71 protein-coding genes and 3 pseudogenes (1 of these 74 cut by a window edge) are annotated in these 115343 nt (G+C 74.3%); 31 read left to right on the top strand and 43 right to left on the bottom strand.

Features of this window, described 5'->3' with window-relative positions:
• Positions 1-178: 178 nt before the first annotated feature.
• From ACIRYZ_RS13035 to ACIRYZ_RS13045, 3 genes are read left to right on the top strand one after another with little or no spacing between them, the layout of a single operon-like run.
• Entirely contained in the window at positions 179-352 is a 174-nt protein-coding gene (locus ACIRYZ_RS13035; protein ID WP_402942916.1) for a hypothetical protein, read from the top strand.
• Positions 339-1712, top strand: coding sequence for an amylo-alpha-1,6-glucosidase (locus ACIRYZ_RS13040; RefSeq protein WP_402942919.1), 1374 nt, complete (start codon positions 339-341; stop codon positions 1710-1712). The genes ACIRYZ_RS13035 and ACIRYZ_RS13040 overlap by 14 nt, the downstream gene beginning before the upstream one ends.
• Before the next feature lie 2 nt (positions 1713-1714).
• Entirely contained in the window at positions 1715-2734 is a 1020-nt protein-coding gene (locus tag ACIRYZ_RS13045; RefSeq protein ID WP_402942922.1) for a Gfo/Idh/MocA family protein, read from the top strand.
• 246 nt (positions 2735-2980) lie between these two features.
• Here ACIRYZ_RS13045 and ACIRYZ_RS13050 read toward each other — a convergent pair whose 3' ends face one another.
• Both ACIRYZ_RS13050 and ACIRYZ_RS13055 read right to left on the bottom strand, forming a co-directional pair.
• Entirely contained in the window at positions 2981-3208 is a 228-nt protein-coding gene (locus ACIRYZ_RS13050; RefSeq protein WP_402942925.1) for a hypothetical protein, read from the bottom strand.
• 130 nt (positions 3209-3338) lie between these two features.
• Positions 3339-3821 carry an SRPBCC family protein gene (locus tag ACIRYZ_RS13055; protein ID WP_402942928.1) on the bottom strand — a complete coding sequence of 161 codons (483 nt, stop codon included), beginning with the start codon at positions 3819-3821 and terminating at the stop codon, positions 3339-3341.
• A gap of 63 nt (positions 3822-3884) precedes the next feature.
• Between ACIRYZ_RS13055 and ACIRYZ_RS13060 the strand changes: the two genes are divergently transcribed.
• A complete protein-coding gene (locus ACIRYZ_RS13060) occupies positions 3885-4514 on the top strand; it encodes a TetR/AcrR family transcriptional regulator (RefSeq protein WP_402942930.1) in 630 nt (209 codons plus the stop codon).
• 105 nt (positions 4515-4619) lie between these two features.
• On the opposite strand, the gene ACIRYZ_RS13065 is transcribed toward ACIRYZ_RS13060, so the two are convergent.
• The 3 genes and pseudogenes from ACIRYZ_RS13065 to ACIRYZ_RS13075 all read right to left on the bottom strand — a co-directional run bounded on the left by ACIRYZ_RS13065 (position 4620) and on the right by ACIRYZ_RS13075 (position 5641).
• Positions 4620-4841, bottom strand: a complete 222-nt coding sequence (locus ACIRYZ_RS13065) for a transposase (RefSeq protein WP_402942933.1) — start codon at positions 4839-4841, stop codon at positions 4620-4622.
• 202 nt (positions 4842-5043) lie between these two features.
• Positions 5044-5160 (bottom strand): annotated as a pseudogene (locus ACIRYZ_RS13070) (IS5/IS1182 family transposase); the annotation flags it as partial.
• 190 nt (positions 5161-5350) lie between these two features.
• Positions 5351-5641: a hypothetical protein gene (locus tag ACIRYZ_RS13075; RefSeq protein ID WP_402942936.1), complete on the bottom strand. Its 291-nt coding sequence runs from the start codon at positions 5639-5641 to the stop codon at positions 5351-5353.
• Positions 5642-5795: 154 nt separating this feature from the next.
• On the opposite strand from ACIRYZ_RS13075, the gene ACIRYZ_RS13080 reads away from it, so the two are divergent.
• Positions 5796-6131 (top strand): GNAT family N-acetyltransferase, encoded by a 336-nt coding sequence (locus tag ACIRYZ_RS13080; RefSeq protein WP_402942938.1) that lies wholly within the window; start codon positions 5796-5798, stop codon positions 6129-6131.
• A 39-nt stretch (positions 6132-6170) separates the two neighbouring features.
• On the opposite strand, the gene ACIRYZ_RS13085 is transcribed toward ACIRYZ_RS13080, so the two are convergent.
• Entirely contained in the window at positions 6171-7037 is an 867-nt protein-coding gene (locus ACIRYZ_RS13085; protein WP_402942941.1) for a helix-turn-helix transcriptional regulator, read from the bottom strand.
• 113 nt (positions 7038-7150) lie between these two features.
• Between ACIRYZ_RS13085 and ACIRYZ_RS13090 the strand changes: the two genes are divergently transcribed.
• On the top strand, positions 7151-8641 hold the full coding sequence (locus ACIRYZ_RS13090) for an MFS transporter (protein ID WP_402942943.1): 1491 nt from the start codon (positions 7151-7153) through the stop codon (positions 8639-8641).
• A gap of 57 nt (positions 8642-8698) precedes the next feature.
• On the opposite strand, the gene lpdA is transcribed toward ACIRYZ_RS13090, so the two are convergent.
• Complete coding sequence (gene lpdA / locus ACIRYZ_RS13095) at positions 8699-10105, bottom strand: dihydrolipoyl dehydrogenase (RefSeq protein WP_402942946.1); 1407 nt, start codon at positions 10103-10105, stop codon at positions 8699-8701.
• 351 nt (positions 10106-10456) lie between these two features.
• On the bottom strand, positions 10457-11998 hold the full coding sequence (locus ACIRYZ_RS13100; protein WP_402943428.1) for a M28 family peptidase: 1542 nt from the start codon (positions 11996-11998) through the stop codon (positions 10457-10459).
• A 264-nt stretch (positions 11999-12262) separates the two neighbouring features.
• On the opposite strand from ACIRYZ_RS13100, the gene ACIRYZ_RS13105 reads away from it, so the two are divergent.
• Positions 12263-12439, top strand: coding sequence for an antitoxin (locus ACIRYZ_RS13105; protein WP_402942949.1), 177 nt, complete (start codon positions 12263-12265; stop codon positions 12437-12439).
• Positions 12440-12482: 43 nt separating this feature from the next.
• Here the strand turns inward: ACIRYZ_RS13105 and ACIRYZ_RS13110 are convergent, their stop codons facing one another.
• Positions 12483-12635, bottom strand: a complete 153-nt coding sequence (locus ACIRYZ_RS13110) for a hypothetical protein (protein ID WP_402942951.1) — start codon at positions 12633-12635, stop codon at positions 12483-12485.
• Between the two features lie 73 nt (positions 12636-12708).
• Here ACIRYZ_RS13110 and ACIRYZ_RS13115 point away from each other — a divergent pair, with 73 nt between their 5' ends.
• The 3 genes and pseudogenes from ACIRYZ_RS13115 to ACIRYZ_RS13125 all read left to right on the top strand — a co-directional run bounded on the left by ACIRYZ_RS13115 (position 12709) and on the right by ACIRYZ_RS13125 (position 14337).
• A complete protein-coding gene (locus ACIRYZ_RS13115; protein ID WP_402942953.1) occupies positions 12709-13299 on the top strand; it encodes a TetR/AcrR family transcriptional regulator in 591 nt (196 codons plus the stop codon).
• Positions 13300-13412: 113 nt separating this feature from the next.
• Positions 13413-13808, top strand: a pseudogene (locus ACIRYZ_RS13120) (PQQ-binding-like beta-propeller repeat protein); the annotation flags it as partial.
• Positions 13809-13893: 85 nt separating this feature from the next.
• The gene (locus tag ACIRYZ_RS13125; protein WP_402942956.1) at positions 13894-14337 is read left to right on the top strand and encodes a PQQ-binding-like beta-propeller repeat protein; all 444 of its coding nucleotides are present in this window, start codon (positions 13894-13896) and stop codon (positions 14335-14337) included.
• Between the two features lie 69 nt (positions 14338-14406).
• Here ACIRYZ_RS13125 and ACIRYZ_RS13130 read toward each other — a convergent pair whose 3' ends face one another.
• The 5 genes from ACIRYZ_RS13130 to ACIRYZ_RS13150 all read right to left on the bottom strand — a co-directional run bounded on the left by ACIRYZ_RS13130 (position 14407) and on the right by ACIRYZ_RS13150 (position 55393).
• Positions 14407-14919, bottom strand: a complete 513-nt coding sequence (locus ACIRYZ_RS13130; protein ID WP_402942959.1) for a GNAT family N-acetyltransferase — start codon at positions 14917-14919, stop codon at positions 14407-14409.
• A 36-nt stretch (positions 14920-14955) separates the two neighbouring features.
• The gene (locus tag ACIRYZ_RS13135) at positions 14956-15159 is read right to left on the bottom strand and encodes an MbtH family NRPS accessory protein (RefSeq protein WP_043505857.1); all 204 of its coding nucleotides are present in this window, start codon (positions 15157-15159) and stop codon (positions 14956-14958) included.
• 73 nt (positions 15160-15232) lie between these two features.
• The gene (locus tag ACIRYZ_RS13140; protein WP_402942962.1) at positions 15233-35170 is read right to left on the bottom strand and encodes a non-ribosomal peptide synthase/polyketide synthase; all 19938 of its coding nucleotides are present in this window, start codon (positions 35168-35170) and stop codon (positions 15233-15235) included.
• A gap of 13 nt (positions 35171-35183) precedes the next feature.
• A complete protein-coding gene (locus ACIRYZ_RS13145) occupies positions 35184-53939 on the bottom strand; it encodes a non-ribosomal peptide synthase/polyketide synthase (protein ID WP_402942965.1) in 18756 nt (6251 codons plus the stop codon).
• Positions 53940-54121: 182 nt separating this feature from the next.
• On the bottom strand, positions 54122-55393 hold the full coding sequence (locus tag ACIRYZ_RS13150) for a serine hydrolase domain-containing protein (protein ID WP_402942968.1): 1272 nt from the start codon (positions 55391-55393) through the stop codon (positions 54122-54124).
• An 893-nt stretch (positions 55394-56286) separates the two neighbouring features.
• On the opposite strand from ACIRYZ_RS13150, the gene ACIRYZ_RS13155 reads away from it, so the two are divergent.
• Positions 56287-56760, top strand: coding sequence for a flavodoxin family protein (locus ACIRYZ_RS13155; RefSeq protein WP_402942970.1), 474 nt, complete (start codon positions 56287-56289; stop codon positions 56758-56760).
• A 16-nt stretch (positions 56761-56776) separates the two neighbouring features.
• Here ACIRYZ_RS13155 and ACIRYZ_RS13160 read toward each other — a convergent pair whose 3' ends face one another.
• Complete coding sequence (locus ACIRYZ_RS13160) at positions 56777-58126, bottom strand: MATE family efflux transporter (RefSeq protein ID WP_402942973.1); 1350 nt, start codon at positions 58124-58126, stop codon at positions 56777-56779.
• 183 nt (positions 58127-58309) lie between these two features.
• On the opposite strand from ACIRYZ_RS13160, the gene ACIRYZ_RS13165 reads away from it, so the two are divergent.
• Together ACIRYZ_RS13165 and ACIRYZ_RS13170 are read left to right on the top strand one after the other, a co-directional pair.
• Complete coding sequence (locus ACIRYZ_RS13165; RefSeq protein ID WP_387616694.1) at positions 58310-58837, top strand: PadR family transcriptional regulator; 528 nt, start codon at positions 58310-58312, stop codon at positions 58835-58837.
• Positions 58838-59006: 169 nt separating this feature from the next.
• Positions 59007-59882, top strand: a complete 876-nt coding sequence (locus ACIRYZ_RS13170) for a class I SAM-dependent methyltransferase (protein WP_402942977.1) — start codon at positions 59007-59009, stop codon at positions 59880-59882.
• Between the two features lie 3 nt (positions 59883-59885).
• Here ACIRYZ_RS13170 and ACIRYZ_RS13175 read toward each other — a convergent pair whose 3' ends face one another.
• Positions 59886-61241 carry an MFS transporter gene (locus ACIRYZ_RS13175; RefSeq protein WP_402942980.1) on the bottom strand — a complete coding sequence of 452 codons (1356 nt, stop codon included), beginning with the start codon at positions 61239-61241 and terminating at the stop codon, positions 59886-59888.
• A 110-nt stretch (positions 61242-61351) separates the two neighbouring features.
• Between ACIRYZ_RS13175 and ACIRYZ_RS13180 the strand changes: the two genes are divergently transcribed.
• Complete coding sequence (locus tag ACIRYZ_RS13180; RefSeq protein WP_402942983.1) at positions 61352-62323, top strand: Lrp/AsnC family transcriptional regulator; 972 nt, start codon at positions 61352-61354, stop codon at positions 62321-62323.
• Between the two features lie 88 nt (positions 62324-62411).
• On the opposite strand, the gene ACIRYZ_RS13185 is transcribed toward ACIRYZ_RS13180, so the two are convergent.
• From ACIRYZ_RS13185 to ACIRYZ_RS13200, 4 genes are all read right to left on the bottom strand, one after another.
• Complete coding sequence (locus tag ACIRYZ_RS13185) at positions 62412-62885, bottom strand: hypothetical protein (protein WP_402942986.1); 474 nt, start codon at positions 62883-62885, stop codon at positions 62412-62414.
• 36 nt (positions 62886-62921) lie between these two features.
• Positions 62922-63596 (bottom strand): DUF402 domain-containing protein, encoded by a 675-nt coding sequence (locus ACIRYZ_RS13190; RefSeq protein WP_402942989.1) that lies wholly within the window; start codon positions 63594-63596, stop codon positions 62922-62924.
• Positions 63597-63675: 79 nt separating this feature from the next.
• Entirely contained in the window at positions 63676-64485 is an 810-nt protein-coding gene (locus ACIRYZ_RS13195; RefSeq protein ID WP_402942992.1) for a hypothetical protein, read from the bottom strand.
• A 12-nt stretch (positions 64486-64497) separates the two neighbouring features.
• Positions 64498-65571, bottom strand: a complete 1074-nt coding sequence (locus tag ACIRYZ_RS13200) for a GMC family oxidoreductase N-terminal domain-containing protein (RefSeq protein ID WP_402942994.1) — start codon at positions 65569-65571, stop codon at positions 64498-64500.
• Positions 65572-65611: 40 nt separating this feature from the next.
• Between ACIRYZ_RS13200 and ACIRYZ_RS13205 the strand changes: the two genes are divergently transcribed.
• The gene (locus ACIRYZ_RS13205) at positions 65612-66235 is read left to right on the top strand and encodes an IS607 family transposase (RefSeq protein ID WP_402942995.1); all 624 of its coding nucleotides are present in this window, start codon (positions 65612-65614) and stop codon (positions 66233-66235) included.
• Complete coding sequence (locus tag ACIRYZ_RS13210) at positions 66232-68199, top strand: zinc ribbon domain-containing protein (protein ID WP_402942997.1); 1968 nt, start codon at positions 66232-66234, stop codon at positions 68197-68199. The genes ACIRYZ_RS13205 and ACIRYZ_RS13210 overlap by 4 nt, the downstream gene beginning before the upstream one ends.
• A gap of 55 nt (positions 68200-68254) precedes the next feature.
• On the opposite strand, the gene ACIRYZ_RS13215 is transcribed toward ACIRYZ_RS13210, so the two are convergent.
• From ACIRYZ_RS13215 to ACIRYZ_RS13225, 3 genes are all read right to left on the bottom strand, one after another.
• Entirely contained in the window at positions 68255-68713 is a 459-nt protein-coding gene (locus ACIRYZ_RS13215; protein ID WP_402942999.1) for a hypothetical protein, read from the bottom strand.
• A 200-nt stretch (positions 68714-68913) separates the two neighbouring features.
• Positions 68914-69960 (bottom strand): TIGR03617 family F420-dependent LLM class oxidoreductase, encoded by a 1047-nt coding sequence (locus tag ACIRYZ_RS13220; RefSeq protein ID WP_402943002.1) that lies wholly within the window; start codon positions 69958-69960, stop codon positions 68914-68916.
• A 37-nt stretch (positions 69961-69997) separates the two neighbouring features.
• Positions 69998-70642, bottom strand: coding sequence for a TetR/AcrR family transcriptional regulator (locus ACIRYZ_RS13225; protein WP_402943003.1), 645 nt, complete (start codon positions 70640-70642; stop codon positions 69998-70000).
• 98 nt (positions 70643-70740) lie between these two features.
• Here ACIRYZ_RS13225 and ACIRYZ_RS13230 point away from each other — a divergent pair, with 98 nt between their 5' ends.
• Complete coding sequence (locus tag ACIRYZ_RS13230; RefSeq protein ID WP_402943006.1) at positions 70741-72231, top strand: carboxylesterase/lipase family protein; 1491 nt, start codon at positions 70741-70743, stop codon at positions 72229-72231.
• A 50-nt stretch (positions 72232-72281) separates the two neighbouring features.
• Here the strand turns inward: ACIRYZ_RS13230 and ACIRYZ_RS13235 are convergent, their stop codons facing one another.
• The 12 genes from ACIRYZ_RS13235 to ACIRYZ_RS13290 form a co-directional block, all read right to left on the bottom strand.
• Positions 72282-73115, bottom strand: coding sequence for an ABC transporter permease subunit (locus ACIRYZ_RS13235; RefSeq protein ID WP_402943009.1), 834 nt, complete (start codon positions 73113-73115; stop codon positions 72282-72284).
• Entirely contained in the window at positions 73112-74056 is a 945-nt protein-coding gene (locus ACIRYZ_RS13240; protein ID WP_402943011.1) for an ABC transporter ATP-binding protein, read from the bottom strand. The genes ACIRYZ_RS13235 and ACIRYZ_RS13240 overlap by 4 nt, the downstream gene beginning before the upstream one ends.
• 98 nt (positions 74057-74154) lie before the next feature.
• Positions 74155-75591, bottom strand: coding sequence for an RtcB family protein (locus ACIRYZ_RS13245; RefSeq protein ID WP_387616670.1), 1437 nt, complete (start codon positions 75589-75591; stop codon positions 74155-74157).
• Between the two features lie 36 nt (positions 75592-75627).
• Positions 75628-76083: an archease gene (locus ACIRYZ_RS13250; RefSeq protein ID WP_402943013.1), complete on the bottom strand. Its 456-nt coding sequence runs from the start codon at positions 76081-76083 to the stop codon at positions 75628-75630.
• 121 nt (positions 76084-76204) lie between these two features.
• The gene (locus ACIRYZ_RS13255) at positions 76205-77467 is read right to left on the bottom strand and encodes a styrene monooxygenase/indole monooxygenase family protein (RefSeq protein WP_402943015.1); all 1263 of its coding nucleotides are present in this window, start codon (positions 77465-77467) and stop codon (positions 76205-76207) included.
• Positions 77468-77565: 98 nt separating this feature from the next.
• Positions 77566-78330, bottom strand: coding sequence for a thioesterase II family protein (locus ACIRYZ_RS13260; protein WP_402943017.1), 765 nt, complete (start codon positions 78328-78330; stop codon positions 77566-77568).
• 173 nt (positions 78331-78503) lie between these two features.
• Entirely contained in the window at positions 78504-79049 is a 546-nt protein-coding gene (locus tag ACIRYZ_RS13265) for a GNAT family N-acetyltransferase (protein ID WP_402943019.1), read from the bottom strand.
• Between the two features lie 39 nt (positions 79050-79088).
• Positions 79089-79724 (bottom strand): AAA family ATPase, encoded by a 636-nt coding sequence (locus tag ACIRYZ_RS13270; protein ID WP_402943021.1) that lies wholly within the window; start codon positions 79722-79724, stop codon positions 79089-79091.
• 230 nt (positions 79725-79954) lie between these two features.
• Positions 79955-81661 carry a murein biosynthesis integral membrane protein MurJ gene (gene murJ / locus ACIRYZ_RS13275; RefSeq protein WP_402943023.1) on the bottom strand — a complete coding sequence of 569 codons (1707 nt, stop codon included), beginning with the start codon at positions 81659-81661 and terminating at the stop codon, positions 79955-79957.
• 20 nt (positions 81662-81681) lie between these two features.
• Positions 81682-82785, bottom strand: coding sequence for a GNAT family N-acetyltransferase (locus ACIRYZ_RS13280; protein ID WP_402943025.1), 1104 nt, complete (start codon positions 82783-82785; stop codon positions 81682-81684).
• A gap of 86 nt (positions 82786-82871) precedes the next feature.
• On the bottom strand, positions 82872-83753 hold the full coding sequence (locus ACIRYZ_RS13285) for a polysaccharide deacetylase family protein (RefSeq protein WP_402943026.1): 882 nt from the start codon (positions 83751-83753) through the stop codon (positions 82872-82874).
• 354 nt (positions 83754-84107) lie between these two features.
• Positions 84108-85100 carry an NADP-dependent oxidoreductase gene (locus ACIRYZ_RS13290; RefSeq protein ID WP_402943028.1) on the bottom strand — a complete coding sequence of 331 codons (993 nt, stop codon included), beginning with the start codon at positions 85098-85100 and terminating at the stop codon, positions 84108-84110.
• Between the two features lie 101 nt (positions 85101-85201).
• Between ACIRYZ_RS13290 and ACIRYZ_RS13295 the strand changes: the two genes are divergently transcribed.
• Together ACIRYZ_RS13295 and ACIRYZ_RS13300 are read left to right on the top strand one after the other, a co-directional pair.
• Entirely contained in the window at positions 85202-86230 is a 1029-nt protein-coding gene (locus ACIRYZ_RS13295) for a GlxA family transcriptional regulator (protein ID WP_402943030.1), read from the top strand.
• A 376-nt stretch (positions 86231-86606) separates the two neighbouring features.
• A complete protein-coding gene (locus ACIRYZ_RS13300) occupies positions 86607-87461 on the top strand; it encodes an alpha/beta hydrolase (RefSeq protein WP_402943032.1) in 855 nt (284 codons plus the stop codon).
• Between the two features lie 282 nt (positions 87462-87743).
• Here the strand turns inward: ACIRYZ_RS13300 and ACIRYZ_RS13305 are convergent, their stop codons facing one another.
• Positions 87744-88247 (bottom strand): hypothetical protein, encoded by a 504-nt coding sequence (locus ACIRYZ_RS13305; protein ID WP_402943034.1) that lies wholly within the window; start codon positions 88245-88247, stop codon positions 87744-87746.
• Positions 88248-88358: 111 nt separating this feature from the next.
• Between ACIRYZ_RS13305 and ACIRYZ_RS13310 the strand changes: the two genes are divergently transcribed.
• Positions 88359-89939 carry an AMP-binding protein gene (locus ACIRYZ_RS13310; protein ID WP_402943035.1) on the top strand — a complete coding sequence of 527 codons (1581 nt, stop codon included), beginning with the start codon at positions 88359-88361 and terminating at the stop codon, positions 89937-89939.
• Positions 89940-90090: 151 nt separating this feature from the next.
• A complete protein-coding gene (locus tag ACIRYZ_RS13315) occupies positions 90091-90273 on the top strand; it encodes a hypothetical protein (protein WP_402943037.1) in 183 nt (60 codons plus the stop codon).
• A gap of 7 nt (positions 90274-90280) precedes the next feature.
• On the opposite strand, the gene ACIRYZ_RS13320 is transcribed toward ACIRYZ_RS13315, so the two are convergent.
• The 3 genes from ACIRYZ_RS13320 to ACIRYZ_RS13330 form a co-directional block, all read right to left on the bottom strand.
• Positions 90281-91270, bottom strand: a complete 990-nt coding sequence (locus tag ACIRYZ_RS13320) for an ABC transporter ATP-binding protein (RefSeq protein ID WP_402943039.1) — start codon at positions 91268-91270, stop codon at positions 90281-90283.
• A 94-nt stretch (positions 91271-91364) separates the two neighbouring features.
• Positions 91365-94175: a hypothetical protein gene (locus ACIRYZ_RS13325; RefSeq protein WP_402943041.1), complete on the bottom strand. Its 2811-nt coding sequence runs from the start codon at positions 94173-94175 to the stop codon at positions 91365-91367.
• Positions 94172-97483, bottom strand: a complete 3312-nt coding sequence (locus tag ACIRYZ_RS13330) for an ABC transporter permease (RefSeq protein ID WP_402943043.1) — start codon at positions 97481-97483, stop codon at positions 94172-94174. Before ACIRYZ_RS13330 ends, ACIRYZ_RS13325 begins: the two co-directional genes overlap by 4 nt.
• Positions 97484-97886: 403 nt before the next feature.
• Here ACIRYZ_RS13330 and ACIRYZ_RS13335 point away from each other — a divergent pair, with 403 nt between their 5' ends.
• Positions 97887-98624, top strand: a complete 738-nt coding sequence (locus ACIRYZ_RS13335) for an ABC transporter ATP-binding protein (protein WP_402943045.1) — start codon at positions 97887-97889, stop codon at positions 98622-98624.
• Positions 98625-99173: 549 nt separating this feature from the next.
• On the opposite strand, the pseudogene ACIRYZ_RS13340 reads toward ACIRYZ_RS13335, so the two are convergent.
• From ACIRYZ_RS13340 to ACIRYZ_RS13350, 3 genes and pseudogenes are all read right to left on the bottom strand, one after another.
• Positions 99174-99665, bottom strand: a pseudogene (locus ACIRYZ_RS13340) (FAD-dependent oxidoreductase); the annotation flags it as partial.
• Between the two features lie 357 nt (positions 99666-100022).
• Positions 100023-101645, bottom strand: a complete 1623-nt coding sequence (locus ACIRYZ_RS13345; protein WP_402943047.1) for an alpha/beta hydrolase — start codon at positions 101643-101645, stop codon at positions 100023-100025.
• Positions 101646-101908: 263 nt separating this feature from the next.
• Positions 101909-102241 carry a hypothetical protein gene (locus ACIRYZ_RS13350; RefSeq protein WP_402943049.1) on the bottom strand — a complete coding sequence of 111 codons (333 nt, stop codon included), beginning with the start codon at positions 102239-102241 and terminating at the stop codon, positions 101909-101911.
• Between the two features lie 131 nt (positions 102242-102372).
• On the opposite strand from ACIRYZ_RS13350, the gene ACIRYZ_RS13355 reads away from it, so the two are divergent.
• The gene (locus ACIRYZ_RS13355; protein WP_402943052.1) at positions 102373-103047 is read left to right on the top strand and encodes a TetR/AcrR family transcriptional regulator C-terminal domain-containing protein; all 675 of its coding nucleotides are present in this window, start codon (positions 102373-102375) and stop codon (positions 103045-103047) included.
• Between the two features lie 4 nt (positions 103048-103051).
• Here ACIRYZ_RS13355 and ACIRYZ_RS13360 read toward each other — a convergent pair whose 3' ends face one another.
• A complete protein-coding gene (locus ACIRYZ_RS13360; RefSeq protein WP_402943054.1) occupies positions 103052-103669 on the bottom strand; it encodes a TetR/AcrR family transcriptional regulator in 618 nt (205 codons plus the stop codon).
• Between the two features lie 342 nt (positions 103670-104011).
• Here ACIRYZ_RS13360 and ACIRYZ_RS13365 point away from each other — a divergent pair, with 342 nt between their 5' ends.
• The 8 genes from ACIRYZ_RS13365 to ACIRYZ_RS13400 all read left to right on the top strand — a co-directional run.
• Positions 104012-105187, top strand: coding sequence for an FAD-dependent monooxygenase (locus ACIRYZ_RS13365; RefSeq protein ID WP_402943056.1), 1176 nt, complete (start codon positions 104012-104014; stop codon positions 105185-105187).
• Between the two features lie 56 nt (positions 105188-105243).
• The gene (locus tag ACIRYZ_RS13370) at positions 105244-105765 is read left to right on the top strand and encodes a MarR family winged helix-turn-helix transcriptional regulator (RefSeq protein WP_402943059.1); all 522 of its coding nucleotides are present in this window, start codon (positions 105244-105246) and stop codon (positions 105763-105765) included.
• A gap of 141 nt (positions 105766-105906) precedes the next feature.
• A complete protein-coding gene (locus tag ACIRYZ_RS13375) occupies positions 105907-106395 on the top strand; it encodes a hypothetical protein (protein ID WP_402943061.1) in 489 nt (162 codons plus the stop codon).
• Positions 106392-107258 carry an NmrA family NAD(P)-binding protein gene (locus ACIRYZ_RS13380; RefSeq protein ID WP_402943064.1) on the top strand — a complete coding sequence of 289 codons (867 nt, stop codon included), beginning with the start codon at positions 106392-106394 and terminating at the stop codon, positions 107256-107258. Before ACIRYZ_RS13375 ends, ACIRYZ_RS13380 begins: the two co-directional genes overlap by 4 nt.
• A 369-nt stretch (positions 107259-107627) precedes the next feature.
• On the top strand, positions 107628-111518 hold the full coding sequence (locus tag ACIRYZ_RS13385; protein WP_402943066.1) for a Pls/PosA family non-ribosomal peptide synthetase: 3891 nt from the start codon (positions 107628-107630) through the stop codon (positions 111516-111518).
• Between the two features lie 65 nt (positions 111519-111583).
• Positions 111584-112927, top strand: a complete 1344-nt coding sequence (locus ACIRYZ_RS13390; protein WP_402943069.1) for a M1 family metallopeptidase — start codon at positions 111584-111586, stop codon at positions 112925-112927.
• Positions 112928-112998: 71 nt separating this feature from the next.
• The gene (locus ACIRYZ_RS13395; RefSeq protein ID WP_402943431.1) at positions 112999-114378 is read left to right on the top strand and encodes a serine hydrolase domain-containing protein; all 1380 of its coding nucleotides are present in this window, start codon (positions 112999-113001) and stop codon (positions 114376-114378) included.
• 353 nt (positions 114379-114731) lie between these two features.
• Positions 114732-115343: the 5' portion of a GNAT family N-acetyltransferase gene (locus ACIRYZ_RS13400; RefSeq protein ID WP_402943071.1), read on the top strand. The gene runs 219 nt beyond the window's last position; only the first 612 of its 831 coding nucleotides appear in the window; its start codon is at positions 114732-114734; the stop codon falls past the right edge of the window.

Here is a 115343-nt window from a genome sequence, read left to right on the forward strand (position 1 = left end):
GGGCCCCCCGCCGGGGGGGCCCCCCGCCCCCCGGGGCCCGGCGGGGGGGCCGGGGGGGGGGGGGGGGGGGGGCCCCCCCCCCCGGGGGGGCGCCCCCCCCCCCGGGGGGGGGGGGGGGGGGGGCCCCCCCCCCCCCCGCGCCACGGCCCGCGTCCAACTGACGGTCAGCGCCTGCATCATGCTCGCCCCACTGCTGCTCGGCACCCTCTCCGACCACCTCGGCGTCCGCCCGGCCTTCGGCCTCGCCGGCTGCCTGCTGCCCGCGGCCGCCCTGCTGCTCGCCGCCCGGCGCGCGCACCCGGCCCCAGCCACCGCCTCGATCTCGGGAGCCACCCGCCATGTCCGTCACTGACAGCTGCGCGCGGGCCCGCGCCACCCTCGCCCGCAACCACCGCACCGGATTCTCCCAAGCCGCCCAGCGCCGCTATGACTTCACCTGCCCCTCGCCTGACAGCTACCCCTTCCAGTGGGCCTGGGACAGCAGCTTCCACGCCATCGCCCTCAGCCACCTCGACCCGCGCAGGGCCCAGGACGAACTGCGCACCCTCCTCGGCGCGGTCACCCCCACCGGCTTCCTGCCCCACATGGTCCTGTGGCAGGACGACCTACGGCCACGCGCCACCGCGGACTTCAGGATCGACCTGTGGCAGGGATGGCGCTCCGTCACCATCGCCCCGCCCGTGGTGGCACGCGCCGTCGAACACGTCTACCGGGCCACCGGCGACACCCTGTGGCTGCGCCGCGTCCTGCCACCGACCCTCGCCTTCTTCGACTGGCTCAAGTCCCACCGCACCAGCCCCGGCACCGGACTGCTGGAGATCTACCAGCCCGACGAGTCCGGACTGGACAGCAGCCCCAAGTACGACACCGCCCTCGGCATCCACACGGCCGTCCCGCACACCGTGCACACCGCCTGGCACGACGCGATGCGCTCCCTGATCACCGCCTACTCCTCACCGGCTCGCACCCCCGAAACCCCGCTGCGCACCCGAAAATTGTTCGTCTGGAACGACGTGCTGGTCAACACCGTCTACGCGGACGGGCTCGCCTGCCTGGCCCGCCTGGTCCGCGCGGCCGGCACCAACGGCCGCGGACACGGGGGGCGTACGGGCGGGCCCCACGGGCGTACGGACCGGCCCGACGGGCGTACGGACGGGCCCGACGGGCGTACGGCACAGCGGTTGACCGAGGAGTCCCGGGCGGTCGGCGACGCCCTGATGAAGCACTGCTGGGACGAGGAGGCCGGCGTCTTCCACGACCTGGACCTGGTCGCCGGCAAGCGCAGTGCGGTCCTCACCGCCAGTTCGCTGCTGCCCGTGGTGCTCGACTCGGTGCCGGAGGCCGTCGCGCGCCGGGTCATCGAGCAGCACCTGCTGGAGGAGCGGGAGTTCTGGCGACCGTATCCGGTTCCCAGCGTCGCGGCCACGGAGCCGTCCTACGATCCCTCGTTCCGCACGGGGGCGATCTTCCGTGGTTCCAGCTGGGTCAATCTCAACTGGTACCTGTACTGGGGGCTGCGCGGGCGCGGCTACCGTGCCGAGGCCGACACGCTCGCGGCGCGTACCTGTGTGTTCGTCGCGGGCTGCGACACCACGCGGGAGTGCTACGACCCGGAGGACGCCGCGGGGCAGGGTGCGCGTTCCTTCGGGTGGAGTTCGCTGGTCCTCGATCTCGCCTCGGCGATGGCGGCCGATCCGGTGCGGGAGGGGTGACCGTGGCCAACTGGGGTTTTCTGGGCGCCGGTTCGATCGCGGCCTCCAGTCTGGCACCCGCCGTGCATGCGGCCGACCGACCGCGTCTGCACGCCGTCGCGGCGAGCGACGCCCGGCGGGCCCGGGCTCTGGACCCGGCGCGGGTGTACACCCGCTACGGGGACCTCCTCGACGATCCCGGCGTGGAGGTCGTCTACGTGGCGCTGCACAACAGCGCGCACCGAACGTGGGTGGAGCGGGCCGTGCGCGCGGGCAAGCACGTGCTGTGCGAGAAGCCGCTCGGTCTGAGCGCCGCCGAGGTCGCCGCGATGACGGCCGCCGCCCGTGACGCCGGCCGGCTGCTCGTCGAGGCGGCCTGGAACCGCTGGCACCCGCGCACCCGTGACCTGGAGGCGGTGATCGCCGGTGGCGCGGTCGGCACCGTCCGCACGGTCACCAGCCGGTTCGACGGGCTCGCTCCGGCTGCCGGCAACTACCGGCGTGACGCCGCGCTGGGCGGCGGCGCCCTCTACGACGTCGGCTACTACGCCGTTTCCGCCGCGCTGGCCGCCTTCGGCTGGCGGGCCCCGAGGGTGGTGCGGGCCGAGCAGGAGCACTGGGAGGTCGGCTCGGCCGATTCGGCCACGCGTTTCCTGCTCGAGTTCCCGGGCGGGGGCACCGCCGAGGTGGGGTGCTCGCTCGTGGGCGGCAGGTCGGAGACGTTCACCGTCACCGGCACCGGCGGCTCGCTCGCCCTCGATCAGCCGGCCTTCTGCGCCGGTGCGGCCCCCAGCACGCTCACCGTCACCGGCGGACGAGCGCGGCACTACCCCGCGTTGGACCCGTACCGCCTCATGGTCGAGGCGGTGGACGCTGCGGTGGGTGGGGACACCGGCGTCCACCTGGTCGTCCCGGCGCAGTCGTTGCTGATCGCCGCCACCCTGGACGCAGTGCGCGGCCACCTGCGGCCAGACCCCGCAGGTGGGCACCGGGGCCGCGTCCGCCCGGGCGCGCTGGACGGGGCCGGTGCGACGCCGCTGTGAGCGGGCCGGGCTGTCACGAGGGGGCCGGGCGGGACGGGTTGCTGGGCCGTGTCAGCCCACGTCGATCCGGAAGACCAGGCGGCCATCCTCCGCGAACCACTGGCCGTTGAGGACGGGGGACTGTGCGGAGGGCGTGACGGCCACCGCGCAGCCCCCGGCTTCTCGCACTCTGGATCTGGTAGCCCCTCACCGGGGGATGCACCGCTGCGATGCCGGGCTGTTTCCTGAGCTACGCACCGCTCGTTACTACAGGTACAGCCCGGCGAAGACCCCATCGAACCCCAGAGCGAATCGGGCCTCGTCGAGGGTCCGGTAGTTCGTCCAGCTCGGGTTGTCGGCGAGCATGGCGTCGAAGTCCCGCCGGGTGATCTCCGGCTCCAGCCATTCCGCTCCGCAGCGGCAGCGGATCCAGACGTGGCGGCGGTGGTTGATCAGCAGCCAGTCGCGCCGGGCTCGGCAGCCGGAGCAGGTCACCGGGATTCCGCGTACTCACTTCTTGATGTACTGAATTCCGCGCTCGGGCTGCCCGCGACCCCTTGGAGCGCGCTCACGCCTGTGTCGACCCTCTGTGGTGCGGTCCATACGTGAGCGCGCGTCCCGGTGGTCAGCGCATGAGGCCGCGCAGCAGCCGTACGTAGCGGCTCCAGTGAGCCGGGCGGGCCACCGCGCCCGAACAGGCCAGTTCGGCGCGGTCCAGGCTGTCCTCCAGGCAGGCGTCATGGAGGGGGCGGAAGATGAGCGGCCAGGTGAGGCGCGCCGGGCCGCGGGCAGCCATGGCGAGGGTGTGGCGCAGGAGCGTGTGCTCCTCGTCGACGGCCAGGGCGGTGTATTCGTGGAATCCGTGGAAGCCGCGCGGCCCGCTGAAGGTGAAGCGCACCCATTGCGAGGGGACATGTGCGGTGACGGTGTATCGGACCGGGCCGTGCCCGCCGGCCGCCCCGGCTGCCAGGGGGCGGTCGAACGCCATCGGCGGCCAGCTGCCGTGCGGCCAGAGCTTGTCGTCACTGCTCGCCAGGGTGTCTATCAGCGCTCCCACCTCGCTTCGCTTCGCGGCCAGCAGGCGCTCGTGCACGTTGTAGACGCCCATGCGTCCTCCTCGGGCTCTTTTTAGAGGCATCTCTCTAATATTGTGGAGAGTACTCTCTAGTTCATGGCAAGACCACCCCGCTTCGATGTGCAGCAGCTCCTCGACGCCGCCGTACGACTGGCCGCCGTAGGGGGCCCGGCCGCGGTGACGATGTCCGCGGTCGCCGCGGAGGTGGGCGCCCCGAGCGGTTCGGTTTACCACCGGTTCGCCGGACGACCCGCGCTGCTCGCCGAGGTGTGGCTGCGGACGGTGGAGAACTTCCAGGAGGGCTACTTCAAGGCCCTCGACGCAGGCGCCGACGCTCGGCAGGCGGGCTGTGCGGCGGCACGCCATGTCGTCGCCTGGAGTCGCGCCCACCCGGAGGAGGCCGCTCTCCTCCTCTACGGCGCCGAGGACTTCGGGCGCGCCGACTGGCCCGAGGAACACCTCCAGCGGGCGGACCGCGGCAACCAGCGCGTGCGCGCCTCCCTCGCCTCCCTCGCCACTGCCCTGGGCGCCGAAGGCCAGCAGGCCACCGAGCGAGTCGCACTCGCCGTGGTCGACCTGCCCCTCTCACTGGTTCGCCGCCACCTCCGGGCCGGCGACCCCCTCCCCGTCCACGCCGAGGACCTCGCCGAGGAGTGCACCGCCGCACTGCTCGGCTCGCTTCCTACGGCGTCGGCGTCTGCGCCAACGGCTCCAGCCACAGGCTGAAGAACTGCCCCCATGGCCATCGAGCGGGACAGCAGAGTCGCCTGACGACTGAGCACGTTCATCCGGACTTAGCTCGACTCTGTCGGGGATCTTGGACGATCTGGCTCAAGTGCCAAGGGTTCGCCAGGACTTCGGCCGAGGGACGTCGTTCTCGTCCAGGAAGGTCTGGAATGCGGTCGGTGGTCTCGGCGAGGGGGCTTCCTCGGTGGCTGGCCGACCGCTAAGCCGTTCGATGTTCACGGCGATGGCTGTGAGTACGTGTTGCAGGTGGGCTTTCGGCTGTCCTCGGTAGCGGCAGCGGCGTGCAGACTCTCTGATCGCCCGCACTCAGTGATTCCGATGACGAAGAACAGCCTGCCGACACCAGGACGGCAGCGGTGGCGACAGTGGCAGCCGTGACACGTACGGCACTTGACGGCATGGGCGCCTCCCCTGCTGCGGAAGCCTAGCGACATCCCACCATGGCTGACAGGTCATCAGCACAACACTCTTGCTCGCCATGCGTCGTCCCTCTCCCGCAAGACACCTGCCGGTCACTGATCCGGTGTCGGTGGCAGCCCAGCGGGTGGGCCGGATCGAACTCCAGCCGCTGCGGCAGCAGGACCCCGAATTGGTCCCACAGAGGTTCGATCAGCCATGACGACAGCGCAGGCGCAGGTCCCTCCGGTGATCACAGAGCGTCGCAACTCCATGATCACGGAACCTGTGCCTGTCCTGCCTACCCACCGGCCTCACTCGCCGCCTATCTGCGCGGCCTCTTACCTGAGCACTTCACCGAGTACGCCGACAGCGGTCCTACGAACTTCCCCCGGATGCCGAGCGAGAAGCCAACGTGGTTATTCGCACAAGTAGTTCAGGAATGCCATGGCATCGACGCCGGGTGCGCGCTCGGACAGGAGTGCGGCGAGCCGGCTGTGATAGGCGGGCGGCCAGTTCTCGTGGCCGTCCTCATCTTCACCGGGGTGATGGAGGTGCTCCACGACGTATGCCTGGGCGAGGCAGGCCTCCGCGCGGTGGTGGGCTTCTCCCTGATCGCCTGGCGCACGGCCCGACCGGACCTCGCCCGCCGGGACATCGAGGAGTCCGCCGAGCACTTCGCGTCCGGACGGCTGCGCACCGCCGTGCACGCCCGCCTCCCGCTCGCCGAAGCGGCCACCGGCTGCTGGAGGAGCGCTCCCACCTCGGGCGCATCCTCCTGCTGCCCTGACCCGGGCGGGGCCGGGGCTACCCTGGCCCCGCACCGAAAGCCCGTACGGGCCCCGCGAACGAAAGGCCTCCACCGTGAGCACTCCCAGCACTCCCGTCGTCCAACGGACGGACGACCGGCACCGCTACGAGATCCTGGTCGACGGCGAGCTCGCCGGGTTCACCGAGTACCTGGACCGCGACGCGCAGCGGGTCTTCTACCACACCGTGGTCGACGAGGCCTTCGCCGGACGGGGCCTGGCCGGGCAGCTCGTCCAGGAGGCGCTGACCGACGTCCGCGCCGCCGGGAAGCGGATCGTGCCGGTCTGCCCGTACGTGGCCAAGTTCCTCACCAAGCACGACGAGTTCGCCGACCTCACCGACCCGGTCACCCCGGAGGTCACGGACTGGCTGCGCACCCGGCTGCGCTGACGGACGGCACCGCGGTCGGCAGCCACCAGGGCCCGGCGGTCACCGGCCGACGGGTTCCGCCGTGAGCGCGCCGAGGAGGCTGAGCGCCTCCTCGGCGCGGCTCCCGGGCGCGGCCGTGTAGACCACCAGCAGGTGGTGGGCGGCGCCGGGGGCGCGGAAGCTCTCGTAGTCGAGGGCGATCTCCCCGACGGCCTGGTGGTGGAAGCGCTTGGCGCCGTGGCTCTTCTCGTGCACCTCGCGGCCGGCCCACAGGGTGCGGAACTCCGCGCTGCCGAGCGAGAGTTCGCCGATCAGGCGGACGAGTTCGGGGTCGTGCGGCCGACGACCGGCGGCCATCCGCAGGATGCCGACGGTGGTGCGGGCGGCCTCCGCCCAGTCGAGGTGGACCTCGGGAGCGTTCGGGTCGAGGAAGATCCTGCGGGCCATGTTCCGCTCGCGCGGCGGGAGTCGGGGGAAGTCCGCGATCAGCACGGCCGCCAGCCGGTTCCACGCCAGCACGTCGTTACGGTCGTTCATGACCAGGGCGGGGGTGGCCGCCATCGCCTCGACCACCCGCCGCAGCGCCGGGCGCAGCTCCTGCGGCCGCCCCGGCGCCGGCCGCCCCGCCGCCGAGCGGCGCGGCGGACGGGCCAGGTCGTACAGGTGGGCGCGCTCGGCGGGACCGAGCCGCAGCGCCCGGCCGATCGCGTCCAGCACCTCGTCGGAGGGCCGGTCGGCGCGGCCCTGCTCCAGGCGCACGTAGTAGTCGGTGCTGAGGCCGACCAGTTCCGCGACCTCCTCGCGCCGCAGCCCCGGCACCCGGCGGCGCCCGGTCGGCGGCAGCCCGGCCTCCTCGGGGGTGAGCAGGGCCCGGCGGGTGCGCAGGTACTCGCCGAGGCTGCCGGCGAGCGGGTTCGGGTCGGCCATGCGCTCCAGTATGGCGGCGCGGAACGGGGCCGCGGGGGCCTGAGGGTGGCCCTGTCGGACCCAGGGAACGGGACTCCCTTCATCCGCCGTCACCGTCCACGAACCATCGGCGCATGACCACTTCCCCACCCCTCCCGACCACCGCGGACCTCGGCCGGGGCCGCTACTGGGCCACCGTCGGCGCGGTCGGCTGCGCCAGCGCGATGCTGCCGTTCTCGGTGACCGGCGCCGCCGTCGCACTGCCCGGCATGGCCGCGCGGCTCGGCGCCTCGACCGACGCCGCCCAGTGGATGCTGAACGCCTTCAACATCACCTTCGCCGCTCTGCCGCTGGCCGCCGGCGGCCTCGCCGACCGCCTCGGGCGACGCCGGGTGCTGCTGGCCGGGATCGCGCTGGTCGGGGCGCTGTCCCTGCTGGTCGCGCTCGCGCCGTCGATGGCGGTGGTCGACGCGGCCCGCGCCGTACAGGGCTGCGGGGCCGCGGCCGTCCTGGCGGCGGGCGCGGCGGTGCTGGCCGACTCGACGTCAGGGCGGCGCCGGCAGCTGGCCTTCGGGGTGCTGGGCACCTCCTTCGGCACCGGCCTGGCGGTGGGACCCCCGGCGGCCGGCGCGCTGGTGCAGGCGGGCGGCTGGCGGGCGGTGTTCCTGCTGGTCGCGGCGCTGGCCCTGCCCGCGTACCTGTGCGCCACCCGGGCGCCGGAGTCCCGCCGCCCGGACCGCCCGCCGCTCGACCTGGCCGGGCTGGGCTGCTTCACCGCCGGGCTCGTGGCGCTGTCCCTCGCGCTGGTGCGGGCCACCGGCTCCGGTTGGACGGCGCCGAGCACCCTGCTGCCGCTGGTCGGCGCGGCACTGCTGATGGCCGCCTTCGCGGTGGTAGAGCTGCGCCGGCCGGAGCGGGCGATGTTCGACCTCCGGCTCTTCCGGCGACCCGAGTTCCTCGCCGTGGTGTGCCAGCCGTTCACCGTGACCCTCGGCTTCGTTGTGCTGCTGGTCTACCTGCCCGCCTACCTGCAGGGGGTGGGCGGTCGCAGCGTGCTGACCAGCGGTCTGCTCCTGCTGCCACTGACCGCACCCGTCCTGCTGCTACCGCTGCCGGCGGGCCGGCTGGCCTCGGCGCTGTCCGTCCGTACGGTGCTGACCGCCGCCTCGGCGCTGATCGCGCTGGGCGCCCTGCTGCTGGTCACGGTGCGCGACGACGCGTCCTGGGCGGCACTGGCGGTGCCGCTGCTGCCCTTCGGCGCCGGGGTGGGGCTGGCGTTCGGGGTGATGGACGACGCGGCGGTGAGCACCGTCCCGGTCGAGCGCGCCGGGGCCGCGGCGGGCGTCTTCAACACGATGCGGATCACCGGCGAGTCGGTCGCGGTCTCCGGCGCGGCCGCGCTGCTCACCGCCCTGACCGCCGCCCATCTTCCGGGCCTCCCCGGCGCCGAGGCGGCCCGGCTCGCCGCCCACGCCGTCCAGGGCCAGGTGGACCCGGCCCGGCGGGAGGCGCTGACGGCGGGCTTCACCGGGGCCCTGCACGTCCTCGGGACGGTCCTCGCCGTGCTGTCCACGGTGGGGGCGTATCTCACCCACCGGGCGCTGCGGGAGCCGGCCGGTGGGTGAGACACGCCCGCGCCCCGCCGGGGTCCCGGCGGGGCGCGGTGTCCGATCGGTGGTGCGTCACATGTTGATCATGTGGCCGGCCAGGCCGTGGATGGCCTCCTTGACCGCCTCGCCCAGGGTCGGGTGGGCGTGCACGTTGCGGGCGACCTCGTGGACGGTGAGGTCCCACTGCTGGGCCAGGGTCAGCTCGGGCAGCAGTTCGGTGACCTCGGGGCCGATCAGGTGGGCGCCGAGCAGCTCACCGTGCTTGTTGTCGCTGATGACCTTGACGAAGCCGATCGGGTGGCCGAGGCCGTGCGCCTTGCCGTTCGCGGTGAACGGGAACTTGGCGACCTTGACGTCGTAGCCCAGCTCGCGGGCCTGCGCCTCGGTGTAGCCGAAGGAGGCGATCTGCGGCTGGCAGTAGGTGGCACGCGGGATCATGACGAAGTCGACCTCCATGGTCTCCGCCCCGCCGATGGTCTCGGCGGCGATCACGGCCATCGTCTCGGCGGCGTGCGCGAGCATCAGCTTGGCGGTGACGTCGCCGATCGCGAAGATGTGGTCGACGCTGGTGCGGCCGCGGCCGTCCACCGCGATGGCGTTGCGGTCGGTGAGCTTGACCCCGGTGTTCTCCAGGCCGTAGCCGTTGACCCGCGGCGCGAAGCCGATCGCCTGGAGCACCTTGTCGGCCTCCAGCACCTGCTGCCGGCCGTCCTTGGTGACGGTGACGCGGACCTTGGCGTTCGGGTCGCTGTCGTCGATCGACTCGACCCGGGTGGAGGTGAGCACCTCGATGCCCAGCTTGCGGTACTGCTTGGCGAGTTCGGTGGAGACCTCGACGTCCTCCAGCGGGACCACGCGGTCCAGGAACTCGACGATGGTGACCTTCACACCGTAGTTGTGCAGCACGTAGGCGAACTCGACGCCGATCGCACCGGCGCCCGCGATGATGATGCTCTCCGGCAGTTGCTCGGTGAGGATCTGCTCCTCGTAGGTGACCACGCGGTCGCTCAGGCTGGTGCCGGGCAGCAGACGGGTGGTGGCGCCGGCCGCGATGATGCAGTGGTCGAAGGTGACGACGTCGAAGCCGCCGCCGCTGAGCGCGACCTGGAGGGTGTGGTCGTCGACGAAGGTGCCCCAGCCGTCGTACTCGGTGATGCCGTTCTTCTTCATCAGGTAGTGGACGCCCTTGACCCGGCCGTCGGCCACCGAGCGGCTGCGGCGGAAGGCCTCGCCGAAGTCGAAGGTCACCTGGCCCTCGACCTTGATGCCGAAGGTCTTGGCCTCCTTGGTGAAGATGTGGGCGAGCTCGGCGTTGCGCAGCAGGGCCTTGGAGGGGATGCAGCCGACGTTGAGGCAGACGCCGCCCCAGTACTTGGCCTCGATGACCGCGACCTTCAGACCCAGCTGGGCCGAACGGACGGCGGCGGTGTAGCCGCCGGGGCCCGCGCCGAGGACGACGACGTCGTAGTGCGTGCTCATGTTGCTGACTCCTCCGAGGGTGTCACGGTGTCGTGATCTCGGTCCCATGGTGTCAGGACCGGGCTCGACGCACCCACCGGGTCTCGGCGGATGCGCTCCGCGCGGCACCGTACAGGGCCCGGGCCGGATTGGACAGAACAACCCGAAGACAGCCCAGCAGGGCGTCAGTCAGTGGTAGAGCCAGGACCACCGGAACCTGAGTATCAGCATCAATGTCAGTGGTGCCCGCTACGGTGACTCGCACCCGACCCCACCAGGGGCGATGTCGGAGGGGAGGCTCCGGATGGACGGTATGCGCACGGCAGGCGGGTGGGCCCGCCGCCCGAGGACGGCAGCGGGCCCACCCGGGCGTCAGGCGGTCACCTCGTGGGCGTCGGTCGCTCCGCCGGAGGCACTGCCCGGATCGCTCATACCCGCGCCGGCCGTGGTCTGAGCGGCCGGGTGCCGGACCGGTCCGGGCTGCTGTGCCGGTACCGGCCGCTGGAGCGAGGAGAGGTCCCAGGCGTAGGTGCCGACGGCGTGCGCGATCACGTCGATGTTGACGTCGAAGGCGTCCATGTCGATGTTGTCCAGGTCGTCGCAGGCCTTGTGGTAGCAGGAGTCGAAGGCGGTGCCCGCTTTGCCGCCGTAACGGGCCTCCTGCTCAGGGGACTTGATCACCTCGGCGCCGGTGTCGGTGCCGCCGGCCGGGATGCCCGCGTCGATGAACGGTCCGTAGTCGGAGCGGCCGTTGAAGGCGGAGGGGTCGTGCGGGAGGTCGCGGCCGTCCAGGTACTCGGTCAGGTCCCGCTCGATCTGCGCCGAGCCCTCGGGGCCCGCGCCGCCGCCCGCGCTGCCGGAGCCGTTGTAGACGAACTGCGCGTAGTTGGGGGAGGCGATCATGTCGAAGTTGAGGTAGAGCCGGATCTTCTTCCGGTCCGCCTCGGAGAGTGACTTCACGTAGGCCTCGGAGCCCTTGAGGCCGAACTCCTCGGCGGACCACCAGGCGAACCTGACCTTGTTCCTCACCGGGCGGACACTGAGGTTCCTGGCGACCTCCAGGATGCCGGCCGAGCCGGAGCCGTTGTCGTTGACGCCGGGCCCGGCGGGGACGGAGTCCAGGTGGGCACCGATCATCACGGTGTTCTCCGGGTCGCCGCCGCGGGTCTCGGCGATGACGTTCCAGGTCTTGCGCGGCTCCATGGAGGTCCGGATGTCGAGCCTGAGCCGCACCGGCCCGGCGGCGGCCTTCGCGGCCAGCGCCTCCCCGGCGGCCTTGGTGATCCCGCCGGTCGGCACCTTCCCGGCGGTCGGCTCGCCCAGGGTCCCGTTCAGGTCGCCGTCGGCGTTGTTGTAGACGACCGCCCCGACGGCACCGGCCGCCGCCGCGGCGGCCTGCTTCGCGCCGAAGCTGCACCCGCCGCGCCGGATCAGTGCGATCCGGCCGGTGAAGGCGCCCGCCGGGTAGTCGGCGGGCGCGCAGCCGGTGGTGGCGCTGACCGGTGCCACGGCCAGGTCGGCGGTCAGGCCTGCCTCCGGGCCGCTCACCGAGTAGGTCATGGCGATCACCTTCACCGATTCGGCCTGCGGGGACACCACGTCCAGGTGCTCCGAACGCGCCTGGAAGAAGGTGTACTCGAACTCCTGCTCGGACGCCTTGAGCCCGGCCCGGCGCGCCTGCTCGTAGATGTACCGAGCGGACTCCTCGTGCCCCTTCGAACCCGCGTCTCTGGTACCGCCGTTGCGGTCCGCGAAGCGTTGCAGCGCGGCCAGCGTCTCGTGCGCGCCCTCGGCGCTGCTGGCCTCGACCAGCCGCTCGGCGAGCTTCGCGCCCCGGCGGGCCGGGTCCGGGTCGGCGTTCGCGGTGCCGGCGCCGACCAGGAGCAGCGGGGTGGCCAGCGCGGCGGCGGTCAGCGTGGCGCCCGCGCGACTCCGGTGACGGACGGTGCGCAGGCGCAGTATCCGGGCGATGTGGTCCAACGGGGTGGAACGGTCGAACGGCGAGGTCTGACGACGACTGCGCAGCTTCAAGGCGACTCCTTCCGACGGTCCGTGAACTCCCGATTTGACATGACCGGAATCACCTTGCCAAGCCCGCCGCGCGGCCGCGAAGTGCGCAGGACGGTCTGCGCTGTGATCCTGGAGGGGTGGGGGCGTCTCATCCAGGAGGGTGACCACATGTCCATGTTGGATAAGCTCAAGAGCCTGCTGAAGGGGCACGAGGAGCAGACCGAGAAGGGCATCGACAAGGCGGGTGACGCCTTCGACGAACGCACCGAGGGCAAGTACAGCAGCCAGACCGACGCAGCTCAGGACAAACTGAAGCAACAGTTCCGCGACGAGCCGCCGCAGTAACACGCGAGGCCAGAAACGCTCACCGGGCCGGGGGCGGCGGCACTCAGCCGTCGCCCCGGTCCAACGGCTCCAACGGCTCGCTCTCATCGCCCGCGCCGCAGTTCTCGCACGGCCCGGGGTCGAGCCGCTCGCGCAGCCGTCCGCGCTCCGGGCACACCCGGTCCAGCCAACAGGCCGACTCGCCGCCTTCGTCCATTGCCCGATTCTGCCCGGGGCACCCGCAGGAACGCGAGTAGACACTGTCTACTACTGACTGGTAGACAGTGTCTATGACTGATCAGGACAGGGACCTGCGCGCCCGGCTGGTGGCCGCCGGCGTCGAGCTGGTGACACGGGAGGGCGTGCACGCGCTCGGCCTGCGCGAGATCGCCCGCCACGCCGGCGTCTCGCACGGAGCGCCGCGCCGCTACTTCGCCACCCACCGCGAACTGCTCGCCGCCATCGCCCAGCACGGCTTCGGGAAGCTCACCGACTCCCTCGCGGGCGCCGACGCCCTCGTCGCCACCAGCGGCACCGACGCGCGCACCCGCCTCGCCGCCCTGGCCCGCGCCTACCTCGCTTTCGCGGCGGCCAACCCCGGCATGTTCGAGCTGATGTTCCGTCACGACCTCCTGGAGGGCAGCGGCGCCGAGCTGCGCCGCACCACCCTGCCGCTGTTCCTGACCTTCGCCGGCCTGGTCGCCGAGGTCCACCCGCAGCGCGACGACCCGACCGCCGCCACCGCCGTCCTCTGGGCCAACCTGCACGGCCTCGCCCAGCTGCGCGCCTGGGGCAGCCTGCGGCTCGTCACCGACGGTGAGGACATCGACCCGCTGCTGCGCGCCGCCCTGGACGCCCACCTCGGCCCGGCCACCCGGTGACGCCGTCGACGCCCGCCCGCAGCGGGTCGCCCAGCCCGGCGGCCCACCGACCCGGCCACGGCAGTCGGGCCCGTGGCGCCGCAACCCCGCTTCCGGCGCCGGTGCCGGTACCGGTGCAACCATCTGATCGGTGCGCGAGGTCATGTGCGGTCAGCACGCCCGAGATCGCCGACACACCCTCCGGGCTGCCGCTGGCCGTGGGGGACGGAGTGGTCTGCGTGACCACCCCGACCCGGGTGCACGTCCTCGCCGCGGAGTCGGGCGAGGCCCGTTGGGAGGTGCCCGTTCCCGATTGGCGCGACGTCCCGTGGGAGCAGGGTCCCGCCGTCGGCAGTGGCGGGGCCCTCGCGCCCTACGGGACCACGCTCCGCTCCTACGACGTGGCCGACGGCAGCCTGCGCTGGAGCGGCCCACCGAACAGCTCCGGCGTACCGGTCGTCGCCGGAGACACCGTGTACACTCCCGGCCGGCCCACGGGACTCCGCGCGTTCGACATCCACAGCGGCGAGCAGCGCTGGGAGCAGAACGCCGTCCGCGCGGTCCAGGTCGAGGGCGGTCCCGCCGTCTGGCAGGGCGTCGCCTATCTCGCGGACTGTGACGGCCCGGAGACGAGGAACCCGGCCGTCCTCGCGCTGGACGCGACGACCGGCCGGGTGCGCTGGCGGCGCGCGGCCGAGGATGCTGACAAGCTGCCCGCCGGTGGTCACCGACGGGACGGTCTGTCTGCTCAGCGGGGACGCGCTCACGGTGCTCGACGCGGACACCGGCGACACCCGTTGGACGGCCACCACGCCCGTCGGCCTCGGCCGCGGGGAGAGCTCCATGACCGCCGCCGACGGCACCGCGTACGTCGGGACGAACGACGACCGCCTGTACGCGTACGACCTCGCGACGGGCCGGCTCCGCTGGCAGGACGAGCCGGAGCACCGCCGCTCCGACACCGATTTCACCCGGATCTCCCTCGCCGCCACCGGAACAACGGTCTACCGCGCCAGCCGCACCGGTGTCCACGCCCTCGGCGCCGTGCCCTCGGCCTGAACGGTCGCCCTCCGGCCCCCGGCGCGGTCGAACGCGCCGGGGGCCTGACCACGCCTCGGACCGACCGGGTCACCTCACGTCGGCCGTGGAGATGACCACCACCTTCGCCACCGAGCCGTCCTCGTCGACCGAGTCGCGCAGGTGCCGGAAGCCCAGCCGCTCGCACATCGTCAGGCTCGGGGTGTTCTCCGCGCCCACCAGGCCGTAGACCTCCTTGAGGCCGAGCCCATCGGCGGCGTAGCGGATCAGGCCGCGGACCACCTCGGAGCCCAGGCCCCGGCCCCAGAACTCCGGGGCGAGGGCGGCGATCAGCTCATGGCCGTCGACGTTGCCGGTCGGCTTCACCTCCGCGTGGCCCGCGTAGGCGCCGTCCAGCCACAGGCCCCACACGTCGAACATCTCCTTGGGGTACACCTCGGTCAGGATCGCCTTGAACAGCGCGCGGATCTGCGGCTCGGGCACGAGGTCCTGGCCCATCCAGCGGCACACCTCCGCGTTGCGCAGGAGGGAGACGAAGGCGTCCTCGTGCTCGGGCCGGTAGGGGACGAACTCCAGGTGTTCGGTGCGCAGCACGGGGGTCACGGTGAGCTCCTCGGGGGTTGTCGTGGGACGGTCACGTCAGGCTTCGGCGTTCTCCATGCGCTCGCGCAGGCTCCGCGGCCGCATGTCGGTCCACACCTCGTCGACGTAGGCGGAGCACTCCGCCTCGGTGCCCTCCTTGCCGACGGGCTGCCAGCCGGCGGGCACCTCGATGTCGACGGGCCAGAGGGAGTACTGCTCCTCGTCGTTGCGCAGCACCTGGTAGCGGGTGTTCTCGTCCATGTCTTGCTCCTTCGTCATCGTCGGTTCCTCATCGGCGGTGTGTTTCAGGCGGTCCGACCGGGGTGGGCGGTGGTCACCGTCCTCCCCGGGCGTGCCGGGCAATGTGGCGCAGCGCGGCGGCGAACTCCTCGGCCGCCCGCCGCACGGTCGCGGTGTCGTGGACGGCGGGGCGGTGGTGCCAGGTGAAGGCGAGACGGCCGTGCTGCGCCGCGCCCACCACCTCGACCGGGTGCGAGCCGCCGTCGCGGGGGTCGTGGTCCTGGCCGAAGGAGCCGAGTTCGGCCCGGACCAGGCCGTCCCCGGCGGCCTCGGGACGTGCGTCCCACTGGCCGAGGTAGTTGAAGACGACCTGGCCGTGCGCGCCGGCGGCCAGGCGCTCGCGGACTTCGGGCGGGCCGAAGGTGCGCAGGGCGCCGAAGCCCAGTCCGTTCGCCGGCACCTCGCGCAGCTGGCGGCGGACCGACTTCACCAGGGCGCGCCAGTCCCGGTCCGGGTCGAGGTCCTCGGGGGCGGGGACCTCGAAGGTGACCGGGTAGACGGTGGTGAACCAGCCGACCGTGCGGGACAGGTCCACGCCGTCCAGCACGTCCTCGCGGCCGTGGCCCTCCAGGTCCAGCCGGATCCGCTGGTGCCCGGTCCAACGGGCCAGCGCCAGGGCGAGGGCGGCCAGCAGCACGTCGTTGACGCGAGTGCGGTAGGCCGCCGGGGCGGCGCGCAGCAGCGCCTCGGTGTCCGCCTCGTCCAGTTCCACGGTGACCGCCGCGGTCTCGACGGCTGCGAACTCGACGGCCTCGGGCTCGACGGCCTCGGGCTCGACGGCTGCGGGCTCGGCGACGGTCCCGGCCGGTGAACTCGGAGCCGGGTGGGCGGTCACCGCTTGCTCCCAGTACGGCAGTTCGTGGTCCAGACCGCCCTCGGCGACATGGGCGGCGAGCCGCTGCGCCCACTCCCGGAAGGAGGTGCCGCGCTCCCCCAGGGTGATCGTGGCGCCCTGGACGGCCTGCCGGTAGGCGCTCTCCAGGTCGTCCCGCAGCACCCGCCAGGAGACGGCGTCGATCACCAGGTGGTGGGCGACCAGGAGCAGCAGGGCCGGGCGGCCCGGGCCGCCGGTGAACAGGGCCGCCCGCAGCAACGGGCCCCGGGCCAGGTCGAATCCGCCGTGCAGCTCGTCGGCGGCCTTGGCCATGGCCGCCTCGGCGTCCTCGGCGGACCGGCCGGTCAGGTCGTGGCGGACGAGGAGGTCGTCGGTGCGGGCCGGCGGCGGGTTGAACTGGTGCCAGCCCGTCTCCTCGCGGGTGAAGCGCATCCGCAGGGCGTCGTGGTGCTCCAGTAGGGCGTCCAGCGCGGCCCGCAGCGCCCGCGGGTCCGGGTCGGCGCCGAGTTCGAGCAGCGTCGACTGGTTGAAGTGGTGGTGGGCGGCGCGCGGGGTGGTGAGGAACCACTCCTGGATGGGGGTGAGCGGTACGTCGCCGGTCACCGGGCCGTCGTCGCCGGGTTCGGGGGCGTCGCGCACGACGGTGGCCAGTTCTGCCACGGTCTGGTGGGTGAACAGGTCCCGGGTGGCCAGGTGCAGACCGTCCCGGCGCAGCCGCGACACCACCTGCATGCTGAGGATGGAGTCGCCGCCGAGCAGGAAGAAGTTGTCGTCGGCGCCGACCTCCTCGATGCCCAGGACGTCGGCCCAGATCCGGGCGATCCGGCGTTCGGTGTCGGTCCCCGGCGCGCGGTACGGACCGGCCGCGCCCTGGGCCGGCCCGGGGTCGGGCAGGGCCCGCCGGTCGGTCTTGCCGTTCGGGGTGAGCGGCAGCCGTGCCAGCGGTACGAACACCGACGGGACCAGGTGCGGTGGCAGCGAGTCGGCCAGGTGGGCGCGCAGTTCCAGGGCGGAGGGGGCTTCCTGCGCCGGGTCGGCGGGGACGACGTAGGCGACCAGCCGGCCGCCGCCGGGGGCGTCGGCGCGGACGGTGACGACCGCGTCGCGCACCAGGGGGCTGCGGCGCAGCGCGCTCTCGATCTCCCCCGGCTCGATCCGGAAGCCGCGCAGCTTGATCTGGTCGTCGGCGCGGCCGGCGAACCGCAGCTGGCCGTCGGCGCCGCGGCGGGCGAGGTCGCCGGTGCGGTACATGCGTTCGCCCGGCGCGCCGTACGGGTCGGCGAGGAAGCGCCCCGCGGTCAGCCCCGGGCGGCCGAGGTAGCCGCGGGCGAGGCCTGGTCCGGCCAGATAGAGCTCCCCGGTCACGCCGGGCGGTACGGGCCGCAGGGCGGTGTCCAGGACGTAGGCGCGGGTGGCGCCGCTGGGGCGGCCGATCGCGGGGGTACCGGTGTCCGGCGTCAGCGGCCCGGTCCAGGTGGCGACCACCGTGGCCTCGGTCGGGCCGTAGGAGTTGACCATCCGGCGGCCGGGGGCCCAGGTGTCGACCAGGTCGGCCGGGCAGGCCTCGGCGCCGACGATCAGGGTGCGCAGGGCGGGTAGCGCGTCGGCCGTCTCCGGGTCCACGGTGGCCAGGGCCGCCGGTGGGATCAGGGTGTGGCTGATCCGCCGCCCGGCCAGGACCTCGGCCAGCCGCTCGCCGACCAGCGGCCCCTCCTCCCCGGTGACCAGCGCGGCCCCGCTGAGCAGGGAGACGCACAGTTCCAGCACGCAGGCGTCGAAGCTGGGTGAGGCGAACTGGAGCACCCGGTCGCCCGGGCCGACGGCGTACTGCTCGGCGGCGGCCGCGGCGAAGGCGGCGAGTCCTCGGTGGGTCACCAGCACGCCCTTGGGCGTCCCGGTCGACCCGGAGGTGTAGATGACGTACGCCGGGTGTCCGGGGCTGAGCGGGCGGGTGCGGTCGGCGTCGGTGGGCGGGGTCTGCGGCCCGTCCGCCGTCCACACCCCGGCCGGGTCGTCGAGCAGCACGGTGGCACCGGCGTCGCGCGTCATGAACTCCCGCCGCGGCGCCGGGTAGTCCGGGTCCACCGGGAGGAAGGCGCCGCCGGCCTTGGCGACGGCGAGCTGCGCGACCACCGCGGCCGCGCCGCGGGGCAGGGCGAGGGCGACCAGCCGCTCCGGTCCGACGCCGCGCCGGATGAGCTGGTGGGCGAGCCGGTTGGCCGCCCGGTCCACCTCGGCGTAGCTCAGTTCCCGTTCGCCGTCGAGCAGCGCCGGGGCGTCGGGGGTGCGGGCGGCCTGACGCTCGAACAGCTCGGCGAGGGTCGCCTCGGGCACCGGACGGAAGGTGCCGCGCGCCCGGTCGAGCTCGGCGGCGAGTTCGTCCGCACCGGCCAGCGGCAGCGCGCCGACGGGAAGCGCCGGGTCCTGGGCGAGGGCGGTCAGCAGGGTGCCGAGTTGGCCGACCATCCGCTCGGCCGTGGCGGGGTCGAACAGGTCAATGTTGTAGGTGAGCAGGCCGTGCAGCGCGCCGGAGTCCGTCTCGGCGAACTCGAGCACGAGGTCGAAGGCCGCCTGGGTGGACTCGCTCTCCACGTCCGTCACGGCGAGGCCCGGCAGGTCGAGGTCGACCGAGGGGGTGTTCTGCAGGACGACCAGGACCTGGAAGAGCGGGCTGCGGCTGGTGTCGCGCACCGGCTGCAGCTCGTCCACCACGCGCTCGAACGGCACGTCCTGGTGGGTGAAGGCGTCCAGGACGGTCCGCCGCACCTCGCCGAGGAGGTCGATGAAGGGCTGCCGGGGTTCGACCCGGGAGCGCAGCACCAGGGTGTTGACGAAGAAGCCGACGAGGTCCTGGGTCTCGGGCCGGTCGCGCCCGGAGGTGACGGTGCCGACGACGATGTCCTGGTCGCCGCTGAGCCGGGCGAGGTAGGCCTGGGCGGCGGCGACCAGCGTGGTGAACAGGGTGGCACCCCGGTCCCGGCCGACCCGGGCCAGTCGGCGGGCCGTGTCGGCGGGCAGGTCCATCCGGGCGGTGGCCCCGTTGCTGGTGCGCACCGCGGGCCGGGGCCGGTCGACGGGCAGGCGCAGCGGCTCGACGCCGGCCAGTTGCCCGGCCCAGTAGGCGAGTTGGCCGTCGCCGGGGTCGACGACGGCGCGCTGCCAGTGCGCGTAGTCGGCGTACTGCACCGGCAGCGGCGCCGGCCCGGGCTCCCCCGGGTCGAGTTCGGCGCGGTAGAGGTGGGCCAGGTCGGTGAGGAGGACGGCGGTCGACCAGCCGTCGGTGACGATGTGGTGCAGGGTCAGTGCCAGCACGTGGTCGTCGTCGGCCAGCCTGACCAGGCCGGTGCGCAGCAGCGGTCCGCGGCGCAGGTCGAAGGGGCGGGCGCGTTCGGCGGCGAGCAGCCCGCGCAGCACCGAATCCCGTTCCTGTTCCGGCAGTTCGGACAGGTCGCGCAGGTCGAGCGGCACCTCGCCCGGCGGGTGGACCAGCTGGACGCCATGGCCGTCGACACTGTCGAAGGTGGTGCGCAGCGACTCGTGGCGGGCCGTCAGGGCGGTCAGGGCCGCGCCGAGGGCGCCGGTGTCCAGTGCGCCGCGCAGGCGCAGCGCCAGCGCGGTCACGTACTCGGCGCCGCCGGGGGCGAACTCCTCCAGGAACCAGAGGCGTTGCTGGGCGTACGACATCGGCGCCGCGCCGTCCCGGGCGACCGGGACAACGGCCGGACGGCCCTGGCGGCCCTGGGCCTCGGTGAGCAGCCGGGCCAGGCCGGCCGGGGTGGGGTGGTCGAACACCGCCCGGGGGGTGAGGTCGGCGTCGAAGGCCTCGGCCAGGCGGGCGGCGAGCCGGATGCTGAGGATGGAGTCGCCGCCCAGTTCGAAGAAGCCGTCCTGCACGCCGGGCGGCGGGGTGTCCAGGACCTCCCCGAAGACCTCGGCGACGCGGCGCTCGGCCTCGGTGCGCGGCTCGACCCGCTCGCGGTGTCCGGTGCCGTGCTCCCGGTCCGGTGCCGGGAGGGCGCGCCGGTCGACCTTGCCGTTGCGGCTCAGCGGGAGGGCGGGGAGCGGGACGAAGGCGGCGGGGACGAGGTAGTCGGGCAGTGTGCGGGCGGCGAAGGCGCGCAGATCCTCCGGGTCGGCTCCGGCCGGGCCGACCACGTAGGCGACCAGCCGCTTGGCGCCGGAGTGGTCCTCGTGGACGGCCACGGCGACGTCGGTGACCCGCGGGTGGGCGGCGAGCGCGGCCTCCACCTCGCCGGGTTCGACCCGGAAGCCGCGGATCTTCACCTGGTCGTCGGCGCGGCCGAGGAACTCGACGGCGCCGTCCGGGCGCCGCCTGGCCAGGTCGCCGGTGCGGTACATCCGGGCACCGGGCGGGCCGGCCGGGTCGGCGAGGAAGCGGGCCGCGGTCTCGCCGGGCCGGCCCAGGTAGCCGCGGGCCACGCCCTCACCGGCCACGTACAGTTCGCCCGCGCAGCCCGGCGGGACGGGCCGCAGGCGCCGGTCGAGGACGTGGACGCGCCGGTCGTCCAGGGGGTGGCCGATGGGCACGGTGTCGGGCACCGCCGCCGCCTCGGTGAGGGCGCAGGAGGTGGCGAAGGTGGTGGTCTCGGTGGGCCCGTAGCCGTCCACCACGGTCAGCCCGGGGCAGGCCGCCAGGACCCGGCGGACCGCGGCGGCGGGCACCGTGTCCCCGCCGGTCCACAGCGTGCGCAGGCCCGCGAAGCAGTCCGGCGCGTCCTGGGCGAGCAGCCGGAAGAGTCCGGCGGTGAGCCAGAGCGCGGTCGGCCCGTCGGCCCCGGCGAGCCTGCGCAGCAGCGCGGCGTCCACCGGCCCGTCGGGGGCGACGAGCACGCAGCCGCCGTTCAGCAGCGGCGCCCAGACCTCGAAGGTGGCGGCGTCGAAGGCCACCGGTGAGTGCAGCAGGACCCGCTCGCACCGGCCGTCGGCGAAGCGGCTGTCGGTGGCGAGCGAGGCCACGTCGCGGTGCCGTACCGCGACGGCCTTGGGCTCCCCGGTGGATCCGGAGGTGAACATCACGTAGGCCAGCCGGTCGGGGTCGGCCGGCGGCAGGGCCGGCGCCGACCCGGCCGCCTCCGCGCGGGCGGCGGCGACCTGCTCGGCGGTGAGCCGGCGGGCGACGCCGGCCCGGGCGAGCAGGGCGCGGCGGCGTTCCTCGGGGGCCCGCAGGTCGACCGGCAGGTAGGCGCCGCCCGCCTTGAGAACGGCCAGTTGGGCGACGACGAGTTCGGCCGAGCGGTCCATCGGCAGCGCCACCCGGGCCTCGGGCGCCAGGCCCTCGGCCAGCAGTCGGGCGGCCACCCGGTCCGACCAGTGGTCGAGCTCGCGGTAGGTCAGTTCGCGGGCGCCGTCGCGCACCGCGGGCGCGTCGGGGCTGCGGCGGGCCTGCTCGGCGAATCGCGTCAGCGGGCTGCCGGGCGCCGCCGGACGGGCGGTGGGGTGCCAGGCGGCCAGCAGCTGCCGGTCGGCCGGGGTGAGCGGGTCCAGGTCGTCGATGGCGCCCGCGAGGCCCTCGGCGAGGGCGCCGAGCAGGCGGGCCAGGCGGTCCGCCGCGTCCTGGGCCGTCCGGTGGTCGAACAGCCCGGGGTCGTAGGCCAGGTCGAAACCGAGCCGCTCGGTCAGGTGGGCGCGCAGGCACCAGGGGAACGTGGTGGCGTCGTCGGCACGCACCTCGACCACCCGGACCCCGGTCCTGGCCGCGGCCGACTCGTCGACGGGATAGTTCTCGAAGACCAGCATGCTGTCGAACAGCGCCTCCCCGGCGGGCAGTTCGCTCAGCGCCTGGATCCGGGACAGCGCCAGGTGGTCGTGGCGACGGCCGTCGCTCTGCCGTTCCTGCAGGTCCCGCAGCCAGGGCAGCACAGCGCCGGAAGGTATCCGCACCCTGGTCGGCACGGTGTTGATGAACAGGCCGATCATCGACTCCACGCCGGGCAGTTCGGCCGGGCGCCCGGACACGGTGGTACCGAAGACCACGTCGTCGCCACCGCCGTAGCGCGCCAGCAGCAGGGCCCAGGCGCCCTCCACCACGGTGTTGACGGTCAGTCCGGCCGCGGCGGCGTTCTCCCGCAGCCGGCGGGACAGCACCTCGTCCAGTTCGCGGTGGACGGCGGCGGTGGCCCGGGCGCGGTGGGCCTGGAGCGGCGGGCGGTCGTACGGCAGCGGGGTCCGTTCGGTGAATCCGGCCAGGGCGTCGGCCCAGTGGTCCTCGGCCGCGTCCTGGTCCTGCTCGCGCAGCCAGTCCAGGAAGTCCGCGAACGGCCGCCGGACCGGCCGGGGCGCCTGGGGGCCGCCGGTCAGCGCGGCGTACTCCTCGCAGACCTCGGTGAGCAGCTGCCCGGTGCTCCAGCCGTCCAGGACGATGTGGTGGGTGGACCACAGCAGCAGCACCTCGTCGCCGGGCAGCGCGGCCAGGGTGAGCCGGGTGAGCGGAGCGGTGGAGAGGTCCAGCCCGGCGGCGCGGTCCTCGGCGAGCAGCCGCTCGGTCGCCGACTCCCGCTGCTCCGGCGCCAGTTCGCGCCAGTCCCGGTGGCTGACGGGCAGCGCGGCGCGGCGGGCGACCAGCTGGACGGGGTGCGGCAGGCCGCGCCAGTGCACGCTGGAGCGCAGTGCCGGGGTGCGGTCGGCGACCCGCTGCCAGGCGTCGGCGAAGGCCCGCGGGTCGGCGACGCCGGCCAGCCGCACCGCGACCCGGTCGACGTAGGCGCCGTCGGTGTCCACCAGCCCGTGGAAGAGCATGCCGGACTGCAGCGGGGTCAGCGGCAGCACGTCCTCGACCTCGCGCCCGTCGCCGACCAGCCGGTCCAGCTGGTCCTGGTCGAGGCCGGCCAGCGGGAAGTCCGACGGGGTGCGGCCGCCGGCCCCGGGGCGGGCGCAGTGCTCCGCCACCTCCCGCAGCGCGGCGCGCATCTGCTCGGCGAGGCCGCGCACGAGTGCCTCGTCGTAGACGGCGGCGGGGTAGGTCCAGCCCAGTTCGAGGCGGCCGTCCTGGACGACGCCGGTGACCTCCAGCAGATAGGGGCGGGGCTCGTCCGGGTCGCTGTCGCGGCCGGCCGGAGGCAGCTGGCCGCGGACCAGGCCGTCGGCGCCGCCGCGGCCGTCCCACTGGCCGTGGTAGTTGAAGCCGACCTGCGGCGCGGCGTGGCCGGTCGGTGGGCTGTCCGGCCGCAGGTGGCGCAGCGCGCCGTAGCTGAGTCCGCGCAGCGGGACGGCGCGCAGCTGCTCCTTGACCGAGCGCAGGGTGTGGTGCCAGCCGGCCTGGGGATCGACGTGCAGGGCGAGCGGGAACTCGGCGGTGAACCAGCCGACCGTCCGGGACAGGTCCAGGTCCTCGAAGAGGTCCTCGCGGCCGTGCCCCTCCACCCCGATCAGCACGGTGTCCCGCTCGCACCAGCGGGCCAGGGTGCGGCCGAGGGCGCTGAGCAGGACGTCGTTGACCTGGGTGCGGTAGACCTCGGGCACGTGGCGCAGCAGGGCCTCGGTGGTCCGCTCGTCCAGCGTGACGGTGACGGTGGCGGCGGTGGCGTGGGTGTTGGGGGCGGGCCGGCCGGCGGGCAGGCCCGCGGGGGCCGTGCCGGTGGCGGTCCAGTGGGCGGCGTCGCCGTCCAGGGCGCCGGCGCGGGTGTGCCGCTCCAGCCGGGTGGCCCAGTGGCCGTAGGCGGTGCCGGCCGACGGCAGTTCCACCGGCGCTCCGGCGCGGGCCGCGCGGTAGGCCGTTTCGAGGTCGGCCAGCAGGATGCGCCAGGAGACCCCGTCCACGGCCAGGTGGTGGACGGTGAGGACGAGTTGGCCGGGCAGCTGCCCGCCACGGTCGAAGTGCAGGGCGCGGACGGTGCGGCCCTCGACGGGGTCGAGCGAGCGCTGGGCCTCCTCGGTGGCCCGCTGCACCCGCTCCTCCAGGGCGGTGGCGTCGAGGCCGGCGGCGTCGTGGTGGCTGAGGACGCCCTCCGGCCGCCGGTCCGCCACCTCCTGGCGCCAGCCGGCCCCGGTGTGGCGGAAGCGGGTGCGCAGCGCGGCGTGGTGGTCCACGAGGGCCAGGACGGCTTGGCGCAGGGCTTCCGGGTCGGTGCCGGGGGCGAGTTCCAGGCGCTGGGTCATGGTGAAGCGCAGGGCGTCGCCGGGGCGGCGGCCGTCGAGGTACCAGTGCTGGATCGGGGTGAGCGGCGCCTCGCCGGGTGCGCTCTCGCCCGGGTCCGGGCGCTCGACCGACTCCGTGACGTTGAGCGCCAGTTCGGCGATGTTCTGGTGCCGGAAGACGTCCTTGGCGGTGAGCGCGAGCCCGGCGGCCCGGGCCCGGGAGACGATCTGGATGCTGAGGATGGAGTCGCCGCCGAGCGCGAAGAAGTTGTCCCGGGCACCGATCCGCTCCACGCCCAGCACCTCGGCCCAGATCGCGGCGAGTCGCTGCTCGGTGCCGGGGCGCGGTGCGACGTACGGGGTGGCGCTGTCGGGCCGGCTCGGCGGCGCGGGCAGCGCGCGCCGGTCCGTCTTGCCACTGGTGGTGCGGGGGATCCGGGCCAGCGGGACGAACGCGGCGGGCACCAGGTGGTCGGGCAGGGTCCGCCGCAGCCAGGCCCGCAGTTCGTCGGCGGGCGGCACCCGGTCGCCGACCGGCACCGGGTAGCCGACGAGCATCGTGCGGCCCGCGTGCTCGCGGGCGGCGACCGCGCAGTCGGCGACGTCCGGGTGGGTCAGCAGGGCGGCCTCCACCTCGCCGGGCTCGATCCGGAAACCGCGGATCTTGAGCTGCTCGTCGACCCGGCCGAGGAACTCCAGCTGCCCGTTCGCGTCCCAGCGCGCCGAGTCGCCGGTGCGGTACATCCGGGTGCCCGGGGCGCCGAACGGGTCGGCGAGGAAGCGGGCGGCGGTCAGCCCGGGCCGGTTCAGGTAGCCGCGGGCCACCTGGGCACCCGCCAGGTACAGCTCCCCCGGCATGCCGGGCGGGACCGGCCGCAGGGCGCCGTCGAGCAGGTAGGCCCGCAGGTTGCGGCCGGGGCGGCCGATGACCGGGCGGCCGGGGTGGTCGGCGCACCGGGTGTAGGCGGCGTCGACGGTGCACTCGGTCGGCCCGTACAGGTTGTAGGCGGTGACGCCGAAGTCGGCGTGTGCCGCGCACAGCTCCCGCCAGGTGGCGGCGGGCAGGGCCTCACCGCCGATCAGCAGCAGGCGGGGGTGGTGCGGGCCGGGTGCGAGCAGACCGGCGGCGATGAGTTCGCGCAGGAAGGAGGGGGTGACGTTCACCACGTCCAGCCGGCGTTCGACGACCAGGGCGCGGAACGCCTGCGGGTCCAGCCGGACGTCCTCGTCGATCAGATGGAGTTCCTGGCCCAGCGCGAGCAGCAGCGGGCTCTCCCAGCTGGTGTCGAAGGAGAGGGAGGCGCTGAGCGCGACCCGCAGCCGGCTGCCGTCGGCGGTGCGCGGCGTGACCAGTTCCTCGCGGTGGTCCCGGCAGAGGTTGAGCAGCTGCCGGTGCTCGACGGCCACGCCCTTGGGTCGGCCGGTCGAGCCGGAGGTGAAGACGACGTAGGCGGTGTGCTGCGGCAGCAGCGGGCAGGTCCGGTCGGCGTCGGTGAGGTTGTGGTCGGGCAGCGCGTCCCAGGGCACCTCGCGCAGCATCCGCTCGGTCACCACGGCCTGCGGCCGGGCGTCGCCGAGCAGGAGGGCGGCCCGTTCCTCCGGCAGATCCAGGTCGACGAAGAGCACGGCGGCGCCCGCCTTGAGCACCGCTAACAGCGCCGCCACCAGGTCCGAGGTGCGCGGCAGCCGGACCGCGACCAGCTGCTCCGGGCCGGCGCCGAGGGCGACCAGGTGGCGGGCGAGCCGGTTGGCCCGGGCGTTGAGGGCGGCGTAGTCGAGGACGGCGTCCCGGGCGACCAGGGCGGTGGCGTGCGGGGTGCGGGCGACCTGCGACTCGAACAGGGCCGGAAAGGTGGTGTCCGGCTCCGCGGGCAACGCCTCGCCCCGCCCCTGTGTCAGTACCCGGTGCCGCTGGTCGGCCGTCATCAGGGGCAGGTCGCCGACGGCCGTGGCCGGGTCCTCGGCCGCGGCCTCCAGGAGGGACCGCAGCCAGGCCGCCAGGTTCTCGGCGGTCCGCGGGTCGAACAGCCCGGTGTTGTACTCCAGGTGGCCGGTCAGTCCGCCGTCGCCCTCGACGAAGTCGAAGGAGAGGTCGAAGGTGGCGCCCAGGACCGGCGGGGTGACCGGCTCGACCACCAGGCCCGGCAGCCGCGGCACCTCGGCGCCGAGGTTGTGCAGGGCCACCATGACCTGGAACAGCGGTGTGCGGCTGGTGTCGCGCTCCGGCTGGAGCTCGTCCACCAGCCGTTCGAAGGGCGCCTCCTGGTGGCCGAGGGCCTCCAGGACGGTGGCCCGGGCGGCGGCCAGCAGCTCGCGGAAGGACGACTCCGGGCGGACCTCGCCGCGCAGCACCAGGGTGTTGACGAACATGCCGACCACGTCGTGGAGTTCGCCGTGCTCGCGGCCCGAGGTGACGGTGCCGACGGCGATGTCCCGCTGCCCGGCCCAGCGGGCGAGCAGCACCTGACAGGCCGCCAGCAGCACGGTGTAGAGGGTGCCGTCGGCCTCCCGGCCCCGCTCGCGCAGCCGTGCGGTCAGCTCGGCGGGCAGCGTGAAGGTGACCAGGGCGCCGTCCCGGCCGCGCACCGCCGGGCGCGGCCGGTCGGTGGGCAGCTCCAGCGGGGCCAGCCCGGCCAGGGCCTGCCGCCAGTACGCGAGGTCGGCCTCGGTCCGGTCGGTGCGGGCGCGCTGCCAGGCCGCGAAGTCGATGTAGCGCACGGGCAGTGCGGGCAGGTCCGGGCGGCGGCCGCCCAGGGCCGCCGCGTACAGTTCGGCCAGGTCACGGCCCAGGACGTCCATCGACCAGCCGTCGGTGGCGATGTGGTGCACCGCCAGCGCGAGCACGTGCTCGTCCTCGGCCGTCCGGGCCAGCCGGGCCCGCAGCAGGGGCCCGGCGGCGAGGTCGAAGGGGGTGGCGGCGATCCGCTCCAGCAGCGCGTCGAGGCCCGCCGGGTCGAGGTCCTCGCAGGGCAGCTCGACCGGGTGCGGCGGGCGCACCACCTGTCGGGCCCGGCCGTCCCGCTCGGCGAAGGTGGTCCGCAGCGCCTCGTGCCGCTCGACCAGGGCGTCCAGCGCGGCGCCCAGCGCGGCGCGGTCGAGCACTCCGCGCAGGCGCAGCACGGCCAGCGTGGTGTACTCGGTGCTGCCCGGCTCGAAGCGGTCGAGGAACCAGAGCCGCTGCTGGGCGTAGGACAGCGGCGGTTCGGCGTCCATGCCCTCGACAAGAGGTGTCGCGAGGACGGGGATGGCGGCGGGGGCGGTGCCGGCCGGCTCGCCGAGGGCTTCGGCCAGGTCCGCCAGCACGGGGTGGGTGAACAGCAGCCGGGGCGAGAGGTCCGCGCAGCCGAAGGCCGCGCGAAGCCGGGCGGTGACCCGGACGGCGAGGATGGAGTCGCCGCCGAGGGCGAAGAAGTCGTCCTCGACCCCGGCCTCGGCGGTGTCCAGCACCTCCGTCCAGGCGGCGGCGACCAGCCGCTCGGCGCGGGTGCGGGGTGCGGTGCGCGTACGGCCGGCGGCGAAGCCGTCCGGACCGGGCACGGGCAGCGCGCGCCGGTCGAGCTTGCCGTTGGGGGTCAGCGGCAGGGCCGCCATCGGGACGTAGGCGGCGGGTACCAGGTAGGCGGGCAGCAGCCGTTCCAGGTGGGCGCGGAGTTCGGCGGCGGTCGGGGGCCGGTCCGCGCCCTGGCCGGCGACGACGTGGGCGACCAGTCGGCGGGTGCCGGCGGCGTCCTGGTGGACGCCGACGGTGGCGAGGCCCACGCCCGGGTGGGTGTGCAGGGCGGCCTCGATCTCGCCGGGTTCGATCCGGTAGCCGCGGATCTTGACCTGCTGGTCGGCGCGGCCCAGGTAGCGCAGGGTGTCGTCGGCCTGGCGGCGGACCCGGTCGCCGGTGCGGTACATCCGGGTGCCCGGGGCGCCGAACGGGTCGGCGAGGAAGCGGGCGGCCGTCAGCCCGGGCCGGTTGAGGTAGCCGCGGGCCAGGCCCTCGCCCGCGACGTACAGTTCGCCCACCGCGCCGGGGGGCACCGGGGCGAGGTCGGCGTCGAGCACGTACAGCCGCAGGTCCGGGATGCCGGTGCCGATCGGGCCCGGGCCGCCGGCGGCGGCGGTCGCCCGGTCCAGCGGGGCGTGGGTGACGTGCACGGTCGTCTCGGTGATGCCGTACATGTTGACCAGGCGCGGCGCGTCCTGCGGGTGGCGGGCGTACCAGTCGGCGAGCCGGGTGACGTCCAGTGCCTCACCGCCGAAGACCACCGTGCGCAGGGCGAGTTCGCACGGGTTCTCGTCGTCCGCGCGGATCAGCGGGTAGAACGCGGACGGGGTCTGGTTGAGCACGGTGACCCGCTCGTCGGCGAGCAGCCGCAGGAAGTCCTCCGGCGAGCGGGCGGTGGACTCGGGCACGACGACGAGCCGGCCGCCGTGCAGCAGCGGGCCCCACAGCTCCCATACCGAGAAGTCGAAGGTGTAGGAGTGGAAGAGCGTCCAGACGTCCTGGGCACCGAAGCCGAACAGCTCCCGGGTCTGCTCGAACAGCCGCACCACGTTGGCGTGGGGCACCACGACGCCCTTGGGGCGGCCGGTGGAGCCGGAGGTGAAGATGGCGTAGGCGGGGCTGTCGGGAAGTGGCCGGTGACCGGGGGCGGGCGGGCCGGCCGGGCGGCGGGCCAGGTCGGCGCGCACCCGCGGGTCGTCCAGGGCGACGACAGGCACCTCGGCAATTTCGGCCGAGGGCGTCACCAGGGCCACCGGGGCTGCGTCGCGCAGCAGTTGGGCGCGGCGTTCGGCCGGCAGGCCCGGGTCGAGCGGCAGATAGGCCGCGCCGGTCTTCAGGACGGCGAGGACGGCCACCACCAGCTCGGCCGTCCGGGGCAGGGCGAGGGCGACGAACCGCTCGGGCCCGGCGCCGAGTTCGGCCAGCCGGTGGGCGAGCCGGCCGGCCCTGGCGTCCAGGGTGGCGTAGTCGAGGTGCTCGGCCCCGCAGGTGACGGCCTCGGCGTGCGGGGTGCGGGCGGCCTGCGCCTCGAAGAGGTCCACCAGGGTGTGGGTGGGCCGGCCGTGCGCGGTGCCGTTCCGGTCGACCAGCAGGCGGTGCCGCTCCTCGGCGGTGGTCCAGGCCAGGGCGCGCAGCGGGCGGTCCAGTCCCCCGGCCAGTTCGGTGAGCAGCAGGCACAGCCGCTCGGCGAGGCCGCGGACGGTCGCGGCGTCGAACAGCTCCGGATCGTAGGCGAGGTCGAAGCCGAGGTGCGCCCCCTGGTGGGCGCGCAGGACCAGCGGGTAGTTGGTGGCGTCCCGGGAGGAGACCTCCGCGAGGCGCACCCCGGTGCCGGCCGTGCGGGCGTCGTCGAAGGGGTAGTTCTCGAAGGCGACGATGCTGTCGAACAGCGCGCTGCCGCGCGGTACGTCGCTGAACCCGGTGAGCTCGGCGAGGGACACCGCGGCGTGGCGCCGGCCCTCGGCCTGGGCCTCCTGCAGTTCCCGCAGCCAGGCGGCGGCGGTGCGGCGGCCGTCCACCCGGACCCTGCTGGGCAGGGTGTTGATGAACATGCCGATCATCGACTCGACGCCGGGCAGTTCCTCGGGGCGGCCGGAGACGGTCGTGCCGAACAGGACGTCCGGCTCGCCGCTGTAGCGGGACAACAGGAGGGCCCAGGCTCCCTGGACCACGCTGCCGAGGGTCAGCCCGGCCTGCCGGGCGGTGCGGGCCAGGCGCTCGGAGGCCTCCTCGGACAGGCGCGCGGTGTGGGTGTCCGCCGACCGGGCCCGGTGGGCCCCGCGGCGCACCCGGTCGGCGGGCAGCGGGGTCGCGGTGGCGAAGCCGGCCAGGACGCCCCGCCAGTGCGCGCGGGCGGCCTCGTCGTCCTGGTCGGCCAGCCAGCGGACGTAGTCGGCGAACGGGCGGCGCACGGCCGGGGTCGGCGCACCCTCGGTGGTGAGCGCCGCGTACTCCTCGAACACGTCGGTGAGCACCTGGGCCAGGCTCCAGCCGTCCAGGATCAGGTGGTGGGAGGTCCACAGCAGCTGCAGGCGGGCCTCGGGCAGCCGGACCAGGGTGAGCCGGGTCAGCGGCGCCGTGGCGATGTCCAGCCCCTGGGCGAGGTCGTCGGCGCGCAGCCGGGCCAGCCGGTCGACGCGCTCGCGCGGGTCGAGCGCCCGAAGGTCCAGGTGGGTCACCGGCAGCCGGACGCCACGGCGCACCACCTGCAGCGGGCGGGGGACGCCCTCCCAGCGCACGGAGGTGCGCAGCGCGGGCGTACGGTCGGCGACCCGCTGCCAGGCGAGGGCGAACGCGTGCGGGTCGCCCACGCCCTCCAGCAGCAGGGCGGCCTGGTCCACGTAGACGTCGTCCGGGCCGCCGACCAGGCGGTGGAAGAGCATGCCCTCCTGGAGCGGGGTGAGCGGTAGCAGGTCCTCGACGTCCCGCCCGTCGCCGACGATCCGGTCCACGGCGGCCTGGTCGAGGCCGGCCAGCGGGAAGTCGGAAGGGGTGCGGCCGCCCGCGTCGGGGCGGGCGCAGTGCTCGACGACGGCGGTCAGCGCGTCGGCGGTGGCCCGGGCCAGGGCCTGGACGGTGGCCGTCTCGTGTGCCTGCTCGCTGTAGTGCCAGGTGAGTTCCAGCTCGCCGTCGGCGACCACGGCGGAGACGTCGAGCAGGTGGTCCAGCGGCTCGTGCGGGGCGAGGTCCCGGCCGGGGGTGTCGCCGGCGGGGGCGAAGTCGCCGGCCGCGGGGGCGGTCCACTGCCCGTGGTAGTTGAAGCAGACCTGTGGCAGCGGGACGTCCCGCAGGGGGCGGGCCGCCGGGTCGGGTGAGCCCAGGCGGGCGAGGGCCTCGTAGCCCAGGCCGCGGCGGGGTACGGCCCGCAGCCGCTCCTTGACCTGCTTGAGCGTGGCGGCCCAGTCCGGAGCGTCGGCCGGGCCGACCGGGCTGAGGGTGACGGGGTACTGGGTGGTGAACCAGCCGACGGTCCGGGAGAGGTCCAGCCCGTCGAACAGGTCCTCCCGGCCGTGGCCCTCCAGGGCGACGGTGACCTCCCCGGTGCCGGTCCAGTCGGCGAGGGCCCGGCCCAGTGCGCTGAGCAGTACGTCGTTGACCTGGGTCCGGTAGACCTCGGGGACCTTCCGCAGCAGCGCCTCGGTGGTGGCGCGGTCCAGCCGGGTGCGCAGGGTGCGCACGGAGCCGGCCGACGGGGTGCCTCCGGGGTGGTCGACGGGCAGCGGCTCGGCCGGTGCCCCTGCTTCGGCCGTCCAGTACGGCAGGTCCTCGTCGAGCCCGCCGGACCGGACCAGTTCGCTGAGGTCGCGGGCCCAGTCGGTGAACACGGTGGGCTCGGGTGCCAGGCTCGGTTCGGCGCCCGCCGCCGCCTGCCGGTAGGCCTGTTCCAGGTCGGCGAGCAGCACCCGCCAGGAGAAGCTGTCCACGGCCAGGTGGTGGGCCGTCAGGAAGAGCTGGGGACGGGCCTCGCCGGCCGGGCCCGGACGGACGTCGCTCAGCAGGACGGCGCGCAGCAGTTCGCCGGTGGCCGGGTCGAGGGCGGCGCGGGCGGCGTCGGCGGCCTCGGCCCGGTCCGCCGCCGGATCGAGCCGGGTCAGCGGCGCGGTGTCCGGGGCCTCGACCGACTGCTGGCGCCAGCCGTCCGCGCCCCGGGTGAACCGGGTGCGCAGCGCCGGGTGGGCGGCCACGACGGCCCGCAGCGCCCGTTCCAGGGCCGGTTCGTCGAGCTGCTGCGGCAGGTCGAGCAGCATCGACATGCTGAAGCGGCTCAGCGGGCCGTGGGTGGCGAAGAACCATTCCTGGACCGGGGTCAGCGGGGCCGGTCCGTCCCCGTGCCGCGGCCGGGGGGCGGCCGCGGCGGTGGCCGGGCGGACCGCGGCGACCAGGTCGGCGACGGTCTGGTGGCGGAAGACGTCCTGGGAGCCGATCCGCAGGCCGGCCGCGCGGGCGCGGGAGACCGCCTGGATGCTCAGGATGGAGTCGCCGCCGAGCTCGAAGAAGTTGTCCGTGACACCGACCCTGGGCACGCCCAGCACCTCGGCCCAGATGCGGGCGAGGGTCTCCTCCTCGGGGGTACGCGGTGCGGTGAACTCCCCTTCCCGAACGCCGGTTTCGGGTTCGGGGGCGGGCAGTGCGCGACGGTCCAGCTTGCCGCTGACGGTGAGCGGCAGGGCGTCCAGCTCGGTGAAGGAGGACGGCACCAGGTGGTCGGGCAGCACCCGCCGCAGGGCCGCCCTCAGGTCGGCGGCCGGGCGGGCCGCTCCCTCGGCGAGGACCAGGTAGGCGGCCAGCCGGATGTGGCCGCGCGCGTCGGGCACGGCGGCGACGGCGGCGGCGGCGACCTCGGGCAGGTCGAGCAGCGCGGCCTCGACCTCGCCGGGTTCGATCCGGTGGCCGCGCACCTTGACCTGGTCGTCGGCGCGCCCGAGGTACTCCAGGCGCCCGTCGGCGGTCCAGCGGGCCAGGTCGCCGGTGCGGTACATCCGGCTGCCGGGCGGGCCGAAGGGGTCGGCGAGGAAGCGGGCGGCGGTCAGCCCCGGCCGCCCGAGGTAGCCGCGGGCGATCTGCCGGCCCGCCAGGTGGAGTTCGCCGCTCACCCCGGGCGGCACCGGCTGCAGCCGGCCGTCCAGGACGTACGCCCGGACGTTGGGCAGCGGACGGCCCACCAGCGGCCGGTCCGCTCCGGCGATGCGGCAGGCCAGCGCGTCGACCGTGCACTCGGTGGGGCCGTAGTAGTTGTAGGCGGCGGTGTCCGGGCGCCCGGCGAGTTCGCGCCAGAGCCGGGGCCCGACCGCCTCGCCGCCGAGCATCAGCACCCGCGGGCGGTGCCGCGGGTCGTCGAGCAGCCCGGCGGGCAGCAGTTGGCGCAGGTAGGAGGGGGTCACGTCGAGGAAGTCGACGCGGTGCCGCACGACGTACTCGACCAGGGCCGCCGGGTCCATCCGGGTCGCCTCGTCGACCAGGTGCAGCGGGTGGCCGTCGGCCATCAGCAGCACGCCCTCCAGGGAGGTGTCGAAGGAGAACGAGGCGGTCAGCGCCACGCGCAGCGGTCCGCCGCCGGCGTCGGCGACGAAGCCCGCCCGGTGGGCGGCCAGCAGGTTCACCAGCGCCCGGTGCGGGACGGCGACGCCCTTGGGGCGGCCGGTGGAGCCGGAGGTGTGGAGCACGTACGCGGTGTTCGCCGGGTGCAGCGGGGCGCTCCGGTCGGCGTCGGTGGGGTCGGTGCCCGGCCCGGTGGCGGGCAGCGCGCGCAGCGCCGCCTCGTCCAGGACCAGGGCCGGGCGGGCGTCGTCCAGGAGCTGGCGGACCCGCTCGGCCGGCAGCGCCGGGTCCAGTGGCAGGTAGCCGGCGCCGGCCTTCCAGACGGCGACCATCGCGATGACCATGTCGGCGGTGCGCGGCAGGCGCAGTGCGACGAGGCGTTCGGGGCCGGCGCCGAGCGCGATGAGGTGGTGGGCGAGCCGGTTGGCGCGGGCGTTGAGCGTCGCGTAGTCGAGGCACTGTGCCCCGGCGACCAGCGCCGGGGCGTCCGGGGTCAACGCCGCCCGGCGTTGCAGCAGTTCGGGGTAGGTGGTGTCCGCCACGGGCAGTTCGGTGGCGTTCCACTCCCGGGTCAGCTGCCCGGTCTCCTGCGCGGAGAGCAGCGGCAGGGTGCCGATCGGGCGGTCCGGTTCGGCGGCGGCGCCCTCCAGCAGCCGCAGCAGCTGGTCGGTCATCCGTCGTGCGGTGCCGGCGTCGAAGAGGTCGGCGCGGTACTCCAGCGCACCGGTGAGCGCCTCGCCGTCCGGGACGAACTCCACACTGAGGTCGAAGGTGGCGGCCTGTCGGGGCACGGCGACCGGGGAGAGCGCCAGCCCGTGCGGGGCGTCGGCCGCGGACGGCGCCGGGTGCAGCAGGACGAGTACGTCGAACAGCGGGTTGCGGCCGGCCTCGCGGGGCGCGCCGACCGCCTCGACCAGCCGCTCGAAGGGCGTGTCACCGTGCGCGAGCGCGTCGTTGCCGGTCTCGGTGGCGGCCGCCAGCAACGCGCGGAAGGAGCCTGCGGACTCCACCCGGGTACGCAGCACCACGGTGTTGACGAAGCAGCCGACGGCCCGCTCCAGCTCGGTGCGGGAGCGCCCGGGTGTCAGGGAGCCGACGGTGACGTCCTCCTGGCCGGACCAGCGGGCCAGCAGGGCCTGGGTGGCGGCGACCAGGGCGGTGTGGAGCGTGCCGTGCCGCTCGGCCGCGAGTTCACGCAGCCGGGTGGTGAGCCGGGCGGGCACGGTGAAGGTGTGGACGGCTCCGGGGCCCGCCTCCTCGCCGCGGCGCGGCCGGTCCAGCGGCAGCTCCGGCGCCACCGCTCCGGCCAGCTTCCCCTTCCAGTACGTCAGCTGTCTGTCCAGTCGGTCGCCGGAGAGCTGCTCGCGCTGCCAGACCGCGAAGTCCGGGTACTGGGTGGCCACCGGGGGCAGCTCCGGTCGGACGCCCCGGGCCAGGGCGTCGTAGGCGGTGCACAGCTCGTCCAGGACGACGCCCATCGACCAGCCGTCGGTGACGATGTGGTGCGCGGTCAGTTGGAGGACGTGCGAGGTGTCGGACTCGCGCACCAGCAGGGCGCGCAGCAGCGGCCCCTGCCGCAGGTCGAAGGGGCGGGAGTACTCCTCGCCCAGGAGCGTGTCGAGGTCCTGCGGCCCGGTGCTCTCCCGGACCGGCAGCGGCGGCGGCTCGGCCGGCCGTACGGTCTGGACCGGCCGGCCGTCGGTCTCGTCGAAGGTGGTCCGCAGCCCCTCGTGGCGCGCCGTGACGGCGGCCAGCGCCCCGGCGAGCGCGGTGCGGTCCAGCGGGCCGGTGAACCGGACGGCGACGGCGCTGTTGTAGCGGGGGTCGCCGGGCCGCAGGCGGTCCAGGAACCACAGGCGCTGCTGGACGAAGGAGGGCGGCAGCGGGAGGCTGCGGTCGGCGCGCGGGATGCCCCCCTCGGCGGCGCCGGACCGTCCGGCCAGCCGGAGCCGCAGGGCTTCCCGCAGGTCGGCGGGCAGGGCCGCGGCGCGGTCTCGCTTCGAAGGCGTCATGGTCGTCGGATCCTCACCGTTCGTCATCGTCGGGGCCGCCGAACGCGGCGTCTTCGAGTTCGCTCAGCACCTGTTCCTCCACCAGGTCCGCCAGGGCGGCCACGGTGCGGGAGACCAGGACGTCGCGGGGGGTGAGCGTGACGCCGAAGGCATCGTTGGCGCGGGAGGCGATCAGCAGGGCGCGCATGGAGTCGCCGCCCAGCAGGAAGAAGTCGTCCGTCACGCCCACGGCCGTCCGGAGGGTCTCGGCCCAGATCCGTGCCACGGCCTCCTCGGTGGGTGTGCGGGGCGCCAGCCGCTCGGCCGGCTCCTCCTCGACCGGTCGGGGCGCGGGCAGCGCTGTGCGGTCGGTCTTGCCGCTCGCGGTGAGCGGGAAGCGGTCGAGGACGGCGAAGGCCGAGGGGACCATGTGGCCGGGCAGCGAGCGGGCGGCCAGCGCGCGCAGTTCGGCGGCGGTCGGCGGTTGGGTGTCGGGGGCGACCAGCAGGTGAGCGACCAGCCGGGGCAGCCCCGGCTCGTCCTCCCGGACGCTCACCACGGCGTCCAGCACGCCCGGGTGGCGGGTCAGCACGGCCTCGACCTCGCCGGCCTCGATCCGGTGGCCGCGCAGTTTGAGCTGGTGGTCGGTGCGGCCCAGGTAGTGCAGCTCGCCGGAGCGGTCCCGGCGCACCAGGTCCCCGGTGCGGTACATCCGGCTGCCGGGCGGCCCGAACGGGTCGGCGGTGAAGCGGGCGGCGGTCAGGCCGGGCCGGCCCAGGTAGCCGCGGGCCAGGGCCGGTCCGCTCAGCCACAGTTCGCCCGGCACGCCGTCGGCGACCGGCCGCAGCCGGGGGTCCAGGACGTACACGCCGGTGGCGGGCAGCGGGCGGCCGATCGGTGGCGCGGCACCGTCCGGCGCCAGTGGGGCGGACCAGGTGGCGACCACGGTGGCCTCGGTGGGGCCGTAGGAGTTGACCATGCGGTGGTGCGGGGCCCAGCGGGCGACGAGTTCGGCGCCGCACGCGTCGGCGCCGACCACCAGGGTCTTCAGCGCGGGCAGGGTGCCGGGGGTGTCGGAGGGCAGGGTGGCGAGGGCGGCCGGGGACAGCAGGGTGTGGGTGATCTGCTTCGCCCGCAGTACCTCGGCCAGTCGGGCGCCGAGCAGCGGTCCGGGTTCGGGCACCACCAGCCGGGCGCCGTGCGGCAGGGCCATGCACAGTTCGAGGACGGAGGCGTCGAAGCTGGGGGTGGCGAAGGCCAGCACCCGGTCCCCCGGGGCGACCCGGTAGTGCTCGGCCTCGGCGGCGGCGAACGCCGCGAGCCCGCGGTGGGTGACGACCACGCCCTTCGGGGTGCCGGTGGAGCCGGAGGTGTAGATGACGTAGGCCGGGTCGTCCAGGTCGAGCGGGCGGGTCCGGTCGGTGTCGGTGGGGCGGTGGTCGGGGGCGCCGTCCGGCGGGGCGGCCAGCAGCGCCGCGACCTCCTTGGCGTCCAGGGTCAGCGCCGGTGCCGCGTCGCGCAGCATCAACTCGACGCGTTCGTCCGGATAGTTGGGGTCGACGGGCAGGAAGGCGGCGCCCGTCTTGGCCACCGCCAGCTGGGCGAGCACGGTGTCCGCCGAGCGCGGCAGCAGCAGGGCGACGACCTCGCCGGGGCCGGCGCCGCGGGCGATCAGCCGGTGGGCCAGCCGGTTGGCGTGCGCCTCCAGCCGGGCGAAGGACAGCTCCTGGCCGTGGGCGCTCAGCGCCGTGGCGGCCGGCCACCGGTCCACGGCGGCCTCGACCAGGGCGGGCAGGGTGGCCGGGGCGGGCGCGTCCAGCGCCGGGCGGGCCGGTCCGCGCAGCAGCCGCTCCCGCTGCCCGGGCGCCAGCACGTCGAGGTCGTCCAGCCGTGTGCTGCCGTCCGCGCCCGCCAACGCGACGATGGTGTGCAGCAGTTGGGCGGCCAGCTGCTCAGCGGTCGCGCGGTCGAGGTAGCGCGGGTCGTGGCCGAGTTCCACGGTGAGCCGCTCGCCGGGCGAAACCACCACGGTGAGCGGGTAGTTGGTGGCCTCCCGGGCGTCCAGCCCGCGGATCAGCAGGCCGTGCGCACCGGCCGTGGCATCGCCGACCGGGTAGTTCTCCAGCACCACCAGGCTCTCGAACAGCGGCGTCCCGGGCGCGACCTGGCTCAACCCGTGCATCTCGGCCAGCGGCAGGTGGTCGTACCGGCGGTCCTCCGCCCGGTCCTCCTGCAGGGCGCGCAGCCAGGCGGCGCACGGCTGCGCCCCGTCGACGGCGACCCGGGCGGGCAGGGTGGTGATGAACAGGCCGATGATGCCGTCCGAGCCGGTCAGCTCGGCCGGGCGCCCGGAGACGGTGGTGCCGAAGCAGACCCGCGACTGCCCGCTCCAGCGCGAGAGCAGCAGCGCCCAGGCGCCCTGCACCAGGGTGTTGAGGGTGAGTCGATGGTGGCGGGCGAAGTCCTGGAGCCGTTCCGTCTCGGCCGCGCTCAGCCGGTGCGACAGCCACTCGCCGGAGCGGGCCGTCTCGCCCTGGGCGGGCCTGCGATCGTAGGGCAGCGCGGTGGGCGCGACGAGGTCCGCGAGCACGCCGCGCCAGTGCTCGGCGGCGGCCGCGGTGTCGCGGGCGGCGAGCCAGGCGACGTAGTCCGCGAAGGGCCGTCGTTCGGGCAGGCCGGGCCGTTCGCCGCGGGTGAGCGCGGCGTGGGCGGCCAGCACGTCCGACAGGACGTGGAAGACGCTCCAGCCGTCCAGCAGGACGTGGTGGAAGGTCCACACCACCCGCACCGCGTCCGGCCCGAGCCGGATCAGGTCGAGCCGCAGCAGCGGGGCCCGGTCCAGGGCGAGCGGGCGGGACCGCTGCTCGGCGAGCAGCCGCTCCAGCCGTGCCTCCCGCTCCGCCTCCGTCAGCCCGCTCCAGTCGTGCTCGGTGGACGGGAGCGTCACCTCCCGGTGGACCACCTGGAGCGGCACGGGCACGCCGTTCAGGGCCACGGCGGTGCGCAGCACGGGGGTGCGGTCGACGACGTGCTGCCAGGCGGCGGCCAGCAGCCGCGGGTCGCGGGCGCCGTCCAGGACGAAGGTGATCTGCTCGACGTACAGGCCGTGTTCGGCCTCGTCGAGGCCGTGCACCACCATTCCGGTCTGGGTGGGAGTGAGCGGCTGGATGTCCGTGACGTCCCGTCCGGTGCCGGCCAGCCGGTCGACCGCCGCCTGGTCCAGGCGGGCCAGCGGGAAGTCGGCGGGGGTGCGACCGCCCGCGCCGGGTTCGGCGCAGTGGCGGACGATCTCCCGCAGCTCGTCGAGGAGTTCGGCGGCGAGCCGGGCGACGGTCGCGCGGTGGTGCACCTCGCGGGAGTACGACCAGGTGAAGGTCAGCCGCCCCGCGCTGACCCGCCCGAGCACGTCCAGCAGGTGGGGCCGGCGCGCGGCGCGGTCCATGCCGCCGGTGAGCGGGCCGTCCGGGGAGTGCAGCAGACCGCCGGGGGCGGGGTGCCAGTCCTGTCGACCCAGGTAGTTGAAGCCGATCTGCGGCAGGTCGGGCAGCTCGGGCTCCGGCCGCAGGTGGCGCAGCGCGCCGTAGCCCAGGCCGCCGTGCGGCACGGCGCGCAGGTTCTCCTTGACGGTCTTCAGCGCGGTGCCGGTGTCGGCGCCCCGGGGCACGTCCAGGACCACGGGGTACATCGCGGTGAACCAGCCGACGGTGCGGGCCAGGTCGACCCCGTCGAACAGTTCCTCCCGGCCGTGGCTCTCCAGGGCGACGGTCACCCGGTCCCGTCCGCTCCAGCGGGCCAGCACCCGGCCCAGGGCGCAGAGCAGGGCGTCGTCTACCCGGGTGCGGTACGCCTCCGGGACGTCCCGCAGCAGCCGGTGGGTGTCCTCGGTGTCCAGCGCGACGGTCAGCGACTCCTCGACGGCGGCGGTGTTGGCGCCGTCGAGGTCTCTCGGCAGGGCGGTCGCGGCCTCGCGGTCCGTGTCGTACCAGTGGGTGCGTTCCCCGTCGAAGCCGCCGGCCTCGGTGTGCGCGGCCAGCCGCTCGGCCCAGGCCCGGAACGAGGTGCTCTTGGGTCCGAGGTCGGGCCGCTGCCCGGCGCGCAGCGCGCGGTGGGCGGTGTCCAGGTCCTCCAGGATCAGCCGCCAGGACACCGCGTCCACCACCAGGTGGTGCGCGGCCAGCAGCAGGACCGGGTGCCGCTCTCCCTCGAAGCGGCACAGCGCGGCCCGCAGCAGCGGTCCGGTGGCCAGGTCGAAGCCGTCGGCGAGGCGCTCGGCCAGCCCGCCCAGCACGGCTTCGCGCCGCTGCGGCGAGCCGGCGGCGGGCAGCCGGTGGGTGCGCAGGTCCGGTGCGTCGCCGGGCGGGGTGCCGTGCTGGCGCCACCGGCCGTCGCCGAGCGGTTCGAACCGCAGGCGCAGCGCGTCGTGCTGTTCCAGGACGGCGGCCAGCGCGACCCGCAGCAGAGTCTCGTCGGTGTCCGGGTCGAGGCGGAAGGAGACCGACTGGGTGAGGCGGGCCGGGTCGCCGCCGAGGGTGTCGAACAGCCAGTGCTGGACGGGGGTGAGCGGGGCCTCGCCGACCACCGGGCCCTGTTCGGCGGCCACTGCCGGGGTCGGTGACTCCTCGGCGGCGAGGGCGAGTTCGGCCAGGGTCTGGTGGGCGAAGAGGTGCCGGGGGGTCAGGGCGAGGCCGACCCGGCGGGCCGCGGAGACGATCTGGATGCCCAGAATCGAGTCGCCGCCGAGCGCGAAGTAGTTGTCGTCGGCGCTCACCTCGGGCACGCCGAGCGTCTCGCACCAGATCGCGGCGAGGGTGCGCTCCGCGTCGGTGCGGGGCGGCCGGGCGCCGGCGGCGGCCGGGGCGGCCCACACCGGCTCGGGCAGGGCCCGCCGGTCGAGCTTGCCGGTGGCGCCGAGCGGCAGCCGCTCCAGCGGCACCACCAGTGCGGGCACCAGGTGGTCGGGAAGGGTGCGCCCGAGGAAGGCGCGCCACTCGGCGGCGTCCGGCAGCGCGCCGTCGCGGGGCACCGCGTAGCCCACCAGGCGCCGGTGGCCGTCGTGTTCGACCACCCGGGCGGCCGCCGCCGACACCCGTGGGTGGCGGGCGAGCGCGGTCTCGACCTCGCCGAGTTCGATCCGGAACCCGCGCACCTTGACCTGGTCGTCCGCGCGGCCGAGGTAGACGAGGTCACCGTCGGCCGTCCAGCGCACCAGGTCGCCGGTGCGGTACATCCGGCGGCCGGCGGGGCCGAACGGGTCGGGCAGGAACCGGGCGGCGGTCAGCCCGGGGCGGCCCAGGTAGCCGCGCGCCACGCCGGTGCCGCCCAGGTACAGCTCCCCCGGCGCGCCGACCGGCACCGGGCGCAGCCGGTGGTCCAGGACGTAGGCCCGGGCACCGCCGACGGGTCGGCCGATCGGCGGGTCGCGGTCGGGGTCGGCGGGGTCGCAGGCGAAGGCGGTGGCGTAGACGGTGGCCTCGGTGGGGCCGTAGATGTTCAGCACCCGGCAGCCGGGGACGGCTTCGCGCAGTCGGCGCACCGTCCGGGCGGGCAGTGCCTCGCCGGCCAGGACGACCGTGTCCGCGCCGAGGTGCACGGCGTCCTCCGCGAGCAGGCCGCCGAGGGCCGAGGGCACGGCGCTGAGCAGGCCGGCCCGGACCGGCCCGGGGCGCTCGGCCAGCGCCAGGAGGTCCGGGACGAGTTCCACGCAGCCGCCGGACAGCAGCGGCGAGAAGATCTCGAACACCGACACGTCGAAGTTCAGCGAGGTGGCGGCGACCACGTGGTGCAGGCCTCGGCCGCCGAACTCGGCCGCCGCCCAGTCGGTCAGGGCGAGCACCGAGGCGTGGGCGACCACCACGCCCTTGGGGCGGCCGGTGGAGCCGGAGGTGTGGATGACGTAGGCGGGGTGCTTCGGCAGCAGGGCGCCGAGCCGCTCCCGCTCGCCCACGGCGTCGCCCGGGGTGGCGGCCAGCCGGGTTGCGCACCCGGGGTCGTCCAGCAGGATCCGGGTGAACGGGCCCTGCGGGATCCGTCCTCGGGTCGCGGTGTCGGTGACCACGGCGTCGGGCCGGACGTCCGCGAAGAGGAACGCGATCCGCTCGGCCGGGTAGCCCGGGTCCACCGGCAGGTAGGCGGCGCCGCTCTTGAGCACCGCCAGCAGGGCCACGGCCAGGTCGGCGGTGCGGGGCAGCGCGAGGGCGACAAACCGCTCGGGGCCCGCGCCGGCCGCGATCAGCAGCCGGGCCAGCCGGTTGGACCGTTCGTCGAGTTCCCGGTAGGTCAGTCGCGCCCCGGCGGAGCGGACGGCCGGGGCGTCGGGCGTCCGGGCGGCCTGCCGGGCGAAGGCCTCGGGCAGGGTGAGCCGCGGTGCCTCGACGACCGCTCCGCCGAAACGTTCCACCAGCTCACGGCCCCGGCCCGGCTCCAGCAGCGGCAGGTCCTCCGCCGACCGGTCGAGGCCGGTCGCCAGCGCCGCCAGCAGGGTCCGCAGGCTCGCCCCGAGCCGCTCGACGGTCCCGGCGTCGAAGAGGGCCGGGTCGTGGTCGAGGTCGACCTCGATGGCCTCGCCGGGGGCCACCACCACGCTGAGCGGGTAGTTGGTCGGTTCCAGGACGCGTTCGGTCGCCACGCCCAGGCCGTGCCGGGTCAGCGTCCCCTCGTCGAAGGGGTAGTTCTCGAAGACCACGATGCTGTCGAACAGGCCGGTGCCACCCGGCAGTTCGCTCCAGGTCTGGAGCTGCGCCAGGGAGACGAAGTCGTACCGGCGGGCCTCCGACTGGGCGTCCTGCAGCTCCCGCAGCCAGTCCAGCAGCGGGCGCCGGGCGTCGATCCGCACCCGGGTGGGCAGGGCGTTGATGAACAGGCCCACCATCGCGGTCACGCCCGGGAGTTCGGCCGGCCGGCCGGAGACGATCGTGCCGAACACCACGTCGTCGCCGCCGCCGTAGCGGGAGAGCAGCAGCGCCCAGGCGCCCTGCAGCACGGTGTTGACGGTCAGGCCCGCCTGCCGGGCGGTCGTCCGCAGCCGCTCCGACAGCTCGGCGCCGAGGCTCACCCGCACCGACGCGGTGGAGGAGGCGCGGTGGGCCTCGGCCGGGCGGCGGTCCCGGGGCAGTTCGGTGGGGGCGGGGAAGCCCGCCAGGGTGTCGCGCCAGTACCGCTCGGCCCGGGCCGGATCCTGTTCGGACAGCCAGCGCAGGTAGTCGCCGAAGGGGGCGCGTTCGGTGAGCCTCGGCTGCTGCCCGGTGGTCAGCGCGGCGTACCGCTCGCACACCTCGTCGAAGACCTGGGCGGCGCTCCACCCGTCGAGCAGGACGTGATGGAAGGTCCACAGCACCCGCACCCGGGTCGGGGTCAGCCGGACCAGGGACAGCCGCATCAGCGGGGCGGTGCCCAGGTCGATGCCGGCCTGCCGGTCCTCGGCGAGCAGCCGGGCCGTCTCCCGCTCGACGCGGTCGGCCGGCCAATCCGTCCAGTCGTGGTAAATCACCGGGACCGTCACCCGCGGCTGGACGACCTGGAGCGGCTCGGCGGTGTCCTGCCAGGTGAGCCGGGTGCGCAGCACCGGGTTGGCGTCGGCGGTCCGCTGCCAGGCCTCGGCCAACGCCTGCGGGTCGGTGACCCCGGACAGGACCAGCTGGACCTGGTTGAGGTAGGTGCGGCCGTCCGGGTCGAGCAGGCTGTGGAAGAGCATGCCCGCCTGCATGGGCGTCAGCGGGTACAGGTCCGCGACGGCGCGGCCGTCCCCGGCGATCCGGTCCACCGCCGCCTGGTCCAGGCGGGCCAGCGGGAAGTCCGCGGGGGTGCGGCCGCCGGCGTCCGGGCGGGCGCAGTGGGCGACGATCCCCTCCAGCGCGCGGAGCACGGCGTCCGCGAGTTCGGTGACGGTCTGTTCACGGTGCCGGCCGGCGCTGTAGTACCAGCTGATCTCCAGCTCGTCGCCGTCGACCCGGGCGACCACGTCCAGCAGGTGCGGGCGCTCCGTACCGGGCGCCTCCGCGCCGCCGAGGCCACCGGGGACGGCGCGCACCAGCGCGGCGCCGTCCGCGGACCAGTCGAAGCGGCCCAGGTAGTTGAAGGTGATGCCGGGGGCCGGCGCGTCCGCCAGCCCCTCGTCCCGGGCGAGGTGGCGCAGCGCGCCGTACCCGACGCCGCGGTCCGGCACCGCCCGCAGCTGCTCCTTGACGGCCTTCAGCGCGGTGCCCCAGTCCCCGTCCGGGACGGCCAGGGCGACCGGGTGGAGGGAGGTGAACCAGCCGACCGTACGGGACAGGTCGAGGTCCTCGAACAGCCGGTCCTCGCGGCCGTGCCCCTCCAGTCCGATCGCGACGGTGCGCCGCCCGGTCCAGTCGGCCAGCACCCGGCCCAGGGCGGTGAGCAGGACGTCGTCGATCCGGGTGCGGTAGACCCCGGGGACCTCGCGCAGCAGGCCGTCGGTGCGCTCGCGGTCCAGCCGGACCGTCACGCTGCGCAGGTCGGCGGCGGTGTTGCCGCCGTCGCAGTCCACCGGGAGCGGGGTCGCGCAGGCCCGGGCGGCGGCCGCCCAGTGGGCGCGCTGGTCGGCGAAGCCGCCGCCCGCGGTGTGCTCGGCCAGGCGGCGGGTCCACTCCCGGACGGAGGTGGTGCGGGCGGGCAGCCGCAGCGGCCGGCCCTCCACGGCCTGCCGGTAGGCGGTCTCCAGGTCCTCCAGCAGCACCCGCCAGGAGACGCCGTCGACCACCAGGTGGTGGACGGCGAGCAGCAGCCGGGCGGGCCGGGTGCCGTCGGTGGCCTCGGGGGTGGGGACCAGCAGGCGGGCGGTGAGCAGCGGTCCCGCGGCCAGGTCGAACCCGGCGTGGGCGGCCTCGGTGACGGCGGCCTCGTCGCCGAGGTCGTGGACCTCCAGCAGGTCGGGGGCGGCGCTGTCCGCCGGGGCGCAGTGCTGCTGCCAGGTCCCGTCCGCCCCGGCGGTGAACCGGCAGCGCAGGGCGTCGTGGTGGGCCCACAGGGCCGTGAGCGCGCGGCGCAGCGCCTCCGGGTCGACCGGGCCGGGCGTCTCCACGACCACGGACTGGTTGAAGTACCCGGCGTACGGCGGGTGCGGGTCGAGGAACCAGCGCTGGATGGGCGTCAGGCCGACCTCGCCGCCGACCGACTCGGTGCCGGCCACGGCGACGACGGTGCCGGCGGCCGCGGCCAGCGCGGCCACGGTGGGGTGGCGGAACAGGTCGCGGGGGGAGAGCGCGAGGCCGGCGGCCCGGGCGCGGGAGACGACCTGGATGCTGAGGATCGAGTCGCCGCCGAGCAGAAAGAAGTCGTCGTCGACCCCGACCCGTTCCACGCCGAGCAGTTCGGCCCAGATCGCCGCGAGAAGGCGTTCGGTGTCGGTGCCCGGGGCGCGGTGGACGCGCTCCCCGGCCGCCGACCAGTCGGGGGCGGGCAGCCGTCGGCGGTCCACCTTGCCGTTGGCCGTCAGCGGGAGTTCGGGCACCGTGACGAAGGCCGCGGGCAGCATGTAGTCGGGCAGGTCGGCCGCCAAGTGGGCGCGCAGCGCGGCGGCGGCGGGCGGCTCGGCGCCGTCCGCCGGCACCAGGTGGGCGACCAGCCGCTTGCGGCCCGCGTCCTCGTGCAGCGAGACGACGGCCTCGGCGACGGCCGGGTGGGCGGTGAGCCGGGCCTCGATCTCGGCGGGTTCCACGCGGAAGCCGCGGATCTTGATCTGGTCGTCCGCGCGGCCCACGAAGTGCAGTTCGCCGTCCTCGCTCCACCGGGCGGTGTCGCCGGTGCGGTACATCCGGCTGCCGGGCGGCCCGAAGGGGTCGGCGAGGTAGCGGGCGGCGGTCTCGCCGGGCCGGCCCGCGTAGCCCCGGGCCAGTCCGGCGCCGGCGATGTACAACTCCCCGGTGATGCCGGGTGGTTGAGGCTGGAGCACACCGTCCAGAAGATACACCCGGGTGTTGTCCAGCGGGCGTCCGATCGGCAGCACGGCGGGCAGCGGGTCGCCGGCGCGGAAGGCCCGCCGGGTGGCGAAGGTGGTGGTCTCGGTCGGGCCGTAGCCGTCCACCACGGTGAGGTCGGGGCAGGCCTCCAGGACCTTGCGCACGACCGCGCCCGGCACCGCCTCGCCGCCGGTCCACACCTCGCGGGCGCCGCGCAGGCAGCCCGGGTCCTCCTGGGCGAGGAGGCGGAACAGCCCGGCGGTCAGCCACAGGCAGCGCACGCCCCGCTCGGTGACGGCGCGGCGGACGGCGGCGGCGTCCAGGTCCCCCGGCGGGGCCAGGACGGCGGTGCCGCCGCGCAGCAGCGGCACCCAGAGCTCGTAGGTGGCTGCGTCGAAGGCGTGCGGGGAGTGCACCAGCACCCGGTCGTGGTCGGCGAAGGCGCGGTCCCGGGCGAGCGCGGCGACATCGCGCTGACGCACCGCGACACCCTTGGGGGTGCCGGTGGAGCCCGAGGTGAACATCAGGTACTGGAGCTGGTCGGGGTGGACCGCCGCGAGGGCGGGCTGCGGCCGCTCGCCGGGGTCGGGCCGGTCGACCCGCAACACCCCTTCCGCCGGGAGCAGTTCGACGGCCGTCGGGGCCCAGTCCTCGTCGGTGAGCAACAGGTCCGCGCCCGCCTCGGCCAGCATGCGGTGCAGCCGCTCGCGCGGCGCCCGGCCGTCCAGCGGCACATAGACGCCGCCGGCGCGGACCAGGGCCAGCTGGACGGTGACCAGGGCGACGGACCGGTTCATCAGCACGCCGACCGGGCGCTCGGCGGCGACTCCGAGCGCGGCCAGCCGTCCGGCCAACACGGCCGCGCGGGCGTCGAGTTCACGGTAGCTGAGGTGCTCGTCCGCGGCCTCCAGGGCGATCGCGTCGGGGGTGCGGCGCACCTGCTCGGCGAAGAGCTCGGCGACGCTGCGCCCGGGGCGCTCGACGGCCGTGTCGTTCCAGTCGGCGAGGATCCGCCGGCGCTCCCCGGCGGTCAGCAGCGGCAGTCGCGCGGGCGGGCGCCCGGCCCCCTCGGGCATGCCGGTCAGCAGGGCCGTGAGCTGCCCGGCCATCCGCCGGACCGTGTCGGCGTCGAACAACCGCGGGTCGTAGCACAGGCGCAGGTCCAGTTCGGGCCCCGGGTGGGCCAGCAGGGTGAGCGGGTAGTTGGTGGTCTCGATGCCGTCCAGCTCGCGCAGGCGCAGGCCGTGCCCGGCGGCCGCTTCGGCGTCGACCGGGTAGTTCTCGACGACCACGATGCTGTCGAACAGGGCGCTCTGCTCGGGGAGTTCGGTGGCGGCGCGCAGGCGGGTGAGCGGGACGAAGCCGTGCCGCCGGTCCTCGCTCTGCTCCTCCTGCAGCTCCCGGAGCCAGTCCAGCAGGCTCCGGTCGGCGGGCACCGCGGTCCGGGTGGGCAGGGTGGTGATGAACAGGCCGGTCATCGCCTCGACCCCGGGCAGCTCGGGCGGGCGCCCGGACACGGTGGTGCCGAACACCACCTCGTCCCGGTTCGCCTGACGGCCCAGCAGGATCGCCCACGCGCCCTGGACCAGGGTGCCCAGGGTGAGGCCCGAGGTCCGCGCGAGCCCCTCCAGCGCCCGGGTCGCGTCGGCGGTCAGCGTGAACGGCACGGCCTGGGTGGACTCCGCGCGGTGGCTCCGCAGCGGCTCGCGGTCGTAGGGCAGCGGCGTCGCCTCGGTCAGCCCGGCGAGGCGTCGGCGCCAGTACTCCTCCGCCTCCGCCGGGTCGCGTTCGCGCAGCCAGGCCACGTAGTCGCGGTAGGGCCGGCGGTCCGGCACGGTGCCGTACGGGACCTCCGCCGTGCCGGACCCGGACCGGGCCAGGGCCGCGTGGACGGCGAAGACGTCGGACAGCACCTGGAAGAGGCTCCAACCGTCCAGGATCAGGTGGTGGAAGGACCAGAGCACCCGCACGCGGGTGTCGGAGAGGCGGATGAGCACCAGGCGCTGGAGCGGGGCACTCGCCAGGTCGAGGCCCCGGGCCCGGTCGCGGTCCAGGAGGTCGGCCAGTCGGCCGCGGTGCTCCCGCTCGGGGATCTCGCGCCAGTCCAGCCGGGTCACCGGCACGGTCGCCCGGCGCCGCACCACCAGCAGCGGCTCGGGGACGTCCTGCCAGCGGACGTGGGCGCGCAGCACCGAGGCGCGGTCGCTCACCCGCTGCCAGGCGGCGGCCAGCGTCCCGGGGTCGGGCACGCCGTCCAGGACGAAGTCCAGCTGCTGGAAGTAGGCGCCGCTGTCCTCCTCGGCGAGGCCGTGGAAGAGCATGCCGGACTGGGTGGGCGTCAGCGGGAGGACGTCCTCCACCGCGCCCGGGTCGTCCCCGGTGATCCGGTCCACGGCTGCCTGGTCGAGCCGGGCCAGCGGGAAGTCGGACGGGGTGCGTCCGGCGGCGCCCGGGCGGGCCGCGTGGCGGGCGAGGTCGGCCAGTTCCGCGGCGAACCGTTCCGCCAAGGCCTCGACGGTGGCGCGCCGGTGCCGCCCCTCGGCGTAGAACCAGGTGAACTCCAGCGCGTCGCCGTCGAGTTGCCCGACCACCTCCAGGGCGTGCGGGCGCCCGGCGCTCGGGTCGGCGTCCAGTTCCAGGGCCCGGAAGGTGCTGCGGTACAGCCCGGCGGTGTCGTCCGGGTCGTCCTGGACGTCCATCCGGCCGAGGTAGTTGAAGCTGATCCGCGCGGCCGGGGTGTCCGGGGCCGTCCCGGGGCGCCCCAGGTGGCGCAGCACGTCGAAGCCGAGGCCGCGGCGGGGAACGGCGCGCAGCTGTTCCTTGACCTGCTTGAGGACGGTGTCCCAGTCGGCCTCAGCGGGCACGGCCAGTGCGACGGGGTGCCGGGTGGTGAACCAGCCGACGGTGCGGCTGACGTCGAGGTCGGCGAAGAGCTCCTCGCGCCCGTGCCCCTCGACGTCCACCACGACCCGGTCCAGCCCGCCGGCCGCGCACAGGGCCCGGCCGAGGGCGCTGAGCAGCACGTCGTTGGCCTGGGTGCGGTAGGTGTCGGGCAGGGTGCGCAGCAGGGCGGCGGTGTCGGCGGGGCTGAGGCGTACGGTCACCGAGCGGGCCGAGGCGTAGCCGTCGGGGCCGGTCAGCTCGTCCGGGAACGGGCCGGCCTCGCGCGCCTCGTCCGCCTCGGCTCCGCCGTCCCCGTCGCCCCCGTCGCCCCTGTCGCCCCTGTCGCCCGAGTCGGGCGGCGCCGGGAGGGCCCGCGCCCAGTACTCCGTCTCGTCCTCGAAGCCGCCCGTGGCGGCGAACGCGCCGAGCCGCTCGGCCCACTGGCGCAGCGGCGAGGACTTCGCCGGCAGCACCGCCGCCGCGTCGCGCCCGTCGCGGCGGGCCCGGTAGGCGGCGTCAAGGTCCGCCAGCAGCACCCGCCAGGAGACCCCGTCGACCACCAGGTGGTGGACGGCCAGGTGCAGGACCGGCGCCAGCCCGGCCCCGCGCTCGTGCAGCACGGCGCGCAGCAGCGGCCCGCCGCTCAGCTCGAAGGGGCCGAAGTGCGGGCTGTCGCCGTCCGGTCCGGTGTGGCGGCCCAGCCGGATCCGGGGCGCCCGGTCGTCGATGTGCCAGTGCACGTCGGCGGCGGCGCCGGCCGGGCCGTCGGGGGCCGTGAAGACCGAGCGCAGGGCGTCGTGGTGGGCGACCAGGTCGTTCAGGGCGGCCTCCAGCGCCGCCGGGTCCGGGTCGTCCCGCAGGAGGAGGGAGAGCACCTGGTTGAAGTGGCCGGCGCGGCCGGCGGCCCGGTCGAACCACCAGCGCTGGATCGGGGTCAGCACGCCGGTCCCGGTCGCGGCCACCGGGGCGGGGGCGGCCGGCCGTTCGGCGGCGTCCGCGCAGCGGGCCAGCGCGGCGACCGTCTGATGCCGGTAGAGGTCCCGGGAGGTCACCGGCAGCCCGCTCTGCCGGGCCCGGGCCACCACCTGGATGCCGAGGATGGAGTCGCCGCCGAGGTCGAAGAAGTTGTCGTCCGCGCCGACGCGTTCCAGCCGCAGCACCTCCGCCCAGATGACGGCGAGCGCGCTCTCGGTGGGGGTGCGGGGGGCGACGTGACGGACGGCGGGCACGGCGGGGCCCGGGTCGGGAAGCCGGCCGCGGTCGAGCTTGCCGTTGGGGTTGAGCGGCAGGGCCGGCAGCGGCACGACCGTCGAGGGGACCAGGTAGTCGGGCAGGGCCAGGCCGAGCGCCCGGCGCACCGCCTCCGGTTCCACCCGGCCTCCCGGGACGGGCACCACATAGCCGACCAGGCGCCGGGGGCCGTCCCCCTCGTAGACGGTGGCGGCGGCCTCCGCGACGCCCTCGCAACGCCGCAACGCCTCCTCCACCTCGCCCAGTTCGATCCGGAAGCCGCGGACCTTGACCTGCTGGTCGCTCCGGCCGAGGTACTCCAGGTCGCCGTCGGCGTTCCAGCGCACCAGGTCCCCGGTGCGGTACATCCGCTCCCCCGGCAGGCCGTACGGGTCGGCGACGAACCGGGCGGAGGTCAGCCCGGCGCGGCCCAGGTAGCCGCGTGCCAGGCCGCCGCCACCGAGGTACAACTCGCCTACCACACCTGGGGGTTGCGGGCGCAGCGCGGAGTCGAGGACATAGGCCCGGGTCCGGGCGATCGGTCGGCCAATCGGCGGCGCCTGCTCCGGCAGCCGGTCACCGGCGAACCAGGCCGTGGCGTACACGGTGGCCTCGGTGGGGCCGTAGACGTTGGCGATCGCGCTGCCGGGCAGGGCGTCGCGCAGGTCGCGCAGCGCCTGGGCGGAGAGGGCCTCGCCGGCCAGCACGGCGGTGTCGGCGTCGACCGCGGCGGCGCCGCCGGTGATCAGCCGGGAGATCACCGAGGGCACCCCGCTGACCAGGCCGACCTGCCGCGGGACGGGCTCGTCGGCGAGGGCGGACAGGTCGGCGACCAGTTCGACGGTCCCGCCCGCCAGCAGCGTGCAGAGCAGTTCGAAGACCGACACGTCGAAGTTGAGCGAGGTGGCGGCGACCACATGGTCCAGCCCGCCGGGCCCGAACCGCTCCAGCGCCCAGCGGGCGAACTCGACGACGCTGCGGTGGGTGACCACGACGCCCTTGGGCCGGCCGGTCGACCCCAAGGTGTAGATGACGTACGCGGGGTGCTCCGGCAGCAGCGGGCCCAGCCGGTCGGCGTCCGTCGGATCGGTGTCCGTCGGATCGGTGTCCGTCGAGTCGGCGAGGTCGGCGAGGCCGCCGGAGTCGGCGAAGCCCGCGGCGGCGCAGTCCTCCAGCAGCAGGACGGGGCAGTCCTCGGGCAGCGCGGCCGCCGTCTCCCGGGTGGCGAGGACCAGGGCGGGCCCGGCGTCCCCCAGCATGAAGCGGACCCGCTCGGCCGGGTAGCCGGGATCCACCGGCAGGTACGCCGCGCCCGACTTCAGCACCGCCCACAGCACCGACGGCAGTTCGGCGGAGCGGGGCAGGCAGACCGCGACCAGCCGCTCCGGTCCCGCGCCGCGGGAGACCAGCAGCCGCGCGAGGCGGTTGGCGCGCCGGTTCACCTCCGCGTAGTCCAGCCGCACCGGGCCGCAGACCACGGCGGTCCGCTCGGGGGTACGGGCCGCGCTCGCCTCGAACAGCCCGGGCAGCACGGTGTCCGGGAGGTCGCACCGGGTACGCGCGGGCGGGTTCCAGGCGTCGATCAGGGTGCGCTGCTCCTCCTCGGAGAGCATGGGGAGTTCGGCGAGGGTGCGCTGCGGTCCGTCGGCCATCCCCGCCAGCAGGCGGTGCAGGTGGCGGGTCATCCGGGCCACGGTGCGCCGGTCGAACAGGTCCGTGTTGTACTCCACGGTGAGCGCGCAGCCGCCGGCGTCCTCCGGGGTGAACTCCAGCACCAGGTCGAACCGGGCGGCCGGGCGGGGCAGCGGGTGGTCCTCGAAACGCAGGCCTCCGGCAGGCGGCGGCGTGGTGCCGGCCTGCTGGACGACCAGGACCTGGACCAGCGGGGTCCGGCTGGGGTCCCGGGGCGGGGCCAGTTCCTCGACCACCCGGTCGAACGGCACCGCGGCGTGGGCGAAGGCGTCCAGCAGGGTCGTGCGCACGCTCTCGACGAACCGGTCGACGGTGGCCTTCCCGTCCACGTCGGCGCGCAGCACCACGGTGTTGACGAAGAAGCCGGTCACCTCCTCCAGCTCCCGGCGGTCGCGCCCGTTGGTCACGGTGCCGAACACCACGTCCCGCTGGCCGGAGTAGCGCGAGAACAGCAGCGCGGACGCCCCGGCGAACAGGGTGAACACCGTCGTGCCGCGCCCCGCGGCCAGGTGCCGCAGCCGGGCCGTCAGGTCGGCCGGGAGGTGGTGGCGGTGCGCCGCGCCGGCGGTGGTGCGCAGCGCGGGCCGGGGCCGGTCGGTGGGCAGTTGCAGGGGCTGCAGGTCCGCCAGGCACCGCTTCCAGTAGGCGAGGTCCGCCGTGTCCGCGGGTCCGCCCCCGGCGGCCCGGCGGCGCTGTTCCCAGGCCGCGAAATCGGGGTACTGGAGGGCGGGCACGGGCAGCCCGTCCGCCTCGCCGGAGACCTCCGCCCGGTAGAGCGCGGCCAGTTCGCGGGTGAGGACGCCCACCGACCAGCCGTCGGTGATGATGTGGTGCTGCCCCACCAGCAGCAGGTGTTCCTCGGCGGTGAGCCGGATCAGCAGCGCCCGGGCGAGCGGGCCGTCCGTCAGGTCGTAGGGGCGGCTCAGCTCCTCGGCCAGCAGGCGGTCGGCCGCCTCGGCGCGTTCCGGCGCGGGCAGAGCGCCGAGGTCGGCGGTGCGCAGGTGCAGGGCGCCGGCCTCGGCGACGCACTGGACGAGCTGCCCGTCGACGGTGGCGAAGGTGGTGCGCAGCGAGTCGTGGCGGGCCGCGAGCCGGCCCAGCGCCCGGCCCAGGGCCTCGGCGTCGGGTGTTCCGTGCAGCCGCAGGGCGACGCCGGTGTTGTACTCGCTTCCGCCGGCGGTGAGGTCGTCGAGGAACCAGAGCCGTCGCTGGGCGCTGGACAGCGGCAGCGGCGCGTCGCGCGGGGCGGGCGGGATCGGCTCCGGCGGCGCGGCGGCGTGCTGGTTGTCCAGCAGCTGGGCGAGGGCGGCGACGGTGCGCGCGGTGAAGACGTCCCGGAGGGTGAGCCGGGCGCCCAGCCGCTCCGCGATCCGGGTCAGGGTGCGGGCGGCGAGGATCGAGTCGCCGCCGAGGTCGAAGAAGTCGTCCGTCACCCCGACGGCGTCGACGCCCAGGACCTGGGCCCAGACGGCCGCCAGGGTGCGTTCGCGCTCGGTGCGGGGTTCGGCGGGTGCGGCCGTGGTCGGACGGGCGGGCGCCGGCAGCGCCCGCTGGTCGATCTTGTGCTGCGGGGTGAGCGGCAGCGCGGCCAGCACGAGGACGGCGGACGGCACCAGGTGGGCCGGCAGGGCTGCGGCCAGGGCCGCGCGCAGCGCCGCCGGGTCGGGGGTGCGCTCCGGGTCGGCGGGCGTGACGTAGCCGACCAGCCGCTCCCGGCCCAGCTCGTCCTCCCGGACCACGACGACGGCCTGGTCGACGTCGGGGTGCGCCCGCAGGGCGGCCTCGACCTCCCCCGGTTCGATGCGGAAGCCGCGGATCTTCACCTGCCGGTCGAGTCGGCCGAGGAACTCCAGTTCCCCGTCGACTCTCCGGCGGGCCCGGTCGCCGGTGCGGTAGAGCCGGGCCCCGGGCGGTCCGAAGGGGTCGGCGACGAAGCGGGCGGCGGTCAGACCGGGGCGGCCCAGGTAGCCGCGGGCGACGCCTTCCCCGCCGATGTACAACTCGCCATCGACACCCGGCGGCTGGGGCCGCATGGCGTCGTCCAGTAGGTACGCCCGGGCGTACGGCAGCGCGTCGCCGATGGTCGGGGTGCCACTGCCGGCGGTCAGCGGCCCGGTCCAGGTGGCGACGATGGTGGCCTCGGTCGGGCCGTAGGAGTTGACCATGCGTCGGCCGGGCGCCCAGCGGTCGACCAGGTCGGCGGGGCAGGCCTCGGCTCCGACGATCAGGGTGCGCAGGTGGCGGCCCGCTCCGGCGGGCACGGTGGCCAGCGCCGCCGGCGGGATGAGGGCGTGGGTGATGTGGTGGTCGTCCAGCACGGCGGCGAGTTCGTCGCCCAGCCACGGGCCGTCCGGTGGGATCACCAGGGTGGCACCGGCCAGGACGGAGATGAACAGTTCCAGGACGGAGGCGTCGAAGCTGGGCGAGGAGAACTGCAGCACCCGGTCGCCCGGGCGCACGGCGTACCGCTCGACGGCCGCCTCGGTGAACCCGCCGATCCCACGGTGGGTGACGACCACGCCCTTGGGTGTCCCGGTGGAGCCCGAGGTGTAGATCACGTAGGCCGCGTGGTCGAGGCCGGTCGCGGCGCCGAGCACCTCCGGGGTGTCCGGGGCGCCGGTCCCGGCCTCCAGTACCGCGCGGACCCGGGCCGGATCGTCCAGGACCACGGCGGGCGCGGCGTCGGCGAGCATCAGCGCCCGCCGCTCGGCGGGGTAGCCGGGGTCCACGGGCAGGAAGGCGGCGCCCGTCCGCACCACGGCGAGCTCGGCGGCGACGAGTTCCATCGAGCGCGGCAGGACCAACGCCACCGTCCGTTCCGTCCCGGTGCCGCGCCGTCCCAGGTCTCGGGCCAGCCGGTCGACCCGGTCCGCCAGGTCCCGGTAGGTCCAGGTGCGCCGCCCGTCGGTCACCGCGGGGGCGTGCGGGGTGCGGGTCACCCGGGCGGCGAACAGCTCGTCGAGCGTCCGGTGCGCCGGCGACGGGGGCGCGTCGCCGCGCGGCGCTGCGGTGGCGTCGCCGGCCCGCGACGGGGCGGACGTGCGCACGGGCTGGGCAGGCCGGTCGGCCATGGCGGAAGATCCTTCCGGACGGGGAGAGGATGCGACGCGGGCACCCGGGCGGGCGGGAACGGCCCCGGGGTCCGCGGGAACGGTGTGACGGCGGCGCGGGCGTGCCGGGGGTGAGCCCGGTACGGGAGAGGCGGTGCGGGCGTGCCGGGGGTGAGCCCGGTACGGGGAGCGGCCCGGACTGCTCAGGCGGGGTCGACCCGCCGTGCGGTGCGCCCGGAGACCTGCACCCGGTCGATCGCCCCGGTGCCGGGGTCCCGGTGGAAGCGTCCGCCGGGTTCGGGGCGGCCGGTGTCGGGGGCGAGCAGGTCGTAGGAGAGGTCGGCGAAGCAGCGCATCGGAATCGGCAGGTCGCCGTCCACGGAAAGGGTCGAGGATCCGTCGCGGGCCGGCTCGACGCGGTAGCGGATCCCACCGTTGACGTAGCTGCCCGCGCACTCGGGCAGGACGACCGGGTCGCCCGAGGCGGCGGGTGCGACCGCGGCGGGCACCCGGAGGTCGATCAACTCGGCCAGGTCTTCGGCGAGTTCGCGCCAGAGCGCGGTGGCAGCCCCGGCGTTGCCGGTGAAGGCGACCACCACACCGCTGTCCGGTTCGACCCGCAGATGGCAGGAGGTACCCAGGGCGTTGCCGTCGTGCCCCCACCACGGCCGCTCGTCCTGGCGGTAGAGGGCCAGGCCCGGCCCCCAGCCGTCGGCGAGCGCACCCGGCCGGGCGGCGGGCTGCGGGCGGCACATCCCGTCGGCGACGGCCTCCGGCAGGACGGCGCCGCGGCCGGCCAGGGCGGCACCGAGCGCGGCCAGGTCCAGGGCGCTCAGCAGCAGGGCTCCGGCCGGCGCCTCCAGTGGGGCGAGGTTCTGCGCGACCGGGCGGACCCGGCCGGTCGCGGTGTTGAGCGCGTGGCCGACGGCGACCGGGCGCACGGCGGCGGGCGCGCCGATGAAGGCGGGCGCGGTACCGAGCGGGTCGAGCAGCAGGGTGCGGACCGCCTCGAGCCAGGGCATCCCGGTCACCGTCTCCACCAGGCGCCCGGCGGCGACGTAGCCGGCGTTGGAGTAGGAGAAGTCGGTTCCGGGCGGGAACAGCTCGTCGTCGGCGGTGCACACGGACGCCAGGTAGTGCGCCGCGGTGGTCCGGGCGGCCGCGTCGGAGTCCGGTCCGGTGGGCAGCCCCCCGGTGTGGCTGAGCAGGTGGCGAATCGTTACTTCAGGCATCCGTCGGAGTTCGGGGAGGTGATCGGCGACCCGGTCGTCGAGGTCGAGGTCGCCGTCGTCGGCGAGGAGCATCACCAGGGCGGCCGTGTAGGGCTTGGTGAGCGAACCCACCGGCACGGCGGTGTCCGCGGTGAAGAGCGCGCCGGTGGCGGCGTCGGCCACACCGGTGTGCAGGACGACGGTCTCCGGACCGGTGTCCACCACCAGCTGCGCGCCGGGCACCCGGTGCGTGCACGCGAGCATGTCGAGCCGGTGTTGCAGTTCACGTCGTGAAGGGACCGGCGCGCGCTCACGGACCGGCACGGAGACGGAGTACGGCATTGGCGGAAGCTCCCGTTGACTGGCTCTCGGGCGCGGACGCGGCAGACGCCCGCGGATGAATTCCGGATTACTGAAGTGCGCCCGGCGCATTTTCCGGTCGCCCGCGCCCCCGGCTCGCGACTCGCGACTCGCGAGAACAATGGGAATGCCCGGGTGGGTCACGGCGCGGCGCAGCACCCACTCGGGCGGGGAACCGTTCCGGCCCGCCTCGACGCACACCTCGGCCGGACAACACGAATGCACCGCAATCCGCGACACCGCGGAAACGGTGAACGACCGAATGCGCTTACCCCGTCAGCGGGCCCCGACAGGAACCCCAAACCCGCCCGGTCGCGCTACCCGGCATGGCAATCCCCCCTGCTCCGCTCCCCCGCGACCCTCGTGCGGACCCTGCCGCGACGGCCGTGGTGGACGGCGCAAATCCGTGACGAACCGAACGCCCGGACGGCGAACGCGGAACAGTCTTCACGGCGCGTCACCCTCTCGCAACCCCCGGCGATTGAACGGAAAGCAACTCTCCAAGAAAGCGGAAGGGCAAAATCGCAGGTGCGCCTCCATTACTCCGCCGTAGCACCTGATGACGGATGCGGCTCTTTTGGCCGAAACCGTAACGGTCGAATCCGCGCGGCCCGTTCCCTTCCTGCACACGGTCCTCAATCGCCAGCGGAGTCACTCGGGCATTCCCGCGAAACCCGGTTCTCCCTCGGCTCACACCCGTCCGTCCGCCGATGTCACGTTCCGCCGCGCCGCCCGGTCCACCTGTCGGGTGCGGCCGTTCCGCACCACGACGAACGCGGAATGAAGGGAGCATCGCCATGAAGGCCGTCATCGTGTGCGTCTCGGTGTCCCACGGCAACACCAGGAGGATCGCCGAGGTCATGGGCCGGGCCCTGGCCGCCCCGGTGATCGAACCCGAAGAGCTGGATCCGGCCGAACTCGCCGCCTATGATCTGGTCGGCTTCGGCTCCGGGATCTTCACCGGGACGTTCCACCCGCGACTGCGCGGCTTCGTCCGCTCGATCCCGCCGGCGGCACCCCGCCGGGCCTTCGTCTTCGCCACCAGCGGGCTACCCGAACCCCGGTTCCGGCCCTTCACCCGCTCCCTGGTGCGGCTCCTGGAACCGAAGGGCTTCGAGGTGGTCGACACCTTCACGGCGCGCGGGTACGACACCTGGCTCCCGTTCAGGCTCGTCGGCGGCATCAACCGGCACCGGCCGGACGCCGGCGATCTGGCGGCGGCCCGGGTGTTCGCCGAGGGACTGCGGCCCCGGCCCGGCGCGGCGTCCTGACCTCGGCCGGGGCCGGTCACTCGACGGCGCGGAGCGTCCGCGTCCGACGCACCGTCGCCGGCACGGGCCGGCGACGGGTGAGGACCAGCAGCAGGGCGAGCTGGGTCACCGCCCCGACCGCCTGGCCCAGCCACACGCCGTTCACCCCCAGCGGTCCCGCCAGCCCGGCCGACGAGGCGAGTTGGACTCCGAGGCCGAGCGGCACCGAAAGCACCAGCGACCGCCGGCCGCCCGTCGCCTGGTGGAGGCCGCCGAGGGCGACCACCAGGGCGTACGGCAGCAGGGAGAACGCCGCCGTGCGCAGGAAACCGACGGACTGGGCGGCCACCGCCGGGTCGTCGGTGAAGAGCCCGGCCAGCGGAGCGGCGAGGAGGGCGGACAGCACCGCCGCCCCCGCGCCGAGCAGCGCGGCGAGCCGGACGGTGGCGCGCCGCAGGGAGTGCAGGGTCTCGTCGCGGCCGGCGCCGGTGAGGTGCGCGGCCCGGATCGCGGCGGCCTGACGCACGGCGTAGAAGGCCATGGTGACGACGAGCAGCAGCCGGTAGCCGATCCCGTACCCCGCCACCGCCGCCATTCCGAAGCCCGCCGCCAGGCCGAGTTGGGCGGTGCCGACCGCCATCCGGGTGGTGAAGTCCAGGCCGAGGGGCGCACCCGCGCGGACGATCCGCAGCGCCGCCGCCCCGACGCCCCGTACCGCGCCACCGGTCCACGGCCGCACGCGCAACCGCTGCCGCTGCCGCTTCCTCAGCCTCAGCGTGACGGCGAGGGCAACCGCCCGGGAGGCCGCCAGGGCCAGGGCCGCGCCGGTGACACCGAGGGCGGGCAGCGGCCCGGGGCCGAGGATCAGCAGGGGGTCGAGCACCAGCAGCAGGGCGTTGGAGAGCAGGGCGATCCGCATCGGGGTGCGGGTGTCGCCGGTGCCCTTGAAGAGCTCGTCGGCGACGCGCTGGGCGAAGAAGAGGGCGAAGGCCGGGAAGGCGACCGTGAGGTACTCGGCCGCCCGGGCGGCGGCCTCGCCGTCGAGGAGGGCGGCCGCGAGCCGGTCGCGCAGCAGGAAGCCGGGCACCGCGAGGGCGAGGCTGCCGACGAGGCAGAGGCGCCAGGCGGCCCGGGTGGTGCGGGCGGCTTCCTCGTGGTCGCCCGCACCGAGGGCGCGGGAGAGCCGGACGCTGGTGCCGGAGGAGACCACCAGGACGAGTCCGAGCAGCAGGTTCTCGACGGTGCCGGCGAGGGTGACGGCGGCGACAGCGGTCCCGCCGAGGCCGGCCACCCAGAGGGTGCCGATCACCGAGGCGATCACACCGGACAGCAGTTCGACGTAGACCGGTCCCGCCAGTGCGGCCAGTCGGGACAGTTGTCCGCGCATGCCTCTTCCCCCATTCCGTTCCGCCACCCGGTCCACGCCCCCGCCCACTCTCAGGCCCAGACCCAGATCGACGGCTGCCTCGATTCGAGCTATCCCGAACAGAGATACATCGAATCGATGCATCTCGACAAGAGGTAGCATGGCACCGCCACGGGGGCGCACTGCGACGAAAGGGCCTCAACCGTGCTGACCCTCGCGATCCTCGGTTTCCTGTACGACCAGCCACTGCACGGCTACCAGCTCAAGTCCCGGATCACCGGCCTGACCGGCCACGTCCGACCGGTCAGCGACGGCGCGCTCTACCCCGCGATCACCCGGCTGGAGAAGGCCGGGCTGCTGCACCGCCGCACCGAACCGGGCAGCGGCGCCGCGCCGCGCCAGACCCTGGAGCTCACCGAGGAGGGCCGGGCCGAACTGCTACGCCGACTGGCCGACCCCGAGCAGGCCGAGATCACCGACCAGATGCGCTTCTTCGCACTCGCCGCCTTCCTCCACCACCTCGCCGACCCGGCCCGGCAGGCCGCCGTCCTGCGCCGTCGGCTGGCCTTCCTGGAGGCCCCGAGCAGCTTCTTCTACGACGGGGACGGCGAGCCGGTCGCCGCCGAGCGCGAGCCGAACCCGTTCCGACGAGGCATGCTGCTGGTAGCCCGGGCCTCCGGCGCCGCCGAGCGGGCCTGGCTGACCGACACCATCGCCGAGCTGGAACGCTAGAACAGTCCGTACGCGCCCGGCCGAACAGCAGCGCGACGGAGTGGAATTACGCCTTTCCACACCTGGCCCCACCCGGCCCGCGCGTCGCTATGATGACCCGTCTCACGTCCACGGCGCCCCTCCGCGGCGTGACCCACCACCGCGCTCCGCCCGTCTCCTGGAGGCAGCCGTGCCCAGTGAAGTGACCGCAGCCGCCCGTCCCGTGCCGCTGAAGCTGGACGACATCCCCGGCTGGTTCTTCGGTCTGGACCGGGCCGCCTTCGCCCATCTGCTCTCCCAGCAGAGCGAGGCCGGAGTCAAGGGCGACATCCTGGAGCTCGGCAGCTACCTCGGCCGCAGCGCGGTGCTGCTCGGCGACCACCTGCGGCCGGGCGAGCGGCTGACCGTCTGCGACCTGTTCGACTCCGAGGCGGGCGACGACGACAACGCGGCCGAGATGACGATGTCCTACCGCAAGACGCTCACCCGCAGCGCCTTCGAGTCCAACTACCTCGCCTTCCACAGCGAGCTGCCCGAGATCGTCCAGGCGCCCACCTCGGTACTGGCCGACGGCCGGATCCCGGCGGGCAGCTGCCGGTTCGTCCATGTGGACGCCTCTCACCTGTACGAGCACGTCGCCGGGGACATCACCGTGGCGAAGGCCGCCCTCGCCGAGGACGGCCTGATCGCCCTGGACGACTACCGCTCCGAGCACACCCCGGGCGTCTCGGCGGCGGTCTGGGAGGCGGTCTTCACCGGCGGCCTGCGCCCGGTGCTGCTCACCCCGATGAAGTTCTACGGCACGTGGGGCGACGCCGCGGCCGCCCGGCAGGTCCTGCTGGAGCGCGACTGGCGGGCCGAGGGCTACACCACGGACGAGGACACCATCGCCGGACAGCGCGTCCTGCGGCTCAACTACCAGGTCAAGACACCCGCGACGGTCCAGCGCTCCACCTCGCGCCGGCTCGCGCTGGACCTGCTGCCCCCGGTCGCCACCCGCGCGACCCGCCGGGTGCTGCGGACACTGCGCGAGCGCCGCGCCGTCCGGCCGACACCGAACGCCTGAGGCTCAGCGGGCGGCCACCACCGCCGTCCGGGGCACCAGGGCGTAGGCCAGCACCGCGCCCAGCATCCCGACGGCGGCGGCCGCGAGCAGCACCCGGTTCAGCCCGTCGACCGGCACGGCGCCGCCCCCTTGGAACAACACGCCGAAGGCCGCGACCCCGAGGGTCTGCCCCAGCTGGCGGAAGGTGGTCATGGCCCCGGCGGCCATGCCCGCCCGCTCCGGGGGCAGCGCCGCGAACACGGCGGCGCCCGTCGCCGGGCCCGTCAGCCCCACGCCGATGCCCGTCAGCACCAGTCCGCACGCCGGCGACCAGGCCGAGGAGTGCCCGTCCAGACCCGCCTGCGCCGCGCACCCCAGCCCGCTCAGCAGCAGCCCGGTGCCGAGCACGGCCCGCGGCGACCTGCCGTGCAGCCGACGCCCGCTGACCAGCGAGGCGGCGAAGGAGGCCAGCGCGAGCGGCATCAGCGCGAGCCCGGCCCGCACCGGCCCGAGGCCGAGGCCCTCCTGCAGCCACACCGAGGTATAGACCAAGGCCGAGAAGGCGGCCGTCGCGGCGAGCACGCACGCCATCGCGGCCGAGAAGAACGGCCTCGCGAACAGCCTCAGGTCCAACAGGGGTGCGGCGCTGCGCAGTTCGATCCGGCCGAAGGCGGCCAGCGCGAGCCCGGAGAGGGCCAGCAGGCCGAGCACGGTCGGCGACGTCCAGCGCCGCACCCCCGCCAGGGACAGCGCGTAGGTCAGCGCGCCGGCGGCCAGCGCGAACGCGGCCGTCCCGGGGACATCGACGCGGGCCGTGCCCGCGCCCCGCAGCCCGGCGGGCAGGCCCCGCAGCGCCAGCACCACGGTGAGCGCGACGAGCGGCAGGTTGAGGAGGAACACCGCCCGCCAGCCGAGGTACTGGGTGAGGACGCCGCCGACCACCGGGCCGAGCGCCGCCGCCAGCCCGGTCACCGCGCCGAAGACGCCCATCGCCCGCCCCAGGTCCGGCCCCCGGTAGACCGAGCCGATCAGCGCGAAGGCGGTCACGGCCATCGCCGCGCCGCCGACGCCCTGCAGCGCGCGAGCGGCGACCAGCGCCCCCACACCCGGCGCCAGCCCGCAGACCAGCGAGGCGCATCCGAACACCGCGAGACCCGCGGCGTAGACCGCGCGTGCCCCGAGGCGGTCCACCAGGGCGCCCATGGGGAGCATCAGGACGGCCAGCACCAGCGTGTAACCGTCGACCACCCACTGCAGTTCGGACAGCGGGGCCGACAGCGCCGCCCCGATCCCGGGCAGGGCGACGGACAGGACCGTGGTGTCGAGCAGGAACAGGAACGTGCCGAGACAGACGGCCGTCAGGGGCCACCAGGTGCGCATGAGGCTTCCTCCGTGGAGCTTCGTCGTGGACGCCCACACCGTCCCGAGCGCGGCCCCGCGCCCACCAGCCAGGCCCGCCACGGCGGCGGATACTGGCACACTGACGGCCCATGAAGACGGATACCGTCACCCTTGACGCGATCGACCACGGCCTGGTGCACGCCCTGCAGATCGACGGCCGAGCCCCGCTGCGCCTGATCGGTGAGGCCCTCGGCGTCTCCGAGAGCACCGTCGCCCGCCGCTACCGGCGGCTGCGCGGCGCCGGGATCCTCCGGGTCGTGGGCACCCTGAACGGCGCCCTGCTCGGCTACCAGGCCTGGACGATCCGCCTGCGGTGCACCCCGGACTCGGCGGGCGCCATCGCGAGAGCCCTCGCCGCCCGCCCCGACACCTCGTTCCTCCACCTGCTCTCCGGCGGCACCGAGATCTCCTGCAGCGTCCAGACCCGCACCGCCGACGACAGCGGGGAACTGCTGCTGCACAGGCTCCCCCGCACCGGCCGGGTCACCTCCGTCTCGGCGCACCTCCTGCTCGGCAGCCACGTCCTGCCCAACAGCTGGGCCGGCCCGGCCCGCCTCACGCCCGATCAGGCCGCACTGCTCGCCCCACCGCCGGTGGAGCCCGCCGAGGTCCCCCTGGAGTCCGGTGACCGCGTGCTCCTCGACCTGCTCTCCCGGGACGGACGGGCCGGTCACACCGAACTCGCCGCGGCGACCGGCTGGTCGGAGTCGACCGTGCGGCGGCGGCTCGCCCTGCTGCGCCGGTCCGGCGTGCTGGTTCTCCTCGTCGACATCCCGCCGGCCGCCCTCGGTTTCCGCGCCGAGGCCCGGCTGTGGATGTCCGTACGACCCTCCCGGCTCGGCGCGGTGGCCGCCGCGATGGCCGGGCACCCGGAGGTGTCGCTGGTGGCCCACACCACGGGGCCGACCAACCTGCTCGCGGCCGTCAACTGCCGGGACTCGCTGGACCTCGCGCGCTACCTGACCGGCCCGGTCGCGGCGCTGGACGCGATCCAGAGCATCGAGACGGCCCCGGTCATCCGCACGGTGAAGCGGGCCGGGGCGCTGCTTCCGATCTCATGAACACATCGTCGATGACCGCTTTCACCTTCACGAGGGAATTTTCTTTAAAGGGCGCCCACCCTGACAGCACGGCAACCGTCGGCCACGCTCACCGGTCCGGGCGCGCCGCCAGCGCCCGGATGATCCTCCGGCGGAGGTTGGTCGAGGCACCGGGCAGATGACCGAGCCAGTTCAGCCGCTCGATCGACAGCTCGGGCCGCCGGGCCAGCTCCACCACCGCCCCGTACGGGCGGTCGCCTTCCCGCAGGCGCACGGCCACCAGGTCGACCAGCCCGTCCAGCGCCTCACCGGTGAGCGCGGGGTGGGCGGCGATCAGCTGGAGCAGGTAGTTGTCGTTCCAGGTGGTGTTGCGCCGACGGGACAGCGAGGACAGCAGGTCGGTGGGCGCGGCGGCGTTCCGGGCGATCACCTGCCAGACGAACGGGTACTCGCCCCGGGCCAGTTGGCGCAGGACGTACGGGTTCGTGGTCCGCTCGGCCAGTTCCCGGTAGTCCCCGCCGTGGTGCAGGTGCTCGAGTGCCTCGACGTCGTCCATCCCGCTGATCTCCCCTGAGCCGTCCATGTCGGCGCGCCACGCTAACAGGCGGGCGCTCCACCGTCAGGCCCGGGCGGCGGGGGTGCTGAGCGCGGTGTCCGGCAGGACGGGCAGCGGTCCCGCCGGCGGCAGGGTCCAGGCGTCCGGGTCGGGGGCGAACGGTCCGGTACGGTCCCGGAGTTGGGCGAGGGCGCGGTCGCGGGCCCGGTCCACCTGTCGGTGGGTGGCCTCGTCGACCACGCCGAGGCGCCGGGCCTCGGCGTACTCGTCCTCGTCCTTCCAGGTGTGCGAGGAGAGGTCGGGGGTGACCACCAGGTCCAGGAAGAGGTCAAAGGTGTCGATGCCGATGGCCGTCCGTCGGCACGGCAGCTCGAAGTTGACGTACCAGCGCAGCGGGCGGCCCTCGGGGCTGAGGAAGCGGTGCACGCTGAACGGTTCCCCGGCGGTGAAGCGGCTGATCACCACCGTGTCGCGCCAGGTCCAGTGGTCGAGCTCCCAGCGGCCGGCGGCGAGGTCGTCGATGCCGCGTTTGCGCGCGGCGACGCCTCCCCCGCGCCGCGAGGAGGTCCAGCTCGTGGGGGCCAGGCTCTCGACGCCGGGGCGGGCGGTCAGGGTCAGGGTGACGTCATCGTCCGCGAGGACGGTGTACGGCATGGCCGTCCAGATCCGGCCGCCCACCACGTCCCGGCGGACGGCGGTACTGCCCGGCACGAACAAGGGGCGGGGGCCGGTCGTCATCGGACGTAGTACGCGCGGTTGTGGGCGGCGACCGGCGGGGACTTGTAGGTCCAGACTCCGGCGGCCGGGGCGTCGGCGATCAGCAGGGCCAGGTCGCGGGCGGACTCCTCCGCGGGGTTGCCGAGATCGAGCCGGACCCGGTCGGCGGTGCGGTCGTCCAGGGCGTAGTAGCGGTACGGCTGTTGACTTCCTCTCCCGGCTGGCCGGGAGACCCCAACGTCGCGCTGGCGCGCGTTGTTGGTGGTTGACGCTTCATCGCCATCGTTGAGAGGGACAGGGCGAGCGGGACGGCGATGCCCCGGTCGATGCCAACGATCCGGCCGGCGGACTTCGGCTGGACGTCGTCCACCAGGATTTCGGCGCGGAAGACGATGTGCCAGCCGTGGGCCTCTTTCACCAGCCGAGCACCGGTCACGCGACCAGCGGGACCGTTCCTGGTGACGCCGGGCAGGTCCTTGGTCCAGCGGAACCGGACCAGGCCGAGCTTGGGTATCCGGCACTGGCCCCAGCGGCGGCTGACCCGCTTGATGTGCAAGTCCCTCCCCTGCGGCACGTCCACGGAGATCCGCGCGCGGATGCGGGACTTGAAGTTCGGTGCGTCGGCGCGGCCTTCCCAGCAGTTGATCCACGCCCGGTGGCACTGCTTCAAGACCTGCTGTGCGGCCTGCGCGGGGAGCGCGGCGAGCCACGGCACATCCTTGCGGGCCTGCCGAATGTACTGATCGGCCAGCGCGAGAGACGCGCACCGCAGCGGGCACTTCCCGGCCATCGTCCACCAGTCATGCAGCAAATTCCACATCGCCCGCGCGGCACGGCCCTGGTCGTCCAGGGCCATGACCTGCTCAGGCGTCAGGTCAAGCAAGGCCTTGTGTCCACGCTGACGCTTCATCAGTTCACCTTCTCACGCCCGGTTCCGACGGGCCGGGCCGAAGCGGAAAGCCTCCAGCCCGCCGGTGGAGCCGGGCCCCCGGTAGGGGCCGACCGGGCGGGGCATCAGCCCCCAGGTGAGCAGCGCGGGGTGGTCCATCAGGTTCCGGCCGACCTGGTCGCTGCGGTTGGCCAGGTCGGACAGGAGCAGCAGCCGGGCGTTCTCGATCGCGTGCGCGGCGAGCACCACGAGGTCCGCCTCCGCCCGGTGGACCGCACCGCCGGCCAGGTACTCGACTCCGGTGGCGCGCCCGGTCGCCGGGTCCGCGAGCACCCGGCTGACCACGGCCTCGGTGCGCAGCTCGACGCCGGGCGCCCAACGGGCCTGGGTGCGCAGCGGGGTGTACTTGGCGCCGGTCGGGCAGACCGGGACGCAGCTGGCACTGCCCGCGCAGAGCGGGCCGGACCCGGACTCCGGCCGGGTCGGCAGGCCGTTGCGGGCGTGCGGGGTGCCGGTGACGGCGAGTCGGGCGGGGTCGGCCATGGCGGGGTCGCGGGCGGTCCGGCCGTCGAGGGCGTCGGCGAGCTGCCGGTCGAGGTGGCTGGCCGGGATGGCCCGCATCGGGAAGGCGTAGCCGTCCGGGAGGGGCAGTCCGACGGCGCTGCGCTGCTCCTCGGCATCGGCCGCGACGCCGAGTTCCCGCTCGGCCTCGCGGTAGTACGGCTCCAGGTCGTGGTAGCCGATCGGCCAGTTGCGGCCGTGGCCGAGGTCGCCGGCGCGGAAGTCCTCGGGGTGCATCCGCGGGGTGAGGCCGGTCCAGAGCAGTCCGGTGCCGCCGTTGGCGCGCAGGTGGCCGCTGGCGTAGGGCAGCGGCCCGTGCTGCCACAGGTGGCCGGTGGCGGTGAAGCCGCCCTCGGGGCGCCCGGTGAGGTCGGTGACGTCGGGTGAGGGCGCGTCGGGGTTGTGCGGGTACGGCGCGGTGGGCGGGCCGCCGCCGGCCGCGCGGTGGGCGGTCGCGGTCTCGGCTGCGGTGGGCGCGGTCCGTCCGGCCTCCAGGACGAGCACCCGCCAGCCCTGTGCGCCGAGGCGGTGGGCGACCAGGCTCACGGATTTGGTTAATAACCCTCAGTGATTCTACGATCACAGCGTGGAACTTCTTCGGCTATCAAAGGCCGCGAATCGCTTGGGTGTTCATCCGGTGACGCTTCGGTTGTGGGCGGATTCGGGGAGGATCCCGGTGACGTGGGTCGGGCGTGAGCGCCGGTTCTCCTCGGTTGATGTGGAGGCGATGAAGGTCACCGCCGGCGGCGGTGACCGGGTTCGCTTGGAGGGCCTGTACGTTCGCGTCTCGGGCGCGACCGGGCAGGAGTCTTCGCTGGAAGCGCAGGAGAGCGAGCTGCGGGCCGCTGCCACGGGCGAGGTGGTGAAGGTGTTCAAGGACCGGGGCTCTGGCCTGCGGGAGGATCGGCCCGGTCTGAACAAGCTGCTCGCGGCAGTGGCGGACGGGTCGGTGACGGTGGTTCGGGTGACGCACGAGGACCGGCTGGCCCGGTTCGGTGTCGGCTGGCTCAGGCGCCTGTGCGCTGTCCACGGCGCCACTGTGGAGGTGCTGCACCCGAAGAAGACCGGCGGACGGCAGGAACTCCTGGAGGACTTCATCTCCCTGGTGACCACATTCGCGGGCCGGTTGTACGGGATGCGGTCGGCGGATGCGCGGCGCAGGTTGCTGGCGGAGTCCGGGCAGTGCCCGCAGCCGCAGGACGCCGGGTGAGCCGGAAACTGCCGCTCGGTGAGGGTGAGACCTCGCGCACCGCGTGCGCCCGCACCCCGATCCGCCTGGGCGTGGAGGAGAAGACCGGCGAGATCATCCCCGCTCCCGCGCTGGCGGAGCGGATCGGCTGGTGCCTGGACCTGGTATCCGGCATGGCCGGCCGGTTGATCGCCGAGCACTGGAACACGGCGGACATGAACACCTTGGCGTCCGGGCAGGACGCCGGGGGCCGCAAGCTGCCGTCGAACGCCTGGATGGCGCTGCGCCGTCTCGGCTGGACCGCGGCCGCCCCGGCGAAGGTGAATGACCGGATCGTGCGCATGGCCCAGGAACAGGCCGGACGCGCCCTGTGGTCGGTGAAGTGGCGCGCTGACGTGGTGTCCGGTGCCCTGGCGGCGTGGCCGGTCGGTGATCCGAAGAAGCTCACCGCGCACGAGTGGGAAGCACTGCGGGCGGCGATACCGGGCGGGCAGCACCTGCCGTCCAGCGTGATCCGCTCCCGCACCCGGCAGATCGCCGCGTTCGAGCGCAAGAACGGCCGGCTTCCGGCGGATGTGTTCGAGCTGGAACCCGCGCCCCGTGTGGCCCGGATGCTGCTGCTCGCCGCCTGCGACGGCCAGCAGGCCACCATCGAACGCTCCGAGACGGACCCGGCGAAGGCGCTCCTGCGATTGCAACTGCCCGCCCGGCCCGACCCGCAGACGTACCAGGACTGGACATGGGTGGCCTGCCCCATCGCGCTGCCGCCCACGATCCCGGCGAACGCCGTACTCCACCTGCCCACGTTGCGCACCGTCGACGGGAAGGTCCGGGCCGATCTCGCCCACACCCACCCCGTCCCCAAGGCCCAGCGCACCGGCCACACCGTGGCCTTGGGCGTGGACTGGGGCCTGAACACCCTGCTCACCGCCGGCGCGACCCGGCTCCACGCCGACGGGACGATCACCACACTCGGTTCCGGCGCCCAGTTCCGGGCCGCCGGCGTGCTGGCCAAGCACGACCGCCTGCGGCGGACCTCCGAGCGGCTCCACGCCAAGACCGACCAGTACGGGCGCCTGGCCGATCCCGCCCTGGAGCCGAAGACAGCCGTGCTGACGCAGGAGATCCGGCACGTCTCAGACCGCCGAGCCAACCTCAACGACGCCCTGGCCTGGAGCGCGGCCCGCTGGAGCGTGGATCAAGCCATCGCCACCGGGGCAAGCGTGATCTACCTGGAAGACCTGCGGTCGATGGAAGCAGGCCACATGGGCCGCACCCACAACACCCGCCTCTCCCAAACCGTGCGCGGCAAAATCGCCGACCGCATGCGACACCTCGCCGCCAAAACCGGCATCGCCGTAGTCACCGTGCCGCCACGCAACACCTCCAAACACTGCCCCCACTGCCTCACCCCGCTGCGCCACCGCAAAGCCCCCGACCGGCCCACCACTTCCGGCTGGAAGTGGGCGATCTGCCCCAACCCGCAATGCCGATGGCAGGGCGACCGCGACCACGGGGCCTGGCGCAGGATCGCCGCACGCGGCCTCGCCCACCAGGCCAAGACCGTCACCGACCGCGCCACCGGCGCCATGACGATCCGCACCGTCGTGGACGCGATGGAGACCAAGGCCGTCATCACGGCCACCCCCAAGACCAGCCGGACGGACCGGTCGAAGACCGGCCCCACCCAGCCGCGAACCAACCGCCTCACGCCCAGGCGACGTGAGGTCCCCTCCCCGGCCCGGCCCACCGGCCGTGCCGGCCAGCGTCCGGAGGGACACGCACCAACGGACCGGACCCGGCTGCCCCGCGCAGCCCACCGGCACCAGAGCGTGACCACGATCAGCACACCCACCACCGGCCACCGGCCACGAGGAGCAGCGCTGGGCGCAGGCTTCCACCTGCACACCCACGCCACCCCTCCACGATGGGAAACGATCCAACCGATCCCGCAACCGCAGGATCACACAGGATCACTCAGCTGATCAGAGACGCTTCCGGCGAAGCCCGCGCCGACGACGACGGCGTCCCAGCGCGCGGTCACCGCTCCTCGCCTCCTCGGGGCGCCTCGGCCCAGCTGCCGTGGCCGGGGGCGGCGGCACCGGGCGCGCCGGCGTGGAAGGTCCGCCAGAGCAGGCCCTGGTCGTGGGCCCGGGCGGAGCTGGGGGCCTCTCCCGGCCAGGCGCCGACGTACCAGAGGTGGACGAGGGCGTGCTCGTCGCGGACCCGGTGGGCCAGGACGGTGCGGTGGTGCTCGTGCGCCATGCCGGTGGCGCGCAGCTCGGGCACGTCGAAGCCGGTCAGCTCGGCGCAAACGCGCAGGAACTCCTCGAAGTCGGCCAGTTCGTCGACCTCGGCGTACTCCCCGATCCCGTCCGGGTCGGTCTCGGACCGGCCGGTCGCGTACGCGCGGGCCTGGCGGGAGTCGGTGGCGTACGACTCGGTGGCGTACGACTCGGCCTCGTACGGGTCGTCATCAACGGTGCGATCGTCGGACACGGACACGCGGGCACCCCCACGATCGTCAGCGGATGGCCAAGACATGACAGACACGCGTCGATGCCGACACGATCCGTCCCGTTCAGCGAGATTCTGCCGCCCGGGCGGACGACCGGGAACCGCTTGATCGAAGGTGCCCGATCTTGGCCTCGTCCTGATCGATCAGCGCTCCTCCATGGCCGAAGTCGGAACGCTTCCGCTCAGCCCAGCGCCCGCACCGCCTCCAACACGTCCAGCCCGAGCCCCGGGTCCGCGTCCTCCGGCAGGTTGACGGACAGCCGGGTGACCAGCCCCGTGTAGCGGCGGTGGATCTCCCGCGCGGCCTCCTCCACCGAGCCGGACACCGCGAAGGTGTCGAACACCTCGTCGTCGATCAGCGCGGCCATCTCCGCCCAGCGCCCGCGCACCGAGTGGGTGTGCAGTTCCTCCTGCAGCCCCTCCCAGCCGTGCTGCTCCAGCACCGGACGGTAGGCAGGGGTGGAGGCGTAGAAGGCGAGCCGCTCGCGCACCCCGGCCCGGTTCGCGGCGAGCTCCTCCTCGGTGCGGCCGGTGGCGGTGAGCACGTTGCCGACGATCTCGAACGGCCGCCCCGTCCACGCGGCGCCCTCCGCCTCGGCCCGCTCTCGCTCCTCGGTCAGGCCGGGCAGCACCTGCTCGGCCAGGTAGGCGGTCGAGGAGAACGGGTGGCTGAGGAAGCCGTCGGCCACCGCCCCCGCGGTGCGGGTCATCAGCGGCCCGACGCCCGCCAGCAGGATCCGGGGCACCCCGGCCGGGACCGGGTCCGGCGAGAACACCGGCGTCATCACCGTGTGGGTGTAGAACTCGCCGCGGAAGCGCAGCCGTTCACCGGTCTGCCAGCTGTGCCAGATCGCCCGCACCGCCTGCACGTACTCGCGCATCCGGGCGGCCGGACGGTCCCAGGGCATCCCGAAGCGCTTCTCGATGTGCGGCTTGACCTGCGAGCCGAGCCCGATCACGGCCCGCCCGCCGGAGGCCGCGTGCAGCCCCCAGGCCTGGTACGCCAGCGTCATCGGGGTACGGGCGAAGGCCACCGCGATACCGGTGGCCAGTTCGATCGACTCGGTGCGGTCGGCGGCCCGGGCGAGCTGGAGGAACGGGTCGTACGCCGTCTCGGCGACCACCAGCCGGTCCATGCCCCGGCGTTCGGCCTGCTCGGCGGCGTCGAGGATGCCCGCCGGATGCCCGGAGGCGGTGGCGTCGAGACGGAGGGCGGCGGGTCGGTCCATGGCGGTGCTCCTGGTCGCGGGCTACGGTGCTTCCCGGCTAGCCTGCCACGCCGTCAGCGCCGCTCCGACCCGCCTCGACCGCCGCCCCGACCGTGAACAGCCGGTCCAGGTGCCGGTCGACGGCGGCGAGCACGGCGGGCGGCTCGATCACGTTCAGCTCCAACAGCGTGGTGAACCCGGTCAGCGCGAGCAGCAGGTCCGTCTCCACCACCGGGTCGCGGTCCCCCGCGATCAGCCCGTCGGCGATCGCCTGCCGGACCACCTGCTCCACCATGCCCCGTCCCTGCAGCAGGCCGGCGCGAGCCCGCGCGTGGACGCCCTCGTCGTGCAGCGCCTCCAGCACGTAGGCGGCGCTCATCCGGCTGGTCACCCGGGAGTCCGCGCGCAGTGGCAGCAGCTCGACCAGCATCGCCCTCAGCACCGCGCGCGGATGCGGCCGCTCGCCGAGCTCCGCCAGCGCCCGGCCGACCCGCAGCGCGCTCTGCTCGCCGGCCAGGTCCCCCGCGAAGGCGAGCAGATCGGCCCGGGAGCCGAAGTAGTGCTGCAGCTGCCCGAGCGAGATGCCCGCCTCCTGGGCGACCTCGCGCAGCGTCAGGTGCGTGGCGCCGCGCTGCTCCACCACCCGCCACAGCGCCCGGGCGATCGTCTCGCGGCGCTCCTGGTGGTCGACCTGCTTGGGCATGGCCTTCGCCCTCCGAGCTCTTTCCGATCTTTCCAATACGCTTGACATAATACATCTGACCGATAACGCTGAGGGCATTCCGAGGGAGGAGTGTCCAGATGCTCACACAGCCCGTCGCCCACACCGCCGAGGGAACCCTCCGCGGCTTCCTGGACCGGGGGCTCCCGGTCTTCCGCGGCATCCCCTACGCCCGCCCGCCGGTCGGACCGCTCCGCTTCGCCGCCCCCGCCCCGCCCGAGCGCTGGGACGGCGTCCGCGAGGCCTTCGAGTTCGGCCCCGTCGTCCCCCAGTCCGGGCCGCTGCCGGCCGCGCCGACCCGGGGCACCGACTGGCTGACGCTCAACGTCTGCACCCCGGACCCGGGCGCGGCCGGACTGCCGGTGCTGGTCTGGATCCACGGCGGCGCCTTCATCTCGGGGACCTCGGGCGACCCGCTGTACGACCCGACCGAGCTGGCCCGGGCCGGGCTGGTCGTGGTGAGCGTCAACTACCGGGTGAGCGCGGAGGGTTTCGCGCTCTTCGAGGGAGCCCCGGCCAACCGCGCCTTCCTCGACCAGATCGCGGCCCTGGAATGGGTCCAGCGCAACATCGCCGGGTTCGGCGGCGACCCCGGCCGGGTGACCATCGCCGGCCAGTCGGCCGGTGCCTCGTCGGTCGCCGCGCTGCTCACGATGAGCCGGGCGCGCGGCCTGTTCCGCCGGGCCGTCGCCCACACCGTCGGGGGCAACCTCTGCACCCCCGCACTGGCCGCCGCGGTCACCGCCGCCTTGGCGATGCGGCTCGGCACGGCCCCCACCGCCGCCGCCCTCGCCGAGGTCGATCCCTGGCGCCTGGCCGCCGCGGTCACCGACCTCGGTACCGCACTGCCGGAACACCTCGCGCGCTGGGGGCGGCTCGCGCAGACCGGCGTCGCGACCGTCCCGGTGGTCGACGGCGAGGTCCTGGCCGAGGAGCCCTGGGCCGCCCTGGCCGCCGGACGCGCCACCGGAACCGAGCTGCTGGTCGGTCACACCCGCGACGAGTTCCGCCTGTTCAGCGTCCTGGCCGGCCGGCACGGCACCTTCACCGAGGAGGAGGCCCGCACCGCCCTGGCCCAGCTCGCCCCGCACCCGGACGGTCCGGACGCCTACCGCACCGCCCTTCCGGACGCCACGCCCGAGGACCTGCTCGAAGCCGTCAGCTCCGACGCCCTGTTCCGGATGCCCTCGCTCCACCTCGCCGAGGGCAACGCCGCGGCCGGCGGCAGCTCCTACCTCTTCGAACTGGCCTTCCCCGCCCCCGCCCTGGGCGGAGTGCTCGGCGCCTGCCACGGACTGGACGTCCCGCTGGCCTTCGGCACCCTGGACAGCCCGATCGGCCGGCACTTCCTCGGCGACCCGCCCGGCCCGGCGACGGTCGAGCTCTCCCGCGAGCTGCAGCAGGCCTGGATCCGGTTCGTCTCCACCGGCGACCCCGGGTGGGCCCGTTACGAGCCGGAGCGGCAGCTCACCCGGGTGTTCGACACCCGCTCGGAGACCGTCCGCTACCCCGAGCAGGCCTCCCGCGACATCTGGTCGGGGCACACCCCCACCGCCTTCGACCTCGTCTGACGAGAGCGGCGAGGACGGCCGGAGCGGCGGGAGCGGCGGACTCGGCGGAGTCAGATCGCCAGGTCCCGTCGCTCCAGCAGCCGGAAGGCCGCCAGCAAGCCGAGCAACCCCACCCCGAGCAGCACCCCCAGCGCCGCCCACGGCACCCCGCCGTGCGCGAGCACGTCCCCCGGCGCGTAGTAGTGGAACGGGCTGAGGTAGCGCAGCGGTTCCGCCGGGGACCAGGCGAGGGCGACGAAGTTGAGCGCGAAGCCGGCCGCGCCGAAGGCCACCGCCGCACCGATCACGTGCGCCCGCCGCCGGCTGAGCGCGGACACCGCCAGCACCGGCCCGGTCAGGCAGAACGCCAAGGCGCAGCCCAGCAGTCCGGCGGTGAACACCCCGCCCTCCGGGACCGCGTCGCGCAGCTTCGGCGAGACGGCCACCCCGACCGCGACGGTCAGCGTGGCGGCCGCGTTGAGCAGCACCGAGGCGGCGATCAGCGCGCCGGCCCGTTCGGCGAGCAGCCGGCGCCGGGAGAGCGGACGGGTCATCAGCAACTCGATGGTGCCGGACTCGACGTCGGCCGCGACGGCGGCGGCGCCGAGCGAGCCGATCACGGTGAGCTGGAGCGCGATCCAGAACGGGTGGGTGAGCCCGGCGCCGAGCAGCCCGGGGTAACTGGCGATGGAGACGTCGCTGTTGGAGCCGCTGAAGGCCTTGAACGCGCCGGGCGGGGTGCGGCGGGCGCCGAACAGCTCGGTGGGCGGGACGGTGCCGGCGATCACCACGATCAGCGTCTCGAAGACCACCATGCCGAGCAGCAGGGTGGTCAGCATCCGGCGCCGCCGGTGCAGGGCGAGCCAGACCAGCGGGAGGCGGCGGCTGACGGTGCCGGGGGTCATCGCGCCTCCTCCCCTTCGACGGCCTCCTGGTCGGTCGAGCGGTAGAGGTCGAGGAAGGCCTCGTCCAGGCCCGCCTCCTCCACGGTCAGGTCGGCGACCGGCAGTTCGGCCAGCAGGCCCCGTACGGCCGGGACCACCTCGTCGGGCGGCACCAGCAGCTCCACCCGCCGGCCGTCCCAGCGCGGGGACCACCGTTCGGCGGCGCCGAGCGGCCGGGCGCCCTGTCCGTCGGCGAAGACCAGGCGCACCCGACGCGCCCTCGCCCGGCGCAGCTCGGCCACCGAGCGGACGGTCACCAGCCGGCCCCGGCGGACGATGGCAACCCGGCCGCAGGTCCGCTGCACCTCGGGCAGCACGTGGCTGGAGAGCAGCACGGTGCGCCCGGCCGCGGTCTCCTCGGCGAGCAGTTCGAAGAAGGTCTCCTGGAGCAGCGGGTCCAGCCCCTCGCTGGGTTCGTCCAGCACCACCACGGCGGGCGTGTGCTGGAGCGACTGGACCAGCCCGAGCTTCTGCTTCATGCCGCGCGAGTACTCCCCCACCGGCCGGGCGAGGTCGGCCGGGGAGAGCTTCAGCCGTTCGCACAGCTCGCGCTGCCGGGGCACCGGGGCGCCCTGGAGGGCGGCGAGCAGGTCGAGCGTCTGCTGCCCGGTGAGCTCGGGGTAGAGCCGCAGTTCGCCGGGCAGGTAGCCGAGCGCGGGGGCGAGCCGCCGGTGGTCTGCCACCGGGTCCAGACCGAGCACCCGCACCCGGCCGTCGCTGGGGCCGAGCAGGCCGACTAGGCAGCGCAGGGTGGTGGTCTTGCCGGCGCCGTTGGGGCCGAGCAGTCCGAACACCTCACCGGCCTCGACCGTGACGTCCAGGTCCTCGATGCCGACCGTGGCGCCGTACCGCTTGGTGAGCGCGGTCAGTTCGATCACCGGTGCGGTTGCGTTCCCGGGCATGCCCGCCTCCTGTGGCTACCCCCTCGGATGTGTGTCGGACATCCAAGCGTGGGTGCCCCCGGCCGGTCCAGAGACACGGCCGCGCCGCTTCCGCGCGCTCACCCCTTGCACACGCCCAGTGGCACCAGGCGGGCCACCTGCCGGGCGAGCCCCGCGGCCTCGGTGACAGCGGCCACCGCGTCCACGTCCTTGTACGCCTCGGGCGTCTCCTCGGCCAGCGCCCGCATCGAGGCGGGGCGCACCGCGATGCCGCGTGCCTCCAGGTCGCCCTTGAGCCGCTCGCCGCGCACCATCCGCAGCGCCTGGTGGCGGCTCCACACCCGCCCGGCGCCGTGGCAGGCGGAACGGAAGGCCTCGTTGCCGGGCAGGCCGACCATGACGTACGAGGCGGTGCCCATCGTCCCCGGCACCAGCACCGGCTGCCCGGCCTCGGCCAGGTCGGCGGGCAGTTCGGGGTCGCCGGGCGGCAGGGCCCTGGTGGCGCCCTTGCGGTGCACGCAGAGCTTCCGCGGCGCGCCGTCCACCTCGTGGGTCTCCAGCTTGGCGAGGTTGTGCGACACGTCGTAGACCAGCTCCAGCCCGACCCCGAGCGCGGTGGCGAAGGCGCGGCGGGCAGCCTCGGAGAGCAGCTGCCGGTTGGCCCGCCCGTAGTTGGCGGCGGCGGTCATGGCGCCCAGGTAGGCGCGCCCGCGCGGGGAGTCGACCGGGGTGCAGGCGAGTTGGCGGTCCGGGAGCTCGATCCGGTAGCGGTGCAGCTCGCGGTCCATGGCGCGGACGTGGTCGGTGCAGATCTGGTGACCCAGGCCGCGCGAACCGCAGTGGATCATGACGCAGACCTGGCCCGGCCGCAGCCCGAAGGCGGCCGCCGTCTCCGGGTCGTGCACCCTGTCGACGGCCTGCACCTCCAGGAAGTGGTTGGCCGAGCCGAGGCTGCCGACCTGCTGCAGCCCGCGCTCGACGGCCCGGGTGCTCACCTCGCCGGGGGCCGCGCCCGCCAGCACGCCGCGGTCCTCGCAGCGCTCCAGGTCGCGCGGCACGCCGTGGCCGTGCTCGACGGCGTAGCGGGCGCCGCCGAGCAGCAGGTCGTCGAGTTCCTCCGGCCCGGCGAGGTGCCAGAGGCCACCGCGGCCGAGTCCGCGCGGGACGCTGTGGTCCAGCAGGTCCATCAGACGGCGGATCCGCTCGACGTCGAGTTCCTCCCGGGTGACCCCGGCGGCGAGCAACCGGACCCCGCAGGAGATGTCGAAGCCGACCCCACCGGGCGAGACCACCCCGCCCTGGTCGACGTCGGTGGCGGCGACCCCGCCGATCGGGAAGCCGTAGCCCCAGTGCACATCGGGCATCGCGTAGGAGGCGCGGACGATCCCGGGCAGCGTCGCCACGTTGGCGACCTGCTCCAGCGCCTTGTCCCCGGCGGCCTGCGGCAGCAGCGCGTCGGTCGCGAACACCACGCCCGGCACCCGCATCGGCGGTCGCGGATCGATCCGCCAGCGGCATCGGCCCGCCTCGGCCAGTGCGATCTCCACCTCGCTCACCCCGCTCCCGCAGCATGTGCCATCCGTCCACCGCGGCTAGACGTCCACCGTGGCGGCGCAGGTCCAGCCGCCCGGCCCGGCGCTCAGCTCCAGGCCGTGCAACGAGACGGCCTTCGGTACCGCGCCGACCAGCACGGCGGTGGCGACATCGGCCATCCGGAACCGGACCTCGACGCTCCGGGCGCCGTCCAGGCCCTTGATCGGCCCGAAGGCGAGCGCGACCGGCAGTTCGCCGTCGGCGTCCATCCGGTAGATGACCTCCTCCAGGACGCCCGCGAGCAGGTCCGGGTCGCTCGCCGCGAGCACGGTGCAGCCGCGCTCGCCGACGATCCGCGCACCGGACAGGTCGGCGAAGGTGCCGACGACGGCGTGCACCAGCTCGCCGATGCAGCCCTCGGCCGTCGGCGCCCATGCCTCCACCCGCAGGTCCGCCGTGTGCGGCACGCTCCGGTGGCCGCTGCCGGACCGGCCCGCGGGCTCGTGACCGTCCACGAGCGACGCCTCCCGCACCCGTTGCCGTCTTCCCTCCAGCGTCGTCCCGGGGGCGGTCCGGGGGCAAGTGCGGCCGGTCCCCGACCGTCGGGTGCGGCCGACTTCCGACCGACGGCCGCGGCTATTCCCCGGCGGACGGGTGCGGCTGGTCTCCGACCGAGGAGAGGTACGCGGCGGTCAGCCCCGGCGTGGCCAGCCAGGCGGCGTGGTCGCTCGGCTCGGCGTAGGTGTTGGCGAGCCGGCGGGCGACCTGCTCGTGCTCGGCGGCGGCCGCGAAGACGCCCTGCAGATGGTCCGGCACGGTGAGCATCGACGCCGTGAACTCCACAGTGTGGCGGGCGTGTTGCTGCCAGAACCGCTCGGCGGTGCGGCACATCCAGTCCGCCGTGAACGGCGCCGCCCCGTGCTCGACGATGGCCCGCCGGTACGCCTCCGCCGCACGGGCGGCGCCGTTGGCGCCCTGCCCGGTGATCGGGTCGTTGACCACCACGGCGTCGCCGAGGCCGAGGACGTGAACGGCGTCGACGCCCGAACCCAGCTCCGCCACCGGGCGGCGCACCGTCGGGGTCACCGCGCCCCACAGCCCGGCCCCGGCGTCGGTCGGCTCGGCCGCGCGCCAGAGCTCCGCCTCCCAGGGCAGGTACTCGGCCAACAGCTCACGGATCCGGGCCAGTTGGACGTCGGGCGGCGGGCCGTCGCCGAACGCGTCCAGCGGCCCGCCGGGCAGCGCCTCCCACAGCAGGATGTCGCAGGGGCCGGAGAGCGTCAGCGCCGGCTGCAGGTACAGCTCGCCGAGGCCGGGCAGGGCGTGCATCCGTGCCCTGGGCCCGGCGGCCGGGTCGGGCGCGCCGACGCCGTGCGCGTACAGGCAGGACAGTGCGCGCTGCGGCCGGTCGAAGGGCGAGCGGGCGGCGTGGCGCTCGAAGATCCCGGCCAGCTCGCCGCGACCGGCCGCGACCACGGTCAGCTCGTGTCCCCGGGCCAGTTCGTGCAGCCCGGCCCGGTCCAGCGAGCGGTACTCGACCCGGCCGCCGCGCTCCGCGAGCAGTTCCAGCCAGCGGGCCAGCTTGATCCGCTGGTCCACCGACTGGCCCGGCTCGTCCAGCGTCATGGTGAACTCCAGCGCCCGGGTGGCCGGCGGCGCCACGAGCACCGCGTCCACCGACGAGACCGCCGGCGCCTCGTCCGCCCACAGGTCCAGCCCGGCCGCCGCCTCGATCCGCAGCGCCGGGCCGAACATCGCCTGGGTGGACAGCACCCGACCGCCACGCACCTGCTCCGGGGTGCGCTCGGCCACCAGCGTCACCCCGTAGCCGTCGGCCACCAGCCCGAGCGCGAGCTGCAGGCCGGCCTGGCCCGCTCCGACGACGGCGATCCGGCGCATGGCGGCCTCCCGGTGGTCTGCTGACGTGGAGTCAGCAGGAACCCTAGCCCAGCGGTCAGGCCGCCGACAGGGTTCTGACGGCGGTTCCGACCTCGGCGCTAAGGGCGGTTCCGACCGTCCAGATGTGCAGTGATCAGCCGCACCACGGCGTCGACCTGGTCCGCCACGTAGAAGTGCCCGCCCGGAAGGACTCGCAGGTCGAAGCCGCCGGTGGTGTGCCGCTCCCACTGGGCGACCTGCTCGACCGTCGCATTGCCGTCGCTCTCCCCCACCAGGCCGACGATCGGCTGGGTGACGACGGCGTCCAGGGGCGCGCTGTAGGTCTCGATGGCCGTGTAGTCGGCCCGCAGCGCCGGGAGGATCAGCTCGCGCAGCGCCGGGATGGTGAGGATCTGTTCATCCGTCCCGCCGAGCCCGACGATCTCCTTGAGCATGCCGTCGTCCGACAGCTCGTGGATCCTGCTGTCCCGGGGCAGGGAGGGCGCGCGGCCCGCCGACACGAACAACCGCTCGGGCCCCGCCAGGCCGTCCCGGGCGAAGCGCCGGGTCACCTCGAAGGCGACGGCCGAGCCCATGCTGTGCCCGAAGAAGACCAGCGGCCGGTCCGCCCACGCCCGCAGCTCCCGGTAGGCCTGCTCGGCGAGCTCCGGCACCGAGTCGATCGGCGGTTCCGTGAAGCGGTTCTGCCGCCCCGGGTACTGGACCGCGAGCACGTCCGCGTACGGCGCGAGCGCGTTGGCGTGGTCCAGGTAGTAGCTGGCCGAGCCACCGGCGTGCGGGAAGATCACGACCCGGGCCGGTGCGGAGTCGGACGGGTTGAACCGGCGGAACCACGGGTTGTCGACGGCGGCGCTGCTGGGCATGCGGGGTGTGGCCTCTCTCTCCGTGACGTACTCTGCTCGCCCCAGTCTCGCAGTGCGCTCGCGACGGCGGGGGCGATTACGGTGTGTTACCCGGATCACTACCCACCCTCGGCCCTCGCCCTCGGCCCTCCTCCTCAGTCCTCCTCGGACTCCGCGGCGAACGGTTTTCCCGCTCACCCCTGACGGCGGGACAGGTATTCCACCCGGGTCAGTTCGTGGACCCGCACGACGCGGCCGTTACCCGGGGCGGTCGTCTCGCGTTCGGGCCGCAGGCCGAGTTTGGCCATGACGCGCTCGGAGGCGGAGTTGCCGACCTGGGCGATGCTGATGATCCGCTCCAGGCCGCGCCCTTCGAACCCGAACCGCAGCACCGCCGTCGCCGCCTCGGTGGCGATGCCTAGACCCCAGAACGGTCGGCCGAGCCGCCAGCCGATCTCCACGGCGGGCAGCACCTCGGGCAGGAAGGTCGGAACGGCCAGGCCCGTGAACCCGACGAGTTCACCGCTCGCCCGCCACTCCACCGCGAACAGGCCGAAGCCCTCGGCCTCCCAGTTCCTCTCGACCCGCTCGATCCACAGGCGGGTCTCCTCCGGGCTGAGGACCCGCCCGTCACGGATCCACCGCATCACCTCGGGGTCCGCGTTCACCGCGGCCATCGCCGGCACATCGCTCTCTCGCCAGCGGCGCAGGACGAGACGGGAGGTATCGATCGTCACCATCCGTCCATCCTCCCCATCCGCCACCGCGATTCAAGCCCGCTACTCAAACCCGCCACTCAAGCCCGCTACGAACCGAACCGCCTCCGCCCGCGAACGGGAGACCCCATCGAGCAGCAGCACCGACACCGCCTCCGGCGTCGGCATCGACCCGCCCACCGCGAACGCCGCCAACAGCCGCCCCAAACCCCGACGGTGCCGGGCGAACACCCGGGCCGAGGCATGCCGCCCACGCGCCCGCTGCCCGTCGAGCGCGGTGTCCGCGCCGACGTCCAACAACACCAGGTGCAGCTCACGCCCCTGCCGCCCGGCCTCCCGCGCGAGCCACCGCCGCATCCACGCCCGGCTACCGCAGTCGTGCACCAACAACGGCCCACCCCGCCGCACCGACCTGCGCAACAATCGGAAGTGCTCCACCCTCGCCCACGGCCGGTACACCCCGTACGGCAACCACCCCGGCATCACCGCCTCACAGGCCTCGTGCACCCCGCGAGGATCCACCGCCCGCACCACACCCCCGCCCCAGCGCCGCAGCAAGGTGCTCTTCCCAGCCCCCGGCAACCCCGACACCACGACCACGGCATCAGCCGGATACGCCACCACGAACCCCGCCCCACCCACCCCCCGCAGGTCCACGACTCCCCACGGCGCCACCGTCCCGTCCACCGTGCCGCCCACCACTCCCCCGTCCGCATCCGACCCGGAACCCTAACAACACCCTTCCGAACCACCGGAAGCGCGCGCTCGGAAAGCGCGCCGGGGGCAACCCCGCACGGGTTCGAATCCCGCGCCCTCCGTCTTCGCCCGTCAGGTCGAACGATGGCCCGGACCGCTCAGCGGTCCAGGCCGTCGTCGTCTCCTGGTCTCGGTTCCGATCTTCGGGCCTCGCTCGCCGCAGATCACCGGAGTCAGCGGTCTTCCCTGGCCGAATTCCCGACCCGGGACAGCAACGCATGCCGCAACACCGGGACGCCCAGCAGCCAGGCCGATCCAGCGAAGGCCAGGGCCGTGACCGCACCGCCGATCAGGACGGCGACCAGAGGATCGGAACCCGCAGTGGCCACCGCCAAGGCGGCCGCACCGGCCGCACAGACGGCGGCGGCGGTGAGGCGCCCGAGCACCGAGAGGAGAGCGGGCAGCCTTACCGGAATGCCCCGGCTGCGGAGACGGCCAAGAAGTAGAGCTGCCGTCAGGGTGATTCCTGCGGCATTGCCCGCGGCCAGGCCCGATGCGCCGAATTCGGGTGCGGTGAGGACTCCGATGGCCACTGTGACGGCGAGTCCCGCGCCCATGGCCAGCGCGGGGAACCACCCGGATCGGTCCGCACCGGCGAGCCTCGACCGGCCGCCGGAGGGACAGCGGGCCACGGGCCGAGCTGCGAAGAACGGCCGGGCCACGGCCCCCATCAGGGCCTGGCCGAGCAGTCCGAGACTGTAGATCCGCATCACGGCTGCGCAGGCAGCGGAGTCGGTGGCCGTGAAGGCACCGCGCTGAAACAGCAGCGTGACGAGCTGCGGGGCACAGACCGCCAGGAAGGCGGTCGCGGTGAGCGCGATCCCCGCGACCATCTGGAGGTCCTTCTCGGTACGGTCCCGCGCGTGCTCGACGTCGCCCTTCACCATGGCCAGCGCCACCACGGGAAGGCTGACCGTGCTGATCATCACCGCCATCGCCATCGGCATCTGGGCGACCTTCTCCGCATAGTTGAGATGCGAGATGGTGCCCGGGTTCAACGGTGACGCCAGGGCTCGCTCGATGTAGACCTGGCACTGGCGGGACAGAGCGAACACCACCACCGGCAGCATCACCTGCAGACCCGGGGCGGCCGCCGGACCGGGTCGGCGGACGGCGCTCCGCAGCCGCCCGAGGCTCAGCGTGAGCCGGCAGCAGTGTCTGCTGAAGGCGGGAAGGACGGCGGCGACCATCAGGAGCCCGCCGACGGCGGTGCCCAGGGCTGTCGCCCGGACTCCCAGGCCGTCGTGTCCCAGCGCCGTCAGGCCCACGATGCCGAGGTTGTAGGCGAGGTAAACGGTGGCGGGGGCGGTGAAGTGCTGGTGAGCGCGCAGCCCTGACGCGAGGTAACCGCTGATGCCGAAGGCCAGGACGGTCAGTGAGGTCAGCCGGGTGCAGGTAACGGCGAGGGGCGGGTCGGGCAGGCCGGGCGCGAGCAGGGCGACAAGAGAGGGCGCACCGAACGCGGTGGCGGCGGACACGGCGGCGAGCAGCAGGCACAGCTTCGGCAGGGTGGCGGCGACGAGTGCCCGGACCGGGTCGGCGACCTCTGCGGCCCCGTCCCCGACCGGGTCCGCGGTGGTCACGGAGGACCGCGAGGCGATCGCCGTGCTGAAGGCCGGCATCATCAGCAGTGGCATCGCGCTGTCGATCAACAGCGGCGCGGCGGTCTCCGGCACGGTCCAGGCCACGAGAAACGCGTCGGTGTCCTCGCTCGCGCCGAAGTAGCGGGCCAGGAGCAGGTCACGACCGAGTCCGAGCAGCGAGGCGACCAGGCTGAGAACCGCGGTCACTCCGAAGGCCCGGACCAGGGGCCGACCCTGCCGCGCGGGTTCGTCCTGCGCCGGAGTCCGCTCGGGCGGCGGCGCGGCAGTCCTGGGCACCTCGCGTGATCCCCCGGACATCAGCGCGGTGCGAGGAGCGCGCGCAGCCGCATTCTGACCCGCACCAGCCGGGGCAGGCGGGAACGCGCATGACGCACCGCGGCGGCACGCAGGCGGACCGCGCTGCCGTACACGGCGACGGAGACCCTGCCGCCGATGAGCAGGCGGTCGTTGTGAGCCTGTTCAGGCCGCCATCGCTGCTTGTACGGCTCCCTTCCGCGCAGCAGGTTGACCTCACCCCGGCCGGTGCGCACGGCATGCGCGAGGCACTCGGACAGCAACATGCCGGAGACGTCCAGCCGCTCACGTGCCTTCGGGTGCACGCCGTGCAGGTAGAGACCGGTGAAGTCCGACCCGAGGACGGTGAGATGACAGGCGATCAGCTCGCCATCCAGCCAGTACCGGTGCAGCGCGGCGCGGCCTGTCGCGGTCATGGCCGTGGCCGCGCGGGTCAGGTGAGCGGCGAACCGCTCGCGCAGATGCTCAGGGGTCACCCCGCGGCCGAGCCACTGAAGTTCGTGCAGGCGCAGCAGGTCGGCGACGGCGCCCGGCACCTCGTCCGGCGGGGTCGGACGTACCGTGACTCCCGCGGCGGCGAGCCGACGAAGTTTGGTCCGGGCCCGCTTCGCCGAAGGAGCGGGCAGCCGGGCCAGGATCTCCTCCACCGGGACGCCTGGCAGGTGCTGACAGAGTGAGTCGGGCACTCTGCGTAAGGCACCGGGCCAATGGGCCAGTAGTCGGTGGACGGCCCCCTCGGGGCGGACCTCGCGAAGATCGAGCAGGGACCACGGCCGGTGGAGCGGCAGAGCACGGACGAGGAGCGCGGCGGCCTCCTCCGCATGGCTGTCGTCCAGGAGGACGTCACCGAAGTCGCTGAGCCCGGCGCCCACCGGCACGAGCCTGGGCAGCGGGAACAGCCGGAGCATCAGCGGTGCGGCACCGACCAGCTGACCGTTCCTGCGCACCAGCACCAGACGCAGCCGGCCGGGCCGGCCGTAGGACTGCCACCAGGAATCCAGCCAGGCATGGCACTGGAACGGGGTCGCCGTGGAGCAGCGGTCCACCAGGTCGTCCCACTCTGCGGCCAGGGCGGACAGGTCGCCGTCGTGCCGATGCTCCGACACCGACCATTCCGACCCGGCGGCCGGAGTCGGCAGTGTCAGGGCCGTGAGCACTCGGCGGGGCTGAGCAGGCGGCGAGGTCGGCCGTGTCACGCGGATGTCCCATCGGTCGGAGCATCAAGGGACCCGGCCGCCCCTGCGCTCGGGCTAGGTGTGCCCTGCGGGCCGAGCACACCGGTGGCACCGGACCCATCGGCCTCGCCGAAGCGGGCGGCCACCGCCGTGCGAAGCCCACGCACCAGGTGACGGCCGCGCTTCGCCCGTAGCCGCCAGGAACCGTCGTGATCCCCGACGTAGCAGCGAGGCACGGCCCAGCGTCCGGTCAGCTCGGAATGGTCGATGCCGACCGCGTACCGGTAGCCCGCGTGCCGCACGGCCGAGACCGTTGCTCGGTCGAGGGCACCGTACGGGTAGCAGAAACCGTCCACGGGCCGACCGGTGATCCCTTCGAGGATCTCGCGGCTGGAGACGGTCTCCGCTAGCAGGGCGGCGGCGCCCAGCCCCGGCATCCGCACGTGCATGAGCCCGTGCGAGCCGATCTCCACTCCCGCATCGGCGAGTTCTCCGACCTGCTCGACAGTGAGCAGTTCCTTGCGCGGCGCACCGGCGTCCCACTCGTTGTGTCCGCCGATCCGTCCGGCCACCACGTAGACCGTGGCGCTGAAGCCATGTCGGGCGAGGACGGGCATGACGTTCCGGGCGAAGTCGGCGTAGCCGTCGTCGAAGGTGAGCCCCACCAAGGAGGCGGCCTCCCCCCGGGCGTGGGCGTGCAGGAGCTCCGTGATGCCGACACCGCGCAGCCCGCGCCCGGCCAGCCAGCTCATCTGCCGGGCGAACCGCTCGGGCATGACCGTCAGCAGGTTCGGATCCTGCTCGTATGCATCCACCGAGTGGTACATCAGGACCCAGGGCGCCTGCCGTGGAGTCACCTGCGGATCACGCACTTCTCCACTGAGCGGAGCAGAGACCATCGAGGTCATCTCCTTTCGGGTGAACGGCGGCGATGCCGGAAGACGGCCACCGGTCGCTGATGGCCGGTCAGGCGAAGGGCGGGAAAGCCATGTGCCGCGCCTGCGCTGGAACGAGGCCGTACAGCGATCGGCACCGCCGCACAACGTAGCGCGGAGCCGATCGACCACCGCACCCACGAATGCCGGGCTCACTCGTACGCCGGAGACTTTCGCCCATCCGGAGGACCGCGCAGGCTCGGGCTGCAGTGCCACACGGGGGTCGCCCTGCTCCCGAAGGGGTAGCCGTGCTCCACACACCCGTGCTCGTTCCCCGGTCACTGCGACTCGCCGCCGGCGTCCCGGGCCTCGATCGACTCAGTCGACGGTGAGCACCAACTTCCCCGTGACCCGCCCGGATTCGCCGAGTTCGTGGGCCTTGGCGGCGTCCGCCAGCGGGAAGACGGCGTCGACGTGCACCTTCAGCCTGCCGGTCTCGACCAGCTCCGTGACGGCCAGCAGCGCACGCCGGTCGGGCTCGACCAGCATGAAGCCCGAGCGGATCGAGCGCGCGGCCGCGGCCGCGGCGAGCTCGCCGGTCTCGCGGGCCGGGAGGGTGATCAACGTGCCGCCGTCCCGCAGCACCGACAGCGAGCGCTCCTGGTAGTCCCCGGCGATCGGGTCGATCACCACGTCCACGTCGGAGACCGCCGAGGCGAAGTCGACCGCCGTGTAGTCGATCACCTCGTCCGCACCCAGCCCCCGCACGAACTCGTGCTTGCCCGCGCTGGCCGTGCCGATGACGTACGCGCCGTACGCCTTGGCGATCTGCACCGCCAGGTGCCCCACGCCACCCGCCGCGGCGTGCACCAGGACCCGCTGCCCCTCGCGCAGGGCCGCCGTGTCCACCAGGGCCTGCCAGGCCGTCAGCGCGGCCAGTGGCAGGGCCGCCGCCCGCACGTGGTCGAGCCCGGCCGGCTTGGGGGCGAAGTGGCGTGCCGGGGCGGCCACGTACTGCGCGTAGCCGCCGACCATCCGCGGGAAGCCCGGCATGCCGTACACCTCGTCACCCGGCCGGAAGATCGTCACGCCGAGGCCGACGGCCTCCACCACACCCGAGACGTCCCACCCCACGACGCCGTCACCGGGGACGAACAGGGCACCGACCGACCGGGTCTTCCAGTCCACCGGGTTGACGCCGGCCGCGTGCACCCGGACCAGGATCTCCGTCGGACCGGGCACCGGCCGCTCCCGCTCCACGACCTTCAGGACCTCCGGCCCGCCCGGCTCCTCGAAGGCCACGGCCGTCATCTTCTCCGTCGTCTTCTGCGCCGTGTCCTGCGCCGTGTTCTGCGCCGTCTTCTGTGCCATTCGGAATCACTCCCCGTCTCGTTCGCGGCTGATCCACAGCCTGCCGCCGCCGATCAAGCGAAACGAGTGGCCAGATCGCCAATGAGTGAGAGAATCCGGCCATGCAGCAGGCCGTGCACCGCGTCGTCGTCCTCGCCCTCCCCGGCGTCATCCCCTTCGAACTCGGCATCCCCGCGAAGGCCTTCGGCCTCGCCCGCGACCGGGACCGCAATCGGCTCTACGAAGTGGTCACCTGCACCCCGGACGGCCGGCCGGTGCGCACCAGCGAGGACTTCTCGATCGCCGTCGAGCACGACGCGAGCGTGATCGCCACCGCGGACACCCTGATCGTGCCGGCCATCGACGACCCGGTCGGCGGCAGCGACCCGCTCCCCGAGCCGGTCGCCGCCGCACTGGCCCGGCTCCGGCCCGGCACCCGCGTGGTGTCGATCTGCACGGCCTCCTTCGTCCTCGCTGCCGCCGGACTGCTCGACGGCCGGCCCGCCACCACGCACTGGTTCCACGCCGAGCGCTTCCGCGAGCTGTACCCGCGGACCCCGCTCGACCCCGACGTGCTCTACGTGGACGACGACGACGTCCTCACCTCGGCCGGCGCCGCCGCCGGAATGGACCTGTGCCTGCACCTGATCCGCCGCGACCACGGCAGCGAGATCGTCAACCGGGTCGCCCGCCTGTGCGTCGTCCCGCCGTGGCGCGACGGCGGCCAGGCGCAGTACATCGCCCGGCCCGTCCCCGCTGCCACCGGCAGCGACACCGCCGGCGCGCGCGAGTGGGCCCTTGGGCAGCTCCACCGGCCCATCCAGCTCGCCGAGTTGGCCACCCAGGCGGGCATGAGCGTGCGCACCTTCAGCCGCCGTTTCCTCGCCGAGACCGGCCAGACCCCAGGCCAGTGGCTCACCACCCAGCGGCTCGAACTCGCCCGCGGGCTGCTGGAGTCCAGTGACCTACCGGTGGACCGGGTCGCCGAGCACGCAGGGTTCGGCAGCGCCTCCTCGCTGCGCCAGCACCTGGCCGCCACGATCGGCGTCTCACCAGCCGTGTACCGCCGCACCTTCCGGGGCCGGCACCGCGAACCGGCCGGCCGCCGCCGCGATCCGGCACGGGGCCCCGCGCCGGTGGCCACGGGGTGACACCCTCGCGACCGAGGGCGGGGACGCACCGTCCCACGAGACCGAGGCCCGCTCTTCGGGAACGTCCGCGCAAGTGTCCTGCACCATCGAACCTTGATCATTGCCACCGAACCTCGGTGATCGTTAGGTTTGCGCCATCGAAGTTGGAGTCGCATGGGGTGCCCATGCGTCGGGGGTGACGGTGGGGAACTCGCGGGTGCGTACGCGGATTCGACTGTTGGGGCGTTTGGTCGTGGCTCCTTCGAAGGCAGCGTCCGGGTTCGACGACGCCCGCTCCGGTCCTGCTGGGACGTCCGGTCCGAGCAGGTGACTGCGGGCCGGGACCAGCGACGCGCGTGCCCCCGATGCCGCAGGACGCCAGAAAGTGAGTAGACAGATGCAACCGACGTTCGTACTGGTTCACGGAGCCTTTTCGAACTCCTTCTCATTCGCACCACTCCAGGCCGAACTCGGCCTCCTCGGACACCGTTCGGTCGCCGTCGACCTGCCCGGCCATGGTTTCGAGGCGACCTACACGCGTGCCTACCAGGCGCCACAGGATCTCGAAGGGCTCGCCACGGCACCCGGCTCGATCAAGGGCGTCACGCTCGCCGACAATGCCGCGCACCTGATCGGGATCCTCGAAAGGGCCAAGCAGAACGGGCCGGTGATCCTCGTCTCCCACAGCCGCGGCGGCGTCACGGCCACCGCGGCAGCCAACGCACGGCCCGACCTGATCGACCGCATCGTTTACGTCTCGGCTTGGTGCCCTGTCGATCTCGACGTCAACGACTACTACGCCGAGCCGGAGATGGCCACAGTTGACGCCGCTTCCCTGGGCCTGGCGCCGGCCGGGAACCCGGCCGAACTCGGTCTGCTCCGCGTCAACTTCCGCACCGCGAATCAGGACGCCCTCGCGGCCTTCAAGGCGGCCTTCCTCGCTGACGGCACCGACGAGGAGTTCCTGACCTTCCTGAACACCTTCCAGCCCGACGAGAACCTGGACGTCGGCACCTCCGCCGACCGGGCGCAGGCCGAGACCTGGGGCCGCATCCCGAAGACCTACGTCCGCTTGGCCGGCGACACGAGCCTGCCGCTCGCCATACAGGACCGGCTGATCCGCGAGGGCAACGCGCTGACGCCGGACAACCCGTACGACGTCCGCACCCTTGAGGGCAGTCACCTGAAGTGGCTGGTCGACCCGGCAGCAGCGGCCCGAGTCCTGGGCGAACTCGCAGCACTGGCCGGGTAGCCGGGGGCAGGAAGAGCACGACCCGGTGGCGACGCCAAGGCCACGGCGGCCCCTGCCGCCGTGGCCGGCTCAGAGTTCGATGACACGTCGACCGGCACCGGCCTGCGACGGACTCGACGTCGTGGTCGCAGCCGCGTCTCACGAAGCCGGCGACCGCGAGGGCGCCGCTGACGTGAGTCTCGACACCTGCCGTCACCGAGCCCGACGAGCCGGGCACGCCGACTCATGACTCCTGGACGACTGACGCGCGGCCGGCGCTGAAGTCGGCGACACGGGCGGACCTCAGGGCAACTGCGCGCGAATCTCGTTCCAGGCGAGCAGGCGGGTCTTGGTCGGGCCGGCCGGGAGGAGTGGCAGCAGGGCGGCGAGGTGGGCGGTCAGGTTCTTGTGGCGGCGCAGTTCGCCGATGCGCTCGACCGGGAGATCATGCCGGCCCTCGACGAGGGCGGCCGCCTCGGAGGGGTGGAGGGCGAGAGCCGCGAGGGTGTCGGCGGCGAGCGCTTCCGGGTGCCACTCGGGTTCGTCGCCGGGGCCGAGCCGGGTGATCACCCAGGTGCGCAGCATGAACTCCTGTTGGAGTCGGCCGGCCTCGCCCCAGGGGCCGTCGCCACGCGTCCGGCGGTTGGCGGCCAGTGACAGGTGGGCCCAGCGCAGGCGGGCGGGCTCGGATTCGTCGTCCTGGTAGACGTGGAGTTGGGCGATCTGCCGGATCCGTTCCAGCTCGTGACTCCCGGTCTCCGCCCGGGCGGCGCGCTGTTCGAGTTCCGCTATCGACCCTTCGCCCACGGGCCCTCGCCTCCGCTGCCGCTCCGTTACCGATGGGACCACGAAGGACCGTAGCGCACTCGCGGTGCCGGTACCCACTAGGCTGACGCACCGTCAGACGGGAGAGTGGGCATGACAGAGGCAGGTCCGACGTACACCGGACTGGTGCTGGACGGGCTGGCGCGGGAGCCGGGGCGGGTGGCGCTGCGGTGCGGGGACGAGGCGCTGACCGGGCAGGACTGCCTGGAGGCGGTGTTCCGGACGGCCCGCGCGCTGGAGCGCGCGGGACTGGGGCGCGGGGACGGGGTGACGGTGCTGGCCGGGAACCGGCCGGAGGCGCTGTTGGTGCGGCTGGCCGCGAACCTGATCGGGTGCCGGGTGGCGATGCCGTACCCGGACAGCCCGGTCGCCGAGCTGGTGGCCCTGGCGGAGTTCGTCGAGACGACGGCGCTGGCGTTCGACCCGTCGACCTGCTCCACCGCGGCCGGCGCGATCGCGCGGGCGCTTCCGTGCGCCGGCGTGTTCGCCCTTGGCCCGACGGCGCTCGGCGTGGACCTGCCGGAGCTCGCCGCGGCCTGCTCGCCCGCGCCACTGGAGCCGCGCTACCGGCCCGATGACGTGATGGCCGTGCGGTTCACCAGTGGCACCACGGGGCGGCCGAAGGGCGTGCTGCAGCGCTTCGCGCGCCCACCGCGGCCCGCACTGCCGTCCGGGGCGTCCTTCCTGCTCTGCACTCCGCTCTGCCACGACGGCGGTACGACGGCGGACTTCGCGCTGGCGGCGGGGGGCACGGTGGTGCTGCAGGAGGGCTTCGACGCCGCCGAGGTGCTGGCGGCGATCGAGCGGTACCGGGTGTCCCGGGTGCACCTGTCGCCTCACCTGCTCCACGCGCTGCTGGACCACCCGCTGTTGGCCGCGACCGACACCGGCAGTCTGCGCCGGGTCGGCTACACCGGCTGCCCGCCCTCGCCGCGGCGGCTGGCGGAGGCGACCCGGCGGCTGGGCCGGGTGCTGCACCAGACCTACAGCCTGACGGAGTGCGGTCCGGTCTCCCGGCTGGGCCCGGACGAGCACCTCGCGCCGCGGCTGCTGACCACCGCCGGGCGTCCGTACCCGGACACCGAGGTGCGGGTCCTGGACGAGGAGGGCGCGCCGTTGCCGCCGGGCCGGACCGGGGAAATCTGCGTGCGCACCCCGACCGCGATGGCCGGCTACTGGCGCGACCCGGAGCTGACCGAGCGGGTGCTGCGGGACGGCTGGCTGCACACCGGTGACCTGGGCAGTCTGGACGCGGCCGGCTATCTGACGGTGGCCGGGCGGCGGGACCCGGTGGCGATCGTCGAGGGGCACAATGTGTTCCCCCTGGAGGTCGAGGAAACCCTGCGGATGCATCCGGACGTCCGAGAGGCGGTGATGTTCACGACCGCCGACCCGGACCGCCTGGGGCGGGTGCACGCCGCGGTGGCCCTCGCCCCGGGCGCGCGGGTGACGGCGGAGCAACTGCGCCGTTGGGTGGGCGAGCGCGGGGACCCCCGGTGCGCTCCGGACGCCGTCCTGCTCCTTCCGGCGATCCCGCTGAACGGCCTGGGCAAGCCGGACCTGCCCACGCTCCGCGCCCTGGCGGCCGAACGGACCGGACGGGCCGAAGGGCCCGGACGGACCGGACCGCCCGGACGGCCGGTCAGCGCCACAGGGGCGCGCGAGGGGGTGTGACGCGCCCAGCCAACGCTTCGAGCGCCCGCGCGGGCGACCTCTCGCGCGGTGGTCGGCGGGAAGAACCGACCGTGGGCACTCGACCGTGCGGGCCGAACTGCCGGTACATCCCCGGCGGCGTTCCCTCGCACCGTCTCCAGGAGGCACATCCTTGACCTGGCTACGCGTCCTCACCGCACTGGGCATCCTCGCTGTGGCGGCCAGTGCCGTGCTCGTCTTCGCCCGCTGCACCGCCACCTCCCGAGGGGATCGCGGCGCCGGAGCCGCGCCGCCCGACCTCCGGAGGGACGCCGAGAGCAGCGGCCTCTTCCATCGGACGGGCGAAGACTGCTGAGGCCGGGTCAGTGACCGGCGAGGTCGTCCGGCCGGACCTCGATGTGATCGGCCGCGAGGTCGACCGCCACCCGGTGCTCCATCCCGAGCGCCTCCAGGAACTTGACCGGCAGCTGGACCCGCCCGGTACGGTCCAGCATCACGTACTCGCGTTCGTTGATCGACTCCTCGCCGTGCTCGTCCGTCACGGTCCGACGCAGCACCTCGCTGCTGGTCCGCCCGTCCCGGATGGCGACCGTGCGGCGCACCTCGCCCGCGACCATCGGGTCGTGGGTGACGATGACGACGGTGGCGCCGAGTTCCCGGTTGACGGTGCGGAAGGCCTCGAAGATCACCGAGCCGGTCTCGGAGTCCAGCTCACCGGTCGGCTCGTCGGCGAGCAGCACCGGCGGGTTGTTGGCCATCGCCACCGCGATCGCGACCCGTTGCTGCTGGCCGCCGGACAGCTCGTTGGGGCGCCGGTGGGCGAGGTCCCCGATCTCCAGCGCCTCCATCAACTCGGCTACCCGGCCAGCCCGTTGCTTCGATCCCCCGGCCCCGGAGCGGCGGCCGCGCAGCTGCATCGGCAGGCCGATGTTCTCGGCGGCGGTCAGGAAGGGCAGCAGGTTGCGGGCGATCTGCTGCCAGATGAAGCCGACCACCTCGCGCCGGTAGCGCAGCCGTTCCTTGGTGGACATCTCCAGCAGGTCGCAGCCGGCCACGGTGGCGGTGCCGGCCGTCGGCACATCCAACCCGGCGAGGATGGTGAGCAGGGTGGACTTGCCGCTGCCGGAAGCGCCGACCAGGGCCACCAGGTCCCCCTGCTGGATGGTCAGTTCCAGTCCCTGCAGCGCCTGGACCTCGATCCCCTCGGCGCTGAAGATCCGCACCAACCGGTCGCAGACGATGGCCGCGCCCGCTCCGTACGCCGTGGGCGAGGCGGCGGCGAGCGCCCGCTGCCGGAGCTCCTGCAGGCTGGGGGCCTGGACGGCCGGCCGCTCCTGGGCGCTGCTGTTCACCGCTGGTCTCCTGTCTCGACGGTCTGGCTGGTCCCGGCTGTCTGCCGACTTCCGGTGGTCTCCACTGTCTCGGCCCGTGCCGCTGGTCCCGGCGTCATGACTGCTCCCCCGCCCGCAGTTCGGTGGCGATCTGGCGCCGACCGGCGACCAGCGTCTCCAGCACCACCCCGAGGCCGACCAGCACGCCCAGGCCCACCGTGGGCAGCAGCACCGGCATCAGTGTGGGGCTGATGGCGTCCCCGACCGTGGCCCCGACCAGCGTCGAGATGTCGAAGGCACCGCCCAGCAGTCCGACCGCCGTCACCGCGACCAGACCACCGCCGACGGCCGCCGCCAGGGTCTGCGGCAGCGCCTCGGCGACGATCAGCGCCAGCCCCTGCCGAGGCCGCAGGCCCATGGTGCGCAGCCGGGCGAGCACGGCCGTACGGTCGGGCGCGGCCCGGAACAGCGTCAGCAGGACCGCGAGCAGGGCGAACCCGGCGCCGGCGGCGGCCGCGTACCAGAACAGCCGTCCGGCGGCGTGCTGCAGCGGGTCGTCGGCGAGCGCGGCGCTGGTCTCCCGGCTGCTGTGCACCGTGTATCCCGCGGGCAGGCCGTGGGTGGCCTTGCCGGCGGTCGCGGCGTTGTCCGCGATCAGCTTGGCCATACCTACCGGCTGGGCCCCGCCGTTCTCCCGCAGGGCCGTCCTGACCCCTTCGGGGTCGACATCGCCGACGGCGAACCACTCGTTCACCCGCTTGGCGTCCGGCAGTCGCTCCCAGGCCGGGCCGGCGGGAACGACGACGAACGGCTTGCCCGGGTCCGGCAACGCGGGGGTGGCGCCGACGGTCCCGGCGACGGTGAGGCGCAGGTCATTGCCGTTGGGCGTGCGCACCTGGGACGACCCTGCGGCCAGGCGCTTGGCCAGGTCACGGCTGACCAGGGCGGGCACCGGGGTGTCCCGGCCGCCGGACGTCCCGGCCAGCTTCTCCGGTTCGAACTCGCCGACCCCGAGGGTCCGGGCGATCTCGGCGTACGCCGCCGGATCGACCACCATCACCAGGTAGGCCTCGGTGTAGGTCTGGTCGGCACCGACGATCCGGGTCTTGGGCTCGACCCAGACCGCGGTCGAGGCCCGGACGCCCGGCAGCTCGCCGGCGGCCTTGGTGAACGAATCGGTCAGGGTGGCGTAGCCCGGGAGGGAGACGCCGATGTCCCCGCCCGTGGCGATGCGCGCGGCGCGGGTCCGCACGTGATCGACGGTGTCGAGCACGGTGGCGCCGAAGCCGGTTGTGGTGACGGCGATCAGCAAGGCGAGCAGCGGCAGCGCGGAGGGCCTGCGGCGTCCCGAGCTGTCGCGGGCGGCCCGGGCCAGGCCGAGGAAGCCGGTCAGGCCACGGCCCCGGCCGGCGAGGGCGGCCAGCCAGCCGACCACCACCGGCTCGATCCGGGCCAGCAACAACCCGCCGGTGACGGCGAGCAGGAGCGGGGCGGCGACCAGCAGCGGATCCAGCCCGGCGCCGGTGCCGACGCCCCGGCGCCGGACCTCCGCCACGGCCGCGACGGTGACCGCCAGGACGGCGAGTTCGCCGACCAGTCGGCGTCGGCCGCCGGCCGCCCGCCCGCGCGCCCACAGCCGAGCCGCGCGGGCCGGGAAGGCCAGCAGGGCGATCAGCGTCGCGACCAGGGCCGCCAGCACCGAACGGTCCCACCGGGGGGCGGGCAGCAGCACCAGGGCGAGGGCTGTTCCGAGTACGGCGGCCGGCAGGACGGTGACCGCACCCTCGCCGATCAGCCGTCGCAGCACCCCGGCGAGGGAACCGCCGCGGGCCCGGAGCAGCCGGATCTCGGCGGTGCGCCGGTCGGTGGTGAGGGCGGCGGCCAGGAACAGCACCACGGTGGCCACGCCCGCCACGCCGGCCGGACCGATCGCGCTGAGCGGCAGCGAGGCCCGGTAGCGCTCGTCCGCCCGGGTGAGGATGTCGGGCAGGTTCGAGCTGGTGTGCAGGTCGGCGCGCCCGGTCGAGCGGGCCAGGGCGGTGGCGTCGCGGCCGGTCAGGAAGGAGCTGATGACGCTGCGGGTGCGGTCGAGCTGGTCGGCGCGCAGCGAGGCTGGGTCGACGGGCAGTCGCCAGAAGTTCTCGCCGCCCGAGCCCCAGCGTGCCATCGCGGGCAGGCTGCCGCCGTCGACGAATCCGCTGGTCATCCAGCGCTCGTGCCCGGGGGTGGTGTCCAGGCAGGCGCGGGCCGGGCAGCCGAGGTTGTCCCAGAACGGATCCAGCGGGTCGTTGAGCTGGTAGAAACCGACCACCACGGTGGACCGCCTGGCCCCCGAGCCCTCGACGCCGTTGTCGATGACGTCACCGAGCTTGATGTGGATGGTCTCGGCGCCCTTCTTGCTGATCACGATCGGCAGCGGACCGCCGACGTCGCCGGGGGTCGGCCAGGTGCCGTCGGTGAGGGTGGCCCGGGCGGCCAGATCGTGCAGGTAGAGCAGGCCGAGGGCCGGGTCGGTCCACTTTTCCGCGAAACGGACGTACTCCGGATTGCCCATGCCGCGGTCGCCCAGGGCGCGGGCGCCGTAGGCCTCGCCCGACCGGGCCAGCGTGAGCTCTCGGCCGACCGTCTCGATCAGGTTCTGCTGCACCCGGTCGAGCTTGACCGCTTCGTCGTCGTCGAGGACCTTGGAGGTGGTCTGCAGGCTGGTCGAGTTGAGACCTTTCTGACTGACGTAGTCCTGGAGCGCCGCGTCCGCGCCCCGGTCCGCGATGCGGGGGAAGGCCGCCGCCAGGAAGACGGTGACGAACGCGAGGGCCGCCATGAGCAGCGCGGCCGGCGGGTTCGCTCGCAGCCTGGTGCGGACCCAGCGCGCGGGGCGGTGGGCGGTGTCGGGGGTGGGCACACGGGTGCCGGCCTGGGTGGTCACATCTCCTCCACGTGGCGCAGCCGGTTGGCCACGTCTCGACGGCGGCGTCCGATGAGGAAGGCCGACAGCAGCGGGGCGACAGCGATCGCGGCCGCGAACAGCAGGGCCTGGCCGACGGGCAGGTCGATCAGGGCCTCGGGTATCGGTGGGCGGGCGGCGGGCGTCAGGACGACGAACGGGACGATCAGGTGGACGAGCAGGGCGCCGAGGGCGAGCCCGACGGTCCCGGCGAGTCCGACCAGCAGCGCCTGTTCGGCCGCGACGGTGCGGGTCACCTGCTTGCGCGGCGCGCCCAGGGCGAGCAGCAGCGCGGAGTCCCGGGCGCGCTCGTGGGCGGAGCCGGCCACGGCGGCGACGAAGCCGATCGCGGCGAGCACGGCGGTGACGAGCGCGATGGCCATCAGCGCGTTCTGCGGGGCGGCGCCCACCGGGTCGCTGAGCATTCCTTCGGAGACCTCGTCGTAGAGCTGGACGTCCTGGGAGCCGGGGGCGGCTCGCAGGGCGGCGGCCAGCTCGGCCGGAGCGCGGTCGCCCGGCCCGGTGGCCGGCAGCCACCACTCGGCGTGGCTGGGCAGGGTTCGCCCCTGGGCGGCCAGCAGCCGCGCGGTGGTGGCCAGGTCGACGACCAGTGCGTTGCGACCGGTCGCCGGCACGGCCTGGACCATCCCGGTGATCTTGACCTGGACGACGGCCCCGGCGAACGGCACCCGGAGGACGTCGCCGACCGAGCCGCCGACGAGCTTCAGGTAGTCCTGGGTGGCGACGCCGGTCACGACGCTCGGCGCCTCCACGCCCGCGATGCCGAGGACGGCCCGCAGGGAGACCTTCGCTGAGGCGTAGTCGACGGTGAACAGCCGCCCGGCGTCGGCCGGTTCGGGCCGTACGGTGACCGGCGGCGCGGCCCCGCTCTGGAGTGCCGGTCCGTCGACCACGTCCCCCTTCCAGGAGAGGCCGGCCGGCACCGGAACGTCGGTCGCGGGCCCGTCCGCGCTGTCCGAGACGGCCAGCCGACCGACGGTCACCTCACCCACGACCCGGTCGCTGAAGGAGACGGTCGCCCCGACCAGGGTCAGCGGTGCGGCGACGGAACCCATCGGGGCGTCGACCAGCGTGCTCAGCGGGGCCGAGGCGCGCTGCTCGCCGCTGACCGGGAGGTCGGCGAACGGGGCCTTGTGGACGTAACCGAAGCGGTCCCGTAGCAGCAGCGTCACCTCCGGCGGGGACGGGACCGGCGGGTGCAGGCTGTTGTTGTCGAACACCTGCCGGATGGCCAGGTCGGCGTCGATCCGCAGCGGGCGGCCGGGCAGCGTGACGCCGGCCTTCGCGCCGGTCGGTGCCGGCTGGGCGAGCGTGCCGAACACCTTCGCCCGGTCGACCCCGCCGAGCAGGTCGTCGCGGTACGGGACGCGGTCGGCGAGGGCGGCGGAATCCACCGCGAGCACCTGCCCGTTGCCGTTCGACAGCGCCTGGTCCTCGCGGTCCACCGGGATCAGCCGGTCGCCGCCGGGCAGTGCGCCGAAGTGGCCCCCCTGGCCCATCAGCGCGGTGTGCGAGGCGGAGATGCGCAGGCCGCCGGCCGTGCTGAAGGACGCCTGGTCGTACTGGGAGACGGTCCAGGTGGCGTGCTGGCCGAGCGCGAGCACGCCGGTGGCCACGGTCATCACCAGCAGCAGCACGGGCCCGGTGGCCCGGGCGGGCTGACGGGCGAGCTGCCAGCCGACCATGGCCGGGCCGAGGCCGCTGCCCCGGGCGGCGACCCGGGCGCCCAGCCGGGCGACCAGTGGCAGCAGCCGCAGCACCACCAGGGTGCCCGCGCACAGCGCCAGGGTGGGGGTGGCGACCAGCAACGGGTCGACACCGAGCCGGCCGGAGGAGTCGGTGGACAGTCCGCCGCCGTACTGGTCGAGCTGCTGGTAGGCGAGCACGGCCAGGGCCAGTACGGCGAGATCGCCGCCGTTGCGGGCGATGCCTGAGACCACCGCCTGGCGGCGGCCGGCCTTGCGGCGCAGTGCGGCACCGGCGCCGCGCAGCAGGCTGGGCACGCTGGCCAGCGCGATGCACAGGAGGGTGCAGACCACGGCCACCGGCCAGAGCGTCCAGCTCAGTCGGGTGTCGAGGACCGCCTGGTGGGAGCGGCCGAGGCCGGCCAGGACGCGGACCAGGAAGGGGGTGAGTAGGGGCGCGAACGCCGCCGCCGGGATGGCGAGCAGCACCAGCTCCAGGGCGGTGAAGCCGCCGAGTCGGACGCCGGAGGCGCCGCGGGCGGCGAGCAGCTCGTTCTCCCGCTCCTGGCGGGCTGAGATCAGCCGGACGACCAGCAGCAGGGCCGCCGCCGCGAGGACGGCGAGTTGGAGGGCGCCGATCAGCAGGGTGGACCGGGCGACCATCAGGCTGGCCGACAACTCACTCATGACGTCCGGAAGTTCCGTCACAGCAGCGAGTGACGCGGCCTTCTGCAGGTCCTCGCCCAGGCCCTTGGCACGGTCGCCGATGGCCTCGGCCGTGTCCTGGTCGACGCCCGCGAAGTCGGCGTCGAGCAGCCAGCCGCGGCTGCTCTGCGGCAGGCCGCCCGCGGTGAAGGCACTCTGGTCGACCATCATCGGGCCGAAGGTGGTGAAACCGCCGACCTCGACCTCGTGGCCGCCGACCGGGTCGATCCGCCAGTACGGGTCGGAGGGGTCGGTGGCCCGGTAGGCGCCGGTGACCCGGACTGTCAGCGGCTTGCCGCCGAGCCGGTCGGTGAGCTGGACATCGGCGGGCAGCGCCTGTTCGCCGATGCCCAGCCGGGTCAGCGTGCTCTGCGGCACGGCGACCTGCGGGGCGGTGGACTGGACCGGCCCGGCGGCGACTCCCGGCCAGGCGCCGGCGACCAGGCGGGCCCGGCCGCGGTCGACGTCGGCGAGGACCGTCAGGTCGACCTTGGCGTTGGCCGCCGACCGGTCGGCTGAAGCGGCATCACCGGTCGCACCTGCCGCACCCGCTGTGGCTCCGGCGCCCGGCAGGCCGTAGGAGCGACTGCGCAGCAGGCTGTCGGTGCGCACGGGCAGGCTGCCGAAGAGCTTCTGCCGGTAGGCGGCGAGCGCCTCCTCGTCCTTGGTCCGCTGGTCCAGCCCGTGTTCGGCGGTCACCACCACCGTGGTCCGGGCATGGCCGGGTCCTTGGAGCGCCTGCCGCAGGCCGGCCTGGCCGACACCGCTGTTGAAGGTCACCAAGGCAGTCAGGACCGCCGTGGTGATCAGCACCGTCAACAGGACGGCAGCAGCCAGCGGCAGTCGCCCGCGCAGTCTGCGCACGACGAAGCCGAGCATGGAATTCCTCCCCCGGTCGCGTCCCCAGTCGCACCCTGGCCCCACCCGTCGGTCCGATCCGGGCACAAGACGGCCACAGATGGACACCCCACGGGCACACCGGCGCAGTGATCACCGGCAATTGATCGCCGGATAGCGGACGATGCTGTCAGATTCGATCCAGGAACGGAAGGGACTTGCGCGAATCAAGTAAGTGATGAGCAAATTCCTTGCATTGGCAGCATCCCCGCCGGGGGCAGGCCGCCAAAATGCCGTGCACACTTCACAACTTCGGCCTCACCACACTCCTTTGACCAGGGAACTTCTCTTTCTCGAATTTCCACTCGGGATCGTGAACCCGCGAAACCACCGCATCCGTTGACCCGGGCAGTCCGGGTAGCCACCGCCCACAGGGGGACGCCGTATGACGCAGCACCAGGCCGCCGACACCGCCCTGACGACCACCGGCCCGATGGTGGCCGTGACCGATCTCCGGCGCAGCTTCGGCACCGGCGAGCGGACCGTCCACGCCCTGCGCGGCATCAACTTCTCGATCGAGCGCGGTGAACTCACCGCGCTCAAGGGCCGGTCCGGCTCCGGCAAGACCACCCTGCTCAACCTGGTCGGCGGCCTGGACGCACCGACCGGCGGGAGCATCGCGCTGGACGGCATCGAGCTCGGCGGGCTGGACGAGGACGGCCGACTCGCCCTGCGGCGGGAGCGGATCGGATTCGTCTTCCAGTCCTTCGGACTGATCCCGATGCTCACCGCCGCCGAGAACGTCGGCGTGCCGATGCGACTGCGCAAGGTCCCGCCGGCCGAGCGCGAGGAGCGCGCGCACACCCTGCTGGCCCTGGTCGGCCTGGCCGGCCACGCCAACCAACGGCCCGGCGAGCTCTCCGGCGGCCAGCAGCAACGCGTCGCCATCGCCCGCGCGCTGGCCAACGACCCCGGCCTGATCATCGCCGACGAGCCCACCGGACAGCTGGACTCGGAGACCGGCCGCTCGATCATGGAACTGCTGCGCGCGGTGGTCCGCAGCGAGGGCGTCACGGTCCTGGTCGCCACCCACGACCCGACGCTGATGGGGCTCGCCGACCGGGTGATCGAGCTCCGCGACGGGCGGATCGTCGAGGAGGAGTCGGCGGAGCAGGCGGCGTAACGGCGGTGGGCCTGGCGGGGGCGGGCCCCGAGGTGCCGGACCTGGTGGCCGTCGGACCTCGGGGCGCTGGGCCCGACGGCCGTCGGACCTCGGGGCGCTGGGCCTGCCGACGCTGTGGGTCTGGGCCACCGAGCGGGTCACCATCACCTGCTCGACGGCCGCCGCGAACTCGTCCAACGGCGCCGGGTCCTCACCGTCCCACCGACTGAACAGCACGACGTTCCCGTTGGAGCGGTGGGTGAGCTTGAGGATCGCGAACAGCCCGTCGTAGAGCGGTTCCCACGGGCCGCTGTGGTCGGCCAGGAAGGCGCCGAAGTTGTTCAGCAGCGCCTCGAAGTCGCCCGGCCGCTTGACCAGTTCGCCCCAGGGCCAGGCGATGCTGCTGAGCCAGACCCGCGGCGGCGGCTGCGGCACGTCCGCCGCGAAGTGGCAGCGCAGCACCACCCCGAAGTTCCCTCCCCCGCCACCGGTGTGGGACCAGAAGAGGTCCTGTTCGGGCGAGTCCCGCGCGTCCTCACGGTGCACCTTCGTCACCACGGCACTGCCGCCCCGGACGGTGACCACCTCGACCTGGACGAGGTGGTCCACGGTGAGCCCGTGCCGCCGGGAGAGCACACCGACTTCGTCGCCGCAGATGTGCCCGCCCGCGCCGACCGAGTAGCAGGACCCGGCGGGCAGGGTGCCGGCGTGCTCCCGGAACAGCGCGGTGCAGACGTCCCGGTTGGTGGCGCCGCCCTCGACGCAGCACGTGGGCCGGCCGTACTTGTCGGTCGACGCCGCCACGCCGCACATCGTGCTGAGATCGAGGATCACGCCCCGGTCGTTGTCGACGAAGCCCTCGTAGCAGTGGCCGCCGCCGGGGACGGTCGGACACAGCCCGCGGTCCAGCACCCGGTTCAACTCGGCCACCGCGTCGGCCTCGTCGCCCACCCGCCGGATGCAGGCGGGTCGGCTGTGCCAGCGCCGGTTGAAGCCCTGACTCAGCGTCTGGTAGCGCGGATCGCCGGGCCGGATCGGCTGACCGGAGAATTCGTGCCGCATGGCCTTTCCCCACTTTCTCTGGTTCGAGGAAGCCTGGCGAGCCGGACGCTAACACGGGTATTCACTTGTGGGAATCCATTTACGAATTAGTGTGACAGTCCGCCATTTTCGGTAAATCCGTCGACGGTTCGCCGATGCTGTCCCCGAGGGGCGTGCGGGACGTCGATTGTCAGTGGCGTCGACTATGGTCACCGACGACTCCACAGAATCCGTTCCGAAGGAGATTCGATGACGATCCTCTGTCGCCTTGTCCGCGCGACCCGGGGCCTCGGCCGGAGAACACGCCTGTGGTGGCCGGCGGAGCCGCCGACCACCACAGCCCCGGCCTCAACGGCCGGGCGTTCGAGGGGAGATCCCTCAGACCGCCGGGAAGATCTCGGCGTCCGGCTTCAGCAGCTGACCGGGCTGCGGCGCGGTGCCGTCCACCAGGTAGCGGGTGACCAGCGCGTTCAGCGCCTTGCTGCGGCCGACGGCGCAGTGCTCGATCGAGTCGACGCTGACCAGCACCGCGTTGCCCAGCTCCTGCTGCATCCGCTGGGCGAACTTGTACTGGGTGGCCGGGTCGTAGAGGTTGCCGATCACCATGACGGTGTTGGAGGTCTTCTTGTTCCACGGGCCGCTGAAGCGCTCGGCGTCCCGGGCCGGGGCCGGCCAGCTCGCGCACGCGGGGGCGTCGAAGGCCTGGTAGCGGCCGAAGGTCGGGGACTCCTGCTCCCAGACCCGGGCGGCGTTGGCGAACACCCGGTCGTTCGACGGGTACGGCTTGTCCTGGCAGTTGACGCCCATGTAGGAGTCGTCAGCGGTGTACTCGGAGTCCGCCGGGGCCTCACGCAGCGCGCGTGGGAGGTTCACCGTGAGCTGGTTGGCCTCGCCGTCCGGGACGTTCGCCTTCGGGGCCAGCAGGGCGGCCGCGGCCGGCTTCTGCATCACCTGGTAGGTGGCCTGCAGCGACTTCGCCAGCGGAGCCAGCTTGGCCTGCGAGTACAGGGCGCCGGCCACCTCGCTGGTGAAGCTGCTCAGGGTCACCTGGGACCCGTTCGACAGCGTGATCGGGCTGGTCCGCAGGTGGTCGCGGAGCTCGTCGAACTTGGCGCGGGTGTCGCCGTCACCGAAGGCGCAGCGCGGAGCGCCGGCAGCCTGGCAGCGCTTCAGGAACTCGTCCAGGGCCAGCTCGAAGCCGCCCGCCCGCTGGCGGTCGTACTCCAGGCCGTTGTGCAGGCGCAGGTTGGGGTCGACGTTGCCGTCGATGATGATCGCGCGCACCTTGTTCGGGTACATGTTCGCGTAGGTCGAACCGATCAGGGTGCCGTAGGAGAATCCGGCGAAGGTGAGCTGGGAGTCGCCGACGGCGCGGCGCATCCGGTCGAGGTCGCGCACCACATTGATGGTCGACATGTGCTCGATCAGCGGGCCGGCGTTCTTGCTGCACGCGTCGGTGTAGTCCTGGTCCGCATCCAGGGTGTCGGCGATCTCGGCCTTGGTGACCGGCACGCCGACCATGCGGTTGTTGACCGCGTCGGCCTCTTCCTGGGCCTTGAAGCACTTGAGCGGGTTGCTCCGGGCCACACCCCGGGGGTCGAACCCGACCAGGTCGAACTTGGACTGCACCTCGGCGCCGAAGCGGGTGGTGGTCGCCCACATGTAGCCACTGCCGCCCGGGCCGCCCGGGTTGAGGAACAGCGAGCCGATCCGCTTCGACGGGTCACTCGCCCGCCGCCGCATCATGGCGATGCCGACCTTCTCGCCCGACGGGTTGTCGTAGTCCAGCGGCACGGGATAGACGGCGCAGTCGTAGATGCCGGGGTCCGGCTTGCTCGGGTCCGGGTTGCACGGCTTCCAGTCGACAGGGTCGACCTTCGCCTCGGCGGCCGCGGCACCCGGTGCCTGGTCGAACGGCACGGCCGACGCGGCGACGGCGGTACCGGTGACAAGGGCGAGCGCGCAGGTGACCGCTCCGGCCAACGTGGATATGCGGGACAAGGAACCTCCTCCGTACTGAAAGGGCGGCCCCAGCCTGTCAGCCGGAGATCTCCGTGGGAAGACCTCGAAGCAGCGGAAATATTTCGGACTTCACATCATGGACGGTCAGAACATTCTGTGAATGAACCGACTTGACGGTTGATTGACCTGATGGTGGTTCATCCTCGCTGGTTCTCCCAGATGGTTCTTCCGCATCTACGGCCGGCAACCGCCGACCGAGCCTCAGGTCTCCCGCGCTGCCCGCGACCCGGGGTCGACCGCCGCTATTCGGCGATCGGCCGCGACAGATTGTCCTCGGCGACCACCTGGTAGACCGCGTTCAGCGTCGGCGGGCCGACCAGGTCCTTGATCCGCTCGAAGCGGCGCTCCTCGACCGGGCCGAGCTTCTCCATCCACGCCTGCATGGACTCCGGCCCGTGGTCGCCCTCGATGAGCGCGATGGTGATGATCTCCCGCGAGTCCTCCAGCGCGGTGGCGCTGATCACCCGGGTGCGCGGGTCGTCCGGGAACACCTCGTCCGGGATCCAGGCCTTGCGGAACTCCCCGTACTCCACACCCTCGTTGAGCTTGCGCACCATGACGGCGACGAGCTGCATGACATCCTCCCCCAATGTATTTCTTGCAGCGCAAGAAGCTGACGTCGACTATTGTTTTCTTGCACTGTAAGAGTTGTCAAGGCTCGACCGGTGCCACCCCACAGGGCCACCCCTAGACCCAGGAGGAGCAGATGCCGGGCCGACGCACACGCCCGAGGACGGGTCTGACCCGCGAGAAGATCATCGACGCCGCCCTCGCCTACGTCGACGAGCACGGCCTCACCGCGCTCTCCAACCGCAAGCTCGGCGCAGCGCTCGGCGTCGAGGGCATGACGCTCTACTACTACGTACCCAGCAAGGCCGCCCTGCTGGACGGCATGGTCGAGCGACTGCTGGAGCTGTCCGCCGGGGACCTCTTCGCCGAACCGAGCGGCCCCTGGACCGACGTGGTCCGGGAGTTCGCCGTCGCCCTGCGCCGGCTGCTGCTCGACCATCCGGCCATGCTCACCGTGCTCGCCACCCGCCCGGCCGCCACCCCGGCCGCGCTCACCCTGCTCGAACGCGGCATCGCGGTGCTGCGCGAGGACGGCGTTCCGCTGGCCGACGCGCTCAATGTGCTGAACTCCGTGGTCCGGTGGACCCTGGGGCACACCCTGGGCGAGGTCGGCGAGACGCCCCACCACGAGGGCACCGAGCCGCAACCCGAGCAGTTCGCGGACCTGGACCGGGACACCTACCCCCATCTGGCCCAGGCCTTCGCCACCGGCGAGGGCCTCGATTCCGAGCAGTGCTTCCACCGCACCCTCCACATCCTGCTCGCCGGCTACGCCGCCGAGTTGGAGCTCGCGAAGGGAGCGGGCCCGTGACCGGCTAGCCCCCGTTCGCGCCGCGCAGGGCGGCCGCCACCAGGCCCTGGATCTCGTCCGTCCCGGTCTCGCCACCGCCCACCAGGCGGTCGAAGACCAGCCCGTCGATGCAGGCCAGGAGCGTGGCGGTCCGCCCGTCGGGGTCGGTGACGCCCTGGGTGGCGAGGAACGCGCGGACGACGGCCCGTCCCGCGTTCTCACGCGGCACGAGGATCTCCCGCAGCTCCGGGTCGCGCACGCTCTCCACCGCGCAGGCGTAGCGCGCGAGCGACCGCCGCCGCCCCTCGCCGGCCAGCCGGTGGCGCACCAACTCACGGATCCCCTCGACCAGTTCATCCGCCGACCGGACCACCACCCGCTCCTCCCCCATGGCCTGCAGCTCGCCCTGGTCCAGCTCGACCAACCGCCGCACCAGGGCGGTGAGCAGCGCCTGCCTGGTCCGCAGATAGGCGGAGGTGGTGCCGATCGGCAGACCGGCCGCCGCATCGACCGCCCGGTGGGTCAGCCCCCGCACGCCCGCGTCCGCCAGCACACCGATCGCCGCGTCCGCCAGCACGGTCCGCCGATCCGGACGCCCCGCCCGACCAGCGCCACCCTGCCCCTGCTCCTCATCTCGCTGCATCCCCCCTTTCTACCGGCACCGGCCCCCGAACCGCCCACCCCGGTGACAGAGGGCCACAGAAGGGGCCGTGCCGCAGAACCGCGCCGCAGGACCACGCCGACGGCGCCCGCCCCGGGCCGCCGCAACGGCACCGCGCGCGGCCGCCTCCGCTGCGCACCGGGCTGCCTCGCTGACGGCGGCCTTCCCCCACCCCGAGCCGAGCCGCCACCCACCGAGCAACCCGCCGGGCATCGACGGCCCCTCGCAGCGCCGGAGAAGCCCACCCCACCCGTCCGGACAGGCCCGTAGTACGCTCCTTCTACAGATGTAGAAGACAGCACGGCAGCACGGGAAGGACCGGGCATGAGCAGAAACAGCGCGGTGGTGATCGGGGGCGGGATCGGCGGGTTGGCGGCCGCGATCGGGCTCCGGCTGGCGGGGTGGGACGTGACCGTGGTCGAGCGGGCGGCCGTCCTGGACGATGCCGGGGCCGGGATCTCGCTCCACGCCAACGGCATGCGGTCGCTCGGGATCCTCGGGGTGGGCGAGGCCGTCGAGGCGGCCTCGCGGCGGCAGTACACCGGTGGGACGTGGACGCCGGACGGCCGCCGGCTCGCCATGATGGACGGCAAGGCGCTGGAGCGGGAGCTGGGGGCGCCGATCGTCGGCGTCCCCCGGGCGGACCTGCACCGCATCCTGCGCGAGGCGCTGCCCGCCGAGTCCCTGGTGATCGGCGCCGAGGCGACCGAGATCGACACCTCGCACCCCGCGCGGGTCACGGTGGGCTACGACGACACCGCCCTGGAGGCCGACCTCCTGGTGGCGGCCGACGGCATCAACAGCCGGATCCGGCGCCGCCTCTTCCCCGCTCACCCCGGCCCGTTGTACAGCGGTTCGACGGTGCTGCGGGCGATCACCGAACGCCCGGTCGACGGACTGGCCTCCGATTTCGAGCTGACCTGGGGCCACGGCGCCGAGTTCGGCCACATCGCCTTCCCGGACGGCCGGGCCGAGTGGCACGCCGTACTGAACGCCCCGGCCGGGGTGCGCTACCGGGACTCGCTGGCCGAGGTGCGCCGCCGCTTCGCCCGCTGGCACGACCCGATCCCCGCGCTGCTGGCCGCGACCCGCCCGGAGGACGTGCTGCACCACGACGTCAACGAGCTGGTCACCCCGCTGCCCTCCTACGTCTCGGGCCGGATCGCCCTGCTCGGCGACGCGGCGCACGCCATGACGCCCCACCTCGGCCAGGGCGCCTGCCAGGCCCTGGAGGACGCGGTGACCCTGGCCGCGGCGGTCGCCGAGGGGCGGACGGTCGAGGGCGCGCTCGCCCGCTACGACGCGGCGCGCCGTCCGCGCAGTCAGACCGTCGCCAGGGACGCCCGCCGGGCCGGCCGGATGGGCCAGCAGCTCACCAACCCGCTGGCGGTGGGCCTGCGCAACGCCGCGATCCGGCTGACCCCGCCCGGCGCAATGATCCGGACCGTCCTGAAGCACGCCGACTGGACACCGCCCCGGATCGCTCCCCGTGCCGCCTAGGCAAGGTCCGCCGCACTTATTTGACCGGCAATCTGATTAGGTGCCATATTACTTCCATGACGCCGCACCACGAGGTCGATCCGGCCTCCCCGACCCTCGACCAGGCCCGCCGCCAGATCGCCCGCTACGGCCTGACGGCCGATCCGCAGGCAGTCCTGGTCGCGGCCCGGCTGATGGCGGCGGGCGCCCGGCTCGGCCAGGCAGGCGAAGTGCACTTCGGCCGCTTCGGCCTGTCCACCGGCCGCTACCGCCTGCTGTCCGACCTGGAGGACCACGGCGGCGAGAAGTCGCCCTCCCAGCTCGCGGCCAGCCTCGGGGTGTCCCGGGCGACCGTGACCGGACTGGTCGACGGCCTGGAGCGGGAGGGCCTGGTGGCCCGCCGCCCGTCCACCGAGGACGGCCGGGGCAATGTGGTGATCCTCACCGCACGCGGTGCCGACAAGCTGCGCGAGCTCGCACCCGAGCACTTCGCCCGGATGCAGTCGCTGGTCGGTGGCCTCTCCGTCGAGGAGCGGGCCACCTTCCTCGACCTGCTGGCGCGGATCGTCGCGGGCATCGACGCCCTCACCGAGGACTGACCCACCCACTCGAAGGCGGGCCGAGGCGGCCCGCCTTCACCCGGCCCCAATAGTTAGGTACCTAAGCACAAATACTTAGGCTCCTAATCAGAACCCGGGGCAATCAGGACCAGCCCAATCAGAACCAGCCAAGGAGCACCCGTGAGCAAGAAGGCACCCGGCGCACCCCCGCCCTTCGTCCTGTGGCGGGAGGTCCTGACCGCCTACGCCATGCCGGCCGTGATGGCCGGCCTCGGCGGAGCGGTCACCCGGCAGCCGCAGCTGGTCCTCGCCGCGCTGACCACCATCGGCGGCACCTCCGCCACCGTGGCCGCCGCCCTCGGCGCCGCACTGCGCCGCCGCCCCGCCCGCACCCGGCCCGCCCGGACACCCCGCGCCCTCGCGGCCGCCGGGCTCGGCCTGGCCGCCGCGGCACCCGCCCTGGCCCTGGGCCTCGCCGCCGCGCACTGGCTCCCACAGTTCCCGCCACTCGGCGACAGCCCCTGGCCGCACCGGTTGCCGGTCGACCTGCCGGTCTCCTCGGCGATCGCGGCCACGATCATCACCTGGCGCTGGCGCGGCAGCCTTCCCGCCCGGGAATCGCAGCACCGACTCCACTCCGCAGCCCGACCCGAAAGGCAGACGTCATGATCGTCATCATGGGCGCCGGTGGCGCCACCGGGGGCGCCACCCTACGCAGCCTCGCCGCTCTGGGTGCCCCGAGCCGCGCGCTCAGCCGCGAGCCCGCCCGGCTGGCGGCCGAGCTCGACGACCGCACGCTCGCCCGCACCGAGACCGTCGCGGCCGACGCCGCCGACCCGGACTCGCTGCGGGCGGCCTTCCGCGGCGCGCACCAGCTGTTCCTCACCATGGCGAACGGCCCGCACCAGGTCCGGCACGAGCTGAACGCGATCGACGCGGCCGTCGCCGGCGGCGTGGAGCACATCGTCAAGGTCTCCGCACCTGCCGCCGAGGCGGACTCCCCCGTCGCCGTCTCCCGCGGCCACCACCTGATCGAGGAGCGCCTGCGCTCCTGCGGCGTCCGCGCCACGATCCTGCGCCCGTATGCCTTCATGCAGAAGCTGCTGCTCCTGGCCCCCGGCATCGCCGCTGCCGGGGTGGTGCACGGCGCGATGGGACGGGCGCGGTGCAACTACGTGGACGTCCGGGACATCGGCGACGTCGCGGCCGAGGTCCTCACCCGCCCGGAGCTCGGCGGCGGCACCTACCCGCTCACCGGCGGGCGGGCGTACAGCCACCCGGAGCTCACCACCCTGCTGGGCGAACTGCTCGGCCGACCGGTCCGCTACCTCGACCTGGCCCCGGCCGAACTGCACGCCCACCTGACCGGCCGGGCCGGAATGCCGGACTGGCTGGCCACCCACGTGGTCGAGATCCACCAGCTGGCGGTGGTCCGCAAGGAGTCGCCCGACGACACCTTCACCCGCCTGGTCGGGCACGCCCCGCGCACCCTGGAGGCCTTCCTCGGCGAGCACCTGCACCGCTTCCGCTGAGCACCCCGTCGGCGTGGCGGGCCGGGCCCGAGGCCGAGACGCCGGGCCCGTCACCCGGAGGGAGCAGCATTCACTGTGGCATGGATCACGATCGAAAATCTGACCTGACGATCCGTCAATTTGAATGACGCGTCGTCACATTAGAGTGTCACGGCCTCAGTTGTTGACTGATTGAACGTCAGATTCGGTCATTCCAGCCCCAGTTGGGCCGAGTATCCGCTCCTGCCGGGCCGTGAGGCCGGGGCTACTATCGGTCGGGTTGTCCGCTCCGGCCCCGGAGTGGGGTCACCCGGTCAGGCGGTGCTCCCACCGCCCCAGGGGCCGGGCATCGGTCGGAACGGGGCGAGGACGAGGAGCGCACGGGCTGCCATGACTGCTGAACCGATCCACCCGGAGCAGTACGCCGAGCCGTCGCAGGCCGAGCCGCAGCACGCGCTGTTCCCCGGCCGCCCGGCCGCCGGCCCGCGCACCCTGGTCGACGTCCTGGACGCCACCGTGCGCGCCCACCCCGACGAACCGGCCCTCGACGACGGTGGCACGGTGCTCAGCTACCGCGCCCTGGCGGCCGAGGTCGAGCAGCTACGCCGGCGGCTGGCCGCCGCCGGCATCGGCCCGGGCGACCGGGTCGGCGTCCGGGTGCCGTCGGGCACCAACGACCTGTACGTCTCGATCCTGGCCGTGCTCGCCGCCGGGGCCGCCTACGTCCCGGTGGACGCCGAGGACCCGGACGAGCGCGCCCAGCTGGTCTTCGGCGAGGCCCAGGTCGCCGCCGTCCTCGGCGCCGAGCGGGTCCTCACCACGACGGGCACCCGCGAACCCGGCGGCGGGCGCCGCCCCACCCCGGCCGACGACGCCTGGATCATCTTCACCTCCGGCTCGACCGGCAAGCCCAAGGGCGTCGCCGTCACCCACCGCAACGCCGCCGCCTTCGTCGACGCCGAGGCCGCGCTCTTCCTCCAGGAGGAGCCGATCGGCCCCGGCGACCGGGTGATGGCCGGCCTGTCGGTCGCCTTCGACGCCTCCTGCGAGGAGATGTGGCTGGCCTGGCGACACGGCGCCTGCCTGGTGCCCGTCCCCCGTTCCCAGGTGCGCAGCGGCGCCGACCTCGGCCCCTGGCTGGCCGAGCAGGAGATCACCGTGGTCTCCACCGTCCCCACCCTGGCCGCGCTGTGGCCGGCCGAGGCGCTCAACGAGGTCCGGCTGCTGATCTTCGGCGGCGAGGCCTGCCCGCCCGAGCTGGTGCAGCGCCTGGTCACCGAGGGCCGCGAGGTGTGGAACACCTACGGCCCGACCGAGGCCACCGTGGTGGCCTGCGCCGCGCTGCTGACGGGCGAGGGGCCGGTCCGGATCGGCCTGCCGCTGGACGGCTGGGACCTCGCCGTGGTGGACGAGGCCGGTCGGCCGGTCGCCTCCGGCGGCACCGGGCAGCTGGTGATCGGCGGGGTGGGCCTGGCCCGCTACCTCGATCCGGAGAAGGACGCCGAGAAGTACGCGCCGCTGCCCTCGCTCGGCTGGGAGCGGGCCTACCGCAGCGGCGACCTGGTCCAGGCCGATCCGGCCGGCCTGCTGTTCCTCGGCCGTACCGACGAGCAGATCAAGCTGGGCGGCCGCCGGATCGAGCTCGGCGAGGTGGACGCGGCCCTGCAGGCGCTGCCCGGCGTGGCCGGTGCGGCCGCGGCCGTGCGGACCGCGCGCGGCGGCAACCAGCTGCTGGTCGGCTACCTGGTGGTCCAGGACGGCTTCAACCGCGAGCAGGCCGTCGAGCGACTGCGCGCCGAGCTGCCCGCCGCCCTGGTGCCGCTGCTCGCCCCCGTCGACACCCTGCCCACCCGCACCTCCGGCAAGGTGGATCGCAACGCGCTGCCCTGGCCGCTGCCCGAGCTGGAGGCCGCCGGGCCGAACGAGCAGCTGTACGGCACCGAGGCCTGGCTCGCCGAGCAGTGGGCCGAGATCCTCGGGGTTCAGGTCGGCAGTGCGCGCGACGACTTCTTCGCGATCGGCGGCGGCAGCCTGGCCGCGGCCCGGCTGACCACCCTGCTGCGCACCCGCTACCCGAGCGCCGCCGTGCTGGACATCTACCAGCACCCGACGCTGCGCAAGCTCGCCCGGCACCTGGAGCGCACCGCCGCCGACGGCGGCGAGGCCCGTACCGTCACCCTGGTGCCGACCCGGGCCAAGCTGCTGCAGTTGCTCCTGCTGATCCCGTTGTTCACCGTGGTCGGCCTGCGCTGGACGGTCGCCCTGCTGGCGGCCGGAAACCTGCTCTCCCACCTCGGCGACTACCCGTGGGCGCCGACCGCGTCCTGGTGGGCGGTCGGCGCGGGCGCGCTCGCGCTGTACAGCTCGCCGGGCCGGCTCGCGATCGGGGCCGGTGGCGCCCGGCTGCTCCTGCGCGGCCTGCGCCCCGGCAGCTACCCGCGCGGCGGCGCCGTGCACCTGCGGCTGTGGGCGGCCGAGCGGCTCGCCGAGCTGAGCGGCGCGACCGAGTTGTCCGGCGCCTGGCTGATCCCCTACGCCCGCGTGCTGGGCGCCAAGGTCGCGAAGGAGGTGGACCTGCACTCGCAGCCGCCGGTCACCGGGATGCTCAAGCTGGGCCGGGGCTGCGCCGTGGAGGCCGAGGTCGACCTGTCCGGCTACTGGCTGGACGGCGACCGGCTGGAGGTCGGCCAGGTCAAGGTCGGCGCCGACGCCGTGGTCGGCACCCGTTCGACGCTGCTGCCCGGTGCCCGGGTCGGCAAGCGCGCCCAGGTGCTGCCCGGTTCCAGCGTCACCGGCCAGGTGCCGACCGGACAGCGCTGGGGCGGCGCGCCCGCCGTCAAGCTGGGCCGGGCCGAATGGTCCTGGCCCGAGGAACCTCCGGTCCGACGGCCCGCCTGGGCCGCGCTGTACGGCGCCGGCGACGCCGTGCTCGGCCTGCTCCCGGTGGCGCCCGCCGTGGCCGCGCTGGCCGTGCTCTCCCGCTTCGTCGACCAGGGCGCGGCCCTCGGACCGGCGCTCGGCGGCGCGCTGCTCGGCCTGCTGCCCGCCACCCTGGCCTTCGGCGCGGTGTACGCGGCGCAGCTGGTGGCGCTGGTGCGGCTGCTGAGCATCGGCCTGGTGCCCGGGGTGCACCCGCTGCAGGGCCGGGTCAGCTGGCAGGCGTGGACCGTCACCCAGCTGATGGACCGGGCCCGCGAGGTGCTGTTCCCGCTGTACGCCGGGCTGGTCACCCCGCTGTGGCTGCGGGCGCTGGGGATGCGGGTCGGCCGGGGGGCGGAGGTGTCCACCGTGCTGGCGCTGCCCAGCCTGACCACCGTCGGGGACGGCGCGTTCCTGGCCGACGACACCCTGATCGCGCCGTACGAGCTGGGCGGCGGCTGGATGCGCCTGGGCGAGGCGAAGGTCGGCGAGCGGGCCTTCCTCGGCAACTCGGGGATGACCGCGCCGGGCCGCTCGGTGCCCAAGCGGGGCCTGGTCGGCGTGCTCTCGGCGACGCCGGAGAAGGCGAAGAAGGGCAGCTCGTACCTGGGCATGCCGCCGATGCGGCTGCCGCGCGCGGCGGACCAGGCGGACCAGAGCCTGACCTACGAGCCGCCGGCCCGGCTGCTGTGGGCGCGCGGGCTGGTCGAGGTGGGCCGGCTGGTGCCGGTGCTGGTCTCGGGGGCGCTGGGCCTGGTGACGGCGGCCGCGCTGTCCTGGCTGGCCGGTTCCTGGTCGCCGCTCGCCGCCGCCCTGCTCTCGGGCCCGGTGCTGCTGGCGGCGGGCGGCGTGGCCTGCCTGGTCGCGGTGGCGGCCAAGTGGCTGCTGGTCGGGCGGTTCCGGGCGGTGGAGCACCCGCTGTGGAGCGGCTTCGTGTGGCGCAACGAGCTCGCCGACACCTTCGTGGAGGTGCTGGCGGTGCCGTGGCTGGTCGGCGCGGTGCCGGGCACCCCGGTGCTGAACCTGTGGCTGCGGGCGCTCGGCGCCAAGGTCGGGCACGGCGTGTGGTGCGAGAGCTACTGGCTGCCGGAGGCGGACCTGGTCACCCTCGGGGACGGGGTCAGCGTGAACCGGGGCTGCGTGGTGCAGACGCACCTCTTCCACGACCGGATCATGCGGATGGATACTGTGGTCCTCCGCGAGGGCGCCACCCTGGGCCCGGGCGGGATCGTGCTGCCCGGCAGCACGGTGGGCGCGCGCAGCACGCTAGGCCCGGCCTCACTGGTGATGCGCGCCGAGTCCGTCCCCGCGGACACGCGGTGGCTGGGCAACCCCATCGAGGCGTGGCAGACCACGCCTTGACCACCCCTCCGACCGCCCCTCTCGGCACGACCCCCCGTCCCGGCCCGCAGGAAGCGCCCGCGCCCGTGAAGCCCAAGCACGTCCCGCCGGCCGCCGGCGGCCCGGACCCGTACTTCCCGAGCAGCGGCGACCACCGCTACCGGGTGCACCGTTACGAACTCGCGCTGGACTACCGGCCCGGGCCCAACCGGCTGGCCGCCTCGGCCCGGCTGAGCGCGGTGGCCGACGCGGCGCTGGCCGAGTTCGCGCTCGACCTGGCCGAGTTCCGGATCGGGCGGGTGCTGGTCGACGGCAAGGCCGCCCGCTACGCCCACCGCGGCGGCAAGCTGCGGATCCGCCCGGCGAAGGCGCTCGGAGCGGGCGCGGCCTTCACCGTCGAGGTGCACTACACCGGCAACCCGCGCCCGGTGCGCAGCCCGTGGGGCGGCCTGGGCTGGGAGGAGCTGACCGAGGGCGCGCTGGTGGCCAGCCAGCCGATCGGTGCGCCGTCCTGGTTCCCGTGCAACGACCGACCCGCGGACAAGGCGACGTACCAGCTGGCGGTCACCACGCCCTCCCCGTTCACCGTGGTGGCGAGCGGACGGCTGCTCACCCGGACCACCCGGGCCTCCAGCACCACCTGGGTCTACGAGCAGAGCGCGCCGACCTCGCCGTACCTGGTGACGGTGTCGATCGGGCACTACCTGCCGGTGCAGCTGGCCGCGCGCCCCGACACCCCACGGCCCGGTTACGTGGCGCAGACCGGGTACGTGCCGCAGCCGCTGGCCGAGGCCTTCACCCGGGACTTCGCCCGGCAGCCGGAAATGATGGCGTACTTCGCCGAGGTCTTCGGGCCGTACCCGTTCGGCGAGTACGCGGTGGTGGTGGCGGACGAGGAGCTGGACGTCCCGGTGGAGGCGCAGGGCGTGGCCACCTTCGGCACCAACCACCTCGGCGGCGGCTGGGAACGCGAGCGGCTGATCGCGCACGAGCTGGCCCACCAGTGGTTCGGCAACAGCGTCTCGATCGCCGACTGGCGGCACATCTGGCTCAACGAGGGCTTCGCCAAGTACGCGGAGTGGCTCTGGTCCGAGCACGCCGGCGGCCCGGCCGCGGCCGTGCACGCCGCCGCCGCGCACCGGCTGCTGACCGGGCTGCCACAGGACCTGCGGCTCGGCGACCCGGGCCGCAGGCTGATGTTCGACGACCGGCTGTACCAGCGCGGCGGCCTGGCGGTGCACGCGCTGCGGCGGGCGCTCGGCGAGGACGGGTTCTTCGCGATGCTGCGGGACTGGACGGGCATCAACCGGCACGGCGTGGTCGCCACCGCCGACCTGCTCACGCACGCCTCCCGGTACACCACCGCGCCGCTCGGCCCGCTGTTCGAGGCCTGGCTGGAGCGGCCCGAGCTTCCGCCGCTGCCGGGCTAGGGGATTAATCCCGCAGGTCCGTGGCCCGGCTGGGCTACTGTCCGTCCATGTCGATGAGTTCAGACGATCAGATGACCGACCAGCTCGACGAGCTGCTGCCCACCACCCGCCGCGCCCTGCTGCACCGCATCGCGGTCGCCCAGGCCGAGGGCCGTACCCCCTCGCTGGTCGCCGGGGTGGTCCGGGACGGGCGGCTGGTGTGGAGCGGCGCCCGCAGCATGATCGACGGGCACGCGCCGACGCCGGACGTCCAGTACCGGATCGGCTCGCTCACCAAGACCTTCGTCGCCGTGCTGGTGCTGCGGCTGCGCGACGAGGGCCTGCTGGACCTCGACGACCCGCTGGCCCGCCACCTGCCGGGCACCGCGGCCGACGGTGCGACCGTCGCCCAGCTGCTCGCGCACGCCGGCGGGCTGGCCGCCGAGACGCCCGAACCCTGGTGGGAGCGGACGGAGGGCTCGCTGCGGCCCGAACTCGGCGACCTGCTGGAGCGGGAGAGCCCGCTCAAGCACCCCGCCGGGCGGCGCCACCACTACTCCAACCCCGGCTACGCGCTGCTCGGCGCCCTGGTGGAGAAGCTGCGCGGCAAGCCCTGGGGCGAGACGCTGCGCCGCGAGGTACTGGCGCCGCTCGGCATGGACCGCACCACGCTGCTGCCCGAGCACCCGCACGCCGGGGGCTTCGCCGTCCACCCGTGGGCCGACGTCATGCTGCCCGAACCGCTCACCGACACCGGCCTGATGGGCCCGGCCGGCCAGCTCTGGTCCACCGGCGCCGACCTGGCCCGCTGGGCGGCCTTCCTCGCCGCCGGCGACGACAAGGTGCTCAGCGCCGACACCCTCGCCGAGATGCGTCGGCCCGCCGTCGGTCCGGACGACGCCGCCTGGACCTCCGGCTACGGCTTCGGCCTGCAACTGCGGCGCCACGAGGGCCGGTTGCTGCACGGCCACTCCGGCTCGATGCCCGGCTTCACGGCCGGCCTGTGGGTCAGCGAGGACGACGGCCTGGCCGCCTTCGCCCTGTCCAACGCCACCAGCGGCGCCAACACCCCGCTGCTGGCCGCCCAGTTGATCACCATCACCGCCGAACACGAGCCCCGGCTGCCCGAACCCTGGCGCCCGCTGCCCGAGGCGAACGAGGACCTGCTCGCCCTCACCGGCCCCTGGTACTGGGGCGCCGCGCCCAACGCCCTGCGGCTGCGGGCCGACCGCGTCCTGGAGCTCGCCGAACTCGCGGGCGGCCGCCGGGGCTCGCGCTTCCGGCCCCAGTCGGACGGCACCTGGATCGGGCTGGACAACTACTACGCGGGCGAGACCCTTCGGGTGGTCCGGCGCGCCGACGGCACGGTCAGCCACCTGGACGTCGGCTCCTTCGTCTACACCCGCGAGCCGTACGGGCCGGCCGAGGTCGTCCCGGGCGGCGTCGACCCGCAGGGCTGGCGGGCGATCTGATCCCGCCGGACTCGGCCGTGACGGTGGTGTGACGGCGGGGCCGTGACGGCGGGACCGTGACGGTGAGGATGTGACCGCGGGACTGTGACTGCGGGGGCGCGCGATGCAGGTGCGCGCCCCCGTTGTCCACCCCGCGCGGACGACCGCCCGGTGCCCGGCAGGCGACCGACCGGCCACGCGTGGTCCCATTCAACAGCTGCACATCTGCGATCCGCCGGGCCGCAACGTGAATGCCAACCGACTTGGAGAGACATACGGGGACCGGTTCGCGTCCATGCCCAACGCCTGCGGGCCGGGACGGTGCCCTGGCAATTCCACGGCACCGCCGATCGTGCTGCCCTGGAGGGTCCGCCATGACCACCGTCCCCACGTACACTCCGTCCGCAGTCGCCCCCACCCACGACGCCCCGGCGGTCCCCGCGCCTCGCCACCAGCCGGCGCCGGCCGCCTACACCGTTACCCTCGCTCGCGACGAGGACGACGTCCGCGCCGCCCAGCGGCTGCGCCACCAGGTCTTCGCCGCCGAACTCGGCGCCGTCCTGCACAGCCCGGTCGCCGGTCTCGACGTCGACCCCTTCGACGAGTACTGCGACCACCTGCTGGTCCGCGAGGGCGAGACCGGCACCGTCGTCGGCACCTACCGGCTGCTGCGGCCCGAGGCCGCCCGGCGGGCCGGACGACTCTACTCCGACGGCGAGTTCGACCTGTCCGCGCTCGCACCGGTGCGCCCCGGCCTGGTCGAGCTCGGCCGCTCCTGCATCCACCCCGATCACCGGGGCAGCGGCGCGGTCATCAACCTGATGTGGGGCGGCATCGCCCGCTACCTCGCCGACACCGGCAACACCTGGGTCGGCGGCTGCTGCTCGATCGACCTGGAGGACGGCGGCGCCACCGCGGCCCGGGTCTGGGACACCGTCAGCGCCAAGCACCTGGCCCCCGAGCAGTACCGGGTCACCCCGCACCGC

This window comes from Kitasatospora sp. NPDC101155 (assembly GCF_044768305.1).
Classification (GTDB): domain Bacteria; phylum Actinomycetota; class Actinomycetes; order Streptomycetales; family Streptomycetaceae; genus Kitasatospora.

Bases quoted from the DNA above. Each gene is read 5' to 3' on its own strand.
- ACIRYZ_RS13195 (WP_402942992.1), bottom strand. From the start codon at position 64,485: ATGAAGCGTCAGCGTGGACACAAGGCCTTGCTTGACCTGACGCCTGAG.
- ACIRYZ_RS13090 (WP_402942943.1), top strand. From the start codon at position 7,151: ATGACCACTTCCCCACCCCTCCCGACCACCGCGGACCTCGGCCGGGGC.
- ACIRYZ_RS13230 (WP_402943006.1), top strand. From the start codon at position 70,741: ATGCTCACACAGCCCGTCGCCCACACCGCCGAGGGAACCCTCCGCGGC.
- ACIRYZ_RS13180 (WP_402942983.1), top strand. From the start codon at position 61,352: ATGAAGACGGATACCGTCACCCTTGACGCGATCGACCACGGCCTGGTG.
- ACIRYZ_RS13225 (WP_402943003.1), bottom strand. From the start codon at position 70,642: ATGCCCAAGCAGGTCGACCACCAGGAGCGCCGCGAGACGATCGCCCGG.
- ACIRYZ_RS13055 (WP_402942928.1), bottom strand. From the start codon at position 3,821: ATGGGCGTCTACAACGTGCACGAGCGCCTGCTGGCCGCGAAGCGAAGC.
- ACIRYZ_RS13190 (WP_402942989.1), bottom strand. From the start codon at position 63,596: ATGACGACCGGCCCCCGCCCCTTGTTCGTGCCGGGCAGTACCGCCGTC.
- ACIRYZ_RS13150 (WP_402942968.1), bottom strand. From the start codon at position 55,393: ATGCTCGCGTGCACGCACCGGGTGCCCGGCGCGCAGCTGGTGGTGGAC.
- ACIRYZ_RS13105 (WP_402942949.1), top strand. From the start codon at position 12,263: ATGTCCATGTTGGATAAGCTCAAGAGCCTGCTGAAGGGGCACGAGGAG.
- ACIRYZ_RS13155 (WP_402942970.1), top strand. From the start codon at position 56,287: ATGAAGGCCGTCATCGTGTGCGTCTCGGTGTCCCACGGCAACACCAGG.
- ACIRYZ_RS13145 (WP_402942965.1), bottom strand. From the start codon at position 53,939: ATGGCCGACCGGCCTGCCCAGCCCGTGCGCACGTCCGCCCCGTCGCGG.
- ACIRYZ_RS13255 (WP_402943015.1), bottom strand. From the start codon at position 77,467: ATGCGCCGGATCGCCGTCGTCGGAGCGGGCCAGGCCGGCCTGCAGCTC.
- lpdA (WP_402942946.1), bottom strand. From the start codon at position 10,105: ATGAGCACGCACTACGACGTCGTCGTCCTCGGCGCGGGCCCCGGCGGC.
- ACIRYZ_RS13370 (WP_402943059.1), top strand. From the start codon at position 105,244: ATGACGCCGCACCACGAGGTCGATCCGGCCTCCCCGACCCTCGACCAG.
- ACIRYZ_RS13380 (WP_402943064.1), top strand. From the start codon at position 106,392: ATGATCGTCATCATGGGCGCCGGTGGCGCCACCGGGGGCGCCACCCTA.
- ACIRYZ_RS13185 (WP_402942986.1), bottom strand. From the start codon at position 62,885: ATGGACGGCTCAGGGGAGATCAGCGGGATGGACGACGTCGAGGCACTC.
- ACIRYZ_RS13260 (WP_402943017.1), bottom strand. From the start codon at position 78,330: ATGCCCAGCAGCGCCGCCGTCGACAACCCGTGGTTCCGCCGGTTCAAC.
- ACIRYZ_RS13035 (WP_402942916.1), top strand. From the start codon at position 179: ATGCTCGCCCCACTGCTGCTCGGCACCCTCTCCGACCACCTCGGCGTC.
- ACIRYZ_RS13240 (WP_402943011.1), bottom strand. From the start codon at position 74,056: ATGCCCGGGAACGCAACCGCACCGGTGATCGAACTGACCGCGCTCACC.
- ACIRYZ_RS13385 (WP_402943066.1), top strand. From the start codon at position 107,628: ATGACTGCTGAACCGATCCACCCGGAGCAGTACGCCGAGCCGTCGCAG.
- ACIRYZ_RS13220 (WP_402943002.1), bottom strand. From the start codon at position 69,960: ATGGACCGACCCGCCGCCCTCCGTCTCGACGCCACCGCCTCCGGGCAT.
- ACIRYZ_RS13140 (WP_402942962.1), bottom strand. From the start codon at position 35,170: ATGACGCCTTCGAAGCGAGACCGCGCCGCGGCCCTGCCCGCCGACCTG.
- ACIRYZ_RS13175 (WP_402942980.1), bottom strand. From the start codon at position 61,241: ATGCGCACCTGGTGGCCCCTGACGGCCGTCTGTCTCGGCACGTTCCTG.
- ACIRYZ_RS13365 (WP_402943056.1), top strand. From the start codon at position 104,012: ATGAGCAGAAACAGCGCGGTGGTGATCGGGGGCGGGATCGGCGGGTTG.
- ACIRYZ_RS13060 (WP_402942930.1), top strand. From the start codon at position 3,885: ATGGCAAGACCACCCCGCTTCGATGTGCAGCAGCTCCTCGACGCCGCC.
- ACIRYZ_RS13310 (WP_402943035.1), top strand. From the start codon at position 88,359: ATGACAGAGGCAGGTCCGACGTACACCGGACTGGTGCTGGACGGGCTG.
- ACIRYZ_RS13295 (WP_402943030.1), top strand. From the start codon at position 85,202: ATGCAGCAGGCCGTGCACCGCGTCGTCGTCCTCGCCCTCCCCGGCGTC.
- ACIRYZ_RS13350 (WP_402943049.1), bottom strand. From the start codon at position 102,241: ATGCAGCTCGTCGCCGTCATGGTGCGCAAGCTCAACGAGGGTGTGGAG.
- ACIRYZ_RS13355 (WP_402943052.1), top strand. From the start codon at position 102,373: ATGCCGGGCCGACGCACACGCCCGAGGACGGGTCTGACCCGCGAGAAG.
- ACIRYZ_RS13290 (WP_402943028.1), bottom strand. From the start codon at position 85,100: ATGGCACAGAAGACGGCGCAGAACACGGCGCAGGACACGGCGCAGAAG.
- ACIRYZ_RS13110 (WP_402942951.1), bottom strand. From the start codon at position 12,635: ATGGACGAAGGCGGCGAGTCGGCCTGTTGGCTGGACCGGGTGTGCCCG.
- ACIRYZ_RS13160 (WP_402942973.1), bottom strand. From the start codon at position 58,126: ATGCGCGGACAACTGTCCCGACTGGCCGCACTGGCGGGACCGGTCTAC.
- ACIRYZ_RS13335 (WP_402943045.1), top strand. From the start codon at position 97,887: ATGACGCAGCACCAGGCCGCCGACACCGCCCTGACGACCACCGGCCCG.
- ACIRYZ_RS13395 (WP_402943431.1), top strand. From the start codon at position 112,999: ATGACCGACCAGCTCGACGAGCTGCTGCCCACCACCCGCCGCGCCCTG.
- ACIRYZ_RS13300 (WP_402943032.1), top strand. From the start codon at position 86,607: ATGCAACCGACGTTCGTACTGGTTCACGGAGCCTTTTCGAACTCCTTC.
- ACIRYZ_RS13285 (WP_402943026.1), bottom strand. From the start codon at position 83,753: ATGGTCTCTGCTCCGCTCAGTGGAGAAGTGCGTGATCCGCAGGTGACT.
- ACIRYZ_RS13135 (WP_043505857.1), bottom strand. From the start codon at position 15,159: ATGGACGAGAACACCCGCTACCAGGTGCTGCGCAACGACGAGGAGCAG.
- ACIRYZ_RS13360 (WP_402943054.1), bottom strand. From the start codon at position 103,669: ATGCAGCGAGATGAGGAGCAGGGGCAGGGTGGCGCTGGTCGGGCGGGG.
- ACIRYZ_RS13040 (WP_402942919.1), top strand. From the start codon at position 339: ATGTCCGTCACTGACAGCTGCGCGCGGGCCCGCGCCACCCTCGCCCGC.
- ACIRYZ_RS13265 (WP_402943019.1), bottom strand. From the start codon at position 79,049: ATGGTGACGATCGATACCTCCCGTCTCGTCCTGCGCCGCTGGCGAGAG.
- ACIRYZ_RS13330 (WP_402943043.1), bottom strand. From the start codon at position 97,483: ATGCTCGGCTTCGTCGTGCGCAGACTGCGCGGGCGACTGCCGCTGGCT.
- ACIRYZ_RS13115 (WP_402942953.1), top strand. From the start codon at position 12,709: ATGACTGATCAGGACAGGGACCTGCGCGCCCGGCTGGTGGCCGCCGGC.
- ACIRYZ_RS13085 (WP_402942941.1), bottom strand. From the start codon at position 7,037: ATGGCCGACCCGAACCCGCTCGCCGGCAGCCTCGGCGAGTACCTGCGC.
- ACIRYZ_RS13235 (WP_402943009.1), bottom strand. From the start codon at position 73,115: ATGACCCCCGGCACCGTCAGCCGCCGCCTCCCGCTGGTCTGGCTCGCC.